Genomic DNA, 111,918 nt, shown 5'->3' with positions numbered 1-111,918 from the left:
CGAGCGCGGCCGCGACCTCGAAGCCGTCCAGCTTCGCCTCCAGCGCGCGCAGCGGATCGACCTCGCAGACGACGACCTGGCTGCCGGCGCCGCGGGCGCGCAGGGCGATCCCGCGGCCGGTCCAGCCGTAGCCGAAGACGACCACGACGCGGCCGGCGAGCAGCGTGTTGGTCGCGCGCAGGATGCCGTCGAGCGTCGACTGGCCGGTGCCGTAACGGTCGTCGAAGAAGCGCTTGGTCTGAGCGGCGCCGACGGCGACCACGGGGAAGCCGAGCTTGCCCTCGGCCTCCAGCGCGCGCAGCCGCAGCACGCCGCTGGTCGTCTCCTCCGTGCCGCCGACGATCTCGCTCAGCAGCTCGGTGCGACGGCTGTGGAGGACCGAGATGACGTCGGCGCCATCGTCCATCGTGACGTGCGGCCTGGTGTCGACGACCCGCTCGATGTGGTCGTAGTAGGTCGCCATGTCCTCGCCCTGGATCGCGTGGACGGAGATCCCGGCGCGCTCGACGAGCGCGGCGGCGACGTCGTCCTGCGTCGAGAGCGGGTTGGAGGCGCACAGCGCGACCTCGGCGCCGCCGGCGCTGAGCGTGCGCACGAGCCCGGCCGTCTCGGTCGTGACGTGGTGACAGACGGCGATCCGCACGCCCTCCAGCGGCCGCTCGCGCTCGAACCGCTGGCGGATCGAGCGCAGCACGGGCATGCGCGCGTCAGCCCACTCGACGCGCGCCTGACCGACCTCGGCGAGGCCGAGGTCGGCTACGTCATGGTGCGGCGGCGCCGGGGCGCCGCCGCGCTTCTGGGGTGGCTTAGTACCGGTAATGGTCGGGCTTGTAGGGGCCGTCGACCGGGACGCCGATGTAGGCGGCCTGCTCGTCGCTGAGCGTCGTCAGCTTGACGCCGAGCGCGTCGAGGTGGAGGCGGGCGACCTTCTCGTCGAGGTGCTTGGGCAGCACGTAGACGCGCTTCTCGTACTCGCCCGGCTTCGTGAACAGCTCGATCTGGGCGATCGTCTGGTTCGTGAACGAGTTCGACATCACGAACGACGGGTGGCCGGTCGCGTTGCCGAGGTTCAGCAGGCGGCCCTCGGACAGCATGATGATCGTGTGGCCATCCGGGAAGCGCCACTCGTCGACCTGCGGCTTGACCGTCTCGCGGACGATGCCGTCGTACTTCGTCAGGCCGGCGATGTCGATCTCGTTGTCGAAGTGGCCGATGTTGCCGACGATCGCCTGGTGCTTCATCTTCGCCATGTCGGCGACGGTGATGATGTCCTTGTTGCCCGTCGTCGTGATGAAGATGTCGGCGCTGCCGACGACGTCGGCGAGCGTCGCGACCTCGTAGCCCTGCATCGCGGCCTGGAGCGCGCAGATCGGGTCGATCTCGGTGACGATGACGCGCGCGCCCTGGCCGCGGAGCGACTCGGCGCAGCCCTTGCCGACGTCGCCGAAGCCGCAGACGACGGCGACCTTGCCGCCGATCATCACGTCGGTCGCGCGGTTGATGCCGTCGATCAGCGAGTGACGGCAGCCGTAGAGGTTGTCGAACTTCGACTTCGTGACCGAGTCGTTGACGTTGATCGCCGGGAACAGCAGCGTGCCGGCCTCGGTCATCTCGTAGAGACGGTGGACGCCGGTCGTCGTCTCCTCGGTGACGCCTCTGATGCCCTCGCCGATCTTCGTCCACTTCTGCGGGTCGGCCGCGACCGACTTCTGCAGCAGCGTGAGGAAGACCTGGAACTCCTCGGACTCGCCGGTCGAGGGGTCCGGCACGGCGCCGGCGGCCTCGAACTCGGTGCCCTTGTGGACGAGCATCGTGGCGTCGCCGCCGTCGTCGAGGATCATGTTCGGGCCGTCCTCGCCGGGCCACGTGAGGGCCTGCTCGGTGCACCACCAGTACTCCTCCAGCGTCTCGCCCTTCCAGGCGAAGACGGGGATGCCCTTGGGATCCTCGGGCGTGCCCTCCGGACCGACGGCGACGGCGGCCGCGGCGTGGTCCTGGGTGCTGAAGATGTTGCAGGAGACCCAGCGGACCTCGGCGCCGAGAGCAGTCAGCGTCTCGATCAGGACGGCGGTCTGGATCGTCATGTGGAGCGAGCCCATGATGCGCGCGCCCTTGAGCGGCTGCGTCGCGGCGAACTCCTTGCGGATCGACATCAGGCCGGGCATCTCGTGCTCGGCGAGGTCGATCTCCTTGCGGCCGAAGGCGGCCAGCGAGAGGTCGGCGACCTTGAAGTCGTGCTGCGTGGACGTGGCGGTCATCCGATGGTTCCTCCGGTTGGGTCTGCGGTGGTGGCGGGTTGGGCGGCGGCGGCCGCGAGCAGCTTCTGGTGCTTGTCCTGCTCCCAGCTGAGCCAGTCGTCGCCGGCGACGTCGTCTGGCTTGGCGGGCTCGGCGCTGAGCCACTCCTCGACCTCGCCGCGCAGCTGCGCGTCCTGGCCAAGGCGAAGCGCGAAGACGACGTCCGAGAGGCCGAGATCGAAGCGCTGGAGCAGCTCCTTCAGCGTCCGCAGGCGCTGCAGCTCGGCAGCGCCGTAGAGGCGGTAGCCGGACGCCGAGCGCGCGGGAACGACGAGACCGCTGCGCTCGATGTAGCGCAGCATGCGGGGCGACCAGCCGGTCGTCTCCGCGGACTCGTGGATCGTCAGCGCGTCCGTCGTCATCGGCGGCGCCCAACCTTACCAGAGGTGTGTCAAGGTTTTGGGCGGGGCGGCGCGCAGCCGCCCCGCGATGACGGCCTCAGCCGCCGGCCAGCACCGTCTTGAGCCGTTCGATCGCGTCGACCGGCGTCGGGTCGATCCCGCGCAGGACGGCGACGTAGAGCGACACGAGATCGCCCAGCAGGACGAGCGAGACGAGCCGCTCGGTGCGCGTCTCGCCGCGCCCCTCGACGCGGTAGGAGGCGGCCGCGGTGGGGCTGATCAGGCCGCGCGTCAGCTCGATCCGCTGGCGGATCCGCGGGTGCAGGTCGGAGTCGTCGAGGAAGACGGCGCTGAAGCGGCCAAGCTCCGCCGCGCCCTGCCAGCCGACCAGCTCGTTGTGGTTCAGCTCCGGCAGCTCGGTCGCGAACGCCGGCGTCTTGCCGTTCTCGTTCAGCTGCGTCTTCCAGCGATAGGCGATCGGCGCCGTCAGGCCGGCGCCGGCGATCTGCGGGATCGTGCCGTGCAGGCCGCGCGCGATCTCCTTCGCGAGCGAGTCCTCGGCGCCGTCGGGCCCCCACTCCTGCACGAGCGACTCGATGTGCGCGGCGGCGACGTCGATCTCCGAGCGCAGCGACTCGGCGGCGCCGCTGAGGGCGGCGACCTCGAGCGCGATCACGAGCATGTAGCCGACCGCGACGCGCGGCTGGAACATCCCCGGCAGCGGGATCACCGGCACGCCGTCCTCGCGCGCGGCGGCGGCGAGCTTGCCGCCGGTCGTCGCGACGATCCGCTGCGCGCCGATCACGCCGGCCGCCTCGTAGGCGGCGAGCGTCTCCTCCGTGTTGCCGGAGTAGCTGGCGCAGAGGACGGTCGACTCGTCGGTCGTCCAGGCCGGCAGCCCGTAGTCGCGCGCGATCGCGATCGGACGCGAGGCGCGGTCGCCGAGGACGGCGCGCGCGAGCGCGCCGCCGATCGCAGAGCCGCCCATGCCGGCGACGATGAAGCCGCCGCGCGAGTCGTGCGGGGTCAGTCTCGCCGACTCGACCCGCCACAGCGCGTCGCGCAGGTGGTCGGGCAGCCCGAGCACGTCGTCGACCTGCTTGCTGGCGTCGACCGCCTCGACGGCGGCACGGCTGAGATCGCTCAAAACTTGATCGCTCCGTCAGGAAGGGACACGTTCGGGAACAGCCGCGCGCCGGCGGCGAGGTGGTTCTCTCTGCCGAGCACGACGCCCTCGCCGAGCACGACGCCCTCGCCGATGCGGCAGTGCGGGCCGAGCTGGGCGCCGGGGCCGACGATCGCGTGCGTGATGCTCGTGCCCGCGCCGACGACCGCGCCGTCGAGCACGACCGCGCCGTCGACGTGCGCGCCGGGGCCGATCTCGACGTTGCGGCCGAGCACGGTGCGGCCGCTGACGAGCGCGCCTCTGGCGATCCTCACGCCGGCGCCGACGAAGGCCGGACCGACGACGCGGCCGTGCACCTCGGCGTCGGGCGCGAGCGCGACGTTGCGGCTGTCGTAGCCGTCCGGGACCGGCGTCTTGACGGCGCCGTCGAGGATGTCGTGCGTCGCCTCGAGGTAGCGCTGCGGCGTGCCGATGTCGAGCCAGTAGCCGCTCGACGTGTAGCCGTAGAGGCCGTCGTCGACCAGCCGCGGGAAGACCTCGCGCTCGATCGAGACGTTGCGGCCGGCCGGCACCTCGTCGAGCACCGAGCGCTCCAGCACGTAGGCGCCGGCGTTGACGAGGTCGGTGTCGATCTGGTCCGGGCTCGGCTTCTCGAGGAAGGCGCAGACGCTGTCGTCGTCGTTGAGTCTGACGAGGCCGTAGGCCGACGGGTCGTCGACCGCGATCAGCGCCAGCGTCAGCGCCGCCTTCGTCGCCTCGTGCTGCGCCAGCTGCTCGGTCAGGTCTATGTCGGTCAGCACGTCGCCGTTGAGGATCAGCACGCGCTCGTCCAGCAGCGACTCGGCGAACTTGATCGCGCCGCCGGTGCCGAGCGGTCTCGGCTCCTCGACGTAGCGCAGCCTGACGCCGTAGGCGCTGCCGTCGCCGAGCACGTTGCGGACGCCCGAGGCGAGGAAGCCGCAGGAGATGACGACGTCGTCGACGCCGTGCCCGCGCAGCCAGTCGAGCATGAACGCCACGAACGGCCGGTCGACGAGCGGCACGACCGGCTTCGGCACCGTCGCGGTCAGCGGCCGCAGCCGCGTCCCCTCGCCGCCCGCCAGGATCAGAGCCTGCACGTCAGCACCACCTCGCTCAGCCGCCTCGCCCGACGCCCTCGTAGACGAACCCCGCAGCGCGGACCGTCTGCGGGTCGAGATGGTTGCGGCCGTCGATCACGACCGCGCCGGCGACGCGCTCGCGCGCGGAGGCCCAGTCGATCTCGGCGAACTCCGGCCACTCGGTCACGAGCACGACCGCGTCGGCGCCGTCGAGCGCGCCGAGCGCCGACTCGGCGAACTCGACGCCGTGCATCAGCTTGCGCGCCTCCTCCTCGGCCAGCGGGTCGTAGGCGGCGACGATCGCGCCCTCGCCCTGCAGCCGCGAGGAGAGCACCAGCGAGGAGGCCTCGCGCATGTCGTCGGTGTTCGCCTTGAAGGCGAGCCCGAGCAGCGCGATGCGCTTGCCGACGAGCGTGCCGAGGTGCTTCTGCAGCTTTCTGATCACGCGCCGCTTCTGCAGCTCGTTGACCTCGATCACCGCGTTGAGGAGCTGGAAGTGGTAGCCGGAGTTGCCGGCCAGCAGCTTCAGCGCGCTGACGTCCTTCGGGAAGCAGGAGCCGCCGTAGCCGATGCCGGGGCGCAGGAACTTCGCGCCGATGCGCTCGTCGAGGCCCATGCCGCGCGCGACCTCCTCGACGTCGGCGCCGGTCTCCTCGCAGACGTTGGCGATCTCGTTGATGAACGAGATCTTCGTCGCGAGGAAGGCGTTGGAGGCGAGCTTGACCATCTCGGCGCTGCGCACGTCGGTGCGCACGAGCGGCGCGCCGAGCGGCGCGTAGAGGTCGGCGACCGCCTGGCCGGCCCAGTCGCCGTCGTCGCCGACGACGACGCGGTCCGGGTGGCGGAAGTCCTCCAGCGCAGAGCCCTCCTTGAGGAACTCGGGGCAGGAGACGTAGCGGAAGCCGCCCTTGCCGCGCTCGGCGAAGGCGCGCTTGATCGACTCGCCGGTGCCGACCGGGACGGTCGACTTCATCACCAGCGCGTGGCGGTCGGAGACCGGCATCGCGTCGACGACGGCGTGGACGGCGGAGAGGTCGGCGTCGCCGGAGTAGGTCGGCGGCGTGCCGACGGCGACGAAGAGCAGGCGCGCGTGCTCCAGCGCCGGCGCCAGCTCCGTCGAGAAGTGGAGGCGCTCTCTGTTGGCGGCGATCGACTCGGCCAGACCGGGCTCGTAGATCGGGATCTCGCCGCGATTGAGGCGCTCGATCTTGGCGGCGTCGATGTCGACGCACCAGACGTCGTTCCCGAGTTCTGCGAAGCCGGCGGCCGTCACCAGTCCGACGTAGCCGGTGCCGATCACGGCGATCGGTTCGCGCTGCTGTTCCTGGTTCATGCGGCGGCGAAGCCTACTAGGCGGGCTCACCTGCCGCCGAGGCGCGTGAGCGACCCGGCGATCGCGAGCATCTGATCGTTGGAGAGTCTCTTCTCGAGCGTGTTCGAGATCCAGTAGACGGCCTGCGGCGTTCTCCACGCGACCAGGCGCAGTCTTCTGCCGTCGTAGTACAGGTCGAGCTTCTTGCCGTTGATCGTGCGGTGGTCCGACGAGGGGTTGTTGAGGATCGGCGGATTCTTCCAGGTCGTCCCCTGGACGCCCATGTAGTTGCCCGGATCGCCGTAGCTGACGACGAGGCGGTAGGACTGCTTCATCTTGCCGTCCGGCGCCTTCGTCTTGTACTTGATCGGGTAGCCGCCCTCGGCGCCCGTGTTCGGCGTCATGTAGCCGGCCGAGTTGGGCAGGTAGCGCGGGTAGTAGACGGGGAAGTTCATCGGCCCGAGCTGGATCGTGTAGTCCTTGCCCGTCTGCGTCATGTCGTAGAGGCCGAGGCTCTCCGGCGTCGGCGCCGACGGCGATCTCGCCGCTCGGGAGCGTCTGCCTCTGCCCTTCTTGCCGCCGCCGCTTCTCTGCTGCCTGGGCGGCGCCGGCGCGGCGTCCGGGTGCAGGAACTCCTCGCGCACGCGCGCGATCTCGCTCTCGCCCGCCTCGACGTAGGAGGCGCCGTCGCTGCCGGTCGTGTAGGTCGGCGTGATCGCGACCTGCTGGATCGGCTTGCTGGCCGAGAAGGCGACCAGCTGCGCGAGCTGGATCAGCGCCGAGGCCGACTGCAGGTCCTTGTCGGTCTGCATCCGTCTGCCGATGATCTTCGTCAGCTTGTGCGGGTCGTTGACGAAGTCGTTGGCGTCGTACTGCGAGCGGATCTGGCGCAGGAAGTCCTGCTGGCGCGCGCCGCGCACGAGGTCGGAGTCGGTGTGGCGGTAGCGGACGTAGTCGAGCGCTCTCGTGCCGCACATCATCTGGTAGCCGGGATTGATGTTGATCTCGGCGTACTGCTGCGAGGCGGCCAGACCGATGTTCGAGTGGTAGTAGCGCTGGTCGACGTCGACGTAGACGCAGCCGATCGCGTCGATCGCCTCGCGGAAGCCTCTGAAGTTGATGTTGGCTATGTGGTTGATCGGGATTCTGAAGAGCGTTCTGATGACCTCGGCCGTCAGCGCCTCTCCCCCGACCGTGTACGTCTCGTTGATCTTCGCCGGCCCGTGCACGAGCCCCTGGGCGTCGGTGTACGTGACTCTCAGGTCGCGCGGTATCGACAGGACCGTCGTCGCGGCCGCGTCGGGATCGATCCGCACGAGCATCATCGTGTCCGAGCGCGCGTCTCTTCTGGCCGCGTCGTAGCGGTGGTCGGAGCCGATCAGCAGGATCGTCTGCGGATCGCCGACGTCGGCGCGCGTGATCACTCTCTCGGCGCCTCTGATCGTGCCGCCGGCCTTCAGGTCGTCGACGAACTTCTGCACGTTCAGCAGGCCGGCCGTCGCCGTCGCGCCCGCCGTCAGGACGATGATCAGCACGGCCGCGAACAGGAAGCGCAGCCAGGTGCCGGTCCGCGCGCGGCGCGGGAAGTCGTCGTCCTCGTAGGGGTCGTAGCTCATGCGAGTCCTCCCTCGATGGCGTGCAACCCGCCGCCGGGCTCCGTGTTGCGGTCCTGCTGCAGCCAGGCGGGCAGCGTGCGGACGAAGTCAGCGAGCGCGGTGCGGTAGCGCGTCAGCGAGGAGAGCGAGACCCACTCGTCGGGGCCGTGGTGGCCGGCGCCGCTGGGACCGAACTCGATCGCCGGTATCCCGGCCTCCAGGAACGAGACGGCGTCGGAGGCGCCGTCGCGGCCGACCGAGACGGCCTCGTCGTCGAGCGTGCGCGCGATCGCGTCACGCAGCGCGCGCACGTACGGGTTCGTGCGCGAGACGTGCGCCGGCGGCCGCGTCAGCGTCGGCTCGACCGTGACGCCCTCCATCGCGCGGATCTGGGCGAGGATCGCGCCGGGGTCCTGGCCGGGCAGGTAGCGCACGTCGACGACCATCTCGCAGTGGTCGGGCACCTTGTTGAAGGCGTCGCCGCCGGCGATCCGGCCGAGGTTGATCGAGGGGCGGTCGAACAGCTCCGAGGACTCGCGCGAGAACGGCAGCGCCTCGATCCGGCGGAAGACGTCGAACGCCTTCAGCACGGCGCTGTCGCCGAGCCACGGGGTCGAGCCGTGGGCCGAGCGGCCGGCGACGTCGATCCGCATCGCCAGCACGCCCTTCGCCTGGATGCCGATGTGCAGGTCGGTCGGCTCGCCGGTGATCGCGAAGTCGCCTCTGAGCCCGGCCGCGACGACCTCGTCGGTCGAGCGCGCGTCGACGTCCTCGGACTCCTCGTCGGGCACGCAGAGGAAGCGGACGCAGACCTCGCGCTGGTCGGCGCAGTCCTTCAGCGCGCACATCATCGACGCGAGGCCGCCCTTCATGTCGTAGGCGCCGCGCCCGATCAGGCGGTCGCCCTCGACCTTCGGCACGTACTGCGACTCCAGTCCCGGCACGACGTCGAGATGACCGTGGAAGATCACCGTCGGCGCGTCGGCGGGCCCGACCTCGGCGGTCAGCACCGGCAGGCCGTTGTGGGCCTGCTCGCGCACCTCGATGTCGCGCGCCTCCAGCCAGCCGCGCACGAACGCGGCCGCAGCCGCGAGCTCTTCGGCGCGCGACGTGTCGTACGTGATGAGGCGTTCGGCAAGCGCGCGTTCGTCGACCACGGTCGATCCAGGATAGAGATCGCGCAGGACCAGCCCGCTTCCGAGACGACGAAGGGCCCGCTCGGCGACGAGCGGGCCCTCCGGGCAGTCGGTGCTGCGCGCGGCTCGCTAGGAGCCGGAGGCGATCCGCTGGAAGGCCTCCCAGCGGCGCTTGTCGCGCGCGGCGAGGCGCTGCTCCTCGGAGTGGGCGTCCGCTCTCGCGTACGCCTCCTCCGCGGCCCGCAGCTTCTCGCTGAGGTCGGCCGTGTCGAGCTGCGCCGGCTCGTGCGCTTCCTCGACGAGGATCAGCACGCCGCCGTCCTCGGCGACCTGCAGATAGCCCTCGCCCTGCGCGAGCGTGACGATCTCGCTCTCGCTGCGGTAGAGCCGCAGCTCCGCCGGGTCGAGCATCGCGAGCAGCGGCTGGTGCTTGGCGAGGATGCCGATCGACCCCTCGACCGTCTTGGTCGCGATCATCTCGACCTCGTCGTTGAAGACCTCACCCTCGGGGGTGAGGACCTCGACCTTGAAGGTGGTGCGGGCCACGGCTCGTCCCTAGCCCTGCTTCGCGGCCTCGACGACGTCGTCGATCGTGCCCTTGAGCAGGAAGACGCGCTCGGGCAGGTCGTCGTGCTTGCCCTCGATGATCTCCTTGAAGCCGCGGATCGTCTCGGCGATCGGCACGTAGGAGCCCGGCAGGCCCGTGAACTGCTCGGCGACGTGGAACGGCTGCGAGAGGAAGCGCTCGACCTTGCGGGCACGCTGGACGATGACCTTGTCCTCGTCCGACAGCTCGTCGATGCCGAGGATGGCGATGATGTCCTGCAGCTCCTTGTAGCGCTGCAGGATCTCCTTCACCTGGTTGGCGACCTCGTAGTGCTCCTCGCCGAGGATGTCCGGCTTGAGGATCGTCGAGGTCGAGTCGAGCGGGTCGACGGCCGGGTAGATGCCCTTCTCCGAGATCGACCGCGAGAGCACGGTCGTCGCGTTGAGGTGGGCGAACACCGAGGCCGGCGCCGGGTCGGTGAGGTCGTCGGCGGGGACGTAGACGGCCTGCACCGAGGTGACCGAGCCCTGACGGGTCGAGGTGATGCGCTCCTGCAGCTGGCCCATCTCCGACTCCAGCGTCGGCTGGTAGCCGACCTGCGACGGCATGCGGCCGAGGAGGGCGGAGACCTCCGAGCCGGCCTGCACGAAGCGGAAGATGTTGTCGATGAAGAGCAGCACGTCCTGGCCCTGATCGCGGAAGTACTCCGCCATCGTCAGGCCCGACAGCGCGACGCGCATGCGCGCGCCCGGAGGCTCGTTCATCTGGCCGAAGACGAGCATCGTCTTGTCGATCGTGCCCGACTCCTTCATCTCGAGCCAGAGATCGTTGCCCTCGCGGGAACGCTCGCCGACGCCGCAGAAGGCCGACAGGCCGCCGTGCTCGCGCGCGAGGTTGTCGATCAGCTCCTGGATGAGGACGGTCTTGCCGACGCCGGCGCCGCCGAACAGGCCGACCTTGCCGCCCTTGGCGTACGGCGCGAGCAGGTCGATGACCTTGATGCCGGTCTCGAACATCTCGGTCGTCGGCGTCAGCTCCTCGACCTTCGGGGCCGGCGCGTGGATCGGACGGCGCTCGTCGGCCTCGACGTCGGGGCCGAGGTCGATCGGCTCGCCGAGCACGTTGAAGATGCGGCCGAGCGTCGCGCGACCGACCGGGACCGTGATCGGGCCGCCGGTGTCGCGCACCTGGACGCCGCGGGCGAGGCCGTCGGTCGAGTCCATCGCCACCGCGCGGACGCGGTCGTCGCCGAGGTGCTGCTGCACCTCGCAGACGAGGACGCCGCCCTCGACGTCGATCTCGATCGCGTTGTTGATGTGCGGCAGCTGATCAGGGAAGACGGCCTCGATGACGACGCCCTGGATCTCCTCGATCCGCCCCACGTTCTTGTTCTGGGTCTCTGCGGTGGCTGACATTGGTTTCGGGTTCTCCTTGAGCGTCACTGGCTAGCCGAGCGCCTCGGCGCCCGCGACGACTTCCATGATCTCCTGCGTGATCTCGGCCTGACGGGCGCGGTTCATCTCGAGCGTGAGGTCGTCGATGATCTCGCCGGCGTTGTCGGAGGCGCTGCGCATGGCGGTCATGCGCGCGCCCAGCTCCGAGGCGGTCGACTCGAGCAGTGCGCGGAAGATCGAGATCTCGACGTAGTCCGGCACGAGCCGCTCGAGGATCTCCTCCGGCTCCGGCTCGTAGTCGACGAGCGCGTGCGCGTTGCTCTCGCCGGCCGCGTGCGCGTCGTCTTCGTGCGCGTCGAGAATCGTCGCCTTCTGCAGCGGCAGCAGCGTCTCGCGGCGGACCTCCTGCGACATCGGCGAGATGTAGCCGTTGTAGAGGATCTCGACGCGGTCGACCTTGCCGTCGACGTAGGCGGCCGTCAGCGCGTGCGAGATCTCGCGCGCGTTGGCGTACGACGGGCGCTCCGTGAAGCCGGTGAAGGCCTGCTCGGGAGCGCGGTTGCGGAAGGTCAGCGACGAGAGGCCGCGGCGACCGGTCGCGTAGTAGACGACCTCGCGGCCGCCGGCGACATGGTCGTCGCCGGCTCTGATCCCGGCGCGGATGATCTGCGAGTTGAAGGCGCCGGCGAGACCGCGGTCGGCGGTCACCAGCAGCAGCGCGACGCGCTCCTCCTGCTCGCGATCGGCGAGGATCGGCAGCGCCGGCACGTCGCCGGCCGCCTCCGCCGCCTGCCGTGTCATGCGGCGGATCGCCCCTGCGTACGGGCGCAGGGCGGCGATCCGCGTCTCGGCGCGCCGCAGGCGCGCCGCCGCGACCATCTCCATCGCGCGGGTGATCTTCTGGATGTTCTTGACCGACGCGATGCGGTTCTTGACGTCTCGCTGAGCCATGGTGGGTTGCGGGTCGGTTCTGGTCGCGCGTGAGGCGCGATCAGACCGCCGCGGCCTCCTGCTCGCGCTTCGGGGCGGCCGGGGCCGCGTTCTCCAGCGGCTGGCCCTCCTCGTCGAGGTCGTAGCCGAAGTCGCTCGCGAACGACTCGACCAGCGCGTGGACGCCCTTCTCGGTCTCCTCGGACCAGTCGCCGCCCGCGATCTTCGTGCGCAGCTCGCCGGCCTCGGAGTGCGCGCGACGGGTCAGGTCGACGAGGAACTTCTCGACCTTGTCGACGGCGATGCGGTCGAGGAAGCCGTTGGTGGCGGCGTACAGCTGGATGACCTGGTCCTCGACGGCGAGCGGCGAGCGCTCGTTCTGGTTCAGCGTGCGCACGAGCCGGTTGCCGCGCGCGAGCGTCTTCTGCGTGTCGGCGTCGAGGTCGGAGCCGAACTGCGCGAACGCCTCCAGCTCGCGGAACTGCGACAGCTCGAGCTTGATCTTGCCGGCGACCTTCTTCATCGGCTTGATCTGCGCGTTGCCGCCGACGCGGGAGACGGAGATGCCGACGTTGATCGCCGGGCGGACGCCCGAGAAGAACAGCTTCGGCTCGAGGAAGATCTGACCGTCGGTGATCGAGATCACGTTGGTCGGGATGTAGGCCGAGACGTCGCCGCCCTGCGTCTCGATGATCGGCAGCGCCGTCATCGAGCCGCCGCCGAGCTCGTCGTTGAGCTTGACCGAGCGCTCCAGCAGGCGCGAGTGGAGGTAGAAGACGTCGCCCGGGTACGCCTCGCGGCCCGGCGGGCGGCGCAGCAGGAGCGACATCTGGCGGTAGGCGTAGGCGTGCTTGGTGAGGTCGTCGTAGACCGCCAGCGCGTGTCTGCCCTTGTAGAGGAAGTACTCCGCCATCGCGGCGCCGGCGTACGGCGCCATGAACTTGATCGGAGCGGCCTCGTCAGCGGCGGCGGCGACGATGATCGTCGAGTCGAGCGCGCCGTTCTCGGCGAGCGTCTCGGCGATGCCGACGACGGTCGCCAGGCGCTGGCCGATCGCCACGTAGACCGAGACGACGCCCGAGTCCTTGTTGTTGATGATCGTGTCGATCGCGATCGCCGTCTTGCCCGTCTGGCGGTCGCCGATGATCAGCTCGCGCTGGCCGCGGCCGATCGGGATCATCGCGTCGACGGCCTTGAGGCCGGTCTGCATCGGCTCGGTGACCGGCTGGCGCTGGACGACGCCGGGAGCCTTGAACTCGGCCGGGCGCGTCTCGCTCGTGACGATGTCGCCCTTGCCGTCGAGCGGGTTGCCGAGCGGGTCGACGATGCGGCCCAGGAGGGCCTCGCCGACCGGGATCTCGAGCAGTCTGCCGGTCCGCTTGACCGTGTCGCCCTCAACGATCGTCTGCCAGTCGCCGAACAGCACGACGCCGACGTTGTCGGACTCGAGGTTGAGCGCGAGGCCGGTGACGTCGTTGGGGAGATCGAGCATCTCGAACGACATGCAGTTCTCGAGCCCGTGCACGCGGGCGATGCCGTCCGCGACGGACAGAACGGTGCCGACCTCGGTCAGGTCGGCGCTGCCGCTGTCGAGGCCCTCGATGCGGCTCTTCAGAATGGAGGTGATCTCGTCGGGCTTGATCTGCATGGTGGGGTTCTTTGGCTCCTAGGGCGGGCGGTTACGCCTGCGCGACGTGCTTGCGAAGTTGGTCCAGGCGGTGCTTGATCGAGGCGTCGAGGATCTGGTTCCCGACCCGCAGGACGATGCCGCCGAGGATCGACGGATCGACCTTGCTCGTCAGCTCGACGCGCTGGCCGGTCTGCTCGCCGATGCGGTCGCCGAGGTTCTTGACGGTCGCCTCGTCGAGGTCGATCGCGCTGGTGACCTCGACGGGCAGCAGCTTGTTCTCCTCGTCCCAGAGCCGCTCGTACTCCGCACGGATGCGATAGATCGCAGGCATGCGGTGACGCTCGAGCAGCGTCTCGAGGAAGTTGAGGAACGTCGTGTCGGCGCCCTCGACCGATCTGCGCAGGCCGTCCTTCTTCTCCTCCGTCGAGAAATACGGGGAGAAGAAGAAGACCGCGAGATCGCGGTTCTGCTCGAGCGCGTCGGTGAACTGGCCGAGCTGCTCGCGCACGTCGTCGAGCTTGCCGTGCTCCTTGGCAACCTCGAACAGCGCGCGCGAGTAGACCTGGGCGATCTCTTCCATGGTGACCTAGTTCCGCCGATCGCCGGACAGAGCGCTGAAGTCGAGCTCCGCCAGCGCCTCCTCGACGAGCCGCTTCTGGTCGTCGGGGTTGAGCGTCTTCTTCGTGACCTTCTCGGTCGCCTGGACGGTGAGGTCGGCGACCTCGCGGCGGATCTCCTGGATCGCGCGCTGCGTCTCGGCCTGGATGTCGCGCTTGGTCTGCTCGAGCAGGTCCTCGCGCTTCTCCTTCGCCGCGTCGAGCGCCTCGCGCTCGGCGACCTCGCCGGCACGCTCCGCCTTGGCGACGATCTCGTCGGCCTGGGCGCGCGCCTCGGCCAGCCGCTGGCGGTACTCGGCCAGCAGCTCGTCGGCCTCCTGACGCGTGCGCTCGGCGGCGTCGATCGAGTCCTCGATCTGCGTCTGGCGCTGGTCGAGGATTCTGGTGATCTGGGGCCACGCGTACTTGCGCAGCACCAGCATCGCGACGACGAACGCCAGCAGCGTCCAGATCATCAGGCCGGGGACGACTCTGACGAGCGGGTTCAGCCCGTCGTCCTCGGTCGACGTGGCGGCCAGGACGAGGGGCGCCGCGATGGTGTCGATGGCGGCGAACATGGGATCAGACGAAGAAGGCGATGAGGCCGGCGATGAACCCGTAGAAGACGGTCGCCTCGGTGAGCGCGAAGCCGAGCCACTGGATCGACTGGATGTCGTTTCTCAGCTCGGGCTGACGCGACACAGCCTCGATCGTCTTGCCGAAGATGAAGCCGAGGCCGATGCCCGTACCGAGCGCGGCGAGGCCGGTGCCGAGGCCGAGGCCGATCGCGCGGCCGGCCGTCTCGCCAGTGGCGGTGGCGGCGTCGACGGCGGCCTGTGCGGTGATCAGGATCAGGTCCACTTGCGGGTTCTCCTTAGTGTTCCTCGGCGACGGCGCCGCCAAGGTAGATCGCGGTAAGAGTGCTGAAGATGAATGCCTGGAGCGTCGCGACCAGGCCAATCTCGAAGAGGAAGAAGACGACCGCCAGCGTGCCGGTCGAGACACCCAGGATCACCGAGCCGAAGACGCCCATCCCGAGCAGGACGACGAGGCCGCCCGCCATGAACAGGATCAGCAGGTGGCCGGCGAGGATGTTGGCGAACAGACGCAGTGAGAGCGAGATCAGGCGGACGAAGTGCGACAGCGCCTCGATCGCGAGGATCGGGCCGACCATGAAGCCCTCGACGCCCTTCGGGACCCAGCTGCGGACGTAGCCGAGCGGGCCGTGCACGCGGATGCCCTCGACGTGGTAGGAGATCCACACGACGAGCGCGAGCACGAGCGGGACCGAGATGTTGGCCGTCGCGGCGTAGAGCGCGAACGAGGGGATCTCGAGCCCGAAGAGGCTGAACTTCTCGTGCGTGTTCGTCGGCATCGGGATGTACCCGATCATGTTCGAGAACCAGATGAAGAGGAACAGCGTGGCGATGAAGGGGAACCACTTCGCCGCCATCTTCGAGTCCATGTTGCCGCGCGTGATGTTGTCGCGCATGAGGCCGAAGGCGCCCTCGAGCACGACCTGCAGGCGTCCGCTCGGGCGGGTCGCCATGCGGCGGGCGGCGTAGATCATCACGACGCAGGTGAGGATCGTCGCGACCACGACGTAGAAGACCGCCTTGTTGATCGACAGGTCCAGGCCGCCGATTCTGATCGAGATCCAGGGCGGGAGCGCGAACTCGTCAGACGGGTTGAGCGCGGGCTCGTCGGCGGCCGACGCCACTCCTGGCGCCAGCAGCAGGACGCCCACGAGCGTCGTCAGCGACGCCAGCAGCGAGCGGGGATGACTGCGCAGGTTCAAGAGGTTCGCTCCGAGTGGTTCTGCGGGGCACGCATGATGAGTGATATGGCGAGATAGACGGTGAAGACGGCGAGCGCGAGCACTGCGGCGGCGAGGCCGGCGTCGCGGTCGGCGATGCCGACGGCGAAGATCGTAAGGGCAAGCAGCCAAGAACGTCCGATCAACGAGCCGGCCATGAAGCCGAAGAAGCGTCTGGCGTCCTCTTCCTGGGCGGCTCGGCGCTCGAGAAACGCCTGCAGCGCCTTCTGCGCGATCCAGGCGATCGACGTCGCGGCCCAGCCCAGCAGGGGCAGTTCGGCGACGATGAAGACGGGCAGCGCGAGCAGCAGCAGGACGACGTCGAGTTGACGGAGGAGTTTCATCGGTCTCAGTTGTCAGAGGTCACTGAAGTGCGCACGCACCAGTGCGATGCCGACGGCGAATCCGACGCCCAGCCCGATGATCAGCAGCGGGACAGGCGCGCCCACGAGCGCCCCGACCCCAACTCCGACGCCGGCGCACAGCAGAATCGCGGCGAGCAGGATCGAGCCGGCGACGGCCCCCCGTGTCGGCGGGCGGTCGTTCATCTTCGGGCTGATCGTTGAAGTCGGGGGGACACATGATGGGCGGTTGCCGCCAGAACGTAAAAAGAACCCACGAGCGGCACATCCGTCCCCGCGGGCCTTGCGGAGACTGGCTGCCTAGTGGGCTTATGGAGAGCTTACCGACTCCACGCGGCTTGTAACAACTTCGTGACAGTCGTGACCAGTCACTCGCGCGGGCGCGCCCGCGCGTCGGACTGAGGCTACACGGAAGGCAGCGCCGGGGTCGCCACGCTGACGCTAGTGTGAAGGCGATGACGTCCCTCACGCGCCGCACCGAGGCGCAGGCCAGCAAGCGCGCCGCCGTCGAGCGCGGCGTGCTGGAGGCGACCGAGGCGCTGCTCGACGAGGGCGCCTCCTTCGCCGAGCTGGGGATCGAGCGCATCGCCACCCGCGCCGGCATCTCCCGCACCGCCTTCTACTTCTACTTCCGCGACAAGCGCGAGCTGCTGATGCGGCTGACCGCCGGCGTCGCCGAGGAGCTGTTCGCCGAGGCGGGGCGGTGGTGGAGCGGCGACGGCGAGGGCGAGGCCGAGCTGCGCGCCGCGATCGCGAAGGTCGTCGGCATCTACAGACGGCACCCGGCGCTGCTGAGAGCGGTCGTCGAGGCGGCCGCCTACGACGAGGAGGCGGCCACGTTCTGGCGCGCGCTCGTCGGCCGCTTCGCCGACTCGACGCAGGCGCGGATCGAGCGCGAGCAGGCCGCCGGCAGAGCCGACCCGTCGGTGCCGGCGAAGGCGACCGCGTTCGCGCTCGCGTGGATGACCGAGCGCAGCGCCTACGAGCGGCTGGTCCAGGCGGAGGAGATCGACGAGCAGCAGTTCGTCGACGCGCTGCTGCGGATCTGGCTCAGCGCCGTCTACGGCGCGGTCCGCTGACGGACCGCCTCGAACTCGCCGGTCTCCAGCTCTCTGCCGACGCTGACGTCGATCTCGTGCTCGGTCGTCTCCGGATCGGCGCGGCGCATCTGCCATGAGCGCAGCCGCTTCAGCTTGAGGATCTCCAGCACCATCACGAGGTAGATGCTGGCGCCGAGCACGAACAGCAGCAGCGCCGCGATCACGAGCGTCCAGCCGAGGTTGAAGCTGCCGTGATTGTCGGTGTACGGGATGAAGCGGATCGCGACCGCGAGGCCCGCGAGCAGCACCGTCCAGGCGTACAGGTAGAGCACGGTCCGCCGCTGGCTGAAGCCGATCCGCGAGAAGCGGTGGTGGAAGTGCTGGGCGTCGGCCGACCATGGCGCGCGGCCGTACTTGAGCCGCCGCGCGACGACGAAGCTGGTGTCGAGGAACGGCACGGCGAGGATCGCGAGCGGGCCGACGAGCGCGATCAGGGCGTTGGTCTTGAGCGAGCCCTGGATCGCGACGCAGCCGAGCAGGAAGCCGAGCAGCAGCGCGCCGCAGTCGCCCATGAAGATCGACGCCGGGTGGAAGTTGTGGATCAGGAAGCCGAGCGCGGCGCCCGCGACGATCGCCGCCAGCACGCCGGCGCCGGTGCGGCCGAGGTCGAAGGCGATGATCGAGAAGGCGACGGCGCTGATCGCGCAGACGCCGGCCGCGAGCCCGTCGACGCCGTCGGAGAAGTTGACGACGTTCATCAGCGCGACGAGGCCGAGCACCGTCAACACGCCGCCGGCGGCGCCGAAGTCGAGCGCGCCGAGGAACGGGAAGGTGATGTTGCCGACCTTCACCCCCGCCGCGACGGGGATGACCGCGGCGACGATCTGGCCGAGCAGCTTCCACTGCGGCGCCAGCTCGACGACGTCGTCGATCGCGCCGACGGCGGCGATCAGCGCCGCGCCGAGCAGGATCCCGCGCGTCTCCTCGGTGATCGGCAGCCAGATCGCGGAGGCGACCAGCACACCGGCGAGGATCGCGAGACCGCCGAGCAGCGGCGTCACGCGCGAGGCCAGCCCGCGCTCGCGCGGCTCGTCGACCGCGCCGATCCGCATCGCCAGCTTGGCGACGAACGGGGTCGTCACGGCCGCCACTGCCAGAGCGACGACGAAGGCGAAGACGGCGTCAAGCTCGTTCATGCCGATCTCGAAGTCTGGCAGGGCTGGAGGACCACGGCGTTGATGACAGGTGGATCGTCGTGTCTGGCAAGGACGCAGGGAGCGTGGCGGGCGCCAGCCCGTGAGCGACCGAGGACGCCGCCAGACGCGGCGAGGCGCCTGTCAGGCGTGTGCGGGGGCGTTCAGGTGCGCGTACAGCGGGTGCTTGTCGGCGAGCGCGGTGACGCGCTCGGCCAGCTCGCCCTTGCGCGCCTCGAACTCCGGCGTCAGCGCCGCCGCGATCAGCTTGCCGACCTCTTCGAAGTCGTCCTGCTGGAAGCCGCGCGTGGCGAGCGCGGGCGAGCCGACGCGCAGGCCGCTGGAGACCATCGGCGGGCGCGGGTCGAACGGGACCGCGTTGCGGTTGACCGTGATGCCGATCTCGTGCAGCCGGTCCTCGGCCTGCTGGCCGTCGAGCTCGGACGCGCGCAGGTCGACCAGCACGAGGTGGACGTCGGTGCCGCCCGTCAGCACGCTGACGCCGCTGTCGGCGTCGGCGAGCAGCTCGCTCGCGACCGCCTGAGCGCCGGCGATCGTGCGCTGCTGGCGCTCCTTGAAGGCGTCGCTCATCGCGATCTTGAACGCGACCGCCTTGCCGGCGATCACGTGCTCCAGCGGGCCGCCCTGCTGGCCCGGGAAGATCGCCGAGTTGAGTCTTCTGGCGTGCTCCTCTCTGGAGAGGATCAGGCCGCCGCGGCCGCCGCCGATCGTCTTGTGCGTCGTCGAGGTGACGACGTCGGCATACGGCACCGGGCTCGGGTGCAGGCCGGCGGCGACGAGGCCGGCGAAGTGGGCCATGTCGACCATCAGCAGCGCGCCGACCTCGTCGGCGATCTCGCGGAAGCGGGCGAAGTCGAGCTGACGCGGGTAGGCCGACCAGCCGGCGAGCAGCAGCTTCGGCTTGCGCTCGCGGGCGATCTTGGCGACCTCGTCCATGTCGATCCGGCTCGTCTCGCGGTCGACCTGGTACGGCGCGATGTCGTACAGGCGGCCCGAGACGTTGATTCTCATGCCGTGGCTGAGGTGGCCGCCGTGGGCCAGCTCGAGGCCCATGATCGTGTCGCCCGGCTGCAGCAGCGCGTGGTAGACGGCGGTGTTGGCCTGGGCGCCGGAGTGGGCCTGGACGTTGGCGGCCTCGGCGCCGAAGAGCTGCTTGGCGCGGTCGATCGCGAGCTGCTCGGCGACGTCGACGAACTCGCAGCCGCCGTAGTAGCGGCGGCCGGGGTAGCCCTCGGCGTACTTGTTCGTGAGCACGCTGCCCTGCGCCTCGAGCACGGCCTGGGGCACGAAGTTCTCGGAGGCGATCATCTCCAGCGTTCTCTGCTGGCGCTCCAGCTCGTGCTGGACGGCCTCCGCGATCTCGGGGTCGACCTCGGCCAGCGGCTTGTTGAAGAAGTCGGACGGCAGGTCGGTCATGCGGAGCTCTCCATCGCGGTGATCTGGTTGACGCGGCGGGCGTGGCGGCCGCCGTCGAAGTCCGTGTCGAGGAAGCGCGCGACGATCAGGTCGGCGTCGTCGTCGGACAGGCGCGCTCCCGACAGGGTGACGATGTTGGCGTCGTTGTGACGCCGGCACATCTCCGCCTCGTCGGCGTCGTGGGCGTTGACGGCGCGGATGCCGTCGACCTTGTTGGCGACGATCGCGACGCCGTTGCCGGAGCCGCAGACGAGCACGCCGCGCTCGGCCTCGCCGGCGGCGACCAGCTCGGCGGCGGGCTTGGCGTACTGGGGGTAGTCGACGGAGTCGCTGCCGTCGGTGCCGAGGTCGACGACCTCGTGGCCCTGCGCGGCGAGCGTCTGCGCGACGTGCGACTTCAGCGCGAAGCCGGCGTGGTCGGAAGCGATGGCGATCTTCATGGCGGCGGGGCCAGGGTACCAGCGCACCCCGACCGGCAGGATCTCGCGACCAGACGCCGACGCGGCCGGCGCGCCCGCGGCGCCCTCACCAGACCGGCCGCAGGGCGGCCCGCCCCTCTCTGCTGACGTGCCCGACCCAGGCCGCGATCGCCGTCTTGGCGCCCGCGACGGCCTCCGCCCCGGCGACCGCGGCCCACTCGCGCTCGACCCGCGCCCACAGCGCGTCGGCATGGGCGACGTAGTCGCGCCCGCGCGCGGTCAGCGCGAGCACGCTGGCGCGGCCGTCGCGCGGATGCGGCGCGCGCGCGAGGTAGCCCCACCGCTCCAGCTCGGCGACGACTCTCGCGGCCGCCTGTCTGGTCAGCTCCAGCTCGGCCGCGAGCGCGGTCGTCGTGAGCTCACCTTCGAGCAGCAGCCGGAAGACGAAGCCGTGGGCCGGGCGCAGCGGCTCGTAGCCCTGTTCGCGCAGCAGCTCGTGGAAGCGGTCGGTGAGCGCGCGGAAGCCCATCGCGAGCAGCAGCGCGGAGGTGCCCTCGACGGCTGGGTCGGGAAGCGGTGTCATCGCAAACCAGTCAACCAGGTTGACCGGATGATACTATTAGGCAACTGAGTTGACTATCCGCCGCCGAGCGCGGCGGCGCCGAACGGAGCCCGCCATGCCCATCGCCACGCTCGCCGACGCGCCGCAGTTCTCGCGCGGCGACTTCACCTTCCGCCCGCTCGCCGTCCCCTCGCGCGGCTCCGCCGAGCTGGCCGTGTGGGCGCTGGAGGTCGCGCCCGGCGCCGTCAGCGAGCCGCACTCGCTCGACCGGGAGGAGGTCTTCGTGCTGCGCAGCGGCGCGCTCGTCGCGACCCTCGGCGAGCAGCGCCACGCGCTCTCCCCCGGTGACGCGCTGATCGTCCCGCCCGGCACGACCTTCGCGCTCGCCAACGAGGGCGGCGAGACGGCGGCCGCGACCGTCTGCGTCCCGGCCGGCTTCAGCGCGCAGCTGAACGGCGAGGCGTTCACGCCGCCGTGGGCGTTGTGAGTCAGGCGAGCGCGGCGGCGACCGCGGCGCGCGCGACGGCGCCCTCGCGCACGATCTCCCACGCGCCGCCGGCCTCGTAGCGGCGCAGGTCGATCACGGTCGAGGAGGTGCCCGGCAGCGGGCCGCCGTCGAGCACCAGGTCGACCCCTTCGCGGATCTCGCGCGGCACCTCCGCCAGCGTGCGCGGGTCGGCGCCGCCGGAGCGGTTGGCGCTCGACTGCACGACCGGCAGCTCGACCGCGGCCAGCGCCGCCAGCGGCCCGCTCAGCGCCGGCACGCGCAGGCCGAGCGCGGCCTCGGCGTCGTCGGGGTCGGGCAGCAGCAGCGTCACGCCGCCCGGCAGCAGCCGCTCGCAGGCGGCGCGCGTGCGCGCGCCGAGCGACGGCAGCGCGAACAGCGCCCGCTCGCGGTCGAACCACATCAGCGCCGCCGGCTTGCTCGGCAGCCGCCCTTTCAGCTCGTAGATCCGGCCGACGGCGGCCGCGTCGGAGGGCGCGGCGGCGAGGCCGTAGACGGTGTCGGCCGGGAAGACCGCGACGCCGCCGGCGGCGATCGTCAGCGCGAAGGCGGCGGCGTCGGCGCTCGTCAACGACGGGCTCATCGGCAGCGCTCGGCGGAGGCGGAGGCGAGGGACGCGGCGGCGACGAAGGCGACAGCGGCGGCGGAGGTCACGTGCAGCATCTACCCGTCTCGCCGGCCGACGACGACCCGCTCGATCCCGGCGAGGTCTCTGTGCGCGCGCACCTCGCGCATCCCCGCCGCGCGCAATAGCTCGCCGACCTGCGGCGCCTGCCCGGCGCCGATCTCGAAGGCGACGAACGGCGCCCGCGCGGCCGCCTCGACCGTCAGCCGGCGGACGACGTCGAGCCCGTCGCCGCCGGCGAACAGCGCCTGCGCCGGCTCGTGCACGGCGACCTCCGGCTCGAGCTGCTCGCGGTCGCCGTCGGGCACGTACGGCGGGTTGGAGAGGATCGCGTCGAAGTCGCCCTCGACGCCGGACAGCAGGTCGCCCTGGGCGAAGCTGACGTCGAGCCGCAGCGCCTGCGCGTTGGCGCGCGCGACGTCGAGCGCGTCGCTCGACAGGTCGGTCGCGACGACCGTCAGGTCGGGCCGCTCGTGCTTGAGCGCCAGCGCGACCGCGCCGCTGCCGGTGCCGACGTCGAGCACGCGCGCCCGCAGCGGCAGGTTGAGCGCGACCTCGACCAGCAGCTCCGTCTCCGGCCGCGGCACCAGCACGCGCCGGTCGACGGCGAGGTCGATGTGGCGGAAGCCGCGCGTGCCGCGAATGTAGGCGACCGGCTCGCGCGCGCGGCGCCGCGCGACGAGCGCCGCGAAGCGCTCGCTCTGCGCCAGGCCGAGGATCCGCTCCGGGTGCATGTGCAGCGCGGTGCGGGTCGTGCCGAGCGCATCGGCCAGCAGCAGCTCGGCGTCGAGCCGCGGATTGTCGACGCCGGCCTCGCGCAGGTCGGCGGTCGCGATCGCCAACGACATCCGCACCGACGGGCCGTCGGCGAAGGTCCAGTCCGACTCCGGCGCGCTCACGCCGGGATCACGCCTCGGCCTGCTCCTCGAGCTTGCGGCGCTTCTCGTCGTTCTGGAGCGCGCCGGTGATGCCGTCGAGATCGCCGCCGAGGACCGCGTCGATGTTGTTCACCGTCAGCTTGATGCGGTGGTCGGTGATGCGGTCCTGGGGGAAGTTGTACGTGCGGATCTTCTCCGCCCGCTCGCCCGTGCCGACCTGCGAGAGGCGGTTCTTCGACAGCTCCGCCTGCTGCTCGGCGAGCGCGCGCTCGTACAGCCGCGCGCGCAGCACGCGCATCGCCTTCTCGCGGTTCTGCAGCTGCGACTTCTCGTCCTGCATCGCGACGACGACGCCGGAGGGCTTGTGCGTGATGCGGACCGCGGAGTCGGTCGTGTTGACCGACTGGCCGCCCGGTCCGGAGGAGCGGTAGACGTCGATCTGGAGGTCGTTCTCGTTGATGTGGACGTCGACCTCCTCCGCTTCCGGCAGCACCGCGACGGTCGCCGTCGAGGTGTGGATGCGGCCCTGGGACTCGGTCTCCGGCACGCGCTGGACGCGGTGGGTGCCGCCCTCGAACTTGAAGACCGAGTAGGCGCCGTCGCCCTTGATCGCGAAGGTGTAGGTGCCGTCGCCCTCGTCCATCGCCTCGGTCGAGAAGCCGCGCCGCTCGGCATAGCGCGTCAGCATCCGGTAGAGGTCGCCGGCGAACAGGCCGGCCTCGTCGCCGCCCGCGCCGGGGCGGATCTCGACGATCACGTTCTTGTCGTCGGCCGGGTCCTTCTCGACCATCGCGAGGCGGATCTCCTCGTCCAGCTCGGCGAGGCGCTCGCGCGAGGCGGTCAGCAGCTCGCGCACCTCGGGATCCTCGCCCTCGGCCAGCAGCTCCTTCGCGCCGGCCTCGTCGTCGACGACGCGACGCCACTCGGCAGCCAGTCTCGCCGCCTGCTCCAGGTCTCTGTACTGACGACCGGTCTCGGCGTAGCGCTGGCGGTCCCCGATCACCTCGGGGTCGCCCATCATGTTCTCGAGCTCGCCGAAGCGCGACTCGATCTGCTGAACCAGCTGCTCGATCACGGCCGACGAGTCTAGGGCCTTTAACGAGCGACGGCCCCGCCGGGAGCCGACGGGGCCACGCTAGACGCTGCGCATGACGCGCTAGTTGGAGTCGCTGGCAGCGGCGCGTCTCGCGGCGCGGCGCTGGAAGCGCTCGACACGACCGCCGGTGTCGACGAGCTTCTGTCTGCCCGTGTAGAACGGGTGGCAGTTCGAGCAGATCTCGACGTTTATCGAGGACTCGACCGAGCGGGTCGTGAACGTGTTGCCGCAGGTGCAGCGCACCTGGGACTCGACGTAGTTGGGATGGATGTCCGTCTTCATGGTTGTTCCAGTGTAGCCGGGCAGGTCGCGAGGAGGCTGTTGTTGGTCTCGCGCACCTCGTCGATCGCGTTGGCGGGGTCGACGAGGAAGGTCGGCCCGGTCGGGCCCTGGCAGCGGGCGCCGACGAAGCTGACCTCGGCGCTCTCCAGCGGGCCGAGCCGCTTGAGCGAGCGCGTCGCCGAGGAGAGGCTCCAGGTGACGCCGACGTTCCAGGCCGGCGAGCGGCCGCTGTTGCGGACGGTGACCGTGTAGCTCGACGTGTCCGCCGTCGGGCCGTCCTCGACCGCGACGTCGGAGAACGACAGGTCGGGCCGCAGGTCCGGCTCCTTGCAGATCGCCGTCGTCGCGACCGCCTCGCGCACGACCGTGCCGCTCGCGTCGCTCCAGCGGAAGCTGACTCTGAAGCGGTAGGCGTACGGGACGACCAGCCGGCCGACCGCCTGGCGGTACTTGAAGACGTCGTTGGGGCGCGTGCCGATCGTCGGGTCGCTCGGGTTCGTCCAGACGCCGAGTCCGGGCACGTCGGAGCGCAGCGCCCAGCGGCCGCCGGTCAGCGCGCGCTGGTACAGCTCGACTCTCAGCGCCAGCCGTCTGCCGCTGCCGACCGGTCTCATCGAGGCGGCGACGATCGCCGAGCGGACGTCGGTTCTCGGCGAGCGCTTGCAGGAGTACAGGCTCGCGTCGTAGGGGGTCTTGGCGGCGGGCGTCAGCGCGGCGCGCGTCGCGGCCTGCGCGGCGGCGGCCGTCAGCAGTGTGGTGAGGAGGGCGAGCAGCGCGACGCGCGTCACCCGGGGGAGCGATCCAGCGACCTTCATCGTGCCAGCTATAACCGGCCAGCCGGCGAGAAGTTGCGAGCTTGTGACCGGTCCCGCGCGCGATCGCGCGCGGGACCGGTCGCAATTCGGCTCAGGTGATCGTGTAGAGCGGCCCGTCGCCGCCCTCGGGCGTCGTCAGGCGACCGCCCTTGGCCGTGATCGCACCGCACTGCACGCAGTTGGTGTAGTTGACGATCACGTCGACGTTGCCTCTCTCCGGCGCGTCCTCGGGGATCTCGTAGACCCCGGCCGGGCACATCCACTTCCACGTCTCGGCGACCTCGCGCGGGACGTTTCTCTGCACCCGGATGTGGTTGGGCGCGTCGTCGCGGGTCGCGTTGCCGGTGATGAAGACCGACGAGAGCTTGTCGAACGTGTATCTGTTGTCCGGTCTCGGGTAGCCGTCGGCGGTGTCGCCGATGAACATGGCCTTCTCGTCGTTCTTGTGCCACGGCAGACGGCCCGGCGGCAGCTTGCCCTTGGTCGCGATCGCCAGGTTGACGATCGGGCCGCCCATCAGGAAGCCCTTCTGGAACGGCTGGCGGGTGTTGCGGACCTCGTACAGCTCTCTGCCGGTCAGCGAGTTCTCGATCTTCTCCTCGTAGGCCTCGATCGAGTCGTCGCCGCGCTTGAGCGAGTCGTAGATGACCTCGCCGGCGAGCTTGCCGGAGTTGATGCAGTGGTGGACGCCCTTGAGCGAGACCGTGTCGACCATGCCGCCGGCGTCGCCGACCATCAGCGCGCCCGGCATCGTCAGCTTCGGCATCGACCAGTAGCCGCCGCCCGGCAGCGCCTTCGCGCCCCAGGCGACGCGCTCGCCGCCCTCGAGGATCCCTCTGACCAGCGGATGCAGCTTGAACTGCTGCAGCAGGTCGTGGGCCGAGGTCGTCGCGTCGGCGTACTCGAGGTCCACGACGAAGCCGATCGAGACGAGGTCGTCGCCCGTTCTCTCGTCCTTCATCGGGTAGATCCAGGTGCCGCCGATCTGGCCGTATCTGGCCGAGATCTTCAGCGGCCACGGGCCGATCGTGTGGATCAGGCGGTCGAGCGGTCTGGGAACCTTCCAGACCTCCTTGACGCCCAGCTCCCAGACCGGCGGCTCGCGGTCCTTGTCGAGCCCGAACTCGCGGATCGCGGCGCCCGTCAGCGAGCCCCAGCAGCCCTCGGCGAGGATCACGTATCTCGCCTTGATGTCGGTGCCCGGCTCGAAGTTGCCGAGCGGCTCGCCGTCCTTGCCGCGGCCCTTGTCGCCCGAGCGCACGCCGACGACGCGGCCGTCCTCGAGGATCAGCTGCGTCGCAGCGGTCTCGGTGAGGATGTAGGCGCCCTGCTCCTCGGCGACCCGCTGCTGGTAGCGCGCCAGCGCCGCGACCGAGATGACCTCGTTGCCGTGGTTCTTGAACGGCGGCGGCGGCGGGATCTTGATCTTCGACTTGGCGCTGGGAAGCATGTAGACCGCTTCCTTGTGGACCTCGCCGAAGGCGAAGCCCTCCTTGCGCCAGTCCTCCCGGGTCATGTCCGGGTACAGCTCCTGGAGCGGGCCGGGGCGGACGACCGCGCCGGACAGCGTGTGCCCGCCGCAGGTCTTCGCCTTCTCCAGCACCGCGACGGGAACCTCGCCGAGGCTCTCCATCAGCTCCGGATCGTCGGCCAGCAGCTGCAGCAGCCGGTTCGCGGCCGCAAGCCCTGCCGTGCCGCCGCCGACGATCGCGACGCCGACCTCGATCAGCTCGTCCTCAGCGTCGAGGCCGCGCTTGATGAACTCTCTGGGCGAGTCGACCGGCGGCGGATACGCCGCCGGCACGACCCGGCCGTTGCTGCTGCCGGCCATGCGATCAACCGCCCTTCTTGGCCTTCACGGCCTCCGTCAGCTTCGGCAGGATCTTGTTCAGGTCCCCGACGATGCCGAGGTCGCTGAACTCGAAGATCGGAGCGTTCGCGTCCTTGTTGATCGCGACGATGTTCTCCGACGCCTGCATGCCGACCTTGTGCTGGATCGCGCCCGAGATGCCGGCCGCGAGGTAGAGCTTCGGCGCGACCGACTTGCCGGTCTGGCCGATCTGGGCCGCGTACGGGTACCAGCCGGCGTCGACGACCGCGCGCGTCGCGGCGACGGCGCCGCCGAGCACGCCCGCGAGGTCCTCGCACAGCTGGAAGCCCTCGGCCTTGCCGAGACCACGGCCGCCGGCGACGAGCACGTTGGCGTCCTCGATGTTGACGTCGGCGCCGCGCTGCTCGCCGCGCTGCACCATCGACGCCTGCGTCGACCACGGCGAGAACTCGACCGCGGTGTCGACGATCTCGGCCGCGCCGCCCTGGCCGCCCTTGACCTCGAACGCGTTGATGCGGCCGATGATGATCCCGAGGTCGCCCTGGTAGTGCGAGCGCGAGATCTGCGAGTCGCCGAGGATCGGGCGCTCGGCGACGAGCTTGCCGCCCTCGACCACGACGCCCGTGACCTCCATCGTCACGCCGGCCTGACGGCGGGCCGCGAGGCCGGCGCCGATCTCGAAGCCGAGCAGGCCGCCGCCGAAGATCACGTAGCTGTGACCGTTCTCGCCGATGACCTTGTCCATCGCGTCGATGACCGGCTGGGCGAGGCCCTCCGGGCCCTCGACCTTGTAGACCTTGCTGGCGCCGTAGTCGCCGAGCGTGCCGAGCAGCTCAGGCGTCAGGTCGGCACCGCCGACGACGATCGCGTCAGCGGTCGTGCCGAGCTCGCCGGCGAGCTTGGCCGCCTCGGAGACGGCACCGAGCGAGTTCTTGTTGAGCGCGCCCTCGTAGTGGAGGACGTAGACGAGAATCCCGCCCATCTCAGATCAGCTTCCTTTCGTCCAGCCACGCGACGATCTGCTCGACGGTCGCGTCCGTGTCCTCGTCTTCGATGATCGTGCCGGCCGACTTCGCCGGGGGAGCCTTGAACTCGCCGCACTGGACGCGCGAGCCGTCGGCGCCGACGAGCGAGGTGTCGATGCCGACGTCGCCGGCAGCGGCCTTCTCGAGCGGCTTCTTCTTCGCACCCATGATCGCCTTCAGCGACGGGTAGCGCGGCTCGTTGATCGCGTCACCGACCGAGATGACGGCCGGCAGGCCGACCTGGACGGTGTCGTAGCCGTACTCGGCCTGACGCTCGCAGCGGAGACCGCCGTCGACGACGTCGAGCTTGATCACCTGCGTGAGCGAGGGCGCTCTGAGGTGGTCGGCGACGACGGCGCCGATCGTGTAGCACTCGCCGTCGTCCGACTGCTGGCCGAGCAGCACTATGTCGGGCTGCTCCTTCTCCAGCGCCTTCGCGAGCGCGTAGCCCGTGGCGGCGACGTCGGAACCGGCGAGCGCGTCGTCGGACAGGTGCAGCGAGCGGTCCGCGCCGAGCGAGACGGCCTTGTGGAGCGCGCGCACGGCGGTCTCCGGGCCCATCGTGACGGCGACGACCTCGTCGATCTGGAGGGCGCCGCCCTCCTTCAGCTGCATCGCAGCCTCGATCGCATGGGTGTCATACGGGTTGAGGTTCTTCTCCCCGCTGCGGTCCATCCGCCCCGTCGAGGGGTCGATGCGCTTCTCGACGGCGGCGTCCGGCACCTCTTTGACCAGGACGCAAATCTTCAACTGGGGTGCCTCCTCAGAAACGAGCAAACTGACGTTCGTGGCAGTGTGATGGCGGGCATGATACCCGTGTTGACTGACCAGTCAATCGCATGCCGGGCCCGTACGACTCCAATCGGTCCCGGCGCACGCTCCCGCCCGCGCCGGCGGGGCGACCGTGATCAGCCGCTGCGGACCGCGCCGCGGATGAAGTCGATGATCTCCTGCGTCGGCGCGCCGGGGGTGAAGACCTCCGAGACGCCGAGCTGCTTGAGCTGGGGGATGTCGTCGGCGGGGATCGTGCCCCCCACCGTGACGAGCACGTCGTCGATCTCCTGCTCGCGCAGCAGCTCGACGATCCGGGGCACCAGCGTCATGTGCGCCCCCGACAGGATCGACAGGCCGACGGCGTCGGCGTCCTCCTGGATGACCGTCTCCACGATCTGCTCCGGCGTCTGGTGCAGGCCGGTGTAGATCACTTCCATGCCCGCGTCGCGCAGGGCGCGCGCGATGATCTTGGCGCCGCGGTCGTGGCCGTCGAGCCCGGGCTTGGCGACGACGACGCGGATCTTTCGCTCTGAGGATGTGGACATCTCGGGGGTGTCCGCGCGCCTGTCGGTGTGGGTGGCGTCGCGGCGGGGCGAATAGTAGGGACTGTCCTCGCCGAGGGGATGCAGTTAGCTGGCGCTGCGCTTCGCGAGCTCGACCAGCAGCCGCACGCCGTAGCCCGTGCCGCCGTACGGCGCGTACGGGCGGCCGGTGTCGTTGGCGGTGCCGGCGATGTCGAGATGGGCCCACGGCACGTCGGAGACGAACCGCTTGAGGAACTCCGCGGCGGTGATCGAGGCGGCCTGGCGGTTCTCGGTCGAGTTGACGATGTCGCCGTAGCGGCCCTTGATCGCGTCGGCGTAGTCGGCGTGCAGCGGCAGCCGCCAGACGAGGTCGTCGCTGGCGCTCGCGGCCTCCTGCACCCGCCCCGCCCACTCGTCGTCGTTGGCGAACAGGCCGGCGTGGGCGCCGCCCAGCGCGGTCACGATCGCGCCCGTCAGCGTCGCCAGGTCGACGATCCGCTCGGCGCCGTGGTTGACGGCGTGGACGAGGCAGTCGGCCAGCACCAGCCGGCCCTCGGCGTCGGTGTTGTTGATCTCGATCGTCGTGCCGTTGGCGGCGCGCACGATGTCGCCCGGCCGGGTCGCGTGGCCGCTGGGCATGTTCTCGGTCGCGCCGATCACGCCCAGCACCCGCACCGGCAGTCTCAGCCGCGCGATCGCGCCGATCGCCTCCAGCACGACGGCGCCGCCGGACATGTCGAACTTCATCTCCGCCATTCTCAGCGCCGGCTTGATCGAGATGCCGCCGGTGTCGAACGTGACCGCCTTGCCGACGAACGCCAGCAGCGGGCCGGTCGCGTCCGGTCCCGCGTATCTCAGCTCGATCAGCCGCGCCTCCTCGTGCGAGCCGCGCGCGACGGCGGCGAAGGCGCCCATCCCGAGCGCCGCGATCTCCTCCTCGCCGCGGACCTCCAGCGTCAGGTGGTCGCCGCCGACCTCCGCGACCAGCTCGTGGGCGCGGTGGGCGAGGTCGGAGGGCGTCAGCTCGTTGGCGGGCGCGTTCTGCAGGTCGCGGGCGCGGTTCTGCGCCGTCGCCAGCGCAGCGGCCCAGTTCACCGGGCCGTCGACGGGGTGGTGCGCGGAGACGACGAGCCGCTCGATCCCGCCGTCGTCCTCGGGGTGGTTGCGGTATCTGTCGAAGCGGTAGGCGGCCAGCAGCGTGCCCTCGACGAGCGCGCCGACGTGGGCGTCGTCGAGGTGGTGCGGGACCTCCCAGCAGAGCGTGCCGGTCGACAGCTCACGCGCGCGCCCGTGGACCGTGGCGGCCGCGACGCGGGCGCGCTCGGTGTCGAAGCGGGCGCGGTCGCCGAGGCCGACGATCAGGTAGCGGCGATCGTCGTGGTGGACGACGGCCAGCCTGCGGAAGGCGCGTCTCGCCTCGCCGCGGTCGAGCAGCTTCTGCAGCAGCCCGCCCTCGACGTCGTGGGCGATGTCCTCGCCGTCGAAGACCCCCACGGCGATCGTGTCCGCGCCGGTCTCGGCCGCGCCCTGCGTGGTGGCTTCGATCTGCATCGGGCGGATGCTACCCGTGCTTCGCAGAGCGAGATCCCCGAGAGCTCGCGCCGGCGCGCGACGCTGGCGGGATCTCGCGGGGAAGCGGGGTTCGTTCGCACGTGCGGGGACTAGCATCGGACAGACCTCACCCTGGAACGGAGACCTCCCGATGCCCTCGACCGTCATCCTCAGCGCAGCGCGCACCCCGATCGGCAAGCTCGGCGGCGGGCTCGCCTCGCTCGACGCGACCGACCTCGGCGGGATCGCGATCGAGGCTGCGCTGGAGCGCGCCGACGTCGCGCCCGAGCAGGTCCAGCACGTCGTCTTCGGCCAGGTGCTGCAGGCCGGCCAGGGCCAGATCCCCTCGCGTCAGGCGCAGATCAAGGGCGGGATCCCCAAGGAGGTCTCCTCCGAGACGATCAACAAGGTCTGCGCTTCGGGCGTGCGCGCCGTCGGCATCCTCGACGCGGCGATCCGCGCCGGCGACCTCGAGGTCGCCGTCGGCGGCGGCATGGAGTCGATGAGCAACGCGCCGTACCTGCTCAAGAACGCCCGCTTCGGCTATCGCATGGGCGACGGCGCGGCGCTCGACGCGATGATCAACGACGGCCTCACGAACCCGTTCAGCGGCAAGCACATGGCGCACGAGGCCTCCGAGGTCGCCGCCCAGCTGGAGCTGACGCGGGCCGACATGGACCGCTGGTCGGTGCGCTCGCACGAGCTGGCGCTGAAGGCGACCGACGAGGGCCGCCTGCCGGAGGAGATCGTCGCGGTGACGGTCAAGGGGCGCAAGGGCGACACGGTCGTCGAGGTCGACGAGTCGCCGCGTCCCGGCACGACGCTGGAGGCGCTCGCCGCGCTGAAGCCGATCTTCGTCAAGGACGGCTCGCACACCGCCGGCAACGCGCCCGGCGTCAACGACGGCGCCGGCGCGCTCGTGCTCGCCTCCAGCGACTGGGCGGCCGCCAACGGCAAGACGCCGCTGGCGACGATCGTCGCGCAGGCGCAGATCGCCGACGACTTCCCGATGCTCGCCAGAACACCGGCCAACGCGGCGCTGGCCGCGCTGAGAAAGGCCGGGCTGACGGTCGACGACATCGACCTGTGGGAGATCAACGAGGCGTTCGCCTCGGTCACGCTCAACTCGATGCGGATGCTCGGGCTGGACGAGGACAAGGTCAACGTCAACGGCGGCGCGGTCGCGCTCGGCCACCCGATCGGCGCCTCCGGCGCGCGCATCATCGGCTCGCTCGCGCTGGAGCTGAAGCGGCGCGGCGGCGGGCGCGGGATCGCGGCGATCTGCTCCGGCGGCGGCCAGGGCGATGCCGTCATCATCGAGGTGTGACCCCCACCCCCATCGAAGCTGACGTAACGGGAGGCGGTGCCGCGCGCGGCGCCGCCTTCTTCGACCTCGACCGCACGCTGATGGCCGGCTCCTCCGCGTTCGAGTTCGCGCGCGCCTCCTACCGTGCCGGGATCCTCACGCGCCGCCAGCTCGCGGCCGGCGCGTGGGCGAACGTGAAGTTCCGCCTCAACGGCTCGACCGACGCCGGCACCGACGCCGTCCGCGAGCAGATCTTCACGCTGATGCGCGACGTGCCGGTGCGCGACATCCTGCGGCTCGGGCCGGAGGTGCTGGCCGGCGTGCTGCCGCGCGTCTACCCGCAGATGCTGCGCGTCGCCTACGACCACCAGGACGCCGGCCGGCCGGTCTACATCGTCACCGCCGCCGCCCACGAGCTGGCCGAGGTGCTCGCGCACGTGCTGACGTTCGACGGCGGCCTCGGCGCGAGATCGGAGATCCGCGACGGCGTCTACACCGGCCGCCCCGACGGGCCCTTCACCTACCGCGAGGGCAAGGCGCAGGCGATCCGCGAGCTGGCCGCGCGCGAAGGGTTCGCCTTGTCGGAATGCTGGGCCTACTCCGACTCCGAGTCGGACCTGCCGATGCTGCGCACGGTCGGCCACCCGGTCGCCGTCAACCCCGACGCCGAGCTGACGCGGGTCGCGCGCGCGGAGCGATGGGAGACGCTGCGCTTCGAGCGGCTCGGGCGGCGGCTGGCGCTGGCCGGCACGGCCGTTCTCGCGGTTGCGCTGGGCGGGGCTGGATCTTTGATGGTGCGGAAGCCTCGGCTGGAGCCTCGGCTTCCGAGCAAGAACTCGCCAGAGGCTCCTTCTCGCGGTTGGAGGAAGATGACGTGAGCTTGCATGAGCTGACCGACGAGCAGCGTTCGATCCGCGAGCTGGCGCGGCGGTTCGCGGAGGAGGAGATCGCGCCGCACGCGGCCGCATGGGACCGCGGGCACGTCTTCCCGCGCGAGCTGTTCGCGCAGCTCGGCGAGCTGGGGCTGATGGGCGCCTGCATCCCCGAGGTGAACGGCGGCGCGGGGGCCGACTTCCTCTCCTACGTGCTCGCGCTGGAGGAGCTGGCGCGCGCCGACGGCGGCGTGGCGGTGACGGTCGCGGTGCACGTCAGCGCGGCGACGCTGCCGCTGCTGGCGTTCGGATCGGCCGAGCAGATCGACCGCTGGGTGCCGCCGCTGGCGCAGGGGCACGAGCTGGGGGCGTTCGCGCTGACCGAGGCCGAGGCCGGCTCCGACGCGGGCGCGCTGCGGACACGGGCGGCGGCGGACGGCGACGCGCACGCCGGCCGCGCGCTGATCAGCGGCTCCAAGCAGTTCATCACGACCGGCTCGCACGCCCACCTGCTGATCGTCTTCGCGCGCGACGACGCCGCCGACGGCGCGATCTCGGCGTTCGTCGTGAAGCGGCCGGCGGCGGGGCTGGCGGTCGCGCGCGAGGAGGAGAAGCTCGGCCTCAACTCCTCCTCCACGGCGGCGCTCTCGTTCGACCAGACCCCCGGCGAGCTGCTCGGCGCGCGCGGCGCGGGGATGCGGATCGCCCTGGGCACGCTCGACGGCGGCCGGATCGGGATCGCCGCGCAGGCGGTCGGGATCGCGCAGGCGGCGCTCGACGTCGCGACCGCGTACGCGAGAGAGCGCACCGCCTTCGGCGGCCCGATCGGGCGCTTCGGCCAGGTGCAGGCGAAGCTCGCCGAGATGCAGACCGAGATCGAGGCGGCACGGGCGCTGACCTGGCGCGCCGCGCGGCTCAAGCAGGCCGGCCTCCCCCACACCGTCGAGGGCGCGCAGGCGAAGCTGCTCGCCTCCCGCGTCGCGCGCGAATGGACGGGCGAGGCGATCCAGATCCTCGGCGGCTACGGCTACACGCGCGAGTTCCCCGCCGAGCGCTACTACCGCGACGCGAAGGTGACGGAGATCTACGAGGGCACGAGCGAGATCCAGCGGCTGGTCATCGCCCGCGCCCTGCTGGGCGACGCCGCGCGCCACGCCGTCTGAGCGAACCGCCTCGCGGCGCCGGACACGATCCGGCCACGCTCAGACGGCGCGGTCATCGTTGGGCGGTCCGCTCAGGCCGGCTGCGGGCGGCGGCGGCGCGTGGGGCGCTGCTCGCGCGGGACGCGCTGCTCGGCGAGGGCGGCGCTGGTGCGGGCGAGGGCGGCTTCGGCGCGCAGCTCGTCGCGCAGGGCGACGGCGACCAGCAGCGCGTCGAGGACCGCGACGTGGGCGAGGCGGCTCGTCAGCGAGGGGACGCGCGGCGAGGCGGCGCGGGCGCCGGCGACGAGCACGTGGTCGGCCAGCTCGGTCAGCGGCGAGCGCGAGAAGCTCGTGATCGCGGCGGTCGTCGCGCCGGCGTCGGTGGCGGCGGTGAGGGCGGCGAGCGTGCCGCGCGTCGCGCCGCTGTGGCTGATCGCGAGGCAGACGTCGCCGCGCTCCAGCAGCGCGGCGGCGACGAGCTGGCCGGGGCTGTCGCCGGGCGCGGCGGTGCGGATCCCGATCGAGCGCAGCCGCTGTGCGGCGTCGTGGGCGAGCGGCGCCGAGGAGCCGGAGCCGACGAGCAGGACGGTGTGCGCCTCGGCGATCCGCGTCGCGGTCGTCTCGAAGCTGTCGCGGTCGACGGTCGCGGCGGTGTCGCGCAGCGTCTCGACCCCGCGCCAGACGACCGTGCCGAGCGCATCCGGCACCGGCTCCGGCTCGTCGCCTTCGAGCGCGGTCCCGTCGGCGATCGCGGCGTCGACGCTCCACGGCCCGGCCGGCCCGGCGCCGCGGTGCTCGACCGCGGTCTCCTGCGCGAGCACGAGCTTGAGGTCGTGGAAGCCGCGCAGCCCAAGGCCCTGACAGAAGCGCACGACGCTCGACTTCGCCGTCCCGGCCGACGCCGCCAGCTCGCTGACCGACCAGAAGACGACCGCCCCCGGCTGCGCCAGCACCGCCTCCGCCACCTTGCGATCGGAGGCACCGAGCGCGGGCAGCTGCGCGCGCAGGTGAGGCAGCAGCGGACGGGCGACGGCGTTCACGCGAGTCACTGTCGCGGTCCGCCGTTCCCCACGTGTCAAGAAAGGGTGAATCGCGTTCCGGCGCTAACGCGCCGGCAACATCGCCTCAGCCAGCCGGTTCGGGGCTGTCGGCGCTGACGCGGGCGGCGTTGCGGGCGAGGATCTCGGTCGCGGCGCTGGCGGGGTCGAGGCGGCGGGCGACGACCTCGTCGAGCAGGTCCTGGACGGTCGGGTCGGCGGCGATCGAGGCCTCGAGGCGGCGGCGCATGCGCGCGGTCGCGAGCGCGACGACCTCGTTCATCAGGTTGCGGCGGCGGCGCTCCAGCAGGGTGCCCTCGGCCGTGATGTACGTGCGGTGCGCCTCCAGCGCGGCGGCCAGCTCGTCGATGCCGATGCCGAAGGCCGCCTGGGTCTTCACGATCGGGACCTTCCAGGCGCCCGCGCGCGCCGGCGCCAGCGACAGCACGCCGCGGATCTCGCGCACCATCGTGTCGGTCAGCGGGTGGTCGGCCTTGTTGACGACGATCACGTCGGGGATCTCCATCACGCCCGCCTTCAGCGCCTGGATCGAGTCGCCCGAGCCGGGCATCAGCGCCAGCACGACCGTGTCGGCGTGGTCGATCACGTCGACCTCCGCCTGGCCCACGCCGACCGTCTCCACGAACACCACGTCGCGCCCCGCCGCGTCCATCAGCAGCGCGCCCTGCAGCGCCGCCTCCGAGAGGCCGCCGAGCGCGCCGCGGTTGGCCATCGAGCGGATGAAGACGCCCGGGTCGAGGAAGTGCTCGGTGAGGCGGATGCGGTCGCCCAGCAGCGCGCCTCTCGTGAACGGCGACGAGGGGTCGATCGACAGCACGCCGACGGTGCGGTCGCGCGCCCGCTCCGCTCTCGTCAGCGCACCCAGCAGCGTCGACTTGCCGACGCCGGGCGGCCCGGTGAAGCCGACGACCGCGGCTCTGCCGGTGTGCGGGTAGATCTCCCGCACCAGCTCCCAGCCCTCCGGCCGGTCGTCCTCGACGAGCGTGATCGCGCGGGCGAGCGCGCGCTTGTCTCCGGCCAGCAGCCGCTCCGCGAGCGATCGTCCATCGGCAGCCATGCGACCGCGGATGATCGCAGGGCGCGCAGCTGACGGGACCCGGTCGGCCGCGCGCGCACTACGATGCCCAGTCGATGGAGCCCGTCATCTCCCCCGAGGCCGTCGCGGCGGAGCCGTTCGAGCTGCGAGGAGAGCCGCCGCCGCTGTCCGGCGGCCCGCGCGCGCTGCTGCGGTTCATGCGCGCCAACGGCATGCTCAACCACCGCTACGCGCTGCTGCTGGTGCGGCTGGCGTGGCTGAAGCTGCGCTGGCGCGGCCGCCTGCAGACCGACGGGATCGCCTTCGTCTGCCCGAACGTGAAGTTCGAGATCGGCAGGGACGCGAAGGTCGTGCTCGGCCGCTGGTCGTGGCTCGGCCACGGCACGAAGGTGCGCGCGCACGAGGGCGAGGTGCGGATCGGCGCCAAGAGCGTGCTCGGCCAGGAGTGCACGATCTCCTGCTACCAGCACGTCTCGATCGGCCGCGAGTGCATCATCGCCGACCGCGTGATGCTGATCGACTTCGACCACGGCGTCGTCGACGTCGAGCGGCCGATCCGGCTGCAGGGGATCTACAAGCGCGACGTGCGCGTCGGCAGCAACGTCTGGATCGGCTACGGCGCGGCGCTGCTGCGCGGCGTCACGGTCGGCGACAACGCGGTGATCGGCACCAACTCGGTCGTCACCAGGGACGTCGCCGAGAACGCCGTCGCGGCCGGCGTGCCCGCACGCGAGCTGCGCCGCCGCGAGACGCCGAGAAGGCTGCGCTGGTCGCTGTGAGCGAGACGTCCGCGATCAGCCTCAGAGGCGTCGTCAAGCGCTTCGGCAGAGTGACCGCCGTCAACGGGCTCGACCTCGAGGTCCCGAGCGGGATCTGCCTCGGCCTGCTCGGCCCCAACGGCGCCGGCAAGTCGACGACGATGCGGATGCTGACGGCGCAGGCCCACCCCGACGAGGGCACGATCGACGTGCTCGGCTACCGCCTGCCCGAGGCCTCCAAGCTGGCGCGCGCCGAGATGGGCGTCGTGCCGCAGCTCGACAACCTCGACGTCGAGCTGAGCTGCCGCCAGATCCTGACCGTCTTCGCGCGCCTCTACCGCGTGCCGAAGGCCGATCGCCACGCCGCAGTCGAGCGCGCGCTGGCGATAGCGAACCTGGTCGACCGCTCCGACACGCGCGTCGACCTGCTCTCCGGCGGCATGCGGCGGCGGCTGCTGATCGCGCGCGGGCTCGTCCACAGACCGCGGCTGGTGCTGCTGGACGAGCCGACCGTCGGGCTCGACCCGCAGGTCCGCCAGGAGCTGTGGTCGCTGATCGACAACCTCCGCAGCGAGGGCACGACCGTGCTGATGTCGACCCACTACATCGAGGAGGCGGAGCGGCTCGCCGACACCGTCGCCGTGATGTCGAGAGGGCAGATCGTCACGCAGGGCAGACCGTCGGCGCTCGTGCGCGAGCACGCCGGCGCGCAGGTGCACGAGGTCTACGGCTCGCCGAGCGCGCTGGCGGAGCTGCGCGAGCGGGCCGAGCGCGAGGGCTGGGTGACGCGCCGCTCCGGCCCGGCGCTGGCGATCCTGCACGCCGAGCGCCACGACGGCGCGCTGCCCGACGGCGAGCGGCGCGCGGCCAACCTCGAGGACGCGTTCGTGACGCTGACCGGCGAGGAGATCGAGTGAGACGCCGCCGCATGCGCCGGATCGAGCCGGCCGCCGTCTTCGGCGTGATGAGCCGCGACGCGACGATCTTCACGCGCTACTGGAAGACGACGACCTTCTCCTCGGTCGTCGACCCGACGATCTACCTGCTCGCGTTCGGCTTCGGCTTCGGCGCGCTGGTGTCGAGCGTCAACGGGCTCTCCTACAAGGAGTACATCGGCACCGGCATCGTCGCCACGGCGGTGCTGTTCTCGTCGGTCTTCCCGGCGATGTTCGGGACCTTCATCAAGTATCGCTTCCAGAGAACGTACGACGCCTTCCTCGCCGCGCCGGTCGACGTCGACGAGATCGCGACCTCGGAGATCCTCTGGATCGGCCTCCGTGCAGGGGTGTACGGCAACGCGCCGCTGCTGGTCGCGATCGCCTTCGGGCTGTCGCCGCGCTGGACCGCGATCTTCGTCCCGATCGTCTGCTTCGTGACCGGCGCCGCGTTCGCCGGCTTCGGCCTCACCGTCGCCGCTATCGCGAGATCGATAGACAACTTCAGCTACGTCCAGAGCGGCCTGCTGACGCCGCTGTTCCTCGTCGCCGGCACCTTCTTCCCGATCGACGGGCTGCCGAACGCGATCCAGGTGGTCGCGCAGTTCAACCCGCTCTACCACTGCGTCCAGCTCGTGCGCGACCTGGTCGTGATGGGGATCGACCCGTGGGCCGACCTCGGCCACCTCGCCTTCCTGACCGTCTTCGGCCTGATCACCTGGCGGCTGGCGATCTGGCGGCTGCGCGTGCGGCTGATCGACTAGACGGCGAGCCCGCGCCGCAGCTCGCCGTAGACCTCGGCGGTCTGGCGCGCGATGTCGGCCCAGTCGAAGCGCAGCACGTGCTCGCTCGCCTGCGCGATCAGGCGGTCGCGCAGCGTCGTGTCCGACAGCACCCGCTCCATCATCGTCGCGAGCGACTGCGGGTCGCGCGAGCGGAAGCGGAGGCCGACGTGCTCGTTCGGCACGACCTCGCGCAGGCCGCCGGTGTCGGCGACGATCGTCGGGCAGCCGGAGGCCATCGCCTCCAGCGCCACGAGCCCGAACGGCTCGTAGATCGACGGCACGACCGTCAGGTCGGCGATGCGGTAGAGCGAGTGCAGCACGTCGTCGCCGATCCAGCCCATGAAGGTGCCGTGCGCGAGCAGGCCGAGCTCGTCGGCCTGCTGCTTCAGCTCGGACTCCGCGGTGCCGGAGCCGGCGACGAGGAAGCGCACGTCGCCGAGCCGCTCGATCACGCCCGGCAGCGCCTCCAGCGCGATCTGGAAGCCCTTCTCGTAGACGAGCCGGCCGACCAGCAGCACGAGCCGCTCGTGCGGCTGCGCGAAGCGGGCGCGGAGCGCGTCGAGGTCCTCGACCGGCTGCAGGTCGAGCGGGTCGATCCCGTTCGGGATCACCGCGACCCGCTGGTCGTCGAGGTCATAGATGTCGGCGACGTGGTCGCGCATGTAGGCCGAGCAGGTGATGACCGCGTCGGCCTTGTTCGCCATCCACGTCTCGACGCCGTGGATGTGCGACTGCGGGTACTTGTCGACCCAGCCCTGGTGGCGGCCGTACTCGGTCGCGTGGATCGTCACGACCCACGGCGCGCGCAGCCTGCGCGACAGCTCCTCCCCCGCCGCCGCGACGAGCCAGTCGTGGCCGTGGACGAGGTCGAACGTCATCCGCGCGCCCAGCTCCAGCCCGGCGCTGACCATGTCGCCGTTCATCCGCTCGATCCAGCTGACGAAGGCGTCGAGGTCGGCCGGCTTGACCGGCTCGCTGACGCGGTGGACGTGAACGCCCTCCAGCTCCTCCTCGGCCGGGCTGCGGCCGTCGCTGCGCGTCAGCACGTGCACCTCGACGCCGCGCGCGACGAGCTGCTCGGAGAGCTTGCGCACGTGACGGGCGAGCCCGCCCTCGATCAGCGGGGGGTACTCCCAGGAGAGGATGAGGACGCGGGTGGCTGCCATGCGGACTGGCTCGCCGGCCAGGGGACGCCGGCTCGCGGCAGTCTAGTGGAGCGGGCGGCCTGCGACGCCGGCTGGTCGCGGCGCCGCGCGGATCGGCCGATCCGGGCTCAGCGCGGCAGGTGCGGCGCGAGGCTGCGGACGGCGCCCTCGTCGTCGCCGGCGGCGGGCTGCGCGAGCGCGGCCGCGAGCGCCGCGGCGTGGCCGTCTGCGCGCTCGCGCGGGTAGGGGCCGGCCAGCTCGCGCGTGACCTGGAAGGCCCAGTCGCTGGCGTGCAGCGCGAGCAGCTCGCGGCGGGCGCGGGCGGAGGCAGGCGGCGCGCCGTGCGGGCGCAGCAGCGTCTCCAGCTCCAGCGCACGGGCGCGCCAGGCGAGGTCGGCGACGGCGGGGCCGTCCCAGGTCGACAGGTCGCGCGGCGTGCCCCACGTCGTCGCGGGCAGCTCGCCGGCGCGGACGGCGTCGCGCGCGCGGGCGGTCGCGGGTGCGGCGGCGGCGAGCGCGCCGGCCACCGGCACCGCGCGATGGCGCTGGAGCGCGTCGTCGAGGTGGGCGATCCGCAGGCCCTGGCGATCGGCCTCGTCGAGGACCGCCTCCAGCCACGCTATCCCCTCGTACCACCAGTGGCCGAACAGCTCCGTGTCGATCGCGCAGACGGCGAGCGCGGGGCGGCCCAGCTCGGCCGCGCCGGCGTCGAGGCGGGCGATCGTGCGGGTGACGAAGTCGGCCGCGTCGGCGCGCGCCTGCGCGAGCGCGGCGGCGTGGTCGTAGGTCTCCCCCTCGTTGCTCCAGACGCGGTGGTGGTGGACCGTGAAGGCGTGGTAGTCGCGGTAGGCGGCGTGCGCGGGATAGCCGTCGTCGCTCCAGACCAGCTCGATCGTCGCGCGGTCGATCGGGACCAGCAGCGGCCCGTCGGCGCTCTGCAGCGGCGCCAGCTGGGCGGCGCTGCCGCGGCCGAGCACGTCGGTCAGGTCGAGGCAGACGGCGTGCACGCCGGCCTCCTCCAGCAGCGGGTCCAGCCACGGCGCGTGGGCGCACTCGGGCAGCCAGAAGCCGCCGCGCCACTCGCGCGCGCCGGCCGCCTCCAGCCGCGCCCGCTGCGACGCGATCCCCGTCTCCAGCTGCAGCCGCACGCCGGCGTCGGTCGCCAGCAGCGGCAGCACCGCGTGCGTCGCCGACGAGGTCCAGGCGGCGTGGCGGGCGAACGCGCCGAGCAGGCCGCCGTCGGAGCGCTCCAGCTCCAGCGCCCGCTCCAGCGCGCGCTCGTAGTCGCCGGCCGCGCGCTCCAGCTCGGCCGCCCAGTCGTCGTGGCCGCCCTCGCGACAGCCGGCGGCGTCGATCCGGTGGGTCTCGCGACGGGTCGTGCGCAGGAACGCGGCGAAGCGGTCCACCAATCCCGGCGCCGCGAGCTGGTCGGCCAGCACCGGCGTCAGCGAGAAGGTGACCTGCTCGCCGCGCGCGTCGAGCAGCTCCAGCAGCGGCAGGTAGCAGGTCGCCAGCGCCTCCCACAGCCACTCCTCGCCGAACGGCCAGGTGCCGTAGCCCTCGACGTAGGGCATGTGCGTGTGGAGGACGAGCGCCAGCTCGCCGCGATCCTCGCCCGCGGCCATCGTCAGCCCCGGCAGACCGCGACGAAGTCGAGCGCGCGGTCCAGCAGCGCGTCGTCGCCGGCCACGAGCTTGAAGTCGGAGGCGGCGATCGCCGGCGTGAAGCGGTCGTAGAACGCTCTCGTGACGCCGAGCCGTCTGTGGACCGTGTCCCAGCCGAGCCGTCTGATCGCGAACTCGTGCGCGGCCAGCTTGCGGGCGTGGAAGAGGCCGTACAGCTCGACCTGGCCGAAGTGGTCGGCGCACAGGCGGCGGAACTCGTGCGCGCGGTACTCCTTCACGTGCCACGGGTTCTCCGACTTCTCCGCCCCCTCCGGCGCGAGCGTCAGCAGGTTCGGCGTCGAGACGTAGGCGACCCCGCCCGGCGCCAGCATCGCCTTGAAGTGCTCGAGGATCTCGCCCGGGTTCTGCACGTGCTCGATCGTCTGCAGGAAGACGACCGCGTCGCACTCCTCGCTGAAGCGCTCGACGAGGTCCCGCGCGAAGCGCAGGTGCGGGCGGACGTAGCGCAGGCGCGCGTGCTCGTGCGCCTGCGGGTTGGCGTCGACGCCGACGACCGAGCGGGCCGTGCGCGACAGCACCTCGCTGCCGTAGCCCTCGCCGCAGGCCATGTCGACCACGCGCTGGCCGCTCGCCTGCGCCGCGATCCACTCGTAGACGACGAGGTGCCGGCGGTACCAGTAGTTCTCCTCCGGCACGTCGGGCAGCGTGCGCTCACCGGTGAGCTCCAGCGGCGGCACGCCCTCGGGCTGGTTCGACTGAACGTATGCGGTCTCCATCGCGAGCGACAGCGTAGACTCCCGCGGCCTATGGAGGCTCCAAGCACTGCCGAGGACATCCGCGTCGTCAACGAGAAGTACCACGACGTCGCCGCCGACAGTTACGACGCCAAGTGGGGCATCGACTTCGGTGAGCCGGGCCAGCAGCAGGTGCTGACGAAGCTCCGCAAGGTGCTCGGCAAGCGTCTCGACGAGGGCTTCGAGCGGTCGCTGGAGATCGGCTCCGGCACCGGCTACTTCTCGCTCAACATGCTGCAGGCGGGCGTGATCGGAGCCGCCACCTGCACCGACATCTCGCCCGGGATGGTCGCGACGCTGCGCGGCAACGCCGAGCGCCTGAGACTCGACGTCGAGACGGTCGTCACCGGCGCCGAGGAGCTGCCGTTCGAGGACGCCTCCTTCGACCTCGTGCTCGGCCACGCCGTCCTCCACCACCTGCCCGACCTGGCGCAGGCGTTCGCCGAGTTCGAGCGCGTGCTGAGACCGGGCGGCACGGTCGTCTTCGCGGGCGAGCCGTCGCGCTATGGCGACCGCATCGCGCAGCTGCCCAAGCGCGGCGCCGGCGCCGTCGCCCCCGTCTGGCGCTGGGCGATGAGAGCGCGCGCGGCCGGCGCGCTCGGCAACGGCCACGGCGGCTCGCAGGGCCACCACGAGGACCACCGGCTGGAGCAGTTCGTCGACATCCACGCCTTCTCGCCGGGCGACCTCGCCGACGTCGCGCGCGGCGCCGGCTTCGAGCAGGTCAACGTCCGTGGCGAGGAGCTGACGGCGAACTGGTTCGGCTGGACCAACCGCGCGCTGGAGGCGACCGCCGAGCCGCAGGACGTGCCGTGGGGCTGGCGGCAGTACGCCTACCGCGGCTACCTCGTCTTCCAGAAGCTCGACGAGACGCTGCTGGAGGGCCGGCTGCCGGCGGCGATCTTCTACAACCTGCTGATCTCCGCGCGCAAGCCGGCCTGAGCGCCGCTGCCGCGCTCGCCGCGCCAGGCGAGCGCGCCGGCGGCCGCCGCGCGAGCCGACGCGATCGAGGCGTCGCTGAGCAGGCCGGGCGCGGCGACGTGGTCGCCGGCGAGGAAGATCCCGTCGCCGCGCTCGACCGCCGGACGGTCGCGCCAGCTGACGCCCGGCAGGTCGAGCGCGCCGCTGCGGTCCTCGAAGCGGGTGCGGCGGCGGAAGCGCGTGCGGGCGCGCCAGTCGTCGCCGAGCGCGTGGTCGAGCAGCGTCTCCAGCCGCTGCTCCGCCTGCTCGGTCGACTCGCCCGGCCGGATCCCGATCTGCGCCTGCACCAGCTCCTCCCCCGCGGGCGCGAGCGAGCGGTCGCGCGTGCTGAAGCGCTCGACCCAGCCGGCCTGGTCGAGGTCCCAGACGACGAACGGGTCGCCGCGTCTGCTCGTCAGCCCGAGGTCGAGGCCGACGGCGAGGCCGCCGGGGTGGTCGAGCGCGTCGTCGTGCAGCAGGGCGCGGGCGTCCTTCAGCTCGGTCGCGACGATCGCCGGGGCGCGCGGCGCGCTTGTCACGCGCGCGCCGGTCTCGATCTGTGCGCCGTGCTCGCGCGCGTGCCGCTCCATCCTGCCGACGATCGCGTTCCAGCCGCCGCGCGGGAAGCGCGCCTTCGTCGGCTGGTCGCCGAACGCCTGGCGCCAGCGCTCCCACACGAACGCCGCCGACAGCGCGCCCGGATCGTGGAAGAAGCAGAAGACGCCTGCGCTGCCGCAGAGCTGCTCGGCCGCGCGCGCTCCGACCCGCTCGCTCGCCCAGTCGCGGAAGGAGCGGTCGACCGGCGCCCGCTTGACGCGCCACAGCTTCACGACCGCCGTCGCGAAGGGCGGCGGCGGGGTCGCGCGGCGGCGGCCCTCCGCATGGAAGTAGACGCGCGTCAACGGCGGCTTCACCAGCGGCGGCAGCAGCCCGCGTTCGGCCAGGAAGGCGTGCAGCGTGCCGTTGGCGTAGAGCGCGTGCGGACCGAAGTTGGTCTTGTAGGGGCCGTCGTCGCTGCGGGCGCGGCCGCCGAGCTGTCCGCGCGCCTCCAGCAGCCGCACCGGCGCGCCGCCCTCCGCGCACACGATCGCCGCGGCCAGGCCCGCGACGCCACCGCCGACGACGGTGATCTCGTCCGTATCAGCCATGCTGTCCCTCCGGATCGTGGTCTGATCGACTGGGCGGTACCGTACGCCCGATGCGGACCACTCGACAGGACCAAACCAGTGCCGCTGAAGAGGACCAGTCGTGGCGCTGCTGCTGACGCTCGACCACCGCGGCGGCGCCGGCGCGGTGTCGCTGCACACGCAGCTCGAACGGGAGCTGCGCGAGCGGATCCGCGCCGGCCGGCTGGAGGCCGGCACGCGGCTGCCGGCGACGCGTGAGCTGGCGCAGCGGCTCGGCGTCTCGCGCGGGGTCGTCGTCGAGGCCTACGCGCAGCTGGCCGCCGAGGGCTACCTGTCGACGCGGCGCGGCGCGGGCACGGTCGTGGCGGGGACGACGCGGACGCCCGAGGCGCCGCCGCCGGTGCTGTCCGAACGAGCGGCGCCGGAGGACCTCCATCCCGGCCTGCCCGACCTCGCCGCCTTCCCGCGCGCAGCCTGGGCGCGCTCGCTGCGGACCGTCACCCGCGAGCTGCCCGACGCCGCCTTCGGCTACCCCGACCCGTCCGGCGCGGCCGTGCTGCGGGTCGGGCTGGCGCGCTACCTCGGGCGGGCCCGCGGCGTCGCCGCCGAGCCGGCGCGGCTGCTGATCGTGAGCGGGCTGACGCAGGGGCTGACGCTGCTGGCGCGAGCGCTGCTGCGGCGCGGAGCGCGGCGGGTCGCGGTCGAGGACCCGGGCTTCTTCGTCCACCGCTGGGCGCTCGCGCACGCGGGGTTGGAGGTCGTGCCCGTCGCGGTCGACGAGCATGGCCTGCGGACCGACCTGCTGGCGCGCGTCGAGGCCGACGCCGTGCTTGTGACACCGGCCCACCAGGCCCCGTTGGGCGGCGTGCTGAGAGCGGCGCGGCGGGAGGCGCTGCTGCTGTGGGCCGAGCGCCGCGGCGCGCTCGTGATCGAGGACGACTACGACGCCGAGTACCGCTACGACCGCGACCCGGTCGGCGCCGTGCAGGGGCTCGCCCCCGAGCGCGTCGCCTACCTCGGCTGCGCCTCGAAGGTGCTGGCGCCGGCGCTGCGGATCGGCTGGCTGGCGCTGCCGGCGGCGTGGGCGGAGACGGTCGCGGTCGAGAAGGCGCTCGACGACCTCGGCACCCCGCTGCTGGACCAGCACGCGCTCGCCGACTTCATCGAGCGCGGCGAGCTCGACCGCCACCTGCGCCGCATGCGCCCCCGCTACCGCGCCCGCCGCGCGACGCTCGTCGCCGCGCTCGCGCGCGAGCTGCCGGAGTGGCGCGTCGCCGGCGTCGCCGCCGGCTTCGGCGTCGTCGCCCTGCCGCCCGCGGCGACCGACGAGCGCGCCCTGATCGCCGCCGCCGCCCGCCGCGGCATGGTCCTCCACGGCCTCGCCAGATACCGCGTCGCCCCCGGCCCGCCCGGCCTCGTGCTCGGCATCGGCAACACCTCAGAGCCCGCCCTCGCCCGCGCCGTCAAGCAACTTGCCGGCGCGTACGAGGAAGTGACCTGAGCACCGCCGCAGTTTTGACACAGTTACGTTGCTAATTGCCACTAGCGCCGTGACAGCAACCCGACATAACGTCGGGGTATGTCGATTTACATCGCCGAACTGTGCTTCACCGGCCACGCAGTTCGCATGCTGACAATGCGCGGAATATCTGCGGCGGAGGTCAAGCAATTTCCGTCCAACAGACACAGAGCCTTCCCGCACCGGCTGAGAAAGGCGGACCGGCAACGGCATACGGTAGTCGGCCATACGCACGGAGGACGACCAGTCACGGTCGTACTCGAGGAGACGCACGATCCCACATCCTGGCTCGTGATCACGGGCTGGAAATCATCAATTCAAGAGCGTAGGCTCGTCTGGAGATGACGATGAGAATAGATCCATGGACGAAAGAAATACCGGAGCCTGGTGACTTCGACGAGTATCTCGCGACAATCGACCCAGACGACCTCGAGTGGTGCGAGCCGAACCCGCACCCGGTGAGAATACGCATCATCAGAGACGCGTCTGAGGTACGTCAGCCGCCGGCCGTCTCGCGGTAGCGGGCGAGGGCGCGCTGGCGTTCTTCTCTGTGGTCGACGAGCGGCGCCGGGTAGTCGCTGCCGATGCGGCAGCCGGCGGCCTGCTGCTGCTCGTCGGTCATCCGCCACGGCTCTGACAGCAGCTCGTCGGGGACGCCGGCCAGCTCAGGCACCCAGCGGCGGACGTAGGCGCCGTCGGGGTCGTGGCGCTGCTGCTGGAGCGCGGGGTTGAGGATGCGGCGGAAGGCGGGCGCGGGGTCGACGCCGACGGAGGCGATCCACTGCCAGTTGCCGTTGTTGGAGGCGACGTCGCCGTCGAGCAGCCAGCGCATGAACCAAGCCTCACCAGCGCGCCAGTCGAGCTGGAGGTCCTTCGTCAGGAACGAGCCGACGACCAGGCGCGCGCGGTTGTGCATCCAGCCGCTCCCGCGCAGCTGGCGCATCGCGGCGTCGACCAGCGGGAAGCCGGTGCGGCCCTCCTGCCAGGCGGCGAGGCCGTCGGGATCGTCCTCCCATCTCAGTCTGCGCATCCGCTCCTGGTGCTCCCGCCGCAGGTTCGCCGGGTTGTGCAGGAGCACGTGGGCGTAGAAGTCGCGCCAGGCGAGCTGGCGGGCGAACGCCGCTCCGCCCTCGCCGCCGCGCCGCTCGGCCCGCTGCTCCAGCTCGCGCGGCGACAGCAGGCCGAAGCGCAGGTAGGCCGACAGCTGCGAGGCGCCGCCGGCGAGCCGGTCGTGGTCGCGCGCGTAGTCGGGGAGGTGGTCGTCGAGCCAGCGTTCGGCGACCTCGCGCGCCGCGGCCTCGCCGGGCTCGACCGCGGGCTCGCCCAGCGGGGCGTCCGTCGCCGACGCCGAGCCGCCGCGCGAGCCGGAGCCGGCGGCGAGCGCGCCCGCGTCCGCCGCGACCCGCGCGCCGACCAGCTCCTCCAAGGGCGGCACGCTCCCCTTCGCAACCCTCGACGGCAGCGGGGGCAGCTCGGCGGGGGCGCGGTGGACGGGGCGGCGCTCCAGCTGCTGCCAGGAGCGGTGGAAGGGCGTGAAGACGCTGAACGGGGTGCCGCCTCTCGTGCGCGGCTTGCCGACGTCAGCGACGAAGTTGCCCGGCCCCGGCACCGCTTCGACCTCCGCCTCCGCCAGCGCCGCGCGCACGCGTCTGTCGCGCGCGAGCGCGTACGGGGTCGCGTCGCTGGCCCACAGCACCGCGCTCGCCCCCGCCTCGCGTGCGAGCGCGACCAGCTCCCGCTCCGGCCTCCCGACGCGCACGACCAGCCCGCTGCCGCGCGCACGCAGGTCGTCGTCGAGCGAGCGCAGGCAGGCGAGCAGGAAGGCCGTCCGCGGACCGGAGGCGAAGCGCCCTCTCAGCAGCGCCGGATCGAGCACGAAGACCGGCACCACGCGCGCGTGCTCGGCGAGCGCGCGCACGAGCGGCGGGTGGTCGTGGAGGCGCAGGTCGCGTCGCAGCCAGACGAGCGCGGTCGTGTCGGAGGCGGCCATCCCCGGAGGTACGGACGCGCCGCGCGACTGGGTCACGCGCGTCGCATCCGCCACGGAGCCGGGGACGCGCGCGGCACCGTCGCGCGGCCTAGACTCCCTTCCATGCCGTCCGGTCGCGTCCCCCAGTTCCCGCTCTTCCCGCTCGGCATCGTCGCGCTGCCGCACGAGGTCGTGCCGCTGCACATCTTCGAGGAGCGCTACAAGACGATGATGGCGCGCTGCATCGAGCGCGAGGAGGAGTTCGGGATCGTCTGGCTCTCCGACGACGGGCTGCGGCCGATCGGCTGCGCGGTCGAGGTCAGCGAGGTGCTGGAGCGGATGGACGACGGCCGCATCAACCTGATCGCACGCGGCACGCGGCCGTTCTCGATCCTCGAGCGCGAGGAGCGGCTGCCGTACCCGGCCGGCACGATCGAGTTCCTCGCCGACCGCGACGAGGAGCCCGACGAGGCCGCCGCGCAGGTCGCGCGCGAGGTCTACGCGGAGCTGGTGCAGAGCGCGACCGACAGGGTGATCGACCCGGCCGAGCTGGCGACGATGGGCGCCTACGCGATGGCGGCGACAGTCGACTTCGGCCTCGACGCGAAGCAGGGCCTGCTCGACCTGCGCTCCGAGAACGCCCGCCTGCGGCTCGTCACCCGCCTCTTCCGCGCCGCGATGAAGCGGCTCGAGTTCGTCTCAAAGGCGCAGACGCGCGCCAGATCCAACGGCAAGGTCCACTTCACCTAGCCGCCGGCATGTGCGGCTCGAACCGGGGGTATCCAGAGAGCATGGGCATCGAGAGACCGGTAGACGACAGACCTGACGACGCGGCGGGCATCCACGCCTTCGAACGCGGACTCGACGATCAGGTGCGAGCGATGGCGAGGGAGTCGCAGCTCGTCGAGGACGACATCCAGGCGACGCGCAAGCATTGGGAGGAGCTGCGAGAGGACCGCTCCCAGCCCGGCGCCCGCCCACGCGAGGACTCGCCGCCGCGCGAGCCGCTGGAGGAGGTCGCCGGCGACTGGAGCGGCACCTCCGAGGCGGCCGAGGAGGCCGGTCAGGGCTGAAGCGCCGCGCGTGACGGCTGGCGTGCGCCGTTCAGCGCGCCAGCCCGCAGGCCTGCTGCGCGAGTTCGCGCACGAGCTGGATCGTGCGGCCCAGCTCCGGCTCGCCGACTGCGTCGACGTCGTTGAAGGTGATGTCGCCGAAGCCCGTTCTCAGCTCGTAGCGCAGCTGCGCTCGCGGCGACGGCGGGTGGACTCTGCCGAGCAGTCTTCTCTCGTCGAGCGTCCGCACGACGTCGCGCGAGCGCAGCAGCAGCTTCGAGTCCAGCTCTCTGCTCGCGCCTCTGTCGCAGGTGACGGTGCCGCCGTCGTTGACGACGATGTCGACGCGCGCGTCCGGCAGCGCGCCGGTCCGTCTGACGAGGAAGACGTCGTCGGACTCGGCGCCGCAGCCGGCGAGCGCGAGCGCCGCCACGATCGCCGCGAGCGTCCCCGCAACGCGCCTCATGCGACGACCGCCGCCCCGCCGCGGCGCGGGTCGCCGCCGCCCGACAGCGTCCCGTCGGCCGCCCGCTCGACCGCCTGCACGCCGCCGAAGAAGAGGTTGCGCGCTCTGAATGGCGCGATCGCGTGGCCGTCGGCCTCCAGCGCCGCCGTCTGCGCGCCCGGCTCGGCGTAGACGATCCCGTCCTCGAAGTGCAGCCGCGGCGCCCGCACCGCCTCGTCCGCGCTCAGCCCGTGGTCGACGACGGCGACGATCGTCTGCAGCACCGCCGAGCGGATCCGGTTGGAGCCGGCGCTGCCGAGCACCAGCTCCGGCCGCCCGTCGCGCAGCACGACCGTCGGCGCCATCATGCTCGGCAGCCGGCGGCCGGGCGGGAAGCGGTGGAAGCCGAGCGGGTTGAGGTCCTGCTCGCCGAGCATGTTGTTGAGGTGGATGCCGCTGCCGGGGACGACGATCCCCGCGCCCTCGCCGTTGGAGCTGGTGACCGCGCAGGCGCCGCCGTCGCCGTCGAGCACCGAGACGTGCGTCGTCGAGCCCAGCCGCGCCGCCAGGAACTGCTCGAGGAAGCCCTCGCGCGCGAGCCCGTCGAGGAACTGCGGCGTGCGCTCCTGCTGCGCCGCGCCCATCGCCGCGACCAGCTGCGCGGGCGTCGGCGCGCCGGCGCCGCCCGCCTCCAGCAGCGCGAGCGCGTAGGCGATCAGCGTCCCGCCGGCCGACGGCGGCGGGTTGGAGAGCACCTCGCGGCCGCGGTAGGCGACCCGCACCGGTCTGCGCGTGACGGTCGCGTAGGCGGCCAGGTCGGCGCGCGTCACCAGCCCGCCCTGATCGCTCAGCAGGTCGGCGACCGTGGCGGCGATCTCGCCCTCGTAGAACGGTCGCGCGCCTTCTGAGGCGAGCAGCTCCAGCGTGTCGGCCAGCTCGGCCTGCACGAGCGTGTCGCCCTCCCCCAGCAGCCGCCCGCCGGGCGCGAAGATCGCCTCGACCGCCGGCGTCAGGCGGCAGATCCCCTCGAGGATCTCGATCACGTACGCCTGCTCGGCGTTGAGCGCGACGCCGCCGCGCGCGAGCGCCGCGGCCGGCGCGACCAGCTCGGGCAGCGGCATCCGGCCGAAGCGCTCGGAGGCGGCGCAGATCCCGTGCGGCATCCCGTAGGCGCCGACGGCGGCGGCGCCGGCGTTGAAGACCTGGACCGCGTCGCCGAAGGAGACGCTGACCGGCACCAGCTCGGCGCGCGCGGCATGGTCGGCGCCGCGGCCGGGCACCTCGACGAAGAAGTCGAGCAGCTGCGGCTCCTCCCCGGGCGGCACGACCAGCATGTAGCCGCCGGCGCCGAGCCCGGTCAGCAGCGGCTCGGCGGCGAACGAGGTCAGCATCGCCGCCAGCGCCGCGTCGACGGCGTTGCCGCCGGCGCGCAGCACGGCGGCGCCGGCCTCGGCGCTGAGCGGATGTCCCGCCGCGACGACGCCCCCTGCTCGCTCTCCCCCGGCCGTGCGCATGGTCACGGCCGGGAGGATGCCACGACGACGGGCGCCGGCGCTAGCGGAACGGCATGAACTCGGGCACGTCGAGCTCGTCGCGCGCCGGGCGGGCGGCGGGACGGGGCTCGGCCGAGCGCGAGACGCGCAGCTCGCCGGCGGCGGGGTCGGCGAAGTGCGTGCGGGCCGGGCGCTGCGGCTCGGCGGCGGCGCGCTGCTCGCGCGGGACGCCGATGTCGGCGCCGCGCTCGACGCGCACCGGGCGCGGCGGTCTGACGTCGCCGTAGCCGGTCGCGACGACCGTCACCCAGACCTGGTCGTCGAGCTTCTCGTCGACCATCGCGCCGAAGATGATGTTCGCGTCCGGGTGGGCCGCCTCGGAGACCGCCTTCGCGGCCTCGTTGACCTCCCACAGCGACAGGTCGCGACCGCCGGTGATCGACAGCAGGATCGAGCGTGCGCCGTCCATGCTCGTCTCCAGCAGCGGCGAGGCGACGGCCTGCTCGGCGGCGTCGATCGCGCGCCGGTCGCCGCTGCCCATGCCGATGCCGAGCAGCGCGCTGCCGGCCTCCGCCATGATCGTGCGCACGTCGGCGAAGTCGAGGTTGATCAGGCCCGGCAGCGTGACGAGGTCGGAGATCCCCTGGACGCCCTGGCGCAGCACGTCGTCGGCGACGCGGAACGCCTCGACCATCGAGGTGTTGCGGTCGAGCACCGACAGCAGCCGGTTGTTGGGGACGACGATCAGCGTGTCGACCTCGGCCGCGAGCGCCTCGACGCCGACGTCGGCCTGCTCCTTGCGGCGCGAGCCCTCGAAGCCGAACGGCTTCGTGACGATGCCGACGGTCAGCGCGCCCAGCTCGCGCGCGATCCGCGCGACGACCGGGGCGGCGCCGGTGCCGGTGCCGCCGCCCTCGCCGGCGGTGATGAAGATCATGTCGCTGCCCTTCAGCAGCGCCTTGATCTTGTCGTACTCCTCCATCGCCGCCTGATGGCCGAGCGACGGGTCCGAGCCGGAGCCGAGGCCGCGCGTGACGTTGGCGCCGATGTGCAGCGTCAGGTGGGCGGCCGACTGCTGCAGCGACTGCAGGTCGGTGTTGACGGCGAGGAACTCGACGCCGGAGACCTCGGCCTCGACCATCCGGTTGACGGCGTTGACACCGCCGCCGCCGACGCCGACGACGCGCAGGACCGGGCCGCTCTGGCGGCCGATGCCGTAGCCGGACGACGGCAGCGCCGGCTCCTCGACGCGGGCGTACGGGTCGTGCGAGGGCGTGGGCGCGGACGCCACGGGCGGCTCCATCATGTTGTCGGGGATGTCGGCCGAGAAGGCGCGGCCGAGGCGCTCCTGCGGCGTGGGGGGCGCCGGGATCTCGTGCTGGACAGGGGCGGGGGCCGCAGCGGGAGCCGCAGCCGGGGCCGCCGCGGCGGGCGTGGCCGGAGCGGGCGTGGCCGGCGCCTGTGCCTGCGGCGCCGCCTGCTCGCGCGGGGCGGGCGTGATCGTCTCCTGCAGGCCCTCTTCCTCGGTTCTGCGGAAGAGCGCAGCCAGCGGGCCCTCCCTCATGCTCACGCGTCTACTTGCCATCGAGGACCTCCTTCGCGAGCTGCCGGTAGGCGTGGGCTGCCATGCCGTCAGGGTCGTACTTCAAGACGGACATGCCCTGCACGGGCGCCTCCGCGAACCGCACGGTCTTGCGGATCCGGGATGCGAACACTCTCTCCCCGAAGCTCTCCTCGAGCAGCTCGATCGCCTCCTTGGCATGCAGCGTGCGCGTGTCGACGAGGGTCGGCAGGATGCCTTCGATGTCGACGTTCGGGTTGAGGTTCTCGCGGATCATCTTGAGCGTGTTCTGGAGCTGGAGGAGCCCTCGCATCGACAGATACTCGCATTGGACGGGGACGATCACCTTGTCGGCGGCCGTGAGGGCGTTGATCGTGAGCAGCCCGAGGCTCGGCGGCGTGTCGATGAAGATGAAGTCGTAGTCGCCCTTGATCTCGCGAAACGCCTTCTCCAGCGAGCGCTCGCGGCCGATCTGGGTCGACATCGCGATCTCGGCGCCGGCGAGGTCGATCGAGGCGCAGGCGACGTCGATCTCGCGGCGGCGGATCGCGTCGCGGATCGAGGTGTGGTGGACGAGCACGTCGTACATCGAGGTCTCGACGGTGTCGGGGTCGATCCCCTGCGACATCGTCAGGTTGCCCTGCGGGTCCATGTCGCAGCAGAGGACCCGGTGCCCCTCCTCCGCGAACGCGACGGCGAGGTTGAGGGTCGTGGTCGTCTTCGCGACGCCGCCCTTCTGGTTGGCGAAGGCGATCACCTTGGCCGTGCCGGTCACTGGCGACTCCGATGAGGTCGGGAAACCCATACGCGCCTCTATTCGCAGTCACGGCCTGTTCTCCTCCAGCGTTATGAACGACTAGGCTGACCGGCGGTGGCCGGTCTCTCCGACAAGCGCCTGCTGTTCCTCACCGGAAAGGGGGGCGTCGGCAAGTCGACGGTCGCGATCGCACTCGGGATCGCCGCCGCGCGTCGCGGGCTGCGCTGCTGCGTCGCCGAGCTGACCGGGCAGGACCGCGCGGCGGTCGCGTTCGGACACCGCGACGGCTCCAGCGGCGCGCGCGAGCTGCGCCTGGCGCAGGACCTGTGGACGATCTCGATCGAGCCGCAGCACGCGCTGGAGGAGTACCTGTCGCAGAAGGCCGGCCCGTTCGGCGACGTGCTCGCCGGCTCGCGCACCTTCCACGGCTTCGTGCAGGCGACGCCGGGGATGCGCGAGCTGCTGACGCTCGGCAAGGCATGGGAGTTGGCGCAGCCGCAGCGGCGCACCGCCGGCGCGCGCCCCTACGACCTCGTGATCGTCGACGCGCCCGCGACCGGCCACGGCCTCGCCGCGCTGTCGACGCCGCGCACCTTCGCCGAGATCGCGAAGGTCGGGCCGATCGCCTCGCAGGGCCGCACGCTCGACGCCTTCTTCACCGATCCGGATGCGGCCGCCGTCGTCGCCGTCGCGCTGGCGGAGGAGATGCCGGTCAACGAGACGCTGAGACTGCGGCGCGAGCTGCGCGAGCAGCTCGGGATCGAGCTGGCGGCGACGGTCGTCAACGCGCTCCTGCCCGATCGCCTCGGCCCGCGCCAGGGCGCGACCGTCGCACAGGCCGAGCAGGCGGCGGCGAAGGCGTCGCCGCTGGTCACAGCCGCGCTGCGCGCCGCGCGTTCGGAGCACGTGCGCGCGGCGGCCCAGCGGGCGCAGGTGGCGCGGCTGGCGGAGGGGCTCGGGAGCGCGCCGCTGGAGCTGCCGTACCTGTTCACGCCGGCCGTCGACGTCGCCGGGCTGGAGCTGCTGTCGGAGCGCTTGGAGGAGCTGCTGTGAGCGCGGCGGCGGGCGCCGCGGGCGCGGCTGCCGGCGTCGCGGGCTGGCTCGACGGCGTCCGCGTCTGCATCTGCGGCGGCTCCGGCGGCGTCGGCAAGACGACCACGTCGGCGGCGGTCGCGGCCGGGATGGCGGCGCGGGGGCTGAAGGTCTGCGTCGTCACGATCGACCCGGCGCAGCGGCTCGCCGACGCGCTCGGGCTCGACGCGCTCGGCAACGCGCCCCACCGGGTCGACCCCGCCCCGTTCGCCGCTGCCGGGCTGGCGTTCGCCGACGGCGGCGAGCTGTGGGCGCTGCAGCTCGACGCCAAGCGCACCTTCGACGAGCTGATCGAGCGGCTCGCGCCCGACGCGCGCACGCGCGAGGAGATCCTCTCCAACCGCATCTACCGCGAGCTGTCCGGCGCCGTCGCCGGCTCGCAGGAGTTCACCGCGATCGCGAAGCTGCACGACCTCGCCGCGACGGGCGAGTTCGACCTGCTCGTGCTCGACACGCCGCCGTCGCGCAACGCGCTCGACTTCCTCGACGCGCCCGACCGCCTGACGCAGTTCTTCGAGGGCAGGGCGCTGCAGGCGCTGCTGCGGCCGTCGGGCTTCGGGATGAAGCTGCTGGGCCGCACGAGCGGCTTCGCGCTGGGAGCGCTCAAGCGCGTCACCGGCGTCGACCTGCTGACCGACCTGTCGGCCTTCTTCCGCCTGCTCGGCGGTCTGCTGGAGGGTTTCAGAGCACGCGCCGAGCAGGTCGAGACGCTGCTGCGCGACCCGCGCACCCGCTTCCTGCTGGTGACCTCGCCCGAGCGCGAGCCGATCGACGAGGCGATCTACTTCCACCGCAAGCTGAAGGCGGCGCGGATGGCCTTCGGCGGCGGGATCGTCAACCGCGTCCACAGCGACCAGCTCGGCGACGCGGACCCCGGCGAGCTGATCGCGCGCCTGGTCGCCGAGGCCGGGCTGTCGAAGGCGCTGGCGACGAGAGTGGCCGAGTGCTTCGCCGACGAGCATGCGCTCGCCCGGCGCGACCGCGACAACGTCGCCCACCTCGCCGAGCGGCTGGGGACGAGCGTGCCGCTGCTGCTCGTCCCCCACCTCGACGACGACGTCCACGACGCCGACGGCCTCGTCGCCGTCGGCGCCCATCTGTTCGCCGCTTAGCGCGCCCCCGCCACCGTGACCCCCGCCTGAGACCTCGCCCGTTCGACGGCGGCTCGCAGTTGCCGCTCCCATATCTGTCCTGCTTGCGCGATCGTCTCGCCGGCGACCCAGTCGCGTGCTCTCGCCATCAACCGGGTGCGTCGCTCGTGGTCGGTGATCATCTCTGACAGCGTCCGCTCCCACCCGCCGTCCTCCACGAGCAGACCGCCCTCTACCTCGCCCATCCCCCGGTACGCGCCGAGCGGCGAGGCGAGCCACATCGCACCGCTCGCGGCGTATTCCTTCAGCTTGACGTTGGAACGGCCACGGGTCATCACACCGTCGACGAGCGGTGCGATGCCGACGTCGACCTGCAGCAGCGCACGCTGGACCTCGTCGAGCGAAAGGTCGGTCCGCCAGCGATAGCGCGGATCGTCGATGCCGAGATCGCAGCCGATCGCGAGCACGCTCACACCCTCGTGGGTGGCGAGGATCCGTTCGAGCGTCCTGCCGATCTTCAACCGCTTCAGGTCGCGCTCGTGCTCGAGCGCGGCGAGGCAGCCGATTACCGTGCCGGGGTGGCGCCGCCGCCCGGCATGGCGGATCGCGTCGCGGGCGAGGTTGTTCTCGATGACGGCGACATGCTCGACGCCCTCCTCGCGGTACATCGCGGCGAGGTGATCGCTTGGCGTCGTCATCAGATGGGCCGTGCGCGCGATCTCGAGCGTGCGAGCGTAGGCCTGCTTAATCCCGCGGCGCCCGCCCATGCGACGGTAAGCGGGGCTGCTGCGCGGAATCGCGCGGATGTCATCGTCCGTGTCCCATACAACCGCGATGCCCAGTTGGCGCAGCCGTCGAGCCGCTTGCAGATCGACCTCGCCGGTCATCTGCTGCATCAGCGTCACGTCCCAGCTCGGCTGAGTGGTCAGCACCCGCCGGGCGAAGGAGCCGTCGGACGAGCCGCGCAGCGTGGTATGTCCGCGCCGCACAAGCTCGTCGGCGGGAACGAGCGCACGGTAGTGGGCGTTGGCAGTGCCCTCTTTGCAGACAACGGCGATCTTCAGTCGTCGCATCTGCGCCGCCGAACGACGCCGGCGTGCGGCAGCGTCTGGATCACGGACGTGATGAGCATGCGGTTCCTGGCCCCCTCGCGATCGACTTCCCCAGCTCAATGCTCTCAGATCCGGGAAAGCAGATGGGAGCGTTCAGCCCTCACTGCGCTGCGATCCCGCCCGGGCCTCTCCGGAGGTCCGGGCGGGATCCATCTGCGACTCGCCTAGCGCGTCACCGTCACGGTGACGACGCGCGTGACGCGGCGGCCGCCGACCGTCAGCTTCACGCGGACTCTGTGCGTGCCGGCCTTCGCGCCGGCGCCGACCTTCAGGCGCAGCGTCAGCGTGCGGCTGGCGCCGGCCTTCAGCGCGCCGACGGCGACGGTGCGCGTGCCGGCGAGCTTGAGCGCCTTCGGGCCGCTGGCGGTCGCGGTCGCTCTCGCGACGGCGGCGGTCGTGGCGTTGCGGAGCGTGAAGGCGAGCTTCAGCGTGCCGCCGCGGCGGGCCTTGACGCTGCTCTTGGCGGCGCTGAAGGCGAAGCTGCCGTCACGGCCGGCCGGGCCGGCGTCGCCCGTGTCGCCCTTCGCGCCGGCAGCGCCGGTGTCGCCCTTCGCGCCGGCAGCGCCGGTGTCGCCCTTCGCGCCGGCAGCGCCGGTGTCGCCCTTCGCGCCGGCAGCGCCGGTGTCGCCCTTCGCGCCGGCAGCGCCGGTGTCGCCCTTCGCGCCGGCAGCGCCGGTGTCGCCCTTGGCGCCGGTCGCGCCGGTGTCGCCTCTGGCGCCGGCCGCGCCCGTGTCGCCTCTGGCGCCCGTCGCGCCCGTGTCGCCTCTGGCGCCGCTCGCGCCGGTGTCGCCTCTCGGCCCGGTACCGCCATCCGCACCGTCGGCGCCATCTCTGCCGTCAGCGCCGTCTCTGCCGTCCTGACCGTCGGCGCCGTCTCTGCCGTCCGCGCCGTCGGCGCCTCTCGGCAGCGTGCCGCTGGTCGCGCTCAGCGCGACGAGCGTCTCGCCGCTGCCGGCGTTGGTCGCCAGCACGAGGTCGGCCGCCGAGGCCGCCGACTCGCGCGCCGGGGCGAACCGCACCATCAGCTCGCACGACGCCGCCGGCGCGACGGTCGCGCCGGCGCAGTCGTCGGAGGCGACGAGGAAGTCGCCGACCGAGGCGCGGTCGCGGGCGCGCACCTTCACGGTGCCGATCACGAGCGGCTCGTCGCCGTCGTTGGTGACCGTCACCCACTGCCCGGCGCCGATCGTGCCGGTCGCCTGCTGCGGGAACACGGGCGTCGTCGCGGTCGCTCTCGGGCCGATCGGCGCGCCGGTCAGCGTGAGCGTGTAGAGCGGCGCCTTCTTGAAGTAGAACTGGCTGATGCTCTTGGCGTTGTAGGTGTCGTGGTAGAGCTTCACGTAGCCCTGGTCGCCGACGAGCTGGACCTGCGCGCCGTTGGTGAGCGGGTGCGGCACCGCGACGATGCCCTCCCACGCCATCGGCCCGTCGTCGTACGGCTGCGAGGCGTCGGTCGGCAGTCTGTCGCGCAGTCTCGTCGGCTGGTGCGACGGCACGCCGTCCCACTTGTAGAGGACCTGGTCGCCGCCGATCGTGCCGTGGCCGGTGCCGCCGGCGAGGATCAGGTACTCGTCGTGGTCGTTCTTGCGCAGCTCGCGGATGCCGAGGCCGCCGAGGTCGAGCCAGAAGGCGCTGCCGAAGCTCGCCTGCGCGGCGGTCCCCTGCGCGACCCTGTCGAAGTTCGTGACCGGCACGACGAGCGCCTTGCCGCCGGCCTGGAAGCCCTGCAGCGGCGCGCGGAAGCCGATGTACGCGGTCGTCGTGCTGCCCGGCGCGAACTCGATCCCCTCGACGTTGAAGCCGGAGTCCTGCTTCGGCGCGCCGATCGCGGACTGCTCCAGGTTCAGCGGTCTGCCGTTGGCGTTGTCCCACGCGATCATGTCGGCGCGCAGGGTGCGGCCGACGCCCGCGTAGGTCAGCTCGGTCGAAGCGCCGCTGCCGCTGATCGTCGTCGCGATCACGGTGTGGCGCGAGGTCTGGACGACGCCCTCCTTCGAGTTGCCGAGCGAGCCGGCCCAGTAGACCTTGTCGCCGGCCCGCGCGGCGGCCTCGAAGTCGACCTCGCCGCTGGTGCTCGACCAGTTCGCGATCGGCCACTCCTTCAGCGGCGCGCCGGAGACGTCGCCCCTGTAGAGGCCGACGTTGCCGCGCTCGTCGTCGGCGACGATGATGTAGCCGTCGCCGACGTCGATCGCGGCCGACAGGTCGGAGGAGCCGAGCAGCCAGCGCGCGCCCTCCCAGAGGCCCGCCGAGGCGGCGTATCTGAGCGTCGTCGTCGCCGAGCGGCCGCCGGCGCCGGTCACTCTCAGCGTCACGTCCGCGTAGCCGACGCCGCTCGGCGTCAGTCTCAGCGTGCGCGTCGCGCCAGTGCCGACGACCTCGACGCCGCTCAGCGGCAGCACGCTCGCGTTCGTCGTCGCAGTCGCGGTGACGGTCAGCTGCGCGCTGTCGACCGCGCTGCCGTTCTCGTCTCTCTGCGCGATCTCGACCGGCACCGTCGGGTTGGTCGGGTCGCCGGTCGCGCCGGAGATCGCCGGCCGCGGCAGCGTGATCGTCGGGTACTGCGGGCCGGTCACCTCGGTCTCGGCGATGCCGACGGCGTAGACGCGGCCGCTGGTCGGCAGCTCGGCGCCGACGCTGCCGCTGGCGAGGTCGACCGACTGGACCGAGCCGCCGGAGGCGTTGGCGCTGCCGATCCAGGCCGTTCTGCCGTCGGCGGTGAGGACGACGTCGGAGGCGAGCGAGATCGACAGTCTGACCGGCGTCCCGACCGTTCTCGTCGCCGTGTCGACCGGGACGAGGTAGTTGTAGCCGGTCGAGCTGATGACGCCGTACATCGTCGCGCCGTCGGGCGAGAGCGCCATCCCCGCTCTCATCGCGGTGCTGCCGGTGCCGCTGATCGTCAGCTTCGTGACGATGCTGGTCGCGAGGTCGACGGAGAAGAAGCCGCCCGAGGTGCCGGCGTAGAGCGTCGCGCCGTCGGCGGTCAGGTCGAGCGAGCCGAAGATCGGCGAGGCGGTGCCGACGACGATCGGCGCCGCGGCCGTGCCGGCGACCGTGTCGACGACGATCAGGCCTCTGTCGGTGCCGACGTAGAGCGTTCTGCCGTCGTTGGAGACCGCGAGGCTGCGGGCGGCCGGCGAGGCGCTGCTGCCGAGCGGGATCGCGGTGCCCCACGTTCTCGCGCCGACGTCATACGGCGTCGCCGTTCTGGCGCTGCTGCTGACGACCCACAGGACGCTGCCGGCGGGGTTGAGCGCGATCGACGCGGCGGTCGCCGTGATCGCGGTGCCCTTCGCGTTGGTGGCGGTGTCGATCGGCGTGATCGTCGTGCTGCCGGCGTACCAGACGGTTCTCTGGTCCGGGCTGGTGGCGAAGGCGGAGTTGGTGAGCGAGCCCGTGAGGCTCGCGATCGGCGTCAGCGTCGCGCCGCTGACGCCCTCGACGGGCACGACGGCGGTGTTGTTGGCGGCGTAGATCGTCGGCGCGGTGGCGGCGGCGGCAGGTGCGGCGGCGACGGCGGCGAAGAGTGCGGCGCCGAGCGCGGCCCGCAGCGCGGTGGCGCGCCGGCCGTGGCGCGTCCGCGGGTGAGAAGACTGCAACGATGCTCCCCGGTTCGTGGGTTCCACTTCCGGATCCTCGGCGTTGTCCACCGGACAGAAGTGACCGAGTCGTGGCCGATTGCGTCGCGTTTCGGTCCAATTGGCAACTTCCGGTTTCCAATTACTCAAAGTTGTTGTAATTGAGTGAAACCTCCTGATTCGGCGCGTCGTCGCGCTCTAGGCTGCTCGCGCGATGGACGCGAGAGGCCCATGAACGCACGTCTGGCGTGGGACCTCGTGCCCACGTTCCTGACGCTCGCCGAGCAGCTCCATTACGGTCAGGCCGCCGCGCGGCTCGGCATCTCGCGCCAGGCGCTGTCGAAGCGGATCAACCGCCTCGAGCAGGAGATCGGGGTGCCCCTGGTGGTCCGCTCGACCCGCCGCGTCGGGCTGACCGACGCCGGCATCGCGCTGCGCGACGACGCGATCCCCGCCGTCGTGGCGATGCGCCACGCGATCGAGCGGGCGCGCTCGGACGCCTCGACGCGACGGCTCGCGATCGGCGTCAGCACCGACCTGCCGGACAGCTGGGCCGAGCGCGTGCAGCGCTGGATCGTCGCGCGCGGCGAGCCGGCGCTGAGCGAGCGCCGCGCACCCGACGACGCCGTCCGGCTGCTGCGTCGCGGCGAGCTGGACCTCGCGCTCGTCGCGACCGCCGTCGCCATGCTGACGCTTCCGCCCGGCGACAAGGCGCGCGCGCTGGCGGTCGGCCGCGAGCCGGCCGTCGCGCTGCTGCCGGCCGTCCACCCCGCGGCCGCGCGCGACGCGATCTCGCCGGGCGACCTCGACGACCTGCCGGTCATGGTCGCGGAGGCCGACGGACCGGAGGAGCGGCGCGCGACGATCGCGCGGCTGCAGGGCGACGCCGAGCGGCCGCACCTGATCGCGCCGCGGATAGGGACGATCGCGCAGGGGCTGGTGGCGGCGGCGCGCGACCACCACGGCGCCGCGCTGGTGCAGGAGCGCGGCCTCGCCGGGGTCGCGCTCGACGGGCTCGTCGCGCGGCCGCTGCAGCCGCCGCAGAGCTTCACGGTGCTGCTGCTGGCGAGAGCCGGCCCGCAGACGAGGCCGTTCGCGGCGCTCGCCGAGCACCTGCTGCTGGAGCGGTAGCGCCGCTCAGCTGCCGCGGCGGAAGCGGCGACGGCGCCGCGCCCGCTCCTCAGCGGCGGCCGTGTCGGTGCGCCGTGTGGTCGCCTCACGGACGGCCTGGAAGCGCGCCACCAGCGCCTCGTCGACGGCGACCGGCGACGGCGCCCGCCAGCCGCGCACCCAGGCGCCGATCCGCAGCAGGAAGGTGACGGCGCTGCCGATCACGACCGACAGCGTCAGCGCCACGCCGAGTCTGTCGAGCGCGACGAAGGCGATCACGCCCGCCAGCGCCGCGACCGCGTACAGCTCGCCGTCCTGGAAGATCGCCGGCGGACGGCCGGTCAGCACGTCGCGCAGCGTGCCGCCGCCGATCGTCGTGATCATCCCCAGCAGGATCGCCGGCAGCAGCTCGAGCCCGTTCGCGATCGCCTTCTCGGCGCCGACGATCCCGTAGAGGCCGAGCACGACCGCGTCGGCCATCAGCATCACCGTGCCCATCCGCTGCATCGTGCCGGCGGCGAAGAAGACGATCGCGGCGCCTGCCAGCGCCGTCGCCAGGTACCACGGGTTGTCGAGCGACACCGGCAGCTGGTTGAGCAGGACGTCGCGGATCATGCCGCCGCCGATCCCCGTCACGATCGCCAGCGCGACGACGCCGGCGACGTCGAAGCCGCGCACGACCGCCAGCAGCGCGCCCGATATCGCGCCGACGAAGACGGCGAGCAGATCGAGCGCGAGCGGGGTCTGGACGATATCGACCACGCCCCGCAGCGTACTCGCGCCGGTAGGCTCCCGGCCGATGGACTTCGAGTCGGAGGGGCTGCTGGAAGGAGTCGAGGGGGAGTCGGCGCGGGCCGAGCGCGTCGCGCTGCTGCAACGGCTGCTGGAAGACGGCGTCGGGCTCGACGAGCTGCGCCGCGCCGCCGCCGAGGACCGCCTCGCGCTGCTGCAGGTCGAGCGCACGCTCGGCACCGAGCAGTACACGCCGCGTGAGGTCGCCGCGCTGGCCGGCGTGCCGCTGGAGCTGGTGCTGAGACTGCGGCAGGCGCTCGGCCTGCCGCGCCCCGGCCCGGACGACCGCGTCCTCACCGCCAGCGACGTCGAGGCGGCCGAGCGGCTGGAGCTGTTCCGCCGCGCCGGCCTGCCGGAGGAGGGCATGTTGGAGGTCGCGCGCGTGCTCGGCGAGGGGCTCGCGCGCGTCGCCGCGACGCTGCGGCCGCTCGTGCGCGAGACCTTCCTCGAGCCGGGGATCGGCGAGCAGGAGCTGAGCGAGCGCTACGCCGTCGCCGGCTCCGAGCTGGGGCCGCAGCTCGGCATCCTGATGCAGCACATCCTCAACATGCACCTGCGCGACCAGCTCCGCACCGACGTCGTCGACCGCGCCGAGCTGGCCCGCGGCGGCGTGCTCGGCGCGGTGCGGATGTCGATCGCCTTCGCCGACCTGGTCGGCTTCACGAAGCTCGGCGAGCGCGTGCCGGCGGAGGAGCTGGGCGCGGTCGCGCGGCGGCTGATCGAGCTGACCGGCGACGTCACCGGCACGCATCCGGGGGTGCGGCTGGTGAAGACGATCGGCGACGCGGCGATGCTCGTCTCGGCCGACCCCGACGCGCTGCTGGAGAGCGCGCTCGCGCTCGTCGCCGCCGCCGACGCGGAGGGCGAGGAGTTCCCGCGCCTGCGCGCCGGGCTGGCGACCGGGCAGGTGCTCGGCCACGCCGGCGACTGGTACGGCAGCCCGGTCAACCTCGCCAGCCGCATCACCGGGATCGCGCGGCCGGGGACGGTCGTCGCGGCCGCCGCCACGCGCGACGTCGCGCAGGGCGAGTGGCAGTGGTCGCTGCTGCCGAACCGGCGCCTGAAGGGCGTCGACCATGCGGTGCCGCTCTTCCGCGTGCGGCCGGCGTCCGGCTAGCTCAGCTCAGCTCCGCGAAGACCTCGTCCGCCGGCCGCGGGCGGCCGAGGTGGTAGCCCTGCGCGAAGTCGACGCCGTAGTCGCGCAGCGCGGTCAGCGTGCGCTCGTCCTCGACCCACTCGGCCGTCGCGAGCTTGCCGAGCCCGTGCGCGACGTCGACGAGCGAGCGCACGATCACCTGGTCGGCCTCCGAGTCGCACAGGCCGCGTATGAAGCTGCCGTCGATCTTGAGCGCGTCGAACGGCAGCCTGCGCAGGGTCGTGAAGGTGCCGAAGCCGGTGCCGAAGTCGTCGAGCGCGAGCCGGCAGCCGAACGCGCGCAGCCTGCGCGCCAGCTCCTCGGCGGCGGCGCTGTTCGTTATCGCGGCCGTCTCGGTGATCTCGAACAGCAGCCGGCCCGGGTCGACGCCGGCCGTGCGCGTGCCCGCGGCGATGTGGTCGGCGAGGTCGGCGTCGGCGAGCGAGGTCGCCGACAGGTTGATCGCCAGCTCCGCGACGGCCGGGTGGACGGCGGCCAGCCGCAGCGACTCGGCGATCACCCAGCGATCGATCCGGCGCGCGAGGCCGAAGCGCTCGCTGAGCGGCAGGAAGACGGCCGGCGAGTGCAGCTCGCCGTCGGCGCCGCGCAGCCGCAGCAGCAGCTCGAAGCGGCGCGGCGGCGCGTCCTCGCCGACCGCGACGACCGGCTGCGCGAACAGCTCCAGCCCGTCGCCCGTCAGCGCGCGGTTGAGGCGGTTGGCGAGCGACAGGTCGTCCTGCATCCGCGTCGGGCTGCCGGTGTCGCGGCCGTAGAGCGCGACGCGGTTGCGGCCGGCCTCCTTCGAGGAGTACATCGCGATGTCGGCCTCGGCCAGCAGCTGCTCGCCGGTCACGATCCGGTCGCGCCCGCCGAAGGTCGTCACGCCGACCGAGGCGGTGACCGGCTCGCCGCCGCCGGCCGGCCCGCGCTCGAAGGCGCTCACGATCCGCTCGGCGAGCTGCGTCGCGCCGCGCAGGCTGGCGCCCGGCAGCAGCACGACGAACTCGTCGCCGCCGAGCCGCGCCAGCACGTCGCCGGAGCGGATCAGCCCGCGCAGCCGCTCGGCGGCGGCGCGGATGACGGCGTCGCCGGCGTTGTGGCCGAGCGTGTCGTTGACGTACTTGAAGTTGTCGAGGTCGATCAGCAGCAGCGCCGCGTCGTCGGTCTCCTCGGCGGCGATCAGGCGGTCGAGGTCGAGCGTGAAGCGGCGGCGGTTGTAGAGCCCGGTCAGCTCGTCGCGGTCGGCCAGCCGGCGCAGCTCCTGCTCCATCCGCAGCCGCTCGGAGACGTCGCGCACGATCGCCGCGACGAGCCGCTCGCCGCCTTCGTCGAGGGGGCCGAGCGAGACCTCGATCGGGAATCTGCTGCCGTCTCTGCGGAGGCCGTGGAGCGCGAGATGTCTGCCCATCGCGCGGCGCGCATGCGTCTCCATGAACGCGTCGCGATGCGCGACGTGCCGTTCGCGTGCCGCATGCGGCAGCAGCACCTCGATCGGCTCGCCGATCAGCTCCTCGCGCGCGTAGCCGAACAGCCGCTCGGTCTCCTCGTTGGCGATCACGATCCGCCCGCCGGCGTCGCAGACGACGATGGCGTCGCCGGCGTATTCGAGCAGCGCGCGGAAGTAGCGGTCGGATCTGGGCATGTTGACGGGCGACGCGCTCATCTGCCCCGGTGATCGGCCGCCGCAGCCCTGCGTCCCGGCCGGGAACGGTGACATGGCGCGTCTGCGCTTGACGTTGCACAGACGTTGCAACGCCGAACGGTGTGGTGCGGCGGCGGATTCAGGCTGCCGCGACGTCCGCGGCGGCCTCGACCAGCAATTCGTCCGCGAGCGAGCGGACGTCGGAGTCGAGGTGGCCGCAGAGGACGTCGCGCAGCAGCGCGCGCAGGTGGCCGGCCAGCTCGGCCGCCAGCGCGTCGGCGCCGGCGTCGTTGTGCGCGAGGCCGGCGATCACGGTCCGTTCGAGCGTGGTCGCGCGCGCGACCCGCTCGGCGAGCGCCGCGCGCTCGGCCGGCAGCGCGCAGATGACCGCCAGCCGCTGCGCGAGGCGGCCGCTCTCCGGCCCCTCCGGCTCCAGCAGCGCGCGCAGCGCGAGCAGGTCGTCGGTCAGCGCCTCCAGCGGCGCGACGCGCTCGCGCGCCAGCTCGAAACGGCTCAGCGCCCACGCGACCTCGCCGGCGCGCGGCGTGCGCCGCGCGATCAGGCTGCAGAAGGCGCGCAGCTCGTCCTCCTGGTCGCGCGGCAGCGTCTGACGGCCGAGCGCGCGGCCGCCGCTGCCCAGCGGCGCGACCTGCCAGGGGCCGCCGTCGAGCCGCGCCCAGGCGACCGGGCCGAGCGCGTAGGAGCCCTCGTCGAACAGCCGCAGCGCGCTCAGCAGCCTGCGGAAGCGGGCGCGGGCGGCGCTCAGCGGCGGGCCGGCGAGCTTGTCGCTCTCCAGCGTCACGACCGCCAGCACGGTGCCGTGCTCGACCTCGCCGGGCGTCGACCAGACAGCCTCCGGTGGCGCGTCGTCGAGCGTCTCGCCGCGCACGAGCGAGAGCCCCTCGCCGAGCGGCACGTCGTCGGACTCCAGCCCCAGCCCGAGCAGCGGCGCGATCACGTAGGCGACCTGACGGCCCTCGTAGAGCGCCCCCTCCAGCTCGGTGTAGGCGGCGCTGAAGCGCTCCTGCTGGAAGCCGAACTCGCTCGACTCGGCGTAGACGGCGGAGAGGAACGAGCGCAGCACGGCGTCGGCGCGCTCGCGCTCGTCCGGCGGGATCCGCGGCTCGCCGCGCTTGCGCAGATAGGCGTCGATCGCGTCGAGCGCGGCGATCGCGCGCGCCGCCGGCAGGTAGGTCGGCAGCCGGTCGAGGATCCCCATCCGCGAGCGGATGAAGTTGCCCGTCAGCGGCTTGTAGCAGTAGAGGGCGGAGCGAGCACCGGGCTCCTCGACGACCTCGAACGGTATCTCCGCCCCGCGCGCCGTCTCAGCCGCGAGCTGCAGGCCCGCGTCCTCGGTGAACGCTCTGAGCAGCTGATGGAGCGTGCGGTTGCGCATGGAGCAGCGTTCGCCGCGCGTGGGCGCGGCCCTTCACGCCGCACGGATGCTTGCAGAAGCCGGCGCGCCGACGGGCGGCGGGCGGAGTGCGCTCAGGCCGCGACGGGCGGCGCGGGCGCGACGAGCGTGGGCGCCTCGTCGTCGCTGCCGAGCGCCGGGGTGCAGTCGCCGGTGGCGCCGAGCCATCTGCGGCCGTAGCTGCGCATGTCCTCGATCAGCGGGACGAGCGCGCGGCCCTTCTCGGTCAGCGCGTACTCGACCCGCGGCGGCACCTCGGGGAAGGTCTGGCGGGCGACGATGCCCTCCTCCTCCAGCGCGCGCAGGCGCAGCGACAACGTGCGCGGGCTGATCCCTCTCAGCGAGCGCTCGAGCTCGCAGAAGCGCTGGCGGTCGTCGGCCAGGTCGCGGATGATCAGCAGCGTCCACTTGCCGCAGACGATCTCGGCAGTCGCGCAGACCGGGCAGTTCTCGTCGTACGCCATACACACGAGGATACCGCAAGACTTCACGAACTGAAGCGAGCGCGCCGGCCGCTCGCGGGCGGCCGGCGCGCCAGACGGCCTCAGCCGCGCAGCATCTTCGAGAGGCCGCCGGCGGCGCCCGCGAGCGAGCCGCCGGAGACCGTCCCCTCCGACGGCTGGATCAGCACCCAGCCCTCGCCGCTGAAGGCGAGCTGGAGCGTCTCGCCCGACGATCTGCCGATCAGCGACTTGAGGTTGACGTCGGTCTTGATCGCGGTCGTGACACCAGAGGACCAGCAGACCGCGGCCTGCGCGTCGGCGAAGGTCGGGGCGGCAGCTACGTCGAGCCGGACGGGCGGCCCGTCTGTCACGATCGCGACCCAGCCGGTGCCCTTCAGCGCCAGCTGCGACATGCCGCCCGCCATCGCCGAGCCGGCGTCCTTGACGCGTTCGATGTCCCAGTCGATGCCGGCGTCGAAGGCGAGCACGTGCTGGCCGTTGACCGTGATGCGGTCGTTCTCCAGCTTGATCAGGTGGATCTCCTGCGCCATGTCGGCGAGGAAGACCTCGCCGCTGCCGGTCACCTTCATCAGCTCGGCGCCCTCGCCGCTGACGGCCTTCTTCAGCATCCGGCTCATGCCGCCGGAGCCGGCGTGCTCGAACTTCACGTCGCCCTGGTAGGCGACCATCGAGCCGATCTTCGCCTGGATCGTGACGGCGTCGAGACGCACCTTCAGCAGCTTCGAGTTCTGGAGCGTGAACGAGTCCGGCGAGGTCGTCTCGGCGAACTGGTCGAGCATGGTCTCCACGGTCGACAGGGTCCTTTCGCGGTGGTGGGAACGCCAGCGAACCAATGCCGCTCGTATTCGTCAAGAAAACGGCGAAAGACTGGAGAGATCCCCTATGCCGAGCGGGGGATGGCACGACGACGTTCGGGGGAACCGCCCCATTGCGCACGGTGCGCGCGATAGGTTCGCGCGATGGACGCGACGCTCTACACCTTCCCGATCTCGAATCCCGGCTGGAGCGCGCGGCTTGCCTTCGCGCGCAAAGGGGTCGAACCGAAGCTGGTCCAGCTGAGACCAGGCCTCCACCCCGCGGCGCTGTGGCTGCGCGGCTACCGCAGAGGCACCGTGCCGGCGGCGAAGCTCGACGGCAGACGCGTCGAGGGCTCGCTGGAGATCGTCCAGGAGCTGGAGCGGCTGGTGCCTGAGCCGTCGCTCTACCCGGCCGACCCCGCCCGCCGCGCCGCCGTCGAGGAGGCGGAGCGATGGGGCGAGGCGGTGATGCAGCGGCTGCCGCGCGCGATCGCCCGCTATGCGATCGCGCACGACCACGAGACGCGCGTCTGGTTCATGCGCGAGCACGCGCGGATGCCGCTGCCGGCGCTGTCGGCGACGTTCAGCCTGCCGGTCTCGCGGCTGATGGCGGCGAGAGCGAACGGCAGCGAGGAGGGCGCCCGTGCCGCGCTGGAGCAGCTGCCGGCGGCGCTCGACAGAGTCGACGCGCTGCTCGCCGACGGCCTGCTCGGCGACGCCGACGGCGTCAACGCGGCCGGCGCGCAGATCGCGCCGAGCGTCGCGCTCGCCGCCTCGCTCCACGACCTGCGCGACATCACCGCCGGCCGCCCCGGCGTCGCCTGGGCGGAGGGGCTCGTCAGCGGCATCGAGCCGGCCCCCAGCTCGGCCGCGATCGTCGCCCTGCGCGGCGCCTGAACGACGAAGGGCCCCGGTTCGGAAACCGGGGCCCTGTGAAACGGAACGCATCCTGAGGAGCCGATCGTCGTGGCTGCCAAGGACGCAGTGAGCGCTGCGGGCGCCCAGCCCTGAGCGAGCGAGGACGCCGGCAGGCGCGTCGAGGGGCTTCTCAGGCGACGTCGCGGAGCTTCTGGGCCTCAGCGAGGCTCTGCAGCTTCTTCAGCGACTGGTTCTCGATCTGACGGATGCGCTCACGCGTGACGTTGAACGTGCGGCCGACCTCGTCGAGCGTGCGCGGGTGCTCGCCGCCGAGGCCGTAGCGCAGCTCCAGCACGCGGCGCTCGCGGTAGGAGAGGTTCTCGAGCGCCTCGCGAAGCGCTTCCTTGGTGAGGATCTCGGCAGCGCGCTCGTACGGCGATTCGGCGCGCTCGTCGGCGATGAACTGGCCGAACTCCGACTCCTCCTCGTCGCCGACCGGCTTCTCCAGCGAGACCGGCGCCTGCGCGGAGCGCTTGATCGAGTCGACCTCCTCCGGATCGATCCCCGTGACCTCGGCGATCTCCTCGGCGGTGGGCTCGCGGCCCAGCTCGGTGACGAGCTTGCGCTCGGCGCGGCCGATCTTGTTCAGCTTCTCGACGACGTGGACCGGGATGCGGATCGTGCGCGCCTTGTCGGCGAGCGCGCGGGCGATCGCCTGGCGGATCCACCAGGTCGCGTAGGTCGAGAACTTGAAGCCCTTGCGGTAGTCGAACTTCTCCGCGGCGCGGACGAGGCCGAGCGTCCCCTCCTGGATCAGGTCGAGGAACGGCAGCCCCTGGTTGCGGTAGTTCTTCGCGATCGAGACGACGAGGCGGAGGTTCGACTCGACCATCTTCTGCTTCGCGTCGAGATCGCCGCGCTCGATCCGCTTGGCGAGGTCGACCTCCTCCTGGGCGGTGAGCAGGCGGACCTTGCCGATGTCCTTCAGGAACAGCTGAAGGGAGTCGGTCGTCATGTCCGGCTTCAGGTCGAGCGCCGTTCTCGCACGGCGGCCGCGACGTCTGTCGGGCGCGCGCTCGACCTCGTTGCCGGCGGCGGTCGCGGGATCGATCTCCTCGACGAGCTCGATCTCCGATCTCTCGAGGAAGCCGTGCAGATCCTCGACGTCGGACTCGTCGAGATCCAGCTCGCTGACCGCGGTCGCGACTTCGGCGTACGTCAGGACACCGAGCTGCGTGCCGCGGTTGACAAGGCCCTTGATCTCTTCGAGTTCCTGAAGTTCAGCTACAGACATCTGATTCCGTTTCTCGTCGCGTGCGCGCCACCCCGACATCCAGCCTCGGCGCGATCATCGGACGGGTCGCGCCCGCCTAAGCGCGCACAACCGCCATCCAAACATGAGCTGGAGTCTAGCTTCTTCGCGTTCAGGGAGTCAACGCGTCAGCGCCAGTTTCGGGGGTGCCTGCCCGCAGATCGGGCTCGGTGCGCGCGACGGACTCCTGTACCTACTACGCAGAACGTCCGCAGACGTTTCAGGTTGCGGCCTCGTTCCTACCAACTTCATCGGCGAGCGCCGATCCGGCTTGAGGGCACCCGTTCCCGGTGCGTCGCCCGAGCTGAGAATCCTCTCGTCGCGCTCGCGTTCCGCGCGCGTTGTTTCGTATACTCACCGCCGCCACACGCCGAACGGCATCGCGTCCAGCGCGCTGCCGGCGGGGGACCCACTTGCGAGCTTCGGCTCGCTGGGGCGAATCGGTCGCAGTTCGGACCGTAGCGGCGCGCCACGAGGCGCCTCGCGAGCCCGACAGCTCACCTCGTAGGCACAGGCACCCCCATCTATGAGCCTTCGCCGCCCTGTCGCCATCGCCGCTGCCGCGTGCCTCGCCGCAGCCGCCATCCCCGCAGCCGCCCACGGTGCATCCGTCGGCGGCGCCTCGCCCGACGTCAACCCCGACGGCACCTCCACCGGTGCCGCGCTCGCGATCGGCACGCCGGTCGCGACCTCCAGCTCGGGCGGGATCACGATCACCTCCAAGGGCGCCGCGCTGCTGAAGCGCCGCGCCGTCGTCAGCGGCCTCGCGCCCACGCGTCTGGACAGCGTCTCGATCGAGGCGCTCGACAGAAGAGGCGTCTGGAGCGCCGTCGGCAGCGGCGAGGTCGAGGACGACGGCAGCTTCCGCGCCGCCTGGAAGCCGCGCGCGCTCGGGCTGCAGTCGGTCCGCGCCGTGCCCGCCACCAGCTCCAGCGCCGCCTCGCGCTCGACCGCGACCGGTCCGCAGGTGCAGGTGACCGTCTACCGCCCCGGCGTCGCCAGCTGGTACTCGCCGGCGACCAACGGCGGCTCGAAGACCGCCTGCGGCGTCAGACTGACGCAGTGGACGATCGGCGTCGCGCACAAGACGCTCCCGTGCGGGACGCAGGTCGAGATCTACTACGGCGGCAAGAAGCTCGTCGTGCCGGTGATCGACCGCGGCCCGTTCATCGACGGCCGCTCGTGGGACCTGACGAAGGCGACCCACGACGCGATCGGCGGCAAGGACGGCCTCATCACCGTCGGCGCGCTCACGGTGACCACCGTGCCGAAGCTGAAGACGCCGTTCCAGGCGCCCGCCGTCGGCTGACACGCCGCGCCTGACGCTTCAGCGCACCAGCCGCGGACCGGGGCGATCGGGGTCGCCGCCGAGGTCCTCGGGATGCGGCGCGGCCTCGCCGATGCGGGCGCCGGCCGCGGTCGCCGCCAGCATCGCCTCCTCGGCGCGGTCGATCAGCGTCGCCGCGTCGCGGCCGTCCTCGCCGTAGACGGCGAAGCCGATCGTCGCCGCCAGCGGCGCGCCGCGCCAGCTCTCGCCGTTCTCGACGCCCGCGCCGATCCGCTCGGCGAGCGCGATCGCGCCGGCGCGGCCGACGCCGGGGGCGATCACCCAGGCGCGGCCCTGATGGTCTGAGGCGACGAGGTCCTGCCGGCGGATCGCGCGGCGGATCGCCTGCGCGAGGCGGCCGTAGGGGACGTGCGCCTGGCCATCCGGCGCGCTTGCGGCGACGCGGTCGCCGTCGACCAGCTCGACCCGCAGCAGCGCCAGCCCGCCGCCCTCGCGCTGGCAGCGGTCGATGTGCCGTTCGAGCGTCGCGATCCAGAGGTCGGAGTCGTCCATCCCCGCGGCCGGGCCGTGGCGCGGGTCGGCACCGGCGTCACGGTCCGGCAACGCCGTCACCGAGCCGGCATGGGCGGGCTCGCCGTCGTAGGCCGGCCGCGCGCCGTCCCACGCCGCCTGCGCGGTGGCGGCGAGCGAGTCCTCGCGCGCGGGCGCATGCGGGACGCCGTCGTGCGTCCGCGGCGGCTCGGGCGAGTACGGCGGCGCGGCGTGCGGGTGCGGCTCCGGCGGGGCGGCGGCAGGCGGCGCGGCGGCGTGAGGAGGCGCAGCGGCCGGCGGCGGCGTGGTGGCGTGCGGCGGCGCGGAAGCGGGCGCAGGCGGCGCGACCGGCGGCCTCATCGGGAAGCCGGGGGCCGGCTGCGGTGGCGCGGCGGCGACGGCCGGCAGCGCGCTCGCGGTCACGACGGCGGTGACGGCGGCGAGGCGGTCGGCCAGCTGGCCGACCAGCTGCGGCTCGCGCCCGTGCGCGGGCGCGGAGTCGAGCGCGGCCGCCCAGATGCAGGCCCGCAGCGCCTCGACGGCGGCGACGGTCGCGGCGGCGTCGTGGGCGCCGCAGAGCGGGCCGAGGCGGCCGACGAGCGGCGCGAGGTCCCCGTCGGGACGCAGCCGGGTCAGCTCGGCGTCGGATCCGAGACCGCGGATGACCGCCGCGCACAGCGCCGGGCCGTCGGCCGCCAAAGCGGCAGCCGGGATCGTGCCGACAGCGTCGAGCGGGGCCCGCTCGAGCAGCAGCAGCAGCCATCCTTTGGCGATCGTCTGAGCGCCCCCGACGAGTGGTTCCACCACCCCCCAGCCGACCGGTTCGGGGCGGTGAGGACGGGGCGTCCTCGAATCCGTCATCCGAGGGTCTATACCAGCCGTACCCGACGAAGGCGAGCGCCGATGGACACAATGAACCCGTGTCCAGAGCCCTGATCTCGATCTCCGACGCACGCGCCGCGATCCTGCAGGCGAGCGTCCAGATGCCATCCGAGCCCGTCCCCATTGGGGATGCGGTCGATCGGGTGCTCGCGAGCGACGTGATCGCGGCCGCGGATGTCCCGCCATTCGGAAATTCGGCCATGGACGGGTTCGCCGTCGGACCCGATGCGTCCAGAGCGCTGCTGCGGGTCGTCGGCGAGTCGCGCGCGGGGACGCCGGCGGCGGTCGCGATCGGCCCCGGCGAGGCGATCCACATCTCGACCGGGGCGCCGCTGCCGGAGGGCACCGCCGCGGTCGTGCCGGTCGAGCAGACGGCGGCGCGCGAGGACCGGGTCGAGATCACGGCCGACGTCCGCCCGGGGCAGCACCTGCGCGGCGCCGGCGAGGACCTGCAGGCGGGCGCGACCGTCCTGCGCGCCGGCACGCGCCTCACCCCCGGGGCGCTGGCGGTCGCCGTCGGCGCGGGCGCCGGCACGGTCACGGTCGCGCGCCGGCCGCGCGTCGCCGTCCTCTGCACCGGCGACGAGCTGCGCGAGCCGGGCGCCCCACTCGGCCCCGGCGAGATCCACAACTCCAACGCCCCGATGCTGCAGGCGCTCGCCGCGGCGGCCGGCGCCGAGGTCGTCGCCGTCGAGCGGGTCGCGGACTCCCTCCAGGCGACCGAGCGCGCCTTCGCCGCCGCGCTGCAGCAGGCCGACGTCGTGATCGCCTCCGGCGGCGTCTCGGTCGGCCCGCACGACCACGTCAAGCCGGCCCTGACCGCGCTCGGCGTCGAGGAGCGCTTCTGGAGAGTCGCGCTGCAGCCCGGCAAGCCGACCTGGTTCGGCACGCGCGGCGAGCAGCTCGTGCTCGGCCTGCCCGGCAACCCCGTCTCCAGCTACGTCACCTTCCTGCTGTTCGCGCGGCCGGCGCTGCTCGCGCGACAGGGTCACGCGCAGCCGCTGCCGCCGCGCGGCCGCGCGCGGCTGACCGAGGCGCCGCCGCGGCGCGAGCGCGAGCAGGCGCTGCGCGTCCGCCTCGACGACGCCGACGGCACCGTCGCCGCGACCCCGACCGGCGCCCAGGGCTCGCACATCACCGGCTCGCTGGCGGCCGCCGACGCGCTCCTGTTCGTCCCCGCCGGCGCGACCCCGCAAGCCGGCGACAGCTGCGAGATCGAGCGGATCTGACGATGCTCGACGGCCGTGACGGGCACAATCATCAGACAGTGCCTGCCGTGATCGCCGCTCTCTTCGCCCTCCTCGCCGCCGCCGCGGTCGCCGTCCGCAGGCGCGCCCGGCGCGCCCGCAGCTGGCCGGCGCGCTCCAAGATCGTCAGCGCCGCGGACAACACGACGCTCGACGACCGCGGCGCGGTCCGCTCGACGCAGGCGGCCGACCTGACGCTGTCGGAGGACGAGCTGGAGAAGCTCTGGAGCCCCGCTCAGCTGGAGCGGCTGGCGGCGACCTACTGGCGCTTCCTGACACGCGTCACGCTCGGGCTGATCCGGATCGACTACAGCGAGACGCAGCGGACGGTCGTGCTCGTGCGCGCGCCGCTGCGGCTGCTGCGCTTCGGCGCGCCCGAGTACGAGATGGACGGCGAGCGCGGGATCGTCCGCTGGCGGATCGAGGACGGCCTGCTGGTCGCGCGCGCGGGCCGCCACGGCGACGGCTACCTGCAGATCGACGTGCGCAGATGCCCGTCGTCAGAGCCCGGCAGCGGGCTGCTGCACGTCGAGGTCGAGGTGGCGAACTTCTATCCCTGGATCGCTACCTCGGTCAGCCGCCGCGTCTACCGCTGGACGCAGTCGGCGATCCACGTGCTCGTCACGCACGGCTTCCTGCGCTCGCTCGCGCGGCTCGATCTGGCCGAGTCGAAGGTCGGCCGCTTCGCGCCGGAGCGGGTCGAGGACGTCCCCGACCCGGCCCCGGCGAGCGGCGGCTCGAATCAGCCGTAGCGCTCGCCGGTGAGCGTGCGCAGCTTCGCGCGGTCGTGCGTCGCCAGCACGCGGCGGACGGTGCCCGAGCGCGAGCGCATCACGAGCGACTCGGTCGTCGCGCCTCTGCCGATATAGCGGACGCCCTGCAGCACGTCGCCGTCGGTCACGCCGGTGGCGGAGAAGAAGACGTCGTCGCCCCAGCAGAGGTCGTTCGTCGTGAGGACTCTGGAGAGGTCGTAGCCGGCGTTGACGGCCGCGTCCCGCTCGCTGTCGTCGCGCGCCCACAGGCGGCCGACGATCGCGCCGCTCATGCACTTCAGCGCGGCGGCGGTGATGACGCCCTCGGGCGTGCCGCCGATCCCGTACAGGAGGTCGACCGGCGAGCGGTCGCTGACGGCGAGCAGCGCCGCCGAGACGTCGCCGTCGGTGATCAGGCGGACTCTGCCGCCGGCCTCGCGCACCTCCGCCATCGCTCTCTCGTGGCGCGGGCGGTCGAGCATCACGACCGTGACGTCGCTGACGGTCTTGCCCTTGCGATCGGCGACCAGCTTGAGCGTCTCGGCGAGCGGGCGGTCGAGGTCGAGCAGGTCGGCGACCTCGTCGTTGCCGGCCATCTTCTCCATGTAGACGATCGGCCCGGGGTTGAACATCGTGCCGCGCTCGGCGAGCGCGATCACGGCGATCGCCGACGGCATCCCGAGCGCGCACAGGCGCGTCCCCTCCAGCGGGTCGACGGCGATGTCGACCTCGGGCGGCGAGCCGTCGCCGATCTGCTCGCCGTTGTAGAGCATCGGGGCCTCGTCCTTCTCGCCCTCGCCGATCACGACGGTGCCGTTCATCGGGACCGAGTCGAGCACGAACCGCATCGCGTCGACCGCGGCCTGGTCGGCGGCCTCCTTGTCGCCGCGCCCGACGAGCCGCGCCGCGGCCAGCGCAGCCGCCTCCGTGACGCGCGCCAGCTCCAGCGCGAGGTTGCGGTCGGGACGGTCAGGCTGGGGATTCGAGGTCATAGCGGCGGACGCTACCAACCCGGTCAGCGGTTGTACGACGATCTGGCGAGCGGAACGGGCCGAACTGGCGCCGACGGGGTACGGTCCGCGCAGATGCAGTTCAACCGCCTCCTCCCCGATCCCGGCCCCGTCGAGCTGACCGACCTGCTGCACGCGCTCGACCTCGCCGCCCGCGCGCCCGCCGAGCGCCCCTACGTGATCTCCAACTTCGCCGCCACGCTCGACGGGCGGATCGCGATCGACGGCCGCTCGGGCGGGATCGGCGACGACGGCGACCACGCCGTCTTCCGCCACCTGCGCACGCAGGCCGACGCGCTGCTCGTCGGCACCGGCACGATCGCGCACGAGCAGTACGGCCGCCCGCTGCGCGCCGCCGATCTGCGCGAGGTGCGCACGCGGCTCGGGCTCGACCCCGCGCCGCCGCTGGTGACGATCACGCGCAGCGGCAGACTGCCGCTGGAGATCCCGCTGTTCCAGGACCCCGAGGCGCACGTGATCGTCTACACGCCGCAGGCGCTGGCGCCGCCCGCGGTGCCGGCGCGCGTGCAGGTCCACCGCGTCGACGAGGAGCACGACGGGCCGCTGGGCGCCGCCGCGCTGCGCCACCTGCGCGCCGAGCACGGCGTCCGCTCCGTGCTGTGCGAGGGCGGGCCGCTGCTGCTCAGCTCGCTGCTGCACGGCGGGCTCGTCGACGAGCTGTTCCTGACGACCGCGCCGCTGCTGGCCGGCGGCGGCCCCGAGTTCCCGATGACCAGCGGCGACCCGCTGCAGCCTCCGCTGCCGCTGGAGCTGGTGTGGGCGCTGGAGCGCAACGGGTCGCTCTACACGCGTCATCGCGTGGCTATCGGCGGACGATAGGCTCAAGGCCCTCTCCCCCACCGTTCGAGGACTGGCTGCCAGATGATCCAACTGACCGTCGCCGGCGACGCCGAGGCCGCCGCCCGCACCACCGCCGAGCGGGTCGCCGCCGTGATCGCCGACGCGCGCGCCGAGCGCGGCGTCGTCCACATCTCCGTCGCGGGCGGTCGCACGCCCGCCGCCACCTACCGCCTGCTCGCGGACCTCGTGCACGACTGGAGCGGCGTCCACCTGTGGTTCGGCGACGAGCGCTGCGTGCCGCTCGACGACGCCGACAGCAACTGCAAGCTGATCGTCGACACGCTCCTCTCCGGCGCGACGCAGCCGCCGCCGACCGTCCACCCGGTGACCGGCGCGGCGGACGACCCGGCGACCGCCGCGGCCGCCTACGAGCAGGAGCTGCGCGACGAGCTCGGCGGCGACCTGCCGCGGCTCGACCTCGCGCTGCTCGGGCTCGGCGAGGACGGCCACACCGCCTCGCTCTTCCCCGACGACCCGGTGCTGGGGGAGCGCGAGAGGCTGGTGCTGCCGGTCCACGGCACGAAGCCGCCGTTCGACCGCATCACGCTGACGCTGCCGGCCCTGCGCGCCGCCCGCCGCACGATCGTGCTCGCCGAGGGAGCGGGCAAGGCGTGGGCGATCGGGCAGCTGCTCGCCGGCCCCTCGCCGAGGATCCCCGCCAGCCTGATCGACTACGACGGCGCCGAGATCGAGCTGATCGTCGACCACACCGCCGCGCCGAGCTGAGGCGAAGACGACGCAGCCGACCGGCGCGTCGACGCTCCAGGTTTTGGTTTCGGTGGCAAAGTGAAAGACTGGAAGTCGATGCCGAGCCAGACGGCAGCCCACGCGGGCGACGTGCAGCAGATCGTGGAAGCGCTCGCGGAGACGCGTCGACGGACGCTCGCGCTCGTCGCCCACCTCGACGACGCGACGCTCGAGACGGTCCACTCGCCGCTGATGAGCCCGCTCGTCTGGGACCTCGGCCACATCGCCGCGTTCGAGGACCTGTGGGCGGTCCGCCAGCTCGGCGGCGGCGAGCTGCTGCGGCCTGACCTGGCGGTCGTCTACGACGCCTTCGAGACGCCGCGCGCCGACCGCGGCGAGATCCCCTTCCTGCGTCGCGACGAGGCGCTCGCCTACCTCGACGCGGTGCGCGAGCGGACGCTCGCGCAGCTCGCCCGCGGCGGCGCCGACGCGACGATCCACGAGCTGGTGCTGCGGCACGAGCAGCAGCACGGCGAGACGATGCTGCAGACGATGGAGCTGGCCGCGCTGCCGACCCCGCCCGACATGCTCGCCCCGCCGCTGCGGCCGGGCGGGCGGGCCGGTGCGACGCCCGGCGCCGGCGGCCTGGAACTGGTCGAGCTGCCGGCCGCGCGCGTGCTGCTGGGCGCGGCCGAGCACGGCTTCGCCTACGACAACGAGCGGCCGCGCCACGCGACCGACGTGCGCGGCTACCGCATCGGCCTCACGCCGATCACGAACGCCAGCTACCTGACGTTCGTCGAGGGCGGCGGCTACGAGCGGCGCGAGTGGTGGTCGCGCGAGGCGTGGGCGTGGAAGCAGGAGTACGACATCGAGCACCCGGCCGGCTGGGAGCGCGACGGCGACGGCGCGTGGCTGGAGCGGCGGCTCGATCGCCGCGTCCCGCTCGACCCCGACGCGCCCGTCGTGCACGTCTCGTGGTTCGAGGCCGACGCCTTCGCCCGCGCGCACGGAGCGCGCCTGCCGACCGAGGCGGAGTGGGAGACGGCGGCGACCTGGGACCACGCGACCGGCGCCAAGCGCGAGGCGCCGTGGGGCGAGGGCGACGGCCACGGCCGCGCCAACGTCGACTGGCGCCGCTACGGCACCGTCGCGGTCGGCTCCTATCCCGACGGCGCGGCCGCGAGCGGCTGCCTCGGCATGATCGGCGACGTCTGGGAGTGGACCGCGAGCCGCTTCGACGCCTATCCCGGCTTCTCCGCCTACCCGTACAGGGAGTACTCGGAGGTCTTCTTCGGCGGCGACTTCCGCGTCCTGCGCGGCGGCTCGTGGGCGACGCGGACGCGTGTCGCGACCGCCCCGTTCCGCAACTGGGACCACCCGCAGTGCCGCCAGATCTTCGCCGGCTTCCGGATCGCAAAGGACATCTAGATGACCCCCCTGCCGCTGGTCGACCCGACGATCCGGATCGACTCCCATCTCGACGCGGCGCACGAGCGCGGCCTTGCCGACGACGTGCTCGACGGCCTCACGCGGCCGTTCAAGGAGCTGCCGCCGAAGCACTTCTACGACGAGCGCGGCTGCGAGCTGTTCGACGCGATCTGCGAGCTGCCGGAGTACTACCCGACGCGCACCGAGCGCGGGCTGCTGGAGCGCCATGCGGACGCGCTGGCGGCGGTCGGCGGCGGCGCCGCCGAGCTGGTCGAGCTGGGCTCGGGCACGGCCGCCAAGACGCGCGTGCTGCTGAGCGCGATGGAGCGCCGCGGGACGCTGCGCCGCTACGTGCCGTTCGACGTCGCCGAGTCGGTCGTGCGCGACAGCGCCGAGGCGCTCGTGCGCGAGTACGGCGGGCTGCGGGTGCACGGCGTCGTAGGCGACTTCGAGCGCCACCTCGGCGAGATCCCCTCTCCGCGCGAGGGCGAGCCGCGGATCGTCGCGCTGCTGGGCGGCACGATCGGCAACTTCCCGCCCGGCTCGCGGCGGCGGCTGCTGCGCGAGATCGGCGAGCTGCTCGGGCCCGACGACCGGCTGCTGCTCGGCACCGGCCTGGTGACCGAGGTCGAGGCGCTGGAGGCCGCCTACGACGACAGCGCCGGCGTCACCGCCGACTTCAACCGCAACGTGCTGGCGGTCGTGAACCGCGAGCTGGAGGCCGACTTCCCACTCGACGGCTTCGCCCACGTCGCCTTCTTCGACCGGCGGCACGAGTGGATCGAGATGCGGCTGCGCGCGCTGCGGCCGCTGTCGGTGCTGGTCGGCGCGCTGGATCTGCGCGTCGAGGTCGCGGCCGGCGAGGAGATCCGCACCGAGATCAGCGCCAAGTTCACGCGCGCGCGGGTCGCCGACGACTTCGAGGCCGCCGGCCTGCGGCTCGACGAGTGGTTCGAGGACGACGACGGCCGCCACGCCCTCTCGCTCGCCGCACGCGTCCGCGACTGACGCCGTCGCGCCGCGGCCCCGCGGGCGGCGTGACGCGTCGGCGCCGCCCGCCCACCGGCGTGACGCGCCGCCGCCGCCCGCTCACCCGCGTGACGCGCCGCCGCCCACCCGCGTGACGCGTCGGCGCCGCCCGCTCACCCGCGTGACGCGCCGCCGCCCCGCAGCGTGCGGCGTGACGTAGGATCGCGGACGTGCCAGCGACGCCCCGCCGCACCGCGCTCGAGAACGCCGCCCGGCTCGCGCTCGTCGGTTCGGTCGCGTTCGCGCTGACGCTCGGGCCGCTCGACGATCCACCGGCGGCCGCGTTCGCGATCTTCGGCAGCTTCGCCTTCCTGCTGTTCGCCGACTTCGGCGGAACGCGCGGCGACCGGCTGCGCTCCTACCTGCTGCTCGCGCTCGCCGGCGCCGCGCTGACCGCGATCGGCACCGCCTGCTCGCGCGAGCTGCTGCCGGCGGTCGCGGCGACGGCCGCCTGCGGCTTCCTCGCGCTCTTCTCAGGCGTGCTCGGCGGCAGCTTCGCCGCCGGCTCGACCTCCGCGATCCTCGTGCTCGTGCTGTCGGTCGCGATCCCGGCACCGCTGTCGGAGCTGCCGTCGCGGCTGCTCGGCTGGGGCGTCGCGGCGGCGCTCGCGATCCCGGCGCTGCTGCTGCTGTGGCCGACCCGCCCACGCGACCGCCTGCACGCGGCCGCGGCCGCCGCCTGCCACGCCTTCGCCGCGCTCGCGACGGCGCGCGTCGACGGCATCGACGCGGGCGCGCCGCCGGACGCAGGCGCGGCTCACGCGGGGCGCGAAGCTCACGCCGCGGGCGCGGCTCACGCGGGGCGCGAAGCTCACGCCGCGGGCGCGGCTCACGCGGCGGGCGAGGCCGGCGCCGACGCCTTCGCGCGAGCCCGTGAAGCGGCGCTGGCCGCGGCCGCGCAGCTGCGCGAGCGCTTCTACGCGACCCCGTACCGGCCGACCGGCGCGAGCGGCCGCGCGGCGGCCCTCGCCGCGCTGGTCGACGACCTCGACTGGCTCGCGCAGTTCGCCGCGCACGCCCCGCCGCCGGCGCGCGCCGATCTGCGCTTCCCGACCGAGACGGCCGAGCTGGAGCGGGCCGTCGCGGCGCTGCTGACGGCGGCGGCCGACCGCCTCGACGGCGGCTCTTCGCAGCCCGACTTCGCCCGTCTCGCGGCAGCGCGCGCAGCCCTCGGCGCAGCCCTGCTCGACGCGATCGAGAACGCGCCGGCCGGCGCGGGCGAGGTCGAGCGAGCGCTGGAGCAGGCGTTCGCGCTGCGGATGCTGTCGTACGCGGCCTGGCACCTCGCCGCCGACGCGCTGCGCGCACGCGGCGAGGCGGTGCCGGAGGTCGACGAGGCAGAGGCGGAGACCAGCGCGGCCGGCGGCGGCATGGGCGTCGAGGTCGCCCGCGACGCGGTCGTCGCCTCCGGGCGGCTCGCGGCCGCCTACGCCAGCACCCGCTCGGTCTGGTTCCGCAACAGCGTGCGCGGTGCGGTCGGCCTCTCGCTCGCGGTCGCGATCGGCCAGGTCGCCGAGTTGCAGCACGCCTTCTGGGCGGTGCTGGCGATGGTCTCGACACTGCGCTCGCGCGCGGTCAACACCGGCTTCTCGCTGCTGCAGGCGGTCGGCGGCACGTTCGCCGGGATCGTCGCCGGCGGGCTGCTGGTGGCCGTGATCGACGGCGACCGCACGCTGCTGTGGTGCGCGCTGCCGTTCGCGCTGCTGCTGGCCGCCTATGCGCCGAGAGCGATCTCCTTCGTCGCCGGACAGGCCGCCTTCTCGCTCGCCGTGCTGGTGATCTTCAACCTGATCAGACCGGTCGGCTGGCAGGTCGGCCTCGTGCGGATCGAGGACATCGCGATCGGCGGCACGATCAGCCTCGCGGTCGGCCTGCTGCTGTGGCCGCGCGGCGCCGCCGCCGTCCTGCGCGACAGCCTCGCGACGGCGTACGCGAGCAGCGCCGCGGTGCTCGACGCGACGGTCCGCAAGCGCCTCGGCGACGCCGCCGCGCGCACCCCCGGCGCCACGCCAGCGCCGAGCCCGGCGTCAGCGCCGCCCAGCGCGCCGCCCGCCGTCGACGGTGTGGCGCCCGCCCCCAGCGCGCCGCCCGCCGTCGATCGCGATGCCGCCCTCGCCCACGCGATCGCCGCCTCGGTCGCGGACGCGCGGCGGCTCGACGACGCGCTGCGCCAGTGCCTCGCCGAGCCGGGCGGGACCGCGCGGGAGCGGTTCGGCGAGCTGACCCGGCTGGTCGCCGGCAGCGGCCGCGTACGCCGCACCGCCCACTCGCTCCGCAGCGGCCGCGTGCTGCTGCCACTCACCGCCGCCGACGGCACCGCGGCCGGCGCGGCGCAGGGACGGCTCGCGCTGGAACGGGAGCTGGAGCAGCTGAGCGCATGGCTGCGCGCGCTCGGCCAGGCGATCGAGCACCGTGCTGCGGCGCCCGCGCCGCAGCCGCCCGCCGCCCCGCCGCACGCCCCGCCCGCCACCGCCGCCCCGCCGCTGCCCGCGACCGTCGCGCTCGCGTGGGCGCATCAGCACCTCGCGGCGCTGCGCCGCCTCGAAGCGCCGCTCGCCGAGGCCGCCGACGCGCTCCAGCGGGAGCCGCGTGAAGTTACGGTCGAATAACGACAGCAACTTCACTCACCTGCTTTCCGGTGCAAGGCGGAATGTGGGTTCCGGCGGCGGCGCGGGGCGGCGGCGGGCGGGCGTGCGCGCGTGGCGGCGCGCGGAGACGGGCTCTGCCGGAGTCGCTCGGGCCGCGGGCTCGTTAGCCTCGCGCGGATGCAGATCGAGAACACTGCGGCGCTCGTCGCCGGCGGCGCCTCCGGCCTCGGCGCCGCGACCGCCCGCGCCCTCCACGCCGCCGGCGCGCACGTGACGATCGCCGACCGCGACGCAGATCGCGGCACCGCGCTGGCCGCCGAGCTGGGCGAGCGCGCCGCCTTCGCCGCCGCCGACGTGACCGACGCCGACAGCGTCGCCGCGGCGGTCGCGAGCGCGGCGGCGACGAGCGCCGGCGGCCTGCGGATCGCGGTCTGCTGCGCCGGCGTCGGCCATGCCGAGCGGACCGTCTCCAAGCGCGGCGCGCACGGCCTCGACGCCTTCGCGCGCGTGATCGGCGTCAACCTGATCGGCAGCTTCAACGTGCTGCGGCTCGCGGCCGAGGCGATGAAGGGCAACGAGCCCGACGCCGGCGGCGAGCGCGGCCTCTGCCTGCTGACCGCCTCGATCGCCGCCTACGACGGCCAGATCGGCCAGACCGCCTACGCCGCCTCCAAGGGCGGCATCGTCGGCCTCACGCTGCCCGCGGCGCGCGACATGGCGCAGTACGGCGTCCGCGTCGTCACGATCGCCCCCGGCACCTTCGACACCCCGCTGCTCGCCGGGCTGCCCGAACCGGCCCGCACCGAGCTGGGCCGCGCAGTCCCGTTCCCCTCGCGCCTCGGCGACCCCGCCGAGTTCGGATCCCTCGCCGTCCACGTCGCGCACAACGCGATGCTCAACGGCGAGGTCATCCGCCTCGACGGGGCGCTGCGGATGCCTCCGCGCTAGTTCAAGCGCTCCACGATCATCGCCTGGCCCATGCCGCCGGCGACGCACATCGTCTCGAGGCCGATCGTCTTGTCGAGCGTCTCGAGGTCGTTCAGCAGCGTCGTCATGATGCGCGCGCCGGTCATCCCGAAGGGGTGGCCGAGCGCGATCGCGCCGCCGAACGGGTTCAGCTGCTCGTCGGAGACGCCCCACTCGCGCTGGCAGGGGACGACCTGCGCGGCGAAGGCCTCGTTCAGCTCGACGACGTCGACGTCGGAGATCGACATGCCGGCCTGCTTGAGCACCTTGCGGACGGCCGGGATCGGGCCGAGGCCCATGTACTCCGGCTCCAGCGCGCCGACGGCGGAGGCGATGATCCGCGCGCGCGGCTTGAGGCCCAGCTCGGCCGCCTTCTCGGCGCTCGTGACCAGCACCGCCGCCGCGCCGTCGTTGAGCGGGCAGGCGTTGCCGGCGGTGACGGTGCCGTCGGCTCTGAAGACCGGCTTCAGCGCCGCCAGCTTCTCCGCCGTCGTGCCCGGCCGCGGGCCGTCGTCGCGCGTCACCGTCGCCGCGGCGACCGTGACCTCCTCGCCCTCCGGCGTCGTCTCGACGTGCTCGGGCACCTCGACCGCGACGATCTCGCGATCGAAGTGGCCGTCGGCCTGCGCGGCGACCGCGCGCGACTGCGAGATGACCGCCCAGCGGTCCTGCTCCTCGCGCGTGACGCCCTCGCGCTCGGCGACGTTCTCGGCCGTCAGGCCCATCGGGATGTAGACGTTCATCAGCGAGCCCGGCGAGCCGTCGAGCTGCGGGTGGAACGGCACCGCCGCCCCCTCCGCGCGCGAGACGGCCTCGACGCCGGCCGCGACGTAGACGTCGCCCTCGCCCGCGGCGATCGCGTGGAAGGCCATCCGCAGCGTCTGCAGCGACGAGGCGCAGAAGCGGTTGAGCGTGCAGCCCGGGACGGATGTCGGATAGCCGGCCAGCAGCAGCGCGTTGCGGCCGACGTTGTAGCCCTGCTCGCCGCCGCCGTTGGCGGCGCCCATCATCACGTCGTCGATCAGCGCCGGGTCGAGGCCCGGATTGCGGTCGAGCAGCGCCCGCAGCGGGATCGCGGCGAGGTCGTCGGCGCGCACGGAGCGCAGCGAGCCCTTGCCGGCGCGGCCGATCGGCGTGCGCACGGCGTCGACGATCACGGCTTCAGCCATGGTGCTTCCTTTCTGGAGGTGCCCGGCGGTCGCACTCCACGGGCATCGTCATCCCCGGCGGTCTCACTCCACGGGGGCCTGCGGCCAGGGTAGCCGCCCGACGCGGGCGGAGGCCCCGGTCACAGCCCGAGCCCGCGCACGCCGTCCTCGTCCCAGCCGAGGTGGTGCGCCAGCTCGTGGCGCAGCGTGCGCGTGACCTGCGCCTTCAGCAGCTCGGTGTCGTGCCCGAAGTCGCGCAGCAGCGTGTCGCGGTAGATGATGATGCGGTCGGCGAAGCCGTCGCGGGCGACCGTGTCGCCGTGGTAGAGGCCGTAGGCGCCGCGGCGGCGGCCGCCGTCGGAGACGACGATCGCGACATGCTCCAGCGCGCGGTGGAACTCAAGCGGCAGCTCGTCGATCGCGCGCCGCACGACCGTCTGGAAGTCCTCCTCGTTCCAGGGGTCGAAGAGGTCCTCGTCGTAGTCGTCGTCGCCGTAGAGGTCGTCGTCAGCCTCGCCCCACGAGCCTTCTCTGGCGAGCCTCTCGCTGCGGTCGACGAGCGCGTCGAACTCCTCGTCGGTCTCGGGGTCGCGCCAGCCGGCGAGCGGCCCCGTCACGAGCGACATCACGAACGCCAGCACGAGCACGCCGGCGGAGACGACCGCGATCCCCTGGAACAGGCGCATCGGATAGTCCTCGCTGAACCCCTGGTAGAGGGTGAGGACCGCGATGCCGACCAGCAGGGCGACGATGGCGGCGAAGGCGATGCGCTTGGGCGTAGGTGCACGCATGGGCGTGCACCTACGGTAGCCGACCGCGCGAAGTGCGTGTTACCGCAGGGTTCGCGCGATCACCACGCGCTGGATCTCGTTCGTGCCCTCGTAGATCTGCGTGATCTTCGCGTCGCGCAGCATCCGCTCGACCGGGTACTCGTTGACGTAGCCGTAGCCGCCGAGGATCTGGACCGCCTCGACCGTCACGCGCATCGCGTTGTCGGAGTTGTAGAGCTTCGCCATCGCGGAGTACTTGCCGCGATCGGCGTCGTCGCGGTCGGCCTTCGCGCACGCCTGGTAGAGCAGCTCGCGGCCGGCGGCCGTCTGCGTCTCCATGTCGGCGAGCTTGAACTGGATGCCCTGGAACTGGTTGATCGACTTGCCGAACTGTCTGCGCTCGCGCGCGTAGGCGGCGGCGTAGTCGGTCGCGCCCTGGGCGATCCCGAGCGCCTGCGCGGCGACGCCGAGGCGCGAGTAGTCGAGCGTGCCGAGCGCGACGTGCATGCCCTTGTTGACCTCGCCGATCAGGTTCTCGGCGGGGATCCGCACGTCGTCGAAGATCGGCTGGCCGGTCGGGCTGCCCTTGATGCCGAGCTTGTGCTCGTAGTTGCCGACCGAGAAGCCCTCGCGGGTTCTCTCGACGACGAAGGCGCTGATCCCCTTCGAGTGGCCGGCGTTCGGGTCGGTGACGGCGAAGACGATGTAGAAGTCGGCGACGCCGAGGTTCGAGATCCAGTTCTTCGTGCCGGTGACGATCCAGTCGTCGCCGTCTCTGACGGCCTTCGTGATCATGCCGCCCGGGTCCGAGCCGGCCTCCGGCTCAGACAGCGCGAAGGCGGGCGTCCACTCGCCGGTCGCGCACTTCGGCAGGAAGCGGTTTCTCAGCTCCTCGGAGCCGAACAGCTTGATCGGCAGCGTGCCGAGCTCCTGCACCATCAGCATCAGCGCGGTCGAGGCGCACGCCTTCGCGATCTCCTCGACGGCGATGTTGAGCATCAGCACGCCGGTGCCGGTGCCGCCGTGCTCGGTCTCGAACGGGAGGCCGAACAGGTTCAGCTCCGCGAACAGCTCGCGCAGGTCCCAGGGGTACTCGGCTCTGAGGTCGATGTCGCGGGCGCGCGGCGCCACGCGCTCCTGCGCGACCTGGCGGATCGTGTCGCGGAAATCACGCTGCTCGTCAGTGAGGGCGTAGGCATCGGCAAGTGCGGACATGCGGGCGATGCTACTCCGGCGTCGTCGCCGCCAGCCCCGATACGAGCACGGTCACCTATCTCCCCGGCGCGACAGCCGTCGCGTCCCGCGACGGACCGGAACGACCGAGGGGCCGCGCCGTCTATGCGGCGCGGCCCCTCGGGACGCAGCGGGTGAAGTGGCTGAGGCCTAGTAGCCGGCCGGGTGACGAACCGTGAAGCCCGAGTTGGAGCGCATGTCCGACTGCCAGCGCGACGGGTTGGCGCCGCTGGTGTCGAAGCGGAGGCCGGCGATGACCATGTACATGTGGCCGCCGTTGGCGTACGTGGTGATCCACTTGCCTCTGCCGCTCGCCTCCCAGTTCATGAAGGAGCCGGAGGGCATCGACTCGTCGAGCAGGCCCGCTCTGTAGAGCGCGTAGCTGACGGAGCCGGAGCAGTCGTAGCCGCGGTCGATCCACTTGCCGTGGCCGCCGCCGTAGACGTACGGCTTGGTCGCGATCTCGTTGCCGGCCTCGATCGCGTCCTTGACCGCCTGCGGCGCGTCGGCCGGGGCGACGGCGAGGCCGTTGGCGAGCAGCTTCGCTCTGCCGATCGGCGCGTCGACCGTCGTCATGTCGAAGTCGGCACCGCCGACGTTGCTGCCGCTGCCGGCGCTGGACGCGTCGCCGATTCTGCGCAGGACGGTGACCGTCTGCGCGTCGACGATGCCGGTGACGGGCAGCTCCTGCGTCTGCTGGAAGCGCTTGACGAGCTTCAGCGTGCCGGAGCCGAACTGGCCGTCGACCGTGGTCGTGAAGCCGGCGCGGTCGAGGTAGTCCTGCAGGACGCGGACGTCCTGGCCGGTCATGCCCTTCTTGAGGGTGCGGTCGCCGAGGTGGCGGCCGATGCCGGTGCTCTTCGCGCGGGTCTTGCTCTTCGGCTTCGCCTTCGTGTTCGGCTCGACGACGCCGCGGATCTTCGTGACGAAGGCGGAGTCGACGACGCCGTCGACGGTGAGGCCGTAGCGCTTCTCGAACTTCTTGACGTTGCCGAGCGTGATCGGACCGAAGTCGCCGCCGACCGGAGTCGAGAAGCCCGCTCTCGTGAGGTAGTCCTGCAGGACTCGGACGTCCTGACCCGACATGCCCTGCGACAGCGTGCGTCTCCCCAGCGAGGCGCCGAAGGAAGCGGATGGAACGAGCAGCGCGGCCGCAAGCGCTGCGACTCCAACCGCAGCACAACGCTTGACAGACAGCACAGCAGTGAACGACAAGGTGCAACCCCTTCTCTTTCGGGCGCCTGCGGGGTTAGCTGACGGGCTCGCGCAGAAAGAGCAGCGCTACGTCGTATCCCTTACGACGATTCGCCCCGTGAGCCCCAGGGTCGGGACTCGCTGGTTCCCCCGCTCCCCGGCGGTTGCGACGCTGGGGATTCGGCTGGGTTCTTGAACGACGCGAGCAGGCTAGCAAGGGATGCGGCGCGATGTCGACCCGTTATGGATCGAGGGGCCCTTTCCTGGACGCATCGCGTGCGTGCGCGCGCGTCATGAAGCGCACCCCGCTCAAACCGCGTTCATAACGCTTTGGAAAAACGGTTTATGACCCCAAGCGGGCGCCCGGCCGCTATCGTCGCCGCCGTGCAGGACTCCTCCCCACGGCGCGACGCGCCCGCCTCCGGCGCGCGGCCGCTTGCCCCGGACGCGCAGCTGGCGCGCCTGAACCGCGCCACCGCGGCGCTCGACCCGCCGTTCGCGGTCGTCGACCTCGACGCCTTCCGTCGCAACGCCGCCGACCTGCTGCGCCGCGCCGGCGGCCGTCCGATCCGCCTCGCCAGCAAGTCGCTGCGCTGCCGCGCGCTGCTGGAGCGGACGCTCGCCTCCGACGACGGCTTCCGCGGGACGCTCGCGTTCACCCTGCCGGAGGCGCTGTGGCTGGCCGGCAACGGGCTGCGCGACCTCGTCGTCGCCTACCCGACCGCCGACCGCGCCGCCGTCCGCGCCCTCGCGGCCCGCGACGACGACGCCGGGATCGCCCTGATGGTCGACGACGTCGCCCAGCTCGACTGGCTGGAGGGGGTGATCGCCGGCACGCCCGGCGGGACGGAGCCGCGCCCGCTGCGGCTCTGCATCGACGTCGACGCCGGCTGGCGGCCGCTCGGCGGGCGGATCCGCATCGGCGCCAAGCGCTCGCCGCTGCACACGCCGGGGCAGGCGGCGGCGCTGGCGCGGGCGATCGCCGCACGGCCGGCATTCCGGCTGGTCGGGCTGATGGCGTACGAATCGCAGATCGCCGGTGTCGGCGACAAGCCGCCCGGGGCGCCGCTGAGAGCGCTGGCGGTGCAGGCGATGCAGCGCGCCTCGGCGCGCGAGCTGGCGAGACGGCGCGCCGAGATCGTCGCCGCCGTGCGCGCCGTCGCGCCGCTGGAGCTGGTCAACGGCGGCGGCACCGGCAGCCTCGAGCTGACCGCCGCCGAGCCCGCGATCACCGAGCTGGCGGCCGGATCGGGCCTCTACGGGCCGACGCTGTTCGACGCCTACACGCGCTTCTCGCCGCTGCCGGCGGCGCTGTTCGCGCTGCCGGTCGTGCGCCGGCCCGGCCGCGGCGTCGCGACCGCGCTCGGCGGCGGCTATCTCGCCTCCGGCCCGGCCGACCGCGCCCGCCTCCCCCGCCCGCTGCTGCCGGCCGGCCTGCGGCTCGACCGCCAGGAGGGCGCCGGCGAGGTGCAGACGCCGCTGCTCGGCGCCGCCGCCGACGGCCTGCGCGTCGGCGACCGCGTCTGGATGCGGCACGCGAAGGCCGGCGAGCTGTGCGAGCGGTTCGCCGCGCTGCATCTGATCGAGGGCGATCGCGTCGTCGAGACGGTGCCGACGTATCGCGGTGAGGGAAAGACGTTTCTCTAACCCTCAGGTCGAGGGTTCGGCTTCAGGTCGAGATCGCCTGCGCGGCGGGCGGTTGCGCCATGACCGGCCCGAGCACGCGGTCGCTGTAGGCGTTGCCGAAGCGACCGCCCGGATCGAGTGTCGCGCGGACCTGCTGGAACCGGTCCCAGGCGGGATAGCGGGTCCGCAGCGTCGCCGCCGTCTGGAAGTGGCGCTTGCCCCAGTGCGGGCGCCCGCCGTGCTCGTCCATGATCTGCTCGACGGCGCGGAAGTACGGGCGCCATTCCATTCCCCGGAACATGTGCACGGCGATGTAGCCGCTGTCGCGGCCGTGGACCGGGCTCAGCAGCGCCTCGTCGGCGGCGACCTGGCGCACCTCGATCGGGAACGGCACGCGCAGCCGCCGCTGCTCGATCAGCTCCAGCACCCGCCGCAGCGCGGTCGTCGTCTCGCCGCGCGGCAGCGCGTACTCCATCTCGGTGAAGCGGACGAGCCGTCTGGTCGCGAAGACGCGGTCGCTGCGGTCGCGCTTCTCGCTGCCGCCGGCCAGTCGCGTGACGGCGCGGTTGAGCTGCGGGATCAGCGGCGGCGCCGCCCGGCCGGCGAGGCAGAAGGCGTGGAAGGCGTGGTTGGTCAGCAGCACGTCCTCGGCCCAGGCGCGCCGCGGCGAGCGCGGCGCCGGCGGCTGCTCGACGCGGTTGTTGGTGCGCGTCAGCGCCGTGCGCGTGTAGGGGAAGACGTAGAACTCGAAGTGGTCGTTGGCGGCGCCGAGCGCGTCGAACCGCTCCAGCGTCTGCTCCAGAGGCGCCGGCGCGTCGACGCCGTGGAGCGTGAAGGCCGGCACGCAGCGCAGCGTCACGGCGCTGACCACGCCGAGGCTCCCGACCCCCACGCGCGCCGCCAGATAGGGATCGAGGTCGGCGTCGCGCGCGCTCAGCTCGCGCGTCGTGCCGTCGGCCAGCACCAGCTCGACCGCCTCCGCCTGCGCGGAGATGTTCGGCAGCCGCGCGCCGGTGCCGTGGGTCGCGGTCGAGATCGCGCCCGCGATCGTCTGCGCGTCGACGTCGCCGAGGTTCTCCAGCGCCAGCCCGTGCTCCGCGAGCGCCCCGTTGAGCGCCCGCAGCGTGATCCCGCCCTCGACGCGGACGCGCCCGCCGGCGCGGTCGACGTCGAGCACGCGATCCATCCGCTCCAGCGTCAGCAGCCGCCCGTCGCTGCAGGCGACGTCGGTGAAGGAGTGGCCCGAGCCGGCGACCCGCACCCGCTCGCCGGCGGCGTCGGCCCGCTCCAGCGCGGCCGCGACCTCCGCGACCGAGCCGGGCCGCTCGATCGCCCGCGGCCGGCAGCTCTCGTCGCCTGCCCAGTTGCGCCACACGCCCGCGAGCCTACCCCGGTCGGCCATGGCCTGCGCCGACTATCCTGCTGGTCATGTCGAGTCCCACCGAACACACTCCCGCCGAGGTCCACGCGCTGCTCGCGGAGGACGACTCGATCCAGCTCGTCGACGTGCGCGAGCCGCACGAGTTCGAGGCCGGCTCGATCGCCGGCGCCAAGCACGTCCCGCTGGGCGAGCTGATGACCGCCGCCGAGCAGCTCGACCCCAACCGCCCGGTCGTCTTCCAGTGCCGCGTCGGCGGCCGCTCGCAGATGGCGACCGACGCCTTCCGCGCCTCCGGCTGGGACGCCCGCAACATGACCGGCGGGATCGTCGCCTGGGTCGACGCCGGCCTGCCGCTGTCGGACCCCGACGGCACCGTCGCCGACCACTGAGCACGACGGCGCCCGTCTCGCGACGGGCGCCGTCCCGTCAGCTCAGCGAGCCCGCTTCTTCGCTCTCGCTCTGCTCGACGCTCTTCTGGCCGCGCAGCCGCCGATCTTCAGCTTCTGCGCGGCGTCGCGCCGTCTGCCGTTGTGGCCGACGAACGCGAGCGTCGCTCTCGCACTCCGCGCCTTCGCGCCGCAGAGGTCGTCGACGACCCCGATCGGGCCGTTCGTCGAACCGCTCGCGAGCGCGAGTCTGAACTTCGTCACCGGCACGTCGGGGACGGTGTCGAAGGTCGTCCGCAACCGCAGGTCGGGCGTGATCGTGACCTTGCCGACGAGGTCGACGTCGACGAGACCTCTCAGCCGCACGACGAGATCCGGCAGTCTGCGGTCCGGCGTGTAGACGAAGTAGGCCGGCCCGGTGAGCGGGTCGCGCAGCAACGGCGTCACCGCCGTGCCGGTGCCGACCTGCATCGGGCATCTGTCGGCCTGGAACTGCTCGAGCGTGCACGCTCTTCTCTTGTTGACGACGTCGAGGCGCGAGTTGAGCACCTTCGGCAGCGTCACCTCGACCGAGCGCAGGCCGCCCTGCCCGGCGGGCTGGGTCAGCGTCGCCGTGAACGGCGTCCGTCTCCCTCTCGCCGTCTTGCCTCTGCTGCCGACCGCCAGCGTCATCGCCGGCCGCACCGGCAGACGGCCGCAGCTGCCGACCTGGAAGCGCGACCCGACGGCCGCGGCGGCGCCCTGCTGGGAGCCGACGACGCCGTCGATCCGCTTCGCCGAGCAGCTCGTCGGGTTGAGCATGAAGCCCGGCTTGTCGACGGCGACCGAGACCGCGCGGATCTGCAGCGGGATCCCCTGCAGGATCCGCGGCAGCGGGTCGGAGACGATCCGCAGCGAGGCGTCGCGGCGGTCGACGAAGATCGCCGCCCGCACGACGACCGTGCCGAGGTCGAACGGCCCGGCGACGGCCGGGACGACGAACGCCATCCCGAGCGGCGCGCCCTTGTACGGGCCGGTGATGTACGCGCGGCCGGGCAGCTGGAACGGCGTCGCGCCCGGCCCGCTCGTCGTCGTGACGGTGCCGACGCGCGAGCCCTCGCCACAGGCGCCGGCGGCGGCCGCCGCGTCGGCGCAGAGGTCGGCGCTGGCGATCTTGCCGGTCAGGCCCGGCGGCAGGTCGACGGTCAGGTCGCGCAGCTCCTGATCGTGGTCGCCGCGAGCGAACGTCAGCGAGAAGGTCGACGAGGCGCCGCCGACCGGGTTCGCGGTACCGGCCTGGAAGCCCGGCGCGAAGCCGACCGGCTGACAGTCCTGGTCGACGGTCATCGGCGTCGTCGCCGTGACGGTTCTGCCGGTCCAGCCGGTGATCGACGTCTCTGACTGGTAGGTCCCGCAGACGCGCGGGTTCGTCAGCGGCGCCCGCGGCCCGCTCTTGAACGACAGGTCGAACTGCTCGAACGGCAGCTGCGGGTTGTCCTCGAACGTCGTCGTCAGGCGTCCGCTGACCGGATCGGGATCGGTCCGCCCGGCCAGCTTGATCTGCACCCCGCTGCCCTCGGCGACGATGTACAGCGCCACCAGCGAGCCGAACAGGTTGTCGTTCTGTCTCGCGAGGAAGACCGAGCCGGTCAACGGCTCGCTCAGCAGCGGCGACTTGATCGAGACGCCGCCGATCTTCGAGGCGTCGGGACAGGTCACCGCGCTGTCGGTTCTGTAGCCGAACTGAGCGGGCGCGCAGCCGACGAGCCCGTTCGCCGACGACGGCGACAGCGTCATCCCCTCGGGCAGCACGATCTTCACGCCTCTGACGTGCGCGGTCGCGACGCCGTCGGGGAGGTCGTTCTGCGGCACGGCGATGCGCACGTCGAGCCCGGTCGGCGCGGCCGCCTCGCGCGCCGTCGGCTTCGCCGACATCGTCGGCGCGAACGGCACGCGATCGCAGTTCTCGCCCGGATCGTCGAGGGTGTCGGTCGCGGTGACCTCCTTGCCCTCGTACGAGTACGCGCGCAGCGTCGTCGTGGCGTAGGTGCCGCATTCGGTCGGAGCCGTCATGAACGGCACGCGCGGCCAGTCTCTCGCGGCGTTGGCGGGGTTGCTGTCCGCCGGCACCCCCCACAGCGTGACCGAGTTGGCGATCAGCGGATGCGCGAGCGGCAGCTCGTCGACGATCGCGGTCAGGCCGCCGTCCGGCTTCACCTTGATTCTGATGAAGGCGTAGAGGGCCGGGTTCGGCTTGATGCCGAGCAGCGCCGGCTCGTCGGGGCCGTGCTCGAGGTTGAAGATCCCCGAGTCGGTGAATCTCTGGCCGAAGAAGCCGGCCGCCATGATGTCCGTCACGCCGACCTGGCTGCGCGCCGGGCACGGCTCCTCGGACAGGAACCGGTCGACCGAGCAGGCGTCGAACGCGGTCGGGTTGCCCACGAGGCCGACCGGCATGTCGATCTCGACGCGTCTGACGCGGCCGTACGACACCGGCTCGGGCGGGACTATCGGATAGAAGGGGCCTCTGATCAGCTCGTTGCGGAAGCCGAACGTCGTGCTGACATCCGGGTGGCCGCCGACCTGGAGACTGCTCGTGCCGGTGTCGAACGACTCCAGCGCGAACTGCTCCGGATCGAGCCAGAGGTTGCCGTCGGCGAGCGCCGGCGCGCTGCCGGCGGCGATCAGCGCCGCGCCGACGCCGACGACGGCCGCAGCGCGCGCGAGCGCGACGCCCCAGCGTGAGGTGAGACGCGGATCAGCCACGCAGCGTCACCTCCCGGCGGACGGTCGTCGCCGACTCCGAGTACGCCACGGTGATCGTCACGCGCAGTCTCCTTCTCGATCTCAGCACGGCACGCGCCTGGCGGGAGAGGCTCAGCGAGAGCCGCGCGGTCCCGCCGCTTCTGACGGCCGCGACCGAGCGCGCGACGCGGACCGTGCGCCGCCCGATTCTCGCTCTGCCGGTCGCGGTGACGACACCGCGCTCGTTCGCGCGCACGCGCAGCACGATCCGGCCGCTGCGGGCGAACGCTCTGCGCTGCTTGGCGGTGAAGCCGGTGACCGTGAGCCGCGCGACCTTCGGGGCCGGGTCGAGCTCGTCGCCGGGCCCTTCGAAGACGCTCGTCCCGGGCGTCTGCGGCGCAGACGGCGTCGCGAGCGGGCCCTGGCAGCGATCCCCCTCGCACGCGGGCGGGGTCGCCGGCAGCGGGAAGCCGCCGCCGACGCGGGCGGCGTAGAGATCGGCCACGTCGTTGCGGTCGAGCTCCGGGATCAGCCGCGCGCTCGTGACGAAGAAGACCGTGCTGCCGTCGTCCGAGTTGTCCATGTAGAGCGCGTTCGCGCGCTGGGTGCCGGGCGAGATCAGCCGCACGACGCCGTCGCGCCACTCGTAGACGTCGACGTAGGCGTTGACGTCGGCGGGGACGAGCTGCTCGGCCGATTCGAAGAAGACGCTGCCGTCGTCAGCGATCACGCGGCCGAGCTGCGGGTTCTTGCGCAGCGTGTTGGCGAGCCCGACGTTGCGCGGGTTGACGCCCGACGCGACCGACCAGTTGCCGATGTTCGCGTCGCCGGCGGCGGGTGCTCCGCCCGGCGTCGCCGAGATCCGCTGCACTCCTGCGGCGGGTGTCCAGCGGTAGACCTGTCTGTAGCCGGTCGCAGCCTCGCCGTCGAACGAGCCGAGCGAGCTGAACGCGATCGAGCTGCCGTCCGGGGCGATTCTCAGCCCGCGCGAGTCGACCGCGGGGCTGCCGACGGTGTAGTAGTCGAAGATGTCGAGCGCGTCGAGCGCCCCGAGCGTGAACGTCTGGGCGTCGCGCACGACCTGCAGGTCCCAGGCGTCGGTGTAGGTGACGAGCGTCGACCCGTCAGCCGAGAAGCCGAGGAAGTTCGCGCCCATCGGATCGGTCGCGGCGAGCGTCAGTCTGTCGCTCGCGACGTCGTAGCGGTAGACGGCGTTGCCGGCCTCCTTCGCCTCCGGCGTCAGTCTCTCGCTCGTCTGCAGGAAGACGGTCTCGCCGTCGCCGGTGGCGCCGACGAAGATGACGTCGCCCGGCACGTCGCCGCCGCGCCGCGGCGAGACGTCGCGGAGCTCGTCGCCGTCCAGCATGAAGACGTTCTGGGCGAGCGGCTCGGAGCCGAGCAGCGGACCGACGTGCTGGAAGAAGACGCGCGAGCCGTCACGAGAGATCACGCCTGCCTGCCCCAAGCTGGAGCCGCGTGGCACCTCGCCTCCGGCCGCCGCTCCGTTGGCGTCCCTCGACACGAGCCGGATGCCGTTCGGCGTCCACTCGTAGACGTCGACGTCGGAGTTCGTGTCCTGCGGCACGAGTCTCAGGCCGCTCTGGAAGAGGCCGTATCTGACGTCGTCGGAGGCCGCGATCGGGTTGCGATCGACGTTCGGGTCCTTGATCGGGTCAGGCGTGGGGGCGAGCCACCGCGGGGCGCCACCGCCCTCCCACAGGTAGGCGCTCTGCGTGCCGGGCGCGACCTGGCCGGGCGGATCGCCGCCCCAATCGGGGGAGATCCCCTTGTCGGTTCCGAACGCCGCGCGGCTGCCGTCTGGAGAGACGAAGAAGACCGCCGCGCCGTAGCCGCCTCTGGGCTCGGCGACCGCCGGGCCCGTGACCCACTGGGTCTCCCAGCCTGTCGGCGTCCGCCGCGAGCAGAAGCCGTCCGGCGCGATCTCGCCGTTGACCGGCGCGTCCGCGAGCGCGTTCTCGGCGTCGAAGCAGACGACGTCGCCGCTCGGAGTCGCCATGCCGCTTCCGGGCAGCACCTTGCCCGAGCTGCCGGGCGGCGTCACCAGCTCGTATGCGCGATCGGCCGCCTGCGCCGCCGATCCCGCCGCAAGCGCGCAGAAGCCCGCACCGACGACAGCCGCGGCAAAGTGCCGGCGGCCCGTTCGTGTCCTCATTCTCGTCCTCTCCTCCCAGCCCTGGGCGCCGCCGCACGACCGCCGCGACCCAGCCGTCATTTGCGAACTGCTTCGTTCGAGAGTAATAGAGCCCCTCGACGAAGACAAATGCGAACGTTTCTCTAGCACGCGACACCGACGGTGACTCCACTCCATGACGAACGGGGGCCGCACCTCACGGCGCGGCCCCCACTTGACACATCTAACGCGTTACGAATTCAACGCTACCGAATGTTCGATTCAGCCGAACGTCGCGCCCGGGAGGGTGACGCTGAGGCTGGAGTCGGCACTCGCCGTGCAGATACCGCCTAGCGTCAAGGTCAGCGGGATGGTGCCCGTCAGCGTGATCGTCGACGTTCTCGTTAGTCTGCCGGTCATCGTGCCGGCGTATAGGCAGGTGCCGCCGAGGATGTTCGTGACTAGGAGCGAGACCGCAGCCGTCGCGACCCCGGTCGTTAGGCTTGAGCTTATCGTTATGTCGCTGCTCTTTCTCGCGGCGGTGATCGTGCCTCTACAACCGCTGGCGGTGAACGCGGTCACAGAACCGCTGGCGCCGGTCGCCGAGGCGTTGATCCCGCTGAGGTTGCAGGAGCCGTTGCCGAGCGACGATATGGTGGTGAAGGTGCCCGTTCCCGCTCTTGTGCTGTAGGGATTCGGGGTGATCGTCGCCGCCGCGGGCGCGGCGAAGACGACGGCCGAGACGGCCGCGGCGGCGACCAATGCGGCGCCGCGCTTGATGAACTTCATGGATTGTCTCCTCTGTTGGACGTGTACTGCGACCACCGCGGTGCCTGCTGCCTGGCGACGCACTCAACGACGGCAAGCGGAGGACTGCGCGCCCCGATCGGAGATCGAGAGCACGTCCGGACAGCCCATCCAAACTCATCTGCAACGCAATTCGACGTTGCGCCGCTTGCGTGCGTCCCCTGACACAACGACCGTACCATGACGCTCCATAAGCCTGCAACTCGTTGAGCCAGCTCGCGGTAGTTCAAATCTTGACCCGAACGGCGTTCGTTCAAGTCACAATCGAACCGCGACCGTACGCGCACGACGCGTTTCTTCGCCGAAAATCAAGGCGGTAACGAGGAATCCGGTCGTGAACCCGTGTCTCTCAATCAGTCGCCCCGGTTACGGGACCGCCGGCACCCAGCCCAAAAACCCTCCGATCGGACCCCCTCCGATCGGATGTAAGAACGCTGACGCGCCAGTCGGTTCGGCGCCGCGAACGAGCTCAGGAGCGCGCCGGCTGCTCGCGGCCGGCGCGGCGGCCGGCGGCGCGGAAGCCGGGCAGGACGAACGCCACGCGGGCGCCGCCCTCGGGCGAGCTGGAGGCGTAGATGCGGCCGCCGTGGGCCTCGACGATCGCGCGCGCGATCGCCAGGCCGAGGCCGGCGCCGCCGGTGCGGCGGGCGCGGGCGGTGTCGGTGCGGTGGAAGCGGTCGAAGACGCGGTCGCGCTGCTCGGGCGGGATGCCGGGGCCGTCGTCCTCCAGCGCGAACTCGATCCGGCTGCGGCCCAGCGGCGTCACCGTCAGCCGCACCAGCCCCTGCGGGCCGGTGTGCTCGACGGCGTTGCGGGCGAGGTTGCGGACGACCTGGGCGATCCGGTCCTCGTCGGCGATCAGCCTCCCCTGCGGCAGCTCGCCGAGCTCGAAGCGGCGGTCGGCGGTCAGCGTCAGCGAGTCGAACAGCTCCTCGACGAACGGCGCCAGGTCGACCGTGCCCGGCCGCACCAGCTCGCCCTCGTCGGCGCGCGCCAGCAGCAGCAGGTCCTCGACCAGCCGCTCCATCCGCAGCACCTCGGTGCGGACGACCTCGTCGACGTGGCGGACGTCCTCCTGTCTGACGTCTCTCTGCCGCGCCAGCACCTCCAGCTGGCCGCGGATCACCGTCAGCGGCGTGCGCAGCTCGTGCGAGGCGTCGGCGACGAAGCCGCGCTGGCGCGCGAAGGCGTCCTCGAGCCGGTCGAGCATCGAGTCGAAGGCGTCGGAGAGGACGCGCACCTCGTCACGCGGGCCTCTCGAGCCGATCCGCTGCGAGAGGTCGCCGGCGGTCACCTCGGCGGCGGTCGTCGCCATTCTGCGCAGCGGCTTCGACAGCCGCGTCGCGAACGCGAAGCCGAGCCCGATCGCGACCAGCAGCGTCAGCGAGCCGGCGACGAGGAAGGTCCGCGCGACGCCGCTCTGCGCCCGTCCGACCGACGCCGCCGACTCGCCGACGCCGACCTCGGCGACCTTTCTGCCGCCGCGGATGACGGAGACGAAGTAGAGCCGCAGCGGCTCGTCGTTGACGCGCACGGTCGAGAGGCCGAGGTCGGCGGTGCGCAGCGCGCGCGCCTCGCCGCTCTCCCTGCGCGGGCCGAGCACGTCACGGCCGACGCGCTGGTCGCCCTCCTCCTCCGGGCTCAGCTCCGGCAGGTTGGAGACGATCGTGCCGCCTCTGACGCGGATCAGGTAGAGGCGCGCGGTGGCGCCGTAGGAGCGGCGGTCCTGGATGTAGATCTCGGCGGCGGTGACGAGCGCTCTCGGTCTCGTGTCGTAGCCGAGCCGGTCGTCGACCGCTCTCGCGTCGGTCTTGAGGTCCTGGTCGATCTGGTTGCGGACCTGCGTCCCGGTGCCGCGATAGGTCGCGATGAAGGCGGTCCCGAGCGAGACGAACAGGATCAGCGAGATCGCCAGCGCCAGCCGCGCGCGCAGGCCGCGGACCCAGCGCCACCGCCTGTGGGAGCCTCTGTCGCTGCTCCCCCGCACGCTCATGGCCGTGTCGTCAACCGGTATCCGACGGAGCGGAGCGTGTCGATCGGCGCCGGCCTGCCCGGCAGCTCCAGCTTCCGTCGCAGGTAGCGGATGTAGACCTCGACGACGTTCGTGCCGGGGTCGAAGTCGTAGCCCCAGACGGCGCTGAGGATCTGCTGCCGCGACAGCGCCTGGTCGGGGTGGCGCAGGAAGTAGGCGAGCAGGTCGAACTCGCGCGCCGACAGCCGCAGCTCGACGCCGTCGCGGCGGACGGTGCGGCCGAGCAGGTCGAGCTCGATCCCGGCCGCCGACAGGGTCGTCGCGTCGCGCTGGCGCGGCCGCCGCAGGTGGGCCCGCACGCGCGCCGCCAGCTCGTCGAACGAGAACGGCTTGGTGACGTAGTCGGTCGCGCCGCCGTCGAGGCCGGCGACGCGGTCGTCGACGGTCGCGCGCGCGCTCAGCATCACGACCGGCAGCTCCGGCTTGACGCGCCGGATCGAGCCGAGCACCGCGAGCCCGTCACGGCCCGGCAGCATCACGTCGAGCACGACCAGGTCGACGTCGTCGTGCAGCGCCCGCTGCTCGCCCTCGATGCCGTCGCCGGCGACCGTGACGGCGTAGCCCTCGGCCTGCAGGCCGCGCTGGACGAAGTCGGCGATCGCGGTCTCGTCCTCGATCACCAGGATGCGCATGATCGAATCCTAGTCCCGCGCGGCCGGCCGCGCGGGACGGGGATCAGGCGATCGTCCAGGTGTCGCCCGCGTGCAGCAGCTGGTCGAGCGCGCCGACGTCGCCGACGGCGCGGCCGGGGTTCTCGCTCGCCGCCGCACCGTGGACGGGGCGCTGCACCTGGCGGAAGATGCCGATCGGGGTCGGCTCGGTCGGGCCGTCGGCGAGGCGCGCGAGCGCGAACGCCAGCGACGGGTCCTCGCGATGCTGGTCGTGGACGATCAGCCGCTGCTCGTTGCCGGCCGCCGCGACGATCTCCAGCCCGCCGTCGTCGGCGCGCGCGACGCCGCGCAGCGCCTCCTCCGGACCGAACGTGATCGGCTGGCCGTGCTCGAGGCGGATCTGCGCCGCGACCTTCGTGTCCTTCTCGGTCAGGTTGAAGAAGGCGCCGTCGTTGAAGATCGGGCAGTTCTGGTAGATCTCGACCAGTGATGCACCCTTGTGCTCGGCCGCCTGCCGCAGCACCTCGGTCATGTGCTTTCTGTCGCGGTCGAGCGTGCGGGCCACGAACGACGCCTCGGCGCCGAGCGCCAGCGCGATCGGGTTGAAGGGCCGGTCCTGCGAGCCGAACGGGGTCGACTTGGTGATCTTGCCGCGCTCGGAGGTCGGCGACGCCTGGCCCTTCGTGAGGCCGTAGATCTGGTTGTTGAACAGCAGGATCTTGACCGGCACGTTGCGGCGCAGCGCGTGGATCAGGTGGTTGCCGCCGATCGACAGCGCGTCGCCGTCGCCGGAGACGACCCAGATCGAGAGGTCCTCGCGCGTCGTCGCGAGGCCGGTCGCGATCGTCGTGGCACGGCCGTGGATGCTGTGCATCCCGTACGTGTCCATGTAGTACGCGAAGCGGCCGGCGCAGCCGATCCCGGTGACGAAGACGGTCTTCTCCGTCGGCACGCCGAGGTCGGGCATCAGCGTCTGGACGGCGTTGAGGATCGCGTAGTCGCCGCAGCCGGGGCACCAGCGCGTCTCCTGGTCGGACTGGAAGTCCGCCTTCGTCAGTCTGTGTTCGGCGCCGTTGCCGTTGCCGTTGACGTGGAGCGTGGCACTCATGCCGGGACCTCCGCGGGAGCCTCGATCAGCTCCACGATCGCTTCCTCCAGCTCGGCCGCGTAGAGCGGCTGGCCGGTGATCTTGTTGTACGGCTTGCAGTCGACGAGGAACTCCGCCCGCAGCAGCTTGACGAGCTGGCCGGTGTTCATCTCCGGCACGAGCACCTTGTCGTAGCCGCGCAGCACCTCGCCGATGTTCGAGGGCAGCGGGTTGATGTGGCGGACGTGCGCCTGCGCGACCTTCAGCCCGCGGTCGCGCACGCGGCGGACGCCGGCGCGGATCGAGCCGTAGGTCGAGCCCCAGCCGAGCACGAGCACGTCGGCGTCGCCGCCGGGGTCGTCGACCGCCAGCGGCGGCAGGTCGGCGGCGATGTTGGAGACCTTCGCGGCGCGCACTCTCGTCATGTGCGCGTGGTTGGCCGGGTCGTAGGAGATGTTGCCGGTGCCGTCCTGCTTCTCGATGCCGCCGATGCGGTGCTCGAGGCCGGGCGTGCCGGGCGGCGCCCACGGCCGCACGCCGCGCTCGTCACGCGCGTACGGGAGGAAGCTCTCGCCCTCCGGCGGCGCGGAGGCGAAGCCGGGGTCGATCTCAGGCAGCTCCTCCAGCGACGGGATCCGCCACGGCTCCGACGAGTTCGCGAGGAAGCCGTCGGTCAGCAGGATCACCGGCGTGCGCCGCTCGATCGCGATCTGGACCGCCTCGAAGGCGCTGCGGAAGCAGTCGCCGGCCGTCTGCGCGGCGAGGATCGGCAGCGGCGCGTCACCGTGACGGCCGTACATCGCCATCAGCAGGTCCGACTGCTCTGTCTTGGTCGGGAGCCCGGTCGACGGGCCGGCGCGCTGCACGTCGACGATCACCATCGGCAGCTCGAGCATCAGCGCCAGGCCGATCGTCTCCGACTTCAGGTCCATGCCGGGACCGGAGGTCGAGGTGATGCCGAGGTGGCCGCCGAAGGCCGCGCCGAGCGCGACGCCGGCGGCGGCGATCTCGTCCTCCGCCTGGACCGTGCGGACGCCCAGTCTCTCGTGCTTGGAGAGCTCGTGCAGCAGCTCCGAGGCGGGCGTGATCGGGTACGAGGCGAGCAGCAGCGGCAGTCTCGCGCGGACCGAGCCGGCGAGCAGCCCGAGCGCGGTCGCGGTCGTGCCGTTGACCTGGCGGTAGGTGCCCGACTCGACGTCGGTCGCTGGCAGGATCTTGTACTGGACGTCGAGCAGCTCGGTCGTCTCGCCGAACGACCAGCCGGCCTGGAAGGCGGCGAGGTTGGCCGCCTTGGCCGCCGGCTTGGAGGCGAACTTGCCCTCGATCCAGCGCTCGGTGACGTCGGTCGGGCGGTCGTAGAGCCACGACAGCAGGCCGAGCGCGAAGAGGTTCTTGGCGCGGCCGGCGTCACGCGTGCCGACGCCCTCCAGGCCCTCCGACGCGCGCGTCGTGAGCGACGTCATCGGCACGCGGTGGACGGTGAACTCGCTCAGCGTGTCGTCGTCGAGCGGGCTCTCGGCGTAGCCGGCCTTCTCGAGGTTGCGTCTCGTGAACGCGTCCTCGTTGACGATGATCGTCGCGCCGCGCGGGAGCGCCGCGAGGTTGGCCTTCAGCGCCGCCGGGTTCATCGCGACCAGCACGTTGGGCGCGTCGCCCGGCGTGAGGATGTCCCGCGAGGCGAAGTGGATCTGGAAGGCGGAGACGCCCGGGATCGTGCCCGCGGGCGCGCGGATCTCGGCCGGGAAGTCGGGCAGCGTCGCGAGATCGTTGCCGAGCACAGCCGTCGCGTCCGTGAAGCGACCACCGGCCAGCTGCATGCCGTCGCCGGAGTCGCCCGCGAACCGCACGACGACTCGTTCGCGCTCTTCAACCGTCTTGTTCACCGCGCCAGATACCCCAAAGTTCGATCAGGATTTATGCCATTGTACGCATCGCGCCTTGGACCAGCGTCCCAGGGTAGCGGCCGGCACCCGCGACCCCTCCCGATCGGACCTGCTTAAACACGAAAGGCCCCCGGAGCCCGGGAGCCTCGCGTGCGACGTCGCGAGTCGCGACTCAGATGGCAGAGACGTTGACGGCCTTGGGGCCCTTGTCGCCCTGCTCCTCGTCGTAGGTCACCTTGGCGCCCTCGGCGAGGGAGCGGTACCCGTCCGAGTTGATGCCGGTGTGATGGACGAAGAGGTCCCTGCTGCCCTCATCGGGAGTGATGAAGCCGAAGCCCTTCTCGTCGCTGAACCACTTCACGGTTCCGGTCGGCACGTATGCCCTCCACTGCGATTCGTGCTGCCTCCGCGGAGGAAGTTGTGTTGTCCCCAACGAACCCGCGTGCGTCGCACTGCTTACGCCGGCGCATTCGGCCGGCCTTACGGCGCAGAACGTAGCAGGCTAAACACCTGTCTGCCACCCCTTGCCGCACAACTGCTACATGCCACCCACAAACGGTCGCGATCGACCGTGTTTGCTGCAACTTCACGCCGTTAGGGAGAACTGCCCGCGCGTCAGCGTTCAGGCTCCCAGCGAGATCGCCGACGCCTGGTCCCAGGCCGGCGCCAGCTCGCCCGTCGCGAGCACCCGCTCGAGCGCCGCCACCGCCTCCGCCGCGAACTGCGTCCCCGCCCCCGCGCGACACTCCGCCAGCGCCGCCTCAGGCGCCAGCGGCTCGCGGTGGCTGCTCGGGCCGGTCATCGCGTCCCAGGCGTCGGCGACGGCCAGCAGCCTCGCCCCCGGCGCGATCGCCTCGCCGGTCAGCCCGTCGGGGTAGCCGCCGCCGTCAGGCCGCTCGTGGTGGGAGCGGATCCAGCCGACCTGCTCGGGCGTCAGCACCTCGGTCGCGATCTCCGCCCCCAGCCGCGCGTGCTCGCGCAGCTGCGCCAGCTCGGCCGCCGTCGGCGCCGCTCTGAGGAGGATCTGCTCCGCCACGCCGATCTTGCCGACGTCGTGCAGCAGCGCGGCCTCGCGCAGCAGCGCCAGCCGCTGCGGCGGCCAGCCGGAGACGCGCGCCAGCCGCACCGCCAGCTCGGCGACGCGCTCGGAGTGGCGCTCGCTGACGGGGTCCTTCGCGTCGACGGCGCGCGCGAGCGCGCCGATCCCCAGCAGCGCCTGCCTGCGCGCGACGCGCTCGGCGCGCTGCGCCTGGCCGAGCTGCTCGACCAGCTCCGGCTGGTAGCGGGCGACGATGTCGCGGCCCTGTGACTTGGCGAAGTAGAGCGCGTCGTCGGCGCTGCGGAACATCCCGTCGGCGTCGCCGCCGAGTGCGATGTCGCTGACGCCGACCGAGATCGTGACGTGGCCGACGACGCCGATCGGGTCGTGCGCGACGAGCTGGCGGATCCGCTCGCCCGCGGCGGCGGTGCCGTCGGCGTCGGTCTCCGGCAGCAGCAGCGCCAGCTCGTCGCCGCCGAGCCGCGCCAGCAGCTCGCCGACGCGGATCGTCGACTCGGCGCGGCGGGCGATCGTCACGAGCACGTCGTCGCCGGCCTGGTGGCCCCAGGTGTCGTTGACGAACTTGAAGCCGTCGAGGTCTATCAGCGCCAGGCCGAGGTTGCGACCGTGGCGGCGGGCGCGCTCGGCCTCGCTGCGCAGCCGCTCCTGGAAGGCGCGCTGGTTGGCGAGCCCGGTCAGCGGATCGGTCGTCGCCTGCGCCGCCAGCGCGCCGCGCGCCTCGGCGTTCGCGAGCGCCGCCGCGACCAGCTCGGCGAAGTCGGCGACGCGGTTCTCGACGCCGGGCGCGAAAGGCGTGTCGGCCAGCGCGGCGACAAAGCCCCAGACGTGCTGGCCGCCGCCGATCGGCGCGCCGACGCGGTGGCGGAAGGGCCGGTGGCGCGCGTCGCCGTCGGCGCGCGCCGGCTGCCCCTGGCGCAGCGCCGCCGCGATCCCGCCGGCGTCGAGCGCCAGCAGGCCGTCGAGCGGCAGCGGCTCGATCCCCTCGCGCCCCCAGCTGCCGACGATGCGCGCGTGATGCTCGTCCTCGTAGCGGACGACCGCGCCGGCGTCGGCGCCGAAGGCGCGCGCGGCCTCGGCCGCGACGAGCGCGTGCACGACCTCGGGATCGGCGCCCTGCGCGACCGCCGTCGCGACGTGGCGCAGCGCTCTGCGCTCGCGCACGTCGAGCGCGCGCTCGCGCTCGTGCGCGGCGACGGCGGCGAGGTCGTGCAGCGTCGCGCGCTCCTCGTCGCTCCAGGCGCGCGGGCGCGTGTCGTAGACGCAGATCGCGCCGAAGACGGCGCCGTCGCGACCGCGCAGGGCGGCGGCGATGCAGGCGACGGCGTCGAACTCGGCGACCGCGACCCCGCCGCGCAGGCGCGGCGTCGCGCGCATGTCAGCGACCGCGAGCGGACCGTCGAGCGAGGCGGCGGCGGCGCCCGGCAGCGCGTCCTCGAAGCGGTCGCCGCGGCGCCATGTCTCCGGCAGGCCGCTGCCGGCCGCCAGCACGTGCGTGCCCGCCAGGCCCAGCGCCGCCTCGGCCGCGCTCGCGGCGATCCCGTCGGCGCCGCGTAGCGCGATCAGCGCGACCGGCGCGCCGAGCGTGCGCGCGGCGACGCGAGCGAGGCGCTCGTAGACCACGGCATCGGCGTCGTCGGCAAGTGGAGACATCTAGTGGACATCCTCGTCCGCGACTGCGCGGAGACGCAGACGACCTGGACGAACGTTCAACAAAGTGATGTGAAGCTGACCATTGCTGTTCCCGAGCCGGCGCCCGCCGTGCGGCGAGCGTCAGCACGCTGCCCCAGTCATCGGCAGCGAGGTCAGCTGGTTACAACGGGCGACGCGTCAGTCGCCGAGGCGCGACATCCGCGCGAGCGCCTCGTGGCACTCGACGACGCGCTTGCGGACCGGATCGCTGTCTCTGCGATCGTGCACCAGGTCCCAGGTGCGGTCGGCGATCTCGCGCGCGTTCTCGGGGGTCGCGCCTTCCCACAGCTTGTCGACGAGCAGCAGCTCGAACGCCTCGACCTGCTTCTCGGGTCTGCCCGCGGGCAGTCTCGGCAGCGGGCTGCCCGTGACTTCGCGCCACATTCCGGTGGCGACGAGCAGACGGTTGCGAAGCGTGACTGGATCCATGGTGAAAGAGGTCTCCGTGCGGCGAGAGACCGCATCCTAGGCGACTTGCGCGCGAGGCGGCGCGCCGCCGTTCCTGCCGTCGCGACAACGACTGCGTCAGAGCCGCGGGAGCTGCTGCGCGGAGCCGAGCATCGGCGCGAACAGATCGCCCTGCTCGGCGACGCGCCGCAGCACGTCCTGCGGATCGAAGACCAGCTCGGCGGCGGCGCCGTCGGCGTGCGCGGCGCGCAGCTCCTCCCAGCTCAGCGGCGCCGACACCTGCGGCCGCTCCTTCGCGCGCACCGAGTAGACGCAGACGGTCGTCTTGTGCTCGTCGTTCTGGCTCCAGTCGACCAGCACCTTCCCCGCTCGCAGTCTTCTCGTCATGCGCGCGACGACCAGCTCCGGCAGGCGCCGCTCCAGCAGCTCGGCGATCTGCTTCGCAAACGGCTTCGTCTGCGCGTAGGTGGCCGCGCCCTCGCCGAGCGGGAGGTAGACCTGCAGCCCCTTCGAGCCCGACGTCTTGACCGCCGTGCGGAGGCCGAGCTGGGCGAACAGGCCCTCCAGCAGCAGCGCGATCTCGGCGCACTCCTGCAGCCCGGTGCCGGGGCCCGGGTCGAGGTCGAAGACGACCGCGGTCGGATGGTCCATGTCGCGCGCGAGCGACAGCGACGGGTGCAGCTCGATCGCGGCGAGGTTGGCGGTCCACGCCAGCGTCGCGGTGTCCTGCACGAGCGTGTAGGCGATCCGTCTGTTCTCGCTGCGGCTGTAGATCGAGGCGGTCTCGACCCATTGCGGCCGATGCGACGGCGAGTTCTTCTCGTAGAAGGTTCTGCCCGCGACGCCGTCGGGCCAGCGCCGCAGCGTCACCGGCCGCTCCTGCACGTGCGGCAGCAGCGTCGGCGCGATCGCGACGTAGTAGTCGATCAGGTCGCCCTTCGTGAACCCGGTCGACGGGTAGAGGACCTTGTCCCAGTTGCTGAGTCTCTGGCCGCGCAGGTCGGCCCGCTCGCGCACGACCTGCTGCGGCGGCTTGTCGTCGCGCAGGCCCTTGAAGACCGGCTGGCGCAGGACGCCCTCGCGCGTGCGCTCGGTGTACTCGACCTCGGCGACCAGCAGCGGCTCGACCCAGCGGGCGGTGCGCGGGATCGCGACGCTGGCGCTTCTGGCGCCTCTCGGCGCGGGCGCGAACGGGCGCGTTCTGCGGGCGATCCGGGTGAGCTGCTCGTGGAGGTCGTCGAGCTGCGCCTCGCTGAGACCGGAGCCGACGCGGCCGGCGTATCTGAGCGGGCCGCCGGGCTGGTCGCGGTCGCCGACCAGCAGCGCGCCGATGCGGCCCTCGCGGTTGCCCTCGCCGGGCAGCCAGCCGCCGATCACCAGCTCCTGGCGCAGGCGGTTGCGCAGCTTCAGCCAGGCGCCGCCGCGGCGGCCGGGCTCGTAGTGCGCGTCGAGCCGCTTGGCGACGATCCCCTCCAGCCCCTGCTCGCGCGTCGCCGCCAGCAGCGCGCTGCCGTTGCCGCGGTGGTACGCGGGAACGCGCCAGGCGGGGCCGCCGATGCCGAGCTGGTCGAGCTGGGCGCGCCGCTCCTCGTAGGCGGTCGCGAGCAGCGAGCGGCCGTCGCGGTGGAGCAGGTCGAAGATCACGTAGGTGACCGGCGCGCCGCGCGCGGCCCGTCTGATCGCCGCCTCGCTGCCCGCGTTCATGCGGCCCTGGAGCCGCTCGAAGCTCGGCTTGCCCTGCTCGTCGAGCGCGACCAGCTCGCCGTCGAGCAGCACCTCCAGCAGGCCCGCGGCGGCGAGCGCGCGGCCGATCGGCTTGACCTCCGGATAGCGCTCGGTGATCTCGCGCTGGGTGCGGCTCTCGATCCGCACCTGGCCGTGGTCGCACCACAGCAGCGCGCGGATGCCGTCCCACTTGACCTCGTGGCCCCAGCGCTCCTGCTGCGCCCGCGGCGGCAGCTCGCCGGCCTTCGCCAGCATCGGCAGCAGCTGCTCGGGCAGCCGTTCGCGGTCGGGGTCCTGCGGCGGCTGCATCCGGTGGATCAGCCACTCGTCGCCGCTTCTGCCGATCGGGAACATCCCGTAGCGGCCCTCGTTGCGCTCGCCGCTGAGCGTGAACTCGACCTTTCTGGTGGTGAACTCGTGCACCGCGCAGGTGCCGCGGTCGAAGATCGTCATCGTGCCGGCGCCGTAGCTGCCGCTCGGTATCTCGCCGTGGAAGTCGAGGTACTGCAGCGGGTGGTCCTCGGTGCGGACCGCGACGCGGTCGTCGCCGGGGTCGAGCGGCAGCCCGCGCGGCAGCGCCCACGAGGCGAGCGTCCCGTCTCGCTCCAGCCGCAGGTCCCAGTGCAGGCGGGTCGCGTCGTGCTGCTGGATGACGAAGCGGGGCGACGTCGTCGCCTCGCTCTGCGCGTCCTCCCCCGCCGGCTCGCTCGTCGCGGCGAAGTCCCGCTTGGCGCGGTAGTCGTCGAGCGCATCGCCTCTGCCTCTGCCTCTACGTGGCATGGCGCGAGCGTACCCAGTGGAGGCGACCCGAACATGCGTCCAATTCGGCATATTTTTCGAATTCGGACATGCGTCCAACGCGCCAGCGGACGCTGTTGAACGGTGCCGCCCCGGGCCGATGCGGAGGGCACCATGCGTCACCGTCTCTTCACCCGCATCGTCACGCTCGTCCTCGCCAGCTACGTCGCGCTGCCTGCCGCAGCCCACGGCGCGGGCCCTGCCAAGTCGTCCACCGCCGCGTGCGCGTCCGCCCAGACCGAGGTCGTCGCGGCGACGATCGCGAAGGCCAACTCGGCGACGCTCTGCCTGCTCAACCGCGAGCGCGCGGCGCGCGACCTGAGCCCGCTCAAGCTCGACCGCCGCCTCAGCGGCTCCGCCGTCGCGCACTCGCGCGACATGGTCCGCAGGGGCTACTTCGAGCACGACTCGCCCGACGGCCGCAGCCCCTTCCAGCGGATGCTCGCGACCAGCTACGTGCCGAAGGGCGCGAGCTGGACGCTGGGCGAGAACATCGGCTGGGGCACGCTGTCGCTGGCGCAGCCGGCCGCGCTCGTGCGGGCGTGGATGAAGAGCCCGGCCCATCGCGCGAACATCCTCAACCCGAGATTCCGCGAGATCGGCATCGGCATCGCGGTCGGCGTCCCGCTCGCGGACCCGAGCCTCGACGGCCAGGCCGGCGCGACCTACACGACCGACTTCGGGCGCCACTCGTAGGCGGGCCGCCGGGGCCCGGCCGGCGCGGCCTGGCACCCCGCCACTCGGCCCCTGCGACGGTCGGCTGCGTCAGTACGGTTCAGCCCATGGCCACGACTCCGAACGACCTCTGGCTCGTCCGCCACGGCGAGACCGAGTGGTCGCTGACGCGCCGGCACACCGGGCGCACCGACATCCCGCTGACGGCGCATGGCGAGCAGCAGGCGGCGACGCTGCAGCCGCGGCTGGCCGAGATCGACTTCGCGCTCGTGCTCGCCAGCCCGCTCCAGCGCGCCCACCGCACCGCCGAGCTGGCCGGCTTCGCGGGCCGGATCGAGAGCGAGCCCGACCTGATGGAGCTCGACTACGGCCAGTACGAGGGCATCACGACCGCCGAGATCCGCGAGACGCGGCCCGACTGGGACCTCTGGCGCGACGGCTGCCCCGGCGGCGAGACGGTCGCCGAGGCCGCCGCCCGCGCGGCGCGCGTCATCGCCCGCGCCCGCGCCGCCGACGGCCCGGTCCTGCTCGTCGCCCATGCCCACATGCTGCGCACGCTCGCGCCGGTCGCGCTCGACCTCCACCCCGACACCGGCCGCCACCTGCTCGTCGACCCGACCAGCATCTCCGTCGTCGGCAACGAGCGCGGCACCCCCGCGCTGAAGCTCTGGAACGACCTCGGCCACCTGCCCGAGCCGTCCGCCTAGACGTTCCCGCCCGCCCTCGCGCCGGCTCGCGAGGCGCACCGCTCCCCCACTCTGCGCAAGCGCGCGCCTGCTTCCGCAGCGCTTGCGCAGAGACGTCACAGTCGCGCGGTTTCGCCGTCACACCTTCTTCCATAGCGTCATTCGCCATGGTCGCGAGACGCGAAAAAGGGTTCACCAGCGATCTCGCAGATGGCGTCGAACTGCATTGCCGCTACGAGATCGAGCACAAGGTCGTCTCGTACGCGAACACGCTCGTCATCGAGGTGGACGGACGCAAGTTCACGACCGATCTGTTCGATTGCACCCACGGTGACCGCAACGACCATCACCGCTATGGCCTCGACGGCGCGAAACAACCGGCCGTCGTCTTCCACCACGGGACACCCAACGAAGCTTGTGACACATCTTTGCGGTTGATCAAGCGCGACTTCAGAAGGATGATCGAACGATGGAGAACGTAGAGACGAGACCCTCAGCCGCGCGAATCGCGACCGACGCGGTCATCGAAGAGGACATGGCGAACGTGTTCGCCGGCGGTGAGTCGCGCTTCCCGAACGGCGTGCACTTCATCGCCGCTGACCTCGCGACACCCAGAGCGATCGCGCGAGCGGCGGAGAGCTCGCCGATGGTCGTGGTGATAGACGGCGACCGCAGCGAGAGCTGGATACAAGGAAGAAATCCAGGGCTCCCGGCGTGGATGACCGACGAGGCAGCCGCCTAGCGGAGATCCGTCCGCGCGCGTCGGCCGTAGGGAAGGTGATGCGACTTGACGGTGCAACCTGTCTCGTCACCGGCGCGAACCGGGGGATCGGGCGTGCGCTGGCGGCGGAGCTGGCGAGACGGCCGGTGCGGCTGCTGGCCGGCGTCCGTTCGCTCGATCGCTGGGAGCCGCTGGAGGTGGAGGGCAGCCGCGTGCGCGAGGTCGTGCCGCTGCAGCTCGACCTCTCCGGCCGCGAGACGCTTGACAACTGCATCGCTGCCGCCGCCGACGACCTCGACGAGGTCGACGTGCTCGTCAACAACGCCGGCCTGATGACGGGCGGGCTGTTGGAGGAGCAGCGGATGGAGGAGATCGAGGCGATGGTGCAGGTCAACCTGCTCGCCGCGATCCAGCTGACGCAGCGGGTGCTGCCGGGGATGGTCGCGCGCGGTCGCGGGATGATCGTCAACAACGCCTCGATCAGCGGCTACGCCTACTTCCCCGCCGCCTCCACCTACGCCGCCTCGAAGGCCGGGATCGTCGCCTTCACGGAGTCGCTCCAGCGCGAGCTGCGCGGCACCGGCGTGCGCACGCTGCAGCTCGTGACGCCGGGTGTCGAGTCGGAGATGTACGATGCGACCGCCGAGCTGTACGCGCGGCATCTCGACACGTCGGGCTGGGAGACGATCCCCGCGGCCGAGTGGGCGCGGCGCGCGGTCGAGGCGATCGAGCAGGACAAGCGCGTGCTCGGCCCCGGCGGCAAGACCGCGCTCGCAAAGCTCGCCTCGCGCGGCCCCGCGCAGCTGCTCGACGCGATCGCCGGCCGCGGCTTCAGCCGCACGCCGCGCAGCTGATTCGCACGCTTCAGCCGCACGCCGCGCCGCCGACGCGGCGCGGGCGCGGGCGGCTGTCGCGACGCGGGCGCGGGCGGTTGCCGCGAGGCGGGCGGCTGTCGCGACGCGGGCGCGGCCTCAGTCCCACGCCGCGGCGGTGAGGCGGTCGTCGTCGGCGTCGGCAGGGCGCGCCGTCGGGCGGGCGGCGGTGGCCGACGGCGCGGCGGCCGGCAGCGGCGGGAGCGGCTCGGCGCGGAAGCGGGGCTTGGCGAGCGTCACCTGCACGTCCTGGATGCGGCGCTCCTCGAAGCCGGCCTCACAGTAGGCGAGGTACAGCTCCCAGATGCGGCGGAAGCGCTCGTCGTAGCCGTGGTCGACCAGCTCCGGCCAGGCCGCGAGGAAGTTCTCGCGCCACAGCCGCAGCGTCGGGGCGTAGTGGGCGGTGATGTCCTCCAGCCGCACGCTGCGCAGGTCGGTGCGGCCGACGGAGTGCTCGATCGCCGCCATCGACGGCAGCGTTCCGCCGGGGAAGATGAACGCGTTGATGAAGCCGACCGACGCGCGCTCGACGCGATAGGCGCGGTCGGAGGCGACGATCGCCTGCAGCAGCATCGCGCCGTCGGGCTTCAGCCGCTCGGCGCAGACGCGGAAGTAGGTGTCGAGGTGCTCCCAGCCGACCGCCTCGATCATCTCGATCGATACAAGCTTGTCGTACTGCCCGCGCAGGTCGCGGTAGTCCTCCAGCAGGACCTCGACGCGATCGCTCAGCCCCGCCGCGCGCACCGCCGCGACCGCATGCGCATGCTGCGCGCGTGAGATCGTCGTCGTCGTGACACGGCAGCCGTAGCGGCCCGCGGCATGGAGCGCGAAGCCGCCCCAGCCGGTGCCGATCTCCAGCACGTGGTCGCCGGGTCCGAGGTCGAGCGTGCGGCAGATCCGCTCCAGCTTCGCGACCGACGCCTCGTGCAGCGTCGCGTCGGGGCGCTCGAAGATCCCCGACGAGTACATCATCGTCTCGTCGAGGAAGCGCGAGAACAGCTCGTCGCCGAGGTCGTAGTGGGCGGCGATCCGCTCGCGCGAACGAGCGCGCGTGTTCGCCTTCAGCCGCCACGACGCGCGCTGCAGCGGCCCGACGAGCGGCAGGAAGCGCTCGCGCGCGCGGTCGCCGGCCTCCATCGCGCGCGCCGCGATCCGCACGAGCGTGACGAGGTCCTCGCACGACCACAGCCCGTCCATGTACGCCCGGCCGAAGCCGACGCCGTGATGCAGCGCCAGCTCGACCCACAGGGCCGGCGAGTGGACGTCGACGCGGACCCGCAGCGGGGTCGCCGGCGGCGGCGCCTGCGTGCCGAACGCGAGCAGCGTCCCGTCCGGCTCGCGCAGCTCGATCACGCCACCGTGCACCCGGCGCAGCAGCGCGTGGACGGCGGCCCGCGCCGCTCGCTCGCGCGCGCTCATCGGGCGGCCTCCACGGGGGTGGCGGCATCCGCGGGGGTGGCGGCGGGGGCGGCGGCGGGCGCGGGGGCGGCGGCGGGCGCGGGGGCGGCGGCGGGCGCGGGG

Annotated in this window: 103 protein-coding genes and 2 riboswitches (1 of these 105 only partly in view); of the genes, 34 read left to right on the top strand and 69 right to left on the bottom strand. The window is 72.5% G+C overall.

Annotated features, from left to right (window positions below):
* The 18 genes from Q7L73_RS12930 to Q7L73_RS12845 all read right to left on the bottom strand — a co-directional run.
* Positions 1-820 carry the 5' portion of an adenosylhomocysteinase gene (locus Q7L73_RS12930; protein WP_304691431.1) on the bottom strand. The gene continues 485 nt to the left of window position 1, outside the view, so the window shows 820 of its 1,305 coding nt (coding positions 1-820); it begins with the start codon at positions 818-820; its stop codon lies beyond the left edge, outside the window.
* The gene (gene ahcY, locus Q7L73_RS12925) at positions 807-2,258 is read right to left on the bottom strand and encodes an adenosylhomocysteinase (RefSeq protein ID WP_304691419.1); all 1,452 of its coding nucleotides are present in this window, start codon (positions 2,256-2,258) and stop codon (positions 807-809) included. The genes Q7L73_RS12930 and ahcY overlap by 14 nt, the downstream gene beginning before the upstream one ends.
* A complete protein-coding gene (locus Q7L73_RS12920; RefSeq protein WP_304691418.1) occupies positions 2,255-2,659 on the bottom strand; it encodes a MerR family transcriptional regulator in 405 nt (134 codons plus the stop codon). Before Q7L73_RS12920 ends, ahcY begins: the two co-directional genes overlap by 4 nt.
* Positions 2,660-2,735: 76 nt before the next feature.
* Entirely contained in the window at positions 2,736-3,785 is a 1,050-nt protein-coding gene (locus tag Q7L73_RS12915) for a bifunctional phosphoglucose/phosphomannose isomerase (RefSeq protein ID WP_304691417.1), read from the bottom strand.
* A complete protein-coding gene (locus Q7L73_RS12910; protein WP_304691416.1) occupies positions 3,782-4,882 on the bottom strand; it encodes an NDP-sugar synthase in 1,101 nt (366 codons plus the stop codon). Before Q7L73_RS12910 ends, Q7L73_RS12915 begins: the two co-directional genes overlap by 4 nt.
* A 16-nt stretch (positions 4,883-4,898) precedes the next feature.
* Entirely contained in the window at positions 4,899-6,197 is a 1,299-nt protein-coding gene (locus tag Q7L73_RS12905) for a UDP-glucose/GDP-mannose dehydrogenase family protein (RefSeq protein WP_304691414.1), read from the bottom strand.
* Positions 6,198-6,223: 26 nt separating this feature from the next.
* A complete protein-coding gene (locus Q7L73_RS12900) occupies positions 6,224-7,792 on the bottom strand; it encodes an LCP family protein (protein WP_304691413.1) in 1,569 nt (522 codons plus the stop codon).
* A complete protein-coding gene (locus Q7L73_RS12895) occupies positions 7,789-8,928 on the bottom strand; it encodes a M20 family metallopeptidase (protein ID WP_304691411.1) in 1,140 nt (379 codons plus the stop codon). Before Q7L73_RS12895 ends, Q7L73_RS12900 begins: the two co-directional genes overlap by 4 nt.
* Positions 8,929-9,036: 108 nt before the next feature.
* The gene (gene atpC / locus Q7L73_RS12890; protein WP_304691409.1) at positions 9,037-9,453 is read right to left on the bottom strand and encodes an ATP synthase F1 subunit epsilon; all 417 of its coding nucleotides are present in this window, start codon (positions 9,451-9,453) and stop codon (positions 9,037-9,039) included.
* Positions 9,454-9,462: 9 nt separating this feature from the next.
* Positions 9,463-10,869, bottom strand: a complete 1,407-nt coding sequence (gene atpD, locus Q7L73_RS12885; RefSeq protein WP_304691408.1) for a F0F1 ATP synthase subunit beta — start codon at positions 10,867-10,869, stop codon at positions 9,463-9,465.
* 30 nt (positions 10,870-10,899) lie between these two features.
* Entirely contained in the window at positions 10,900-11,799 is a 900-nt protein-coding gene (gene atpG / locus Q7L73_RS12880; protein WP_304691406.1) for an ATP synthase F1 subunit gamma, read from the bottom strand.
* A gap of 40 nt (positions 11,800-11,839) precedes the next feature.
* Positions 11,840-13,426: a F0F1 ATP synthase subunit alpha gene (gene atpA, locus Q7L73_RS12875; RefSeq protein ID WP_304691405.1), complete on the bottom strand. Its 1,587-nt coding sequence runs from the start codon at positions 13,424-13,426 to the stop codon at positions 11,840-11,842.
* 31 nt (positions 13,427-13,457) lie between these two features.
* The gene (gene atpH / locus Q7L73_RS12870) at positions 13,458-13,988 is read right to left on the bottom strand and encodes an ATP synthase F1 subunit delta (RefSeq protein WP_304691403.1); all 531 of its coding nucleotides are present in this window, start codon (positions 13,986-13,988) and stop codon (positions 13,458-13,460) included.
* A gap of 6 nt (positions 13,989-13,994) precedes the next feature.
* Complete coding sequence (atpF, locus tag Q7L73_RS12865; protein ID WP_304691402.1) at positions 13,995-14,582, bottom strand: F0F1 ATP synthase subunit B; 588 nt, start codon at positions 14,580-14,582, stop codon at positions 13,995-13,997.
* Between the two features lie 4 nt (positions 14,583-14,586).
* Positions 14,587-14,865, bottom strand: coding sequence for an ATP synthase F0 subunit C (atpE, locus tag Q7L73_RS12860; protein WP_304691401.1), 279 nt, complete (start codon positions 14,863-14,865; stop codon positions 14,587-14,589).
* A gap of 13 nt (positions 14,866-14,878) precedes the next feature.
* A complete protein-coding gene (gene atpB / locus Q7L73_RS12855) occupies positions 14,879-15,802 on the bottom strand; it encodes a F0F1 ATP synthase subunit A (protein ID WP_304691399.1) in 924 nt (307 codons plus the stop codon).
* The gene (locus Q7L73_RS12850; RefSeq protein WP_304691398.1) at positions 15,799-16,164 is read right to left on the bottom strand and encodes a hypothetical protein; all 366 of its coding nucleotides are present in this window, start codon (positions 16,162-16,164) and stop codon (positions 15,799-15,801) included. Before Q7L73_RS12850 ends, atpB begins: the two co-directional genes overlap by 4 nt.
* Positions 16,165-16,176: 12 nt before the next feature.
* Positions 16,177-16,368, bottom strand: a complete 192-nt coding sequence (locus Q7L73_RS12845) for a hypothetical protein (RefSeq protein WP_304691397.1) — start codon at positions 16,366-16,368, stop codon at positions 16,177-16,179.
* 269 nt (positions 16,369-16,637) lie between these two features.
* Here Q7L73_RS12845 and Q7L73_RS12840 point away from each other — a divergent pair, with 269 nt between their 5' ends.
* Positions 16,638-17,261, top strand: a complete 624-nt coding sequence (locus Q7L73_RS12840; protein ID WP_304691396.1) for a TetR/AcrR family transcriptional regulator — start codon at positions 16,638-16,640, stop codon at positions 17,259-17,261.
* Here the strand turns inward: Q7L73_RS12840 and Q7L73_RS12835 are convergent.
* From Q7L73_RS12835 to Q7L73_RS12820, 4 genes are all read right to left on the bottom strand, one after another.
* Positions 17,243-18,418 (bottom strand): glycosyltransferase family 4 protein, encoded by a 1,176-nt coding sequence (locus tag Q7L73_RS12835; RefSeq protein ID WP_304691395.1) that lies wholly within the window; start codon positions 18,416-18,418, stop codon positions 17,243-17,245. The genes Q7L73_RS12840 and Q7L73_RS12835 overlap by 19 nt on opposite strands.
* A gap of 141 nt (positions 18,419-18,559) precedes the next feature.
* Positions 18,560-19,852 carry a serine hydroxymethyltransferase gene (gene glyA, locus Q7L73_RS12830; RefSeq protein WP_304691393.1) on the bottom strand — a complete coding sequence of 431 codons (1,293 nt, stop codon included), beginning with the start codon at positions 19,850-19,852 and terminating at the stop codon, positions 18,560-18,562.
* The gene (rpiB, locus tag Q7L73_RS12825) at positions 19,849-20,292 is read right to left on the bottom strand and encodes a ribose 5-phosphate isomerase B (RefSeq protein WP_304691392.1); all 444 of its coding nucleotides are present in this window, start codon (positions 20,290-20,292) and stop codon (positions 19,849-19,851) included. Before rpiB ends, glyA begins: the two co-directional genes overlap by 4 nt.
* 85 nt (positions 20,293-20,377) lie before the next feature.
* Positions 20,378-20,854, bottom strand: coding sequence for a MarR family winged helix-turn-helix transcriptional regulator (locus tag Q7L73_RS12820; RefSeq protein WP_304691390.1), 477 nt, complete (start codon positions 20,852-20,854; stop codon positions 20,378-20,380).
* A gap of 94 nt (positions 20,855-20,948) precedes the next feature.
* Between Q7L73_RS12820 and Q7L73_RS12815 the strand changes: the two genes are divergently transcribed.
* Positions 20,949-21,320: a cupin domain-containing protein gene (locus Q7L73_RS12815; protein ID WP_304691389.1), complete on the top strand. Its 372-nt coding sequence runs from the start codon at positions 20,949-20,951 to the stop codon at positions 21,318-21,320.
* A gap of 1 nt (position 21,321) precedes the next feature.
* On the opposite strand, the gene Q7L73_RS12810 is transcribed toward Q7L73_RS12815, so the two are convergent.
* From Q7L73_RS12810 to Q7L73_RS12765, 10 genes are all read right to left on the bottom strand, one after another.
* Positions 21,322-21,921, bottom strand: coding sequence for an L-threonylcarbamoyladenylate synthase (locus Q7L73_RS12810; RefSeq protein ID WP_304691387.1), 600 nt, complete (start codon positions 21,919-21,921; stop codon positions 21,322-21,324).
* A gap of 80 nt (positions 21,922-22,001) precedes the next feature.
* Positions 22,002-22,862 (bottom strand): peptide chain release factor N(5)-glutamine methyltransferase, encoded by an 861-nt coding sequence (prmC, locus tag Q7L73_RS12805; RefSeq protein ID WP_304691386.1) that lies wholly within the window; start codon positions 22,860-22,862, stop codon positions 22,002-22,004.
* Between the two features lie 7 nt (positions 22,863-22,869).
* Positions 22,870-23,916, bottom strand: a complete 1,047-nt coding sequence (gene prfA, locus Q7L73_RS12800) for a peptide chain release factor 1 (RefSeq protein ID WP_304691385.1) — start codon at positions 23,914-23,916, stop codon at positions 22,870-22,872.
* A gap of 81 nt (positions 23,917-23,997) precedes the next feature.
* Positions 23,998-24,219 carry a 50S ribosomal protein L31 gene (rpmE, locus tag Q7L73_RS12795; protein WP_304691383.1) on the bottom strand — a complete coding sequence of 74 codons (222 nt, stop codon included), beginning with the start codon at positions 24,217-24,219 and terminating at the stop codon, positions 23,998-24,000.
* Complete coding sequence (locus Q7L73_RS12790) at positions 24,216-25,034, bottom strand: CARDB domain-containing protein (protein ID WP_304691382.1); 819 nt, start codon at positions 25,032-25,034, stop codon at positions 24,216-24,218. The genes rpmE and Q7L73_RS12790 overlap by 4 nt, the downstream gene beginning before the upstream one ends.
* A gap of 91 nt (positions 25,035-25,125) precedes the next feature.
* Complete coding sequence (locus tag Q7L73_RS12785; RefSeq protein ID WP_304691381.1) at positions 25,126-26,865, bottom strand: electron-transfer flavoprotein:ubiquinone oxidoreductase; 1,740 nt, start codon at positions 26,863-26,865, stop codon at positions 25,126-25,128.
* Positions 26,866-26,869: 4 nt separating this feature from the next.
* On the bottom strand, positions 26,870-27,847 hold the full coding sequence (locus Q7L73_RS12780) for an electron transfer flavoprotein subunit alpha/FixB family protein (RefSeq protein ID WP_304691380.1): 978 nt from the start codon (positions 27,845-27,847) through the stop codon (positions 26,870-26,872).
* 1 nt (position 27,848) lies between these two features.
* A complete protein-coding gene (locus Q7L73_RS12775) occupies positions 27,849-28,640 on the bottom strand; it encodes an electron transfer flavoprotein subunit beta/FixA family protein (RefSeq protein ID WP_304691379.1) in 792 nt (263 codons plus the stop codon).
* A gap of 158 nt (positions 28,641-28,798) precedes the next feature.
* Positions 28,799-29,209 (bottom strand): cobalamin B12-binding domain-containing protein, encoded by a 411-nt coding sequence (locus Q7L73_RS12770; protein WP_304691377.1) that lies wholly within the window; start codon positions 29,207-29,209, stop codon positions 28,799-28,801.
* 84 nt (positions 29,210-29,293) lie between these two features.
* Complete coding sequence (locus Q7L73_RS12765; RefSeq protein WP_304691375.1) at positions 29,294-30,739, bottom strand: M17 family metallopeptidase; 1,446 nt, start codon at positions 30,737-30,739, stop codon at positions 29,294-29,296.
* 151 nt (positions 30,740-30,890) lie between these two features.
* Here Q7L73_RS12765 and Q7L73_RS12760 point away from each other — a divergent pair, with 151 nt between their 5' ends.
* Genes Q7L73_RS12760 through Q7L73_RS12750 form a run of 3 tightly spaced genes read left to right on the top strand, consistent with a single transcriptional unit; the run spans position 30,891 to position 34,080 of the window.
* A complete protein-coding gene (locus Q7L73_RS12760; RefSeq protein ID WP_304691374.1) occupies positions 30,891-32,066 on the top strand; it encodes an acetyl-CoA C-acetyltransferase in 1,176 nt (391 codons plus the stop codon).
* Positions 32,063-32,923 (top strand): HAD family phosphatase, encoded by an 861-nt coding sequence (locus Q7L73_RS12755; RefSeq protein WP_304691373.1) that lies wholly within the window; start codon positions 32,063-32,065, stop codon positions 32,921-32,923. Before Q7L73_RS12760 ends, Q7L73_RS12755 begins: the two co-directional genes overlap by 4 nt.
* Complete coding sequence (locus Q7L73_RS12750; RefSeq protein ID WP_304691371.1) at positions 32,920-34,080, top strand: acyl-CoA dehydrogenase family protein; 1,161 nt, start codon at positions 32,920-32,922, stop codon at positions 34,078-34,080. Before Q7L73_RS12755 ends, Q7L73_RS12750 begins: the two co-directional genes overlap by 4 nt.
* A 71-nt stretch (positions 34,081-34,151) precedes the next feature.
* On the opposite strand, the gene Q7L73_RS12745 is transcribed toward Q7L73_RS12750, so the two are convergent.
* Entirely contained in the window at positions 34,152-35,099 is a 948-nt protein-coding gene (locus Q7L73_RS12745; RefSeq protein WP_304691370.1) for a MurR/RpiR family transcriptional regulator, read from the bottom strand.
* A gap of 85 nt (positions 35,100-35,184) precedes the next feature.
* A complete protein-coding gene (meaB, locus tag Q7L73_RS12740; protein ID WP_304691369.1) occupies positions 35,185-36,174 on the bottom strand; it encodes a methylmalonyl Co-A mutase-associated GTPase MeaB in 990 nt (329 codons plus the stop codon).
* A 74-nt stretch (positions 36,175-36,248) separates the two neighbouring features.
* On the opposite strand from meaB, the gene Q7L73_RS12735 reads away from it, so the two are divergent.
* The 3 genes from Q7L73_RS12735 to Q7L73_RS12725 are packed head-to-tail and all read left to right on the top strand — an operon-like array spanning position 36,249 to position 38,610.
* Positions 36,249-36,932: an acyltransferase gene (locus tag Q7L73_RS12735; protein WP_304691367.1), complete on the top strand. Its 684-nt coding sequence runs from the start codon at positions 36,249-36,251 to the stop codon at positions 36,930-36,932.
* The gene (locus Q7L73_RS12730) at positions 36,929-37,828 is read left to right on the top strand and encodes an ABC transporter ATP-binding protein (RefSeq protein ID WP_304691364.1); all 900 of its coding nucleotides are present in this window, start codon (positions 36,929-36,931) and stop codon (positions 37,826-37,828) included. Before Q7L73_RS12735 ends, Q7L73_RS12730 begins: the two co-directional genes overlap by 4 nt.
* Positions 37,825-38,610 (top strand): ABC transporter permease, encoded by a 786-nt coding sequence (locus Q7L73_RS12725; protein WP_304691363.1) that lies wholly within the window; start codon positions 37,825-37,827, stop codon positions 38,608-38,610. Before Q7L73_RS12730 ends, Q7L73_RS12725 begins: the two co-directional genes overlap by 4 nt.
* Here the strand turns inward: Q7L73_RS12725 and Q7L73_RS12720 are convergent.
* The 3 genes from Q7L73_RS12720 to Q7L73_RS12710 form a co-directional block, all read right to left on the bottom strand.
* Entirely contained in the window at positions 38,607-39,797 is a 1,191-nt protein-coding gene (locus tag Q7L73_RS12720; protein ID WP_304691362.1) for a glycosyltransferase family 4 protein, read from the bottom strand. The genes Q7L73_RS12725 and Q7L73_RS12720 overlap by 4 nt on opposite strands.
* A 107-nt stretch (positions 39,798-39,904) precedes the next feature.
* Positions 39,905-41,401 carry a hypothetical protein gene (locus Q7L73_RS12715; protein ID WP_304691361.1) on the bottom strand — a complete coding sequence of 499 codons (1,497 nt, stop codon included), beginning with the start codon at positions 41,399-41,401 and terminating at the stop codon, positions 39,905-39,907.
* A 2-nt stretch (positions 41,402-41,403) separates the two neighbouring features.
* Positions 41,404-42,177 (bottom strand): bifunctional 2-polyprenyl-6-hydroxyphenol methylase/3-demethylubiquinol 3-O-methyltransferase UbiG, encoded by a 774-nt coding sequence (locus tag Q7L73_RS12710; protein WP_304691360.1) that lies wholly within the window; start codon positions 42,175-42,177, stop codon positions 41,404-41,406.
* Between the two features lie 30 nt (positions 42,178-42,207).
* Between Q7L73_RS12710 and Q7L73_RS12705 the strand changes: the two genes are divergently transcribed.
* Positions 42,208-43,137 (top strand): class I SAM-dependent methyltransferase, encoded by a 930-nt coding sequence (locus Q7L73_RS12705; protein WP_304691358.1) that lies wholly within the window; start codon positions 42,208-42,210, stop codon positions 43,135-43,137.
* Here Q7L73_RS12705 and Q7L73_RS12700 read toward each other — a convergent pair.
* Positions 43,101-44,303, bottom strand: a complete 1,203-nt coding sequence (locus tag Q7L73_RS12700) for an FAD-dependent oxidoreductase (protein ID WP_304691357.1) — start codon at positions 44,301-44,303, stop codon at positions 43,101-43,103. The genes Q7L73_RS12705 and Q7L73_RS12700 overlap by 37 nt on opposite strands.
* A 100-nt stretch (positions 44,304-44,403) precedes the next feature.
* Between Q7L73_RS12700 and Q7L73_RS12695 the strand changes: the two genes are divergently transcribed.
* On the top strand, positions 44,404-45,783 hold the full coding sequence (locus Q7L73_RS12695; protein ID WP_304691355.1) for a PLP-dependent aminotransferase family protein: 1,380 nt from the start codon (positions 44,404-44,406) through the stop codon (positions 45,781-45,783).
* 514 nt (positions 45,784-46,297) lie between these two features.
* On the opposite strand, the gene Q7L73_RS12690 is transcribed toward Q7L73_RS12695, so the two are convergent.
* The gene (locus tag Q7L73_RS12690; RefSeq protein ID WP_304691354.1) at positions 46,298-47,791 is read right to left on the bottom strand and encodes a deoxyribodipyrimidine photo-lyase; all 1,494 of its coding nucleotides are present in this window, start codon (positions 47,789-47,791) and stop codon (positions 46,298-46,300) included.
* Positions 47,792-47,893: 102 nt separating this feature from the next.
* Here Q7L73_RS12690 and Q7L73_RS12685 point away from each other — a divergent pair, with 102 nt between their 5' ends.
* Positions 47,894-48,520: an LON peptidase substrate-binding domain-containing protein gene (locus Q7L73_RS12685; protein ID WP_304691353.1), complete on the top strand. Its 627-nt coding sequence runs from the start codon at positions 47,894-47,896 to the stop codon at positions 48,518-48,520.
* A 41-nt stretch (positions 48,521-48,561) separates the two neighbouring features.
* Positions 48,562-48,843: a hypothetical protein gene (locus Q7L73_RS12680; protein WP_304691352.1), complete on the top strand. Its 282-nt coding sequence runs from the start codon at positions 48,562-48,564 to the stop codon at positions 48,841-48,843.
* A 31-nt stretch (positions 48,844-48,874) separates the two neighbouring features.
* Here Q7L73_RS12680 and Q7L73_RS12675 read toward each other — a convergent pair whose 3' ends face one another.
* From Q7L73_RS12675 to Q7L73_RS12660, 4 genes are all read right to left on the bottom strand, one after another.
* Entirely contained in the window at positions 48,875-49,288 is a 414-nt protein-coding gene (locus tag Q7L73_RS12675) for a hypothetical protein (protein WP_304691351.1), read from the bottom strand.
* Positions 49,285-50,781: a gamma-glutamyltransferase family protein gene (locus Q7L73_RS12670; RefSeq protein WP_304691429.1), complete on the bottom strand. Its 1,497-nt coding sequence runs from the start codon at positions 50,779-50,781 to the stop codon at positions 49,285-49,287. The genes Q7L73_RS12675 and Q7L73_RS12670 overlap by 4 nt, the downstream gene beginning before the upstream one ends.
* Before the next feature lie 40 nt (positions 50,782-50,821).
* A complete protein-coding gene (ftsZ, locus tag Q7L73_RS12665) occupies positions 50,822-51,973 on the bottom strand; it encodes a cell division protein FtsZ (protein WP_370552410.1) in 1,152 nt (383 codons plus the stop codon).
* Between the two features lie 361 nt (positions 51,974-52,334).
* On the bottom strand, positions 52,335-53,096 hold the full coding sequence (locus Q7L73_RS12660; RefSeq protein WP_304691349.1) for a ParA family protein: 762 nt from the start codon (positions 53,094-53,096) through the stop codon (positions 52,335-52,337).
* 96 nt (positions 53,097-53,192) lie between these two features.
* Here Q7L73_RS12660 and Q7L73_RS12655 point away from each other — a divergent pair, with 96 nt between their 5' ends.
* Both Q7L73_RS12655 and Q7L73_RS12650 read left to right on the top strand, forming a co-directional pair.
* On the top strand, positions 53,193-54,131 hold the full coding sequence (locus Q7L73_RS12655; RefSeq protein ID WP_304691348.1) for an ArsA-related P-loop ATPase: 939 nt from the start codon (positions 53,193-53,195) through the stop codon (positions 54,129-54,131).
* Positions 54,128-55,282, top strand: coding sequence for an ArsA-related P-loop ATPase (locus Q7L73_RS12650; protein ID WP_304691347.1), 1,155 nt, complete (start codon positions 54,128-54,130; stop codon positions 55,280-55,282). Before Q7L73_RS12655 ends, Q7L73_RS12650 begins: the two co-directional genes overlap by 4 nt.
* Here the strand turns inward: Q7L73_RS12650 and Q7L73_RS12645 are convergent.
* Together Q7L73_RS12645 and Q7L73_RS12640 are read right to left on the bottom strand one after the other, a co-directional pair.
* Positions 55,279-56,334, bottom strand: a complete 1,056-nt coding sequence (locus Q7L73_RS12645) for a hypothetical protein (RefSeq protein ID WP_304691346.1) — start codon at positions 56,332-56,334, stop codon at positions 55,279-55,281. The two genes, Q7L73_RS12650 and Q7L73_RS12645, sit on opposite strands and share 4 nt — an antisense overlap.
* Positions 56,335-56,537: 203 nt before the next feature.
* On the bottom strand, positions 56,538-60,002 hold the full coding sequence (locus tag Q7L73_RS12640; RefSeq protein ID WP_304715568.1) for a DUF3616 domain-containing protein: 3,465 nt from the start codon (positions 60,000-60,002) through the stop codon (positions 56,538-56,540).
* Positions 60,003-60,185: 183 nt separating this feature from the next.
* Between Q7L73_RS12640 and Q7L73_RS12635 the strand changes: the two genes are divergently transcribed.
* On the top strand, positions 60,186-61,085 hold the full coding sequence (locus Q7L73_RS12635; RefSeq protein ID WP_304691344.1) for a LysR family transcriptional regulator: 900 nt from the start codon (positions 60,186-60,188) through the stop codon (positions 61,083-61,085).
* A 6-nt stretch (positions 61,086-61,091) separates the two neighbouring features.
* On the opposite strand, the gene Q7L73_RS12630 is transcribed toward Q7L73_RS12635, so the two are convergent.
* Positions 61,092-61,826 (bottom strand): trimeric intracellular cation channel family protein, encoded by a 735-nt coding sequence (locus Q7L73_RS12630; protein WP_304691343.1) that lies wholly within the window; start codon positions 61,824-61,826, stop codon positions 61,092-61,094.
* Positions 61,827-61,863: 37 nt separating this feature from the next.
* Between Q7L73_RS12630 and Q7L73_RS12625 the strand changes: the two genes are divergently transcribed.
* Positions 61,864-62,973 carry an adenylate/guanylate cyclase domain-containing protein gene (locus Q7L73_RS12625; RefSeq protein WP_304691342.1) on the top strand — a complete coding sequence of 370 codons (1,110 nt, stop codon included), beginning with the start codon at positions 61,864-61,866 and terminating at the stop codon, positions 62,971-62,973.
* A gap of 1 nt (position 62,974) precedes the next feature.
* On the opposite strand, the gene Q7L73_RS12620 is transcribed toward Q7L73_RS12625, so the two are convergent.
* From Q7L73_RS12620 to Q7L73_RS12605, 4 genes are all read right to left on the bottom strand, one after another.
* The gene (locus Q7L73_RS12620) at positions 62,975-64,654 is read right to left on the bottom strand and encodes a bifunctional diguanylate cyclase/phosphodiesterase (protein ID WP_304691341.1); all 1,680 of its coding nucleotides are present in this window, start codon (positions 64,652-64,654) and stop codon (positions 62,975-62,977) included.
* A 118-nt stretch (positions 64,655-64,772) separates the two neighbouring features.
* Entirely contained in the window at positions 64,773-66,029 is a 1,257-nt protein-coding gene (locus Q7L73_RS12615; RefSeq protein WP_304691340.1) for a hypothetical protein, read from the bottom strand.
* Positions 66,030-66,121: 92 nt separating this feature from the next.
* Positions 66,122-66,511 (bottom strand): helix-turn-helix domain-containing protein, encoded by a 390-nt coding sequence (locus Q7L73_RS12610; RefSeq protein ID WP_304691339.1) that lies wholly within the window; start codon positions 66,509-66,511, stop codon positions 66,122-66,124.
* 80 nt (positions 66,512-66,591) lie between these two features.
* Complete coding sequence (locus tag Q7L73_RS12605; RefSeq protein WP_304691427.1) at positions 66,592-67,290, bottom strand: AIM24 family protein; 699 nt, start codon at positions 67,288-67,290, stop codon at positions 66,592-66,594.
* 180 nt (positions 67,291-67,470) lie between these two features.
* On the opposite strand from Q7L73_RS12605, the gene Q7L73_RS12600 reads away from it, so the two are divergent.
* The gene (locus tag Q7L73_RS12600; protein WP_304691338.1) at positions 67,471-68,205 is read left to right on the top strand and encodes a glutathione S-transferase family protein; all 735 of its coding nucleotides are present in this window, start codon (positions 67,471-67,473) and stop codon (positions 68,203-68,205) included.
* A 151-nt stretch (positions 68,206-68,356) separates the two neighbouring features.
* Here Q7L73_RS12600 and Q7L73_RS12595 read toward each other — a convergent pair whose 3' ends face one another.
* A complete protein-coding gene (locus Q7L73_RS12595; RefSeq protein ID WP_304691337.1) occupies positions 68,357-69,460 on the bottom strand; it encodes an RNA polymerase sigma factor RpoD/SigA in 1,104 nt (367 codons plus the stop codon).
* Between the two features lie 387 nt (positions 69,461-69,847).
* Positions 69,848-69,988: riboswitch (cyclic di-AMP (ydaO/yuaA leader) on the top strand.
* A gap of 16 nt (positions 69,989-70,004) precedes the next feature.
* Here Q7L73_RS12595 and Q7L73_RS12590 point away from each other — a divergent pair.
* On the top strand, positions 70,005-70,787 hold the full coding sequence (locus Q7L73_RS12590; protein WP_304691336.1) for a septal ring lytic transglycosylase RlpA family protein: 783 nt from the start codon (positions 70,005-70,007) through the stop codon (positions 70,785-70,787).
* A gap of 18 nt (positions 70,788-70,805) precedes the next feature.
* Here the strand turns inward: Q7L73_RS12590 and Q7L73_RS12585 are convergent, their stop codons facing one another.
* Complete coding sequence (locus tag Q7L73_RS12585) at positions 70,806-72,101, bottom strand: diguanylate cyclase domain-containing protein (RefSeq protein WP_304715567.1); 1,296 nt, start codon at positions 72,099-72,101, stop codon at positions 70,806-70,808.
* On the opposite strand from Q7L73_RS12585, the gene glp reads away from it, so the two are divergent.
* Together glp and Q7L73_RS12575 are read left to right on the top strand one after the other, a co-directional pair.
* Positions 72,092-73,408 carry a gephyrin-like molybdotransferase Glp gene (gene glp / locus Q7L73_RS12580; RefSeq protein ID WP_370552445.1) on the top strand — a complete coding sequence of 439 codons (1,317 nt, stop codon included), beginning with the start codon at positions 72,092-72,094 and terminating at the stop codon, positions 73,406-73,408. The two genes, Q7L73_RS12585 and glp, sit on opposite strands and share 10 nt — an antisense overlap.
* A 47-nt stretch (positions 73,409-73,455) precedes the next feature.
* On the top strand, positions 73,456-74,178 hold the full coding sequence (locus tag Q7L73_RS12575; RefSeq protein WP_304693928.1) for a hypothetical protein: 723 nt from the start codon (positions 73,456-73,458) through the stop codon (positions 74,176-74,178).
* Here Q7L73_RS12575 and glpX read toward each other — a convergent pair.
* A complete protein-coding gene (glpX, locus tag Q7L73_RS12570; RefSeq protein WP_304693926.1) occupies positions 74,169-75,170 on the bottom strand; it encodes a class II fructose-bisphosphatase in 1,002 nt (333 codons plus the stop codon). The genes Q7L73_RS12575 and glpX overlap by 10 nt on opposite strands.
* Before the next feature lie 93 nt (positions 75,171-75,263).
* Here glpX and Q7L73_RS12565 point away from each other — a divergent pair, with 93 nt between their 5' ends.
* From Q7L73_RS12565 to Q7L73_RS12540, 6 genes are all read left to right on the top strand, one after another.
* Positions 75,264-76,028 carry a dihydrofolate reductase family protein gene (locus Q7L73_RS12565; protein ID WP_304693925.1) on the top strand — a complete coding sequence of 255 codons (765 nt, stop codon included), beginning with the start codon at positions 75,264-75,266 and terminating at the stop codon, positions 76,026-76,028.
* A gap of 42 nt (positions 76,029-76,070) precedes the next feature.
* Complete coding sequence (gene pgl / locus Q7L73_RS12560) at positions 76,071-76,775, top strand: 6-phosphogluconolactonase (protein WP_304693923.1); 705 nt, start codon at positions 76,071-76,073, stop codon at positions 76,773-76,775.
* Positions 76,776-76,853: 78 nt separating this feature from the next.
* Positions 76,854-78,167: an ergothioneine biosynthesis protein EgtB gene (egtB, locus tag Q7L73_RS12555; protein WP_304693921.1), complete on the top strand. Its 1,314-nt coding sequence runs from the start codon at positions 76,854-76,856 to the stop codon at positions 78,165-78,167.
* Positions 78,168-79,175 (top strand): L-histidine N(alpha)-methyltransferase, encoded by a 1,008-nt coding sequence (egtD, locus tag Q7L73_RS12550; RefSeq protein ID WP_304693919.1) that lies wholly within the window; start codon positions 78,168-78,170, stop codon positions 79,173-79,175.
* Between the two features lie 191 nt (positions 79,176-79,366).
* Positions 79,367-81,805: an FUSC family protein gene (locus tag Q7L73_RS12545; protein ID WP_304693917.1), complete on the top strand. Its 2,439-nt coding sequence runs from the start codon at positions 79,367-79,369 to the stop codon at positions 81,803-81,805.
* A 156-nt stretch (positions 81,806-81,961) separates the two neighbouring features.
* On the top strand, positions 81,962-82,732 hold the full coding sequence (locus tag Q7L73_RS12540; RefSeq protein WP_304693915.1) for an SDR family NAD(P)-dependent oxidoreductase: 771 nt from the start codon (positions 81,962-81,964) through the stop codon (positions 82,730-82,732).
* On the opposite strand, the gene Q7L73_RS12535 is transcribed toward Q7L73_RS12540, so the two are convergent.
* The 4 genes from Q7L73_RS12535 to Q7L73_RS12520 all read right to left on the bottom strand — a co-directional run bounded on the left by Q7L73_RS12535 (position 82,729) and on the right by Q7L73_RS12520 (position 86,987).
* On the bottom strand, positions 82,729-83,919 hold the full coding sequence (locus tag Q7L73_RS12535; RefSeq protein ID WP_304693913.1) for an acetyl-CoA C-acyltransferase: 1,191 nt from the start codon (positions 83,917-83,919) through the stop codon (positions 82,729-82,731). The genes Q7L73_RS12540 and Q7L73_RS12535 overlap by 4 nt on opposite strands.
* A gap of 119 nt (positions 83,920-84,038) precedes the next feature.
* Entirely contained in the window at positions 84,039-84,689 is a 651-nt protein-coding gene (locus tag Q7L73_RS12530; RefSeq protein WP_304693912.1) for a metallopeptidase family protein, read from the bottom strand.
* 39 nt (positions 84,690-84,728) lie between these two features.
* Positions 84,729-85,883, bottom strand: coding sequence for an acyl-CoA dehydrogenase family protein (locus tag Q7L73_RS12525; protein ID WP_304693910.1), 1,155 nt, complete (start codon positions 85,881-85,883; stop codon positions 84,729-84,731).
* Positions 85,884-86,051: 168 nt separating this feature from the next.
* Positions 86,052-86,987: a peptidoglycan-binding protein gene (locus Q7L73_RS12520; protein ID WP_304693908.1), complete on the bottom strand. Its 936-nt coding sequence runs from the start codon at positions 86,985-86,987 to the stop codon at positions 86,052-86,054.
* 137 nt (positions 86,988-87,124) lie between these two features.
* A riboswitch (cyclic di-AMP (ydaO/yuaA leader) is annotated at positions 87,125-87,291 on the bottom strand.
* Positions 87,292-87,548: 257 nt separating this feature from the next.
* On the opposite strand from Q7L73_RS12520, the gene Q7L73_RS12515 reads away from it, so the two are divergent.
* Entirely contained in the window at positions 87,549-88,742 is a 1,194-nt protein-coding gene (locus Q7L73_RS12515; protein WP_370552446.1) for an alanine racemase, read from the top strand.
* 22 nt (positions 88,743-88,764) lie between these two features.
* Here Q7L73_RS12515 and Q7L73_RS12510 read toward each other — a convergent pair whose 3' ends face one another.
* A complete protein-coding gene (locus Q7L73_RS12510; RefSeq protein ID WP_304693904.1) occupies positions 88,765-90,096 on the bottom strand; it encodes a D-arabinono-1,4-lactone oxidase in 1,332 nt (443 codons plus the stop codon).
* Positions 90,097-90,149: 53 nt separating this feature from the next.
* Between Q7L73_RS12510 and Q7L73_RS12505 the strand changes: the two genes are divergently transcribed.
* The gene (locus Q7L73_RS12505; protein ID WP_304693902.1) at positions 90,150-90,491 is read left to right on the top strand and encodes a rhodanese-like domain-containing protein; all 342 of its coding nucleotides are present in this window, start codon (positions 90,150-90,152) and stop codon (positions 90,489-90,491) included.
* A gap of 42 nt (positions 90,492-90,533) precedes the next feature.
* Here the strand turns inward: Q7L73_RS12505 and Q7L73_RS12500 are convergent, their stop codons facing one another.
* Together Q7L73_RS12500 and Q7L73_RS12495 are read right to left on the bottom strand one after the other, a co-directional pair.
* Complete coding sequence (locus Q7L73_RS12500) at positions 90,534-93,233, bottom strand: hypothetical protein (protein WP_304693900.1); 2,700 nt, start codon at positions 93,231-93,233, stop codon at positions 90,534-90,536.
* The gene (locus tag Q7L73_RS12495; protein ID WP_304693898.1) at positions 93,226-95,385 is read right to left on the bottom strand and encodes a hypothetical protein; all 2,160 of its coding nucleotides are present in this window, start codon (positions 95,383-95,385) and stop codon (positions 93,226-93,228) included. The genes Q7L73_RS12500 and Q7L73_RS12495 overlap by 8 nt, the downstream gene beginning before the upstream one ends.
* A gap of 265 nt (positions 95,386-95,650) precedes the next feature.
* On the opposite strand from Q7L73_RS12495, the gene Q7L73_RS12490 reads away from it, so the two are divergent.
* Positions 95,651-96,034 (top strand): hypothetical protein, encoded by a 384-nt coding sequence (locus Q7L73_RS12490; RefSeq protein WP_304715565.1) that lies wholly within the window; start codon positions 95,651-95,653, stop codon positions 96,032-96,034.
* Between the two features lie 585 nt (positions 96,035-96,619).
* Here the strand turns inward: Q7L73_RS12490 and Q7L73_RS12485 are convergent.
* The 8 genes from Q7L73_RS12485 to ligD all read right to left on the bottom strand — a co-directional run bounded on the left by Q7L73_RS12485 (position 96,620) and on the right by ligD (position 107,425).
* The gene (locus Q7L73_RS12485; RefSeq protein WP_304693894.1) at positions 96,620-98,143 is read right to left on the bottom strand and encodes a HAMP domain-containing sensor histidine kinase; all 1,524 of its coding nucleotides are present in this window, start codon (positions 98,141-98,143) and stop codon (positions 96,620-96,622) included.
* Positions 98,140-98,814, bottom strand: coding sequence for a response regulator transcription factor (locus Q7L73_RS12480; protein ID WP_304693892.1), 675 nt, complete (start codon positions 98,812-98,814; stop codon positions 98,140-98,142). Before Q7L73_RS12480 ends, Q7L73_RS12485 begins: the two co-directional genes overlap by 4 nt.
* 43 nt (positions 98,815-98,857) lie before the next feature.
* Positions 98,858-99,901 (bottom strand): 2-oxoacid:ferredoxin oxidoreductase subunit beta, encoded by a 1,044-nt coding sequence (locus tag Q7L73_RS12475; protein ID WP_304693890.1) that lies wholly within the window; start codon positions 99,899-99,901, stop codon positions 98,858-98,860.
* Positions 99,898-101,763 (bottom strand): 2-oxoacid:acceptor oxidoreductase subunit alpha, encoded by a 1,866-nt coding sequence (locus Q7L73_RS12470; RefSeq protein WP_304693888.1) that lies wholly within the window; start codon positions 101,761-101,763, stop codon positions 99,898-99,900. Before Q7L73_RS12470 ends, Q7L73_RS12475 begins: the two co-directional genes overlap by 4 nt.
* Before the next feature lie 172 nt (positions 101,764-101,935).
* On the bottom strand, positions 101,936-102,139 hold the full coding sequence (locus Q7L73_RS12465; protein WP_304693886.1) for a cold-shock protein: 204 nt from the start codon (positions 102,137-102,139) through the stop codon (positions 101,936-101,938).
* Positions 102,140-102,385: 246 nt separating this feature from the next.
* Positions 102,386-104,473 (bottom strand): diguanylate cyclase, encoded by a 2,088-nt coding sequence (locus Q7L73_RS12460; RefSeq protein ID WP_304693884.1) that lies wholly within the window; start codon positions 104,471-104,473, stop codon positions 102,386-102,388.
* A 177-nt stretch (positions 104,474-104,650) separates the two neighbouring features.
* Positions 104,651-104,941 (bottom strand): hypothetical protein, encoded by a 291-nt coding sequence (locus tag Q7L73_RS12455; RefSeq protein WP_304693882.1) that lies wholly within the window; start codon positions 104,939-104,941, stop codon positions 104,651-104,653.
* A gap of 96 nt (positions 104,942-105,037) precedes the next feature.
* The gene (gene ligD / locus Q7L73_RS12450; protein WP_304693880.1) at positions 105,038-107,425 is read right to left on the bottom strand and encodes a DNA ligase D; all 2,388 of its coding nucleotides are present in this window, start codon (positions 107,423-107,425) and stop codon (positions 105,038-105,040) included.
* A 132-nt stretch (positions 107,426-107,557) separates the two neighbouring features.
* On the opposite strand from ligD, the gene Q7L73_RS12445 reads away from it, so the two are divergent.
* The 5 genes from Q7L73_RS12445 to Q7L73_RS12425 all read left to right on the top strand — a co-directional run bounded on the left by Q7L73_RS12445 (position 107,558) and on the right by Q7L73_RS12425 (position 110,379).
* On the top strand, positions 107,558-108,139 hold the full coding sequence (locus tag Q7L73_RS12445; protein WP_304693878.1) for a CAP domain-containing protein: 582 nt from the start codon (positions 107,558-107,560) through the stop codon (positions 108,137-108,139).
* 86 nt (positions 108,140-108,225) lie between these two features.
* Positions 108,226-108,825: a histidine phosphatase family protein gene (locus tag Q7L73_RS12440; protein WP_304693876.1), complete on the top strand. Its 600-nt coding sequence runs from the start codon at positions 108,226-108,228 to the stop codon at positions 108,823-108,825.
* Positions 108,826-108,971: 146 nt separating this feature from the next.
* Positions 108,972-109,286, top strand: coding sequence for a hypothetical protein (locus Q7L73_RS12435; RefSeq protein ID WP_304693874.1), 315 nt, complete (start codon positions 108,972-108,974; stop codon positions 109,284-109,286).
* Positions 109,274-109,546, top strand: coding sequence for a hypothetical protein (locus Q7L73_RS12430; RefSeq protein ID WP_304693872.1), 273 nt, complete (start codon positions 109,274-109,276; stop codon positions 109,544-109,546). Before Q7L73_RS12435 ends, Q7L73_RS12430 begins: the two co-directional genes overlap by 13 nt.
* 38 nt (positions 109,547-109,584) lie before the next feature.
* On the top strand, positions 109,585-110,379 hold the full coding sequence (locus Q7L73_RS12425; RefSeq protein ID WP_304693870.1) for an SDR family oxidoreductase: 795 nt from the start codon (positions 109,585-109,587) through the stop codon (positions 110,377-110,379).
* 117 nt (positions 110,380-110,496) lie between these two features.
* On the opposite strand, the gene Q7L73_RS12420 is transcribed toward Q7L73_RS12425, so the two are convergent.
* Complete coding sequence (locus Q7L73_RS12420; RefSeq protein ID WP_304693868.1) at positions 110,497-111,816, bottom strand: cyclopropane-fatty-acyl-phospholipid synthase family protein; 1,320 nt, start codon at positions 111,814-111,816, stop codon at positions 110,497-110,499.
* Positions 111,817-111,918 lie beyond the last annotated feature (102 nt).

It is taken from the genome of Conexibacter sp. CPCC 205762 (genome assembly GCF_030646155.1).
Taxonomy (GTDB): Bacteria; Actinomycetota; Thermoleophilia; order Solirubrobacterales; family Solirubrobacteraceae; genus Conexibacter.
Note: the sequence above shows the minus strand (reverse complement) of the source record. Positions and strands in the feature narration are given on the sequence as shown.

Bases quoted from the DNA above. Each gene is read 5' to 3' on its own strand.
- Q7L73_RS12680 (WP_304691352.1), top strand. From the start codon at position 48,562: ATGGGCATCGAGAGACCGGTAGACGACAGACCTGACGACGCGGCGGGC.
- glpX (WP_304693926.1), bottom strand. From the start codon at position 75,170: ATGACCTCGAATCCCCAGCCTGACCGTCCCGACCGCAACCTCGCGCTG.
- rpiB (WP_304691392.1), bottom strand. From the start codon at position 20,292: ATGAAGATCGCCATCGCTTCCGACCACGCCGGCTTCGCGCTGAAGTCG.
- atpG (WP_304691406.1), bottom strand. From the start codon at position 11,799: ATGGCTCAGCGAGACGTCAAGAACCGCATCGCGTCGGTCAAGAACATC.
- Q7L73_RS12540 (WP_304693915.1), top strand. From the start codon at position 81,962: ATGCAGATCGAGAACACTGCGGCGCTCGTCGCCGGCGGCGCCTCCGGC.
- Q7L73_RS12605 (WP_304691427.1), bottom strand. From the start codon at position 67,290: ATGCTCGACCAGTTCGCCGAGACGACCTCGCCGGACTCGTTCACGCTC.
- Q7L73_RS12445 (WP_304693878.1), top strand. From the start codon at position 107,558: ATGCGTCACCGTCTCTTCACCCGCATCGTCACGCTCGTCCTCGCCAGC.
- Q7L73_RS12455 (WP_304693882.1), bottom strand. From the start codon at position 104,941: ATGGATCCAGTCACGCTTCGCAACCGTCTGCTCGTCGCCACCGGAATG.
- pgl (WP_304693923.1), top strand. From the start codon at position 76,071: ATGATCCAACTGACCGTCGCCGGCGACGCCGAGGCCGCCGCCCGCACC.
- Q7L73_RS12425 (WP_304693870.1), top strand. From the start codon at position 109,585: ATGCGACTTGACGGTGCAACCTGTCTCGTCACCGGCGCGAACCGGGGG.
- Q7L73_RS12625 (WP_304691342.1), top strand. From the start codon at position 61,864: ATGGACTTCGAGTCGGAGGGGCTGCTGGAAGGAGTCGAGGGGGAGTCG.
- Q7L73_RS12620 (WP_304691341.1), bottom strand. From the start codon at position 64,654: ATGAGCGCGTCGCCCGTCAACATGCCCAGATCCGACCGCTACTTCCGC.
- Q7L73_RS12780 (WP_304691380.1), bottom strand. From the start codon at position 27,847: ATGGGCGGGATTCTCGTCTACGTCCTCCACTACGAGGGCGCGCTCAAC.
- Q7L73_RS12760 (WP_304691374.1), top strand. From the start codon at position 30,891: ATGCCCTCGACCGTCATCCTCAGCGCAGCGCGCACCCCGATCGGCAAG.
- atpH (WP_304691403.1), bottom strand. From the start codon at position 13,988: ATGGAAGAGATCGCCCAGGTCTACTCGCGCGCGCTGTTCGAGGTTGCC.
- Q7L73_RS12675 (WP_304691351.1), bottom strand. From the start codon at position 49,288: ATGAGGCGCGTTGCGGGGACGCTCGCGGCGATCGTGGCGGCGCTCGCG.
- Q7L73_RS12635 (WP_304691344.1), top strand. From the start codon at position 60,186: ATGAACGCACGTCTGGCGTGGGACCTCGTGCCCACGTTCCTGACGCTC.
- Q7L73_RS12615 (WP_304691340.1), bottom strand. From the start codon at position 66,029: ATGCGCAACCGCACGCTCCATCAGCTGCTCAGAGCGTTCACCGAGGAC.
- Q7L73_RS12810 (WP_304691387.1), bottom strand. From the start codon at position 21,921: ATGAGCCCGTCGTTGACGAGCGCCGACGCCGCCGCCTTCGCGCTGACG.
- Q7L73_RS12430 (WP_304693872.1), top strand. From the start codon at position 109,274: ATGGAGAACGTAGAGACGAGACCCTCAGCCGCGCGAATCGCGACCGAC.
- Q7L73_RS12420 (WP_304693868.1), bottom strand. From the start codon at position 111,816: ATGAGCGCGCGCGAGCGAGCGGCGCGGGCCGCCGTCCACGCGCTGCTG.
- Q7L73_RS12690 (WP_304691354.1), bottom strand. From the start codon at position 47,791: ATGGCCGCCTCCGACACGACCGCGCTCGTCTGGCTGCGACGCGACCTG.
- ligD (WP_304693880.1), bottom strand. From the start codon at position 107,425: ATGCCACGTAGAGGCAGAGGCAGAGGCGATGCGCTCGACGACTACCGC.
- glyA (WP_304691393.1), bottom strand. From the start codon at position 19,852: ATGACCGACCTGCCGTCCGACTTCTTCAACAAGCCGCTGGCCGAGGTC.
- Q7L73_RS12435 (WP_304693874.1), top strand. From the start codon at position 108,972: ATGGTCGCGAGACGCGAAAAAGGGTTCACCAGCGATCTCGCAGATGGC.
- Q7L73_RS12525 (WP_304693910.1), bottom strand. From the start codon at position 85,883: ATGTCCGCACTTGCCGATGCCTACGCCCTCACTGACGAGCAGCGTGAT.
- Q7L73_RS12530 (WP_304693912.1), bottom strand. From the start codon at position 84,689: ATGCGTGCACCTACGCCCAAGCGCATCGCCTTCGCCGCCATCGTCGCC.
- Q7L73_RS12720 (WP_304691362.1), bottom strand. From the start codon at position 39,797: ATGGCAGCCACCCGCGTCCTCATCCTCTCCTGGGAGTACCCCCCGCTG.
- Q7L73_RS12815 (WP_304691389.1), top strand. From the start codon at position 20,949: ATGCCCATCGCCACGCTCGCCGACGCGCCGCAGTTCTCGCGCGGCGAC.
- rpmE (WP_304691383.1), bottom strand. From the start codon at position 24,219: ATGAAGACGGACATCCATCCCAACTACGTCGAGTCCCAGGTGCGCTGC.
- Q7L73_RS12475 (WP_304693890.1), bottom strand. From the start codon at position 99,901: ATGAGTGCCACGCTCCACGTCAACGGCAACGGCAACGGCGCCGAACAC.
- Q7L73_RS12670 (WP_304691429.1), bottom strand. From the start codon at position 50,781: ATGCGCACGGCCGGGGGAGAGCGAGCAGGGGGCGTCGTCGCGGCGGGA.
- Q7L73_RS12785 (WP_304691381.1), bottom strand. From the start codon at position 26,865: ATGGCCGGCAGCAGCAACGGCCGGGTCGTGCCGGCGGCGTATCCGCCG.
- Q7L73_RS12685 (WP_304691353.1), top strand. From the start codon at position 47,894: ATGCCGTCCGGTCGCGTCCCCCAGTTCCCGCTCTTCCCGCTCGGCATC.
- ahcY (WP_304691419.1), bottom strand. From the start codon at position 2,258: ATGACCGCCACGTCCACGCAGCACGACTTCAAGGTCGCCGACCTCTCG.
- Q7L73_RS12600 (WP_304691338.1), top strand. From the start codon at position 67,471: ATGGACGCGACGCTCTACACCTTCCCGATCTCGAATCCCGGCTGGAGC.
- Q7L73_RS12840 (WP_304691396.1), top strand. From the start codon at position 16,638: ATGACGTCCCTCACGCGCCGCACCGAGGCGCAGGCCAGCAAGCGCGCC.
- Q7L73_RS12485 (WP_304693894.1), bottom strand. From the start codon at position 98,143: ATGAGCGTGCGGGGGAGCAGCGACAGAGGCTCCCACAGGCGGTGGCGC.
- atpD (WP_304691408.1), bottom strand. From the start codon at position 10,869: ATGTCAGCCACCGCAGAGACCCAGAACAAGAACGTGGGGCGGATCGAG.
- Q7L73_RS12845 (WP_304691397.1), bottom strand. From the start codon at position 16,368: ATGAACGACCGCCCGCCGACACGGGGGGCCGTCGCCGGCTCGATCCTG.
- Q7L73_RS12700 (WP_304691357.1), bottom strand. From the start codon at position 44,303: ATGGCTGATACGGACGAGATCACCGTCGTCGGCGGTGGCGTCGCGGGC.
- egtB (WP_304693921.1), top strand. From the start codon at position 76,854: ATGCCGAGCCAGACGGCAGCCCACGCGGGCGACGTGCAGCAGATCGTG.
- Q7L73_RS12590 (WP_304691336.1), top strand. From the start codon at position 70,005: ATGAGCCTTCGCCGCCCTGTCGCCATCGCCGCTGCCGCGTGCCTCGCC.
- Q7L73_RS12705 (WP_304691358.1), top strand. From the start codon at position 42,208: ATGGAGGCTCCAAGCACTGCCGAGGACATCCGCGTCGTCAACGAGAAG.
- Q7L73_RS12920 (WP_304691418.1), bottom strand. From the start codon at position 2,659: ATGACGACGGACGCGCTGACGATCCACGAGTCCGCGGAGACGACCGGC.
- Q7L73_RS12765 (WP_304691375.1), bottom strand. From the start codon at position 30,739: ATGCAGATCGAAGCCACCACGCAGGGCGCGGCCGAGACCGGCGCGGAC.
- atpF (WP_304691402.1), bottom strand. From the start codon at position 14,582: ATGTTCGCCGCCATCGACACCATCGCGGCGCCCCTCGTCCTGGCCGCC.
- egtD (WP_304693919.1), top strand. From the start codon at position 78,168: ATGACCCCCCTGCCGCTGGTCGACCCGACGATCCGGATCGACTCCCAT.
- Q7L73_RS12610 (WP_304691339.1), bottom strand. From the start codon at position 66,511: ATGGCGTACGACGAGAACTGCCCGGTCTGCGCGACTGCCGAGATCGTC.
- Q7L73_RS12900 (WP_304691413.1), bottom strand. From the start codon at position 7,792: ATGAGCTACGACCCCTACGAGGACGACGACTTCCCGCGCCGCGCGCGG.
- Q7L73_RS12565 (WP_304693925.1), top strand. From the start codon at position 75,264: ATGCAGTTCAACCGCCTCCTCCCCGATCCCGGCCCCGTCGAGCTGACC.
- Q7L73_RS12495 (WP_304693898.1), bottom strand. From the start codon at position 95,385: ATGAGGACACGAACGGGCCGCCGGCACTTTGCCGCGGCTGTCGTCGGT.
- Q7L73_RS12735 (WP_304691367.1), top strand. From the start codon at position 36,249: ATGGAGCCCGTCATCTCCCCCGAGGCCGTCGCGGCGGAGCCGTTCGAG.
- Q7L73_RS12835 (WP_304691395.1), bottom strand. From the start codon at position 18,418: ATGAACGAGCTTGACGCCGTCTTCGCCTTCGTCGTCGCTCTGGCAGTG.
- Q7L73_RS12710 (WP_304691360.1), bottom strand. From the start codon at position 42,177: ATGGAGACCGCATACGTTCAGTCGAACCAGCCCGAGGGCGTGCCGCCG.
- Q7L73_RS12520 (WP_304693908.1), bottom strand. From the start codon at position 86,987: ATGTCGGGTCAGGACGTCCGAGTCCTGCAGGACTACCTCACGAGAGCG.
- Q7L73_RS12770 (WP_304691377.1), bottom strand. From the start codon at position 29,209: ATGTCCACATCCTCAGAGCGAAAGATCCGCGTCGTCGTCGCCAAGCCC.
- atpA (WP_304691405.1), bottom strand. From the start codon at position 13,426: ATGCAGATCAAGCCCGACGAGATCACCTCCATTCTGAAGAGCCGCATC.
- Q7L73_RS12505 (WP_304693902.1), top strand. From the start codon at position 90,150: ATGTCGAGTCCCACCGAACACACTCCCGCCGAGGTCCACGCGCTGCTC.
- Q7L73_RS12535 (WP_304693913.1), bottom strand. From the start codon at position 83,919: ATGGCTGAAGCCGTGATCGTCGACGCCGTGCGCACGCCGATCGGCCGC.
- Q7L73_RS12790 (WP_304691382.1), bottom strand. From the start codon at position 25,034: ATGAAGGTCGCTGGATCGCTCCCCCGGGTGACGCGCGTCGCGCTGCTC.
- Q7L73_RS12905 (WP_304691414.1), bottom strand. From the start codon at position 6,197: ATGAACCAGGAACAGCAGCGCGAACCGATCGCCGTGATCGGCACCGGC.
- Q7L73_RS12715 (WP_304691361.1), bottom strand. From the start codon at position 41,401: ATGGCCGCGGGCGAGGATCGCGGCGAGCTGGCGCTCGTCCTCCACACG.
- meaB (WP_304691369.1), bottom strand. From the start codon at position 36,174: ATGGCTGCCGATGGACGATCGCTCGCGGAGCGGCTGCTGGCCGGAGAC.
- Q7L73_RS12595 (WP_304691337.1), bottom strand. From the start codon at position 69,460: ATGTCTGTAGCTGAACTTCAGGAACTCGAAGAGATCAAGGGCCTTGTC.
- Q7L73_RS12480 (WP_304693892.1), bottom strand. From the start codon at position 98,814: ATGCGCATCCTGGTGATCGAGGACGAGACCGCGATCGCCGACTTCGTC.
- Q7L73_RS12440 (WP_304693876.1), top strand. From the start codon at position 108,226: ATGGCCACGACTCCGAACGACCTCTGGCTCGTCCGCCACGGCGAGACC.
- Q7L73_RS12460 (WP_304693884.1), bottom strand. From the start codon at position 104,473: ATGTCTCCACTTGCCGACGACGCCGATGCCGTGGTCTACGAGCGCCTC.
- Q7L73_RS12645 (WP_304691346.1), bottom strand. From the start codon at position 56,334: ATGCGACGACTGAAGATCGCCGTTGTCTGCAAAGAGGGCACTGCCAAC.
- Q7L73_RS12850 (WP_304691398.1), bottom strand. From the start codon at position 16,164: ATGAAACTCCTCCGTCAACTCGACGTCGTCCTGCTGCTGCTCGCGCTG.
- Q7L73_RS12820 (WP_304691390.1), bottom strand. From the start codon at position 20,854: ATGACACCGCTTCCCGACCCAGCCGTCGAGGGCACCTCCGCGCTGCTG.